The organism is Paraburkholderia caffeinilytica, from assembly GCF_046030355.1.
Taxonomy (GTDB): domain Bacteria; phylum Pseudomonadota; class Gammaproteobacteria; order Burkholderiales; family Burkholderiaceae; genus Paraburkholderia; species Paraburkholderia caffeinilytica_B.
In genome coordinates, this window is sequence record NZ_JAQQCQ010000010.1 from 114,094 (window position 1) to 227,178 (window position 113,085).

Sequence of the window (113,085 nt, forward strand, 5' to 3'; positions counted from 1 at the left end):
ATTGCGATCGGCCGCGAAGGCAGCGGCACGCGCCTGCTGGCGCTCAAACTGCTGGAAGCCAATGGCATCGAACCGGGCGGCGACACCGTGCTGGTGCCAAGCGACGGCTTGCAGGCCGCCACGCAACTCGTGGCGGGCGACGTCGACGCGGCGATCCTGAACGGCGACTCGGCCACGCGAGGCTTGATGCTGCGGCTCCTGAAAGTGCCCGGCATCTCCGTGATGGATTTCGACGAAGCCAGCGCCTATACGCGCCTCTTTCCCTATCTCGACGAGATCGATCTGCCGCCCGGCGTGCTGGATCTCAAGCGCAGAATTCCGCCGGACACCGTCCACCTGATCAGCCCGACCGTCGAACTCGTGGCGCGGACCGGTCTGCATCCGGCGATTTCCGACTTGTTGATCGAGGCCGCGCAGGAGGTGCACGGCATGCCCGGGCTCTTGCAGCACGCGGGGCAATTCCCGAGTCCGGTCGCCCGTGAGTATCAGATCAGTGAAGATGCGCAGCGTTACTACAAGACCGGCAAGAGTTTTCTATACCGCACGCTGCCGTTCTGGCTCGCGAGCATCGGCGATCGCACGCTCGTTCTGCTGCTGCCGGTGGCGGTGCTGCTGTTTCCCGCCATGCGCCTGATCCCGGCACTGTACCGGTGGCGCGTGCGCTCGCGCATCTATCGCTATTACGGCGCGCTGATTGCGATCGAACGCGGCGCACTCGCCGGCTCGACCGGGGAGGAGCGCAAGCGGTTTTTCGCGGAACTGGATCATATCGAGGCGTCGCTGAGCCGCTTGCGCATGCCGCTCGCCTACGCCGACGCGTTCTACGTGCTGCGCGAACACGTCGGCTTCGTGCGGGCCCGGCTCGCCGCGCAAGGCGGCACCCCTTAACGGGGCGGCGAGCCTTCTTTACGCTTCGGCGGTGGCCGGCGGTGCGGCCGGCGGCGTGGTCGAATCAGCGGACTGGGCGTCCGTCGAGGCGGCCTGCGGCTGGCTCTGCGCCTCGGCTTGTGGGACGGCGGCTGCTTGCGCTGCGGCATCGACCGGCTCGGCCGATGCGGCAGAAGCCTGAGCGGACGCGTCAGCCGACGCAGCCGCGGCTTTCGCCGCGCTCCGGCCCGCACGGTGCGCCTGCAGACGCTGCGCGCCGGCCGCTTCCTGGGCCGTCACCTTGCCGGCTTCGCCGCCCGTCAGATCGACGCGCGCGGCGCCTTCGACCAGGCACTTCCAGTAGCGGCTGCCACGGCACCAGGTTTTGATCGCGTCGCGCAACTCGGCTTCGCTCAGCGACAGTTCCTTCGCGTGAACCACCAGATCCTCGAAGATGCCGACCTTCAGCGGCAGCTTGGGCGCCGGATTCTTCGGGAAAGCATTCGGAAAGCGCTTTTGCAATCTCCCGATCGACTTCACCACCGGGTCCACCGGCTTCGCGTCAACCGCGGGCCTGGCCTCGGCCGCGGGCTTGGCGGCGGGCGCGGCACGGCGCGGCGGCGACGGCTTGCGCGCAGGCTTCGCACCGGGCTTGGCCGCGGGCGCAGCTTCGGCGCGTGCCGCAGCCAGTTGCTTCTTCAATTCAGCGAGTTGTTCGAAACCCATAGCGCACAATCAATCGAGAAAGACTGGATTGTAGCAGCGTGTTGAAACATGCTCGCGAGAGGCGCTGAGGCACGCCGCGCGCCGGTAACACTCACAATGAGTCGGCGGACCGGAGGTGGCGGCGGGACTTCCCACATTGGAGGTCAAGTCCGGGCTAACCCAGCCAGATTCAACACGTCCCCAAAGCCGCCCACCCGGGCCCCGGAATCCCGAATCGCATCAGCAACCCGAGGCGACAAAAGCGCCGCTAATTCCTCGACATGCCGATAATCCCGCATCCCCGGGCTCAATATCCGATCGCCTGCAAAAGCCGGATGACAGTAAATCTCCCCCACGCCCTGAGGCAAATCGGCAAGCGCGGCAAGCCACGCCGCTTCGTCCATCCGCCCGCTATGGGTAATTCCAACGACATAATCGTTGTGTGCGATCCCCGCCCGATCCAATCTCGCCCGCACCTGTGCGATCCACGGCCGCAACCACAGCGGCGCGCCGACCTCGAACGGCAAACGCATCGCCCGCATCCCGTACTCGCGGCCAATTTCCAGAATCAATCCAAGCACCGTCGGATGCAAATGAAAATGCTTGTGCGTGTTGACGTGGTCGAGCGTCAATCCCGTCCTCGCAAAAGCCTCGAACTGCGCGCGAATCTCTCGCGCCAACTGTTTGCGGACATGCGGCAAAAAGAAAAAACGCACCCCGTCCCGCACCATGTTGTCGCCAAAGCGGCCGTGCTCGTCGAGCAATGCGGCAATTTCCGCGCGCGGCGCGACCGCGTCGCCGTCGGCGAGTACCAGATGCAGACCGACCCGCAACCCTGGCAGCGCGCGAGCACGCACCACCGCATCGGCTGCGGCAGGCGCGCCGATCATCAGACTCGCGGCCGTCAACACGCCGCGCCGGTGCGCCTGCTCGACCGCCAGATTCACCCGCGGATGCAGGCCGAAATCGTCGGCCGTGACGATCAGGCCGCGTGGCTCAGCCGCCATCCGAAGTCTCCATGACATCCATCACCGCCAACGCCGCAGCGCGCGTCGCCGATGCGGAAGCCTCGACCGGCACGCGCGCGCCGCGCCACACTACATGCGAGCCGAACGCACCCGCGAGCCATTGCAACGCCAGCAAGCTGTCGCGTAACGGTACTAGCGGCAGGTCGCGCCAGAACGTACGCGCGTGACGCGCAGCACGCAAATGCAGCAGCATGCGCGCGGCAAAACCGGCCGCCGTGCTGACGCCGCCCGCCAGCGCCGCCCACCGGTGCATGCCGTCGTACGGACCGCTGGCGAGGCTGCCGGTGAGCCATGCGCCGGCAATCAACCACGGCGTGGGGAACGTGATGAACAGAAACGCAAAACCAAGCGGGTTCACCGAGCGGATCGTGCGCAGCCAGCGCGTTTCACGCTGCCACAGGGCGGAAAAAGTCGGCTCGATGACATCGGTGGCCACCATCACGCGCGAAAGCACCGTGCGAAGTCCGAGCGCGCGCACGTGTTCGGCGAGCCAGTAATCGTCCGCGAGACAGTTTTTCAGCGCGTCGAAACCGCCGATGCGCTCGAGCGTCGCGCGGCGTAATGCAAGCGTCGCGCCGAAACCGAAGCAGCGCGATCCGGCCGCATGCGCAACCCGCACCGACGGCGCAAACCACTCGTTGATGAACAGCGCGCCGACCTGCGGCCAGAATCCGCCGACGCCTCGCGCCACGTAGAGACAGGTCACCACGCCCACACCCGGATTGGCGAGCGGCGCTGCCACGGTGTCGAGATAATCGGCCTCGACCGCGATGTCGCTATCCGCAATCACGATCACGTCATGGCGTGCCCGCTCCGCCATGTTGATCAGATTGCTGACCTTGAGATTGCTGCCATGCACGCGCGTGTCGACGGCCAGCTCGATGTCGTGCATCGGATAGGCAGCCTGCAAACGGCGCACCACGCCGATGGCGGGATCGTCCGGCGAGGAGACCCCGAGTACGAGCTGGAAATGCCCGTGGCGCTGGTCGCAGAAGGTTCTGAGATTCTCGTAGAGACGCGGCTCGGTGCCGCACAACGGCTTGAGCACGCTGACGCCGACATTCGCGAAAGGAGGTGGAGGATGCGAAACCTGGGCTGCGGCACCTGCAGCCCTTGCCGCACTCGAGACGCTAGCCCCCTCCCGCGCGCCGCGCCGCGCACCGCGAAGAACGGCATCGCCACCGCTGCCAGCATCGCATACAGCGAAGCGGAGATGCAGCCGGATAGCAGGATCCATTGGCATGCCGTCAATGCGTGCGCCGCCATGGCCTGGTGCCGTCAGTGACCGGCCAGCACGAACGGTTTACCCGTAAAGCGCAGATGAAGAACGACTAACCCGCGCCGCGGACAATTCGCCTCGACCAACACGGACCGGCCGGCAAACCTTGCGTAGTGGCCCTGAATGGCGAGGTTGAAAGCGACCAGCGCGAATTGGCGCATCACAATGACGCCGCTCGCGATCAACGCGAGGGCAAGAAACTGGAACGCCGGGGAGCTGAAGACCTGCTGCGACACCGGCAAGACCAGCAGCGCCATCAAGACGAGTACTTCAGTCGCCATGGCCGTGAGCGAAGCCGCCATTAGATGGGCTCGCAGCATGTCCGTGGTGACTGGATTCATGACGTGGTCTCGTAACCTGAAGGAACGCATGGCGGACGTCATGCTGGGGCACGATTCGCCGGTACAAGCGCCGGCAAAAAGCACCGGCCATATATTCCATCGATGTACTGACGATCGAGTTGCGATGATCTGATAACACGACGTAATTCGCGCTTAGGTCGAACCACGCGACAGTCACCTTATGTGGGGCGATAGTAGCGATTCAAGCTGAAGGAAACCTTAAGGAAAAACAGATATGAAGCGTGTCAGGAACATGACCGTTACACTTCGTGTGTGTGACGCTGAGCTTGCTTAAAAACTGTCACCGCCGTGCACTAGATATCGAACGGAATCTCTCCCCTATGCGCGTACTCCTCGTAGAAGACGACGACCTGATCGGCTGCGGCATCGAAGCGGGACTGCGTCAAGCCGGTTTCACGGTCGATTGGGCTCGCGACGGCCACAAGGCCGGCCTCGCCCTCGACACCACCGCTTATGCATTGGTCCTGCTCGATCTCGGCTTGCCAAGGGTCTCGGGCATGGACCTGCTGAAACGGCTGCGCGACGCCGGCAAGGACGTGCCGGTGCTGGTGCTGACCGCGAGGGGCACGGTGGTGGATCGCGTCGGCGGCCTCGAAGCCGGCGCCGACGACTACCTCGGCAAGCCCTTCGACCTGACCGAGCTGATTGCCCGTTGCCGGGCCCTGCTGCGCCGCGCGCAAGGGCGCAGCGTCGAAGTGATCCGCTATCAGGATCTGACCGTCAATCCCGCCGCGCAAACCGTCGAAGTCGGCAATACGCGTGTGCCCCTCACCTCACGCGAATGGGCGATCCTGATGCAGCTGCTGACCAATCAGGGCATTCCCCAGTCACGCTCGCGCCTCGAAGAAAGTTTGTATGGATGGCAGGAAGAAATCGAAAGCAATGCAATCGAGGTCCATGTATCCAACCTGCGCAAAAAGCTCGGCGCCAAGCTGATCAGAACGGTGCGCAATATCGGCTACGTGGTGGAGAAAGTCTGATGTCGGCGTCGATACGCCGCCGTCTGGTGCTACTGGTCCTGACCAGTATCGTGCTGATCTGGGGCATCGCGCTGATATCGAGCTATCGTCAGGCGAAAAACGAAGTCGGCGAATGGGAAGAGGCGCGACTCGCGGAACTCACGCAAATCCTCGCCCTGCTCGATCAGCGCAATCTGACCACTCTGGCCAATGCGCGCATCGATGTGCGCGAAGAAGAGGAAGGCGGCGAAGCCGGCGCGAACGACAGCGACGACGACGACGCCTTGCCACGCGACGCGCTGTTCCAGGTGCGCAGCGCCAACGGAGAGGTGCTGGCCGGCAGCCCGCAATTGCGCGCGCTCAAGGCGTGGGATCTACCCGTGCCCGCCGCGAGCGGCACGCAAGACATCATCCTGGGTGGTCAACTGTGGCATTCATTCACCTTGCGCGATACCTCGCTCGGCCATACGGTGCGCGTGTTCGAACCGGCCAATACGCGCAGCGACCTGGTGAGCGGTGTGGCCAGCCGGATCGCCCGCCCCACCCTGTTCGCGCTGCCGGTGCTGGCGCTGCTGGTGTGGTTCAGCATCGGCTGGAGTCTGGCGCCGCTCAAGGTGCTCTCCGGCGCGATTCGAGCGCGTGACATCAACCGGCTGGAACCGGTGGACATCGGCCGGGCGCCGACCGAGGTGCGGCCGCTCGTCGACGCGATCAACCTGGTGCTGTCGCGCTTGCGGCACTCCATCGAACGCGAGCGCGCGTTTACCGCCGACGCCGCTCATGAACTGAAAACGCCGCTGGCCGCCATCAAGGTGCAGGCGCAGGTCGCGCTGGCGGAATCGGACACGGCGCTGCAGCGGCTGGCGATGGAACGCGTGGTGCAAGGGGTCGATCGCAGCGCGCGGCTCGCCGAGCAGTTGCTGCTGCTCGCGCGCCTGGATGTGCATGAAAAACTCTCCACCGCGCCGCTCAGAGTCGCCGCGGTAGCGAAAGACGCACTGCTTGCCAATGAACGCAATGCGCAGCAGAAGAACATCACCGTGACGCTCACCGGCGACATGCGCGCCCAGATCAATGCGGAGCCCGTCCTGATCGGCATTCTGCTCGACAATCTGCTCGATAACGCCGTCAAGTACGGACACGCCGGCGGCTGCATCGAAGTGGCGGTGCAATATGCGGTCGGCCGGGTGCAACTCACCGTGCGCGACGACGGCCCTGGCGTCGCGCCCAGCGATCTCGCGCGCCTCACGAACCGGTTTTTCCGCGCAACCGGCAATCAGGCCACCGGCAGCGGGCTGGGCCTCTCGATCGTCGCGCGCATCGCCGAGCATTTCGGTGCAAGCCTGCATCTCGGCACGGGTATCGGCGAGCGCGGCCTGGCGGTGGAAGTATCGTTTCCCGCCTATGCGGACACGGAAGAATGAAGCCGGTGTACTAGCGCCGGCCTGTTTCGCTCACGACCACCCGCCCCGCCAGTTCCGCCCGCTTCGGCTCGCGATTCGACGACTCGGCAAACTGCCACGCAATGAGTCCGGGCACGAACATCAGCAGATCGCGAATACGCCGCGCGCCGGCGAGCGCGAGGCAGATCGAAGGATCGAGCCCCAGCGCGCCGCCGATCAGAATGAAACCGCCCTCCTGCACCCCCAGTCCGCCCGGCACGAAGAAAGCCGCGCTGCTGATCGCCTGGATCAGCGATTCGATCACCACCGCTTCGACCAGCGTGACCTGAACGCCAAGAAAATAGAGTGCGAGCCAGATTTCGAGCGACGTCAGGAAGCACTGCAGCGGTTGCCAGAAGAACAGATAGCGCAGCACCACGCCGCGCCGGCGCCAGATCAGCTTGATGCACCGGTCGATCTGCGCCGATTGCCCGACGAGCGCGGCGAGTTTGCCGCTTGTCATACGATTGAGCACACGCGTGATGCGCTCGAACGGGTTGGCATGCTGCACGAGCGCGAACAACACCAGCAGCGGCGTGAGCACCACCACGCCCCACGCCAGTTGCCCGGCGAGCCGCAGCGTGTCGGAGTGCGCATGCGCGAAGAGAAAGCCGATGCCGACCATCGTGAACAGCAACTGGCTGATCACGGTGAGCTGCATATCGACGATGATGCTGCCGATCGCTATGGACGGCCGTACGCCCCAGCGCTTGATCATCCGGAACGACACCACCTCGCCGCCGATGCGCGCCACCGGCAACATGCAATTGACGGATTCACGCACCCAGACCGCATGCAGCATCTGAACGACGCCGGGCCGGTTCGCGCCGCGAATCAGCGAGCGCCAGTCGCAGGCGTTGGCGACCATCGGCAGCACGTGCGCGATGGCGGCCAGCAAGAGACCGGCGCCCGCGGCGCGCAGTGCGCCGAGCACGGCGCCGGGATTGTCCTGCCAGACCAGCCACAGTGACACCAGCAAGCCGGCAAGCGCGGCGAGACGGCCGACATGCTTCATCATGCGGTCACCTTTCGCGCGGGCGTCAGGCACGCTGCATTGTCCTCGCGATCACCTTCCGGATACCCGCGCATCATTGCCTACCCAACTTGCTGTTCATCCGCCATGCCGTCCTGAGCCGCCGTCAACAGGCCGTTGCCATCCACCTTGAAGCTCAGACCGCGCCAGATCACGCGCGAGGACCAGAAGCTCGCCACGAAAATCGCAAACGATACGATATCCCATATCGGCAATAGCCACAGATCGCGATGTGCCTGCCGCAACGCGCGATCGGACAGCAGCTTCAATGCCAGCCGGGCGCAGACAGCGACCAGCGCCAGCGACCATGCCCACCCTGCGCCGCCCGAGAACGCGACCGCTAGCAATGCAAAGGCGAGCGGAAAAATCAGCACCGAGCCGAGGTGGCCGAGCGGATCGATGCTGCGGATCGTGCGGCTCCAGCGCAGTTCATGTGCGATCAGTTTCGTCGCGCTGTTTTCAACGCAGGCATGCGAAATCGTGAACGGTGGAATCACCACTTTTTCGCCGATCATGCGCACGGCCTCGCCGATCGCGTGATCTTCGGCCAGATGCTGCACGAACGGCGTGAAGCCGCCGATTTTTTCCAGCGTATCGCGTCGCATCGCGATGGTCTGCCCAAAGCAGGGACGCGCGAGACCGAGCGCAAGTCCCGTCACCACGCCGGGCAGGAACTGGTAGTTGGTGGCCTTGGCCGACAAGCGCGGCCAGAAACCGGGATCGGGCGCACCGCGATATATGCAGGTGACGAGACCGACGCCTGGTTTCTGCAATTCGCCGATCACATTGCGCAGATAATCCGGCCCGACGCTCACGTCGCTATCGGCGAATACCAGGACGTCGTGCCGGGCTTGCGGCAGCATATTGAGGATGTTGCTGATCTTGCGGTTCGGACCGTACAGGCGTGCGTCGGCGACCACGGTGATGTCCGCTTCCGGATGCAGCCGCCGCAGATCGTCGACGGCTTGCAAGGCAGGGTCGGCCGAGTCGTGTACGCCGAACACGAACTGCACGGGGCCCGGATAGTCCTGCAGACAGAAGCTCGACAGATTGGCGAGCAGCGCCCACTCGTTGCCGTGCAGCGGTTTGACGATGGTGAGCGGCGGAAAACTGGTCGGCTCGGACACTGCTCTCGCGAAGAACCGGCCGATCAGCGTGCCCGCCAGCACCGTGTAAACAACGCCTAAAACTGCACCCGCCCCACACGCACAGGCGAGCGTGAAGGCGAGCAGATGCACGGCGCTCACGCCCCGTGGGCGCGCAGGAAGCGGAAAAATTCAACGCCTTCGCGCAGGCGCCGTTTCATCATGTCCCAACTCGTCAGCATCTCGCGCAGAATTTCCCAGATTTTTGACGGCCGGAAATAAAAGCGTTTGTAGAAGTTCTCGAGCTGGTGATAAATCTCGTCGCGCGAAAGATGCGGATAGCCGATCGCCGCCACTTGCACCCCTGACTCGCTGACGAGGTTGATGACCTTGTTCTCTTCCAGCCAGCCGTTCTCGACCGCCTGCTTGTAGAGTGTCGTGCCGGGATACGGCGCGGCGAGCGACACCTGGATCGTCAGGGGATTGATCTCTTTCGCGTACTCGATAGTCTTCTGGATCGTTTCCTGAGTCTCGCCCGGCAAACCAAGAATGAAGGTGCCGTGAACCTTGATACCGAGCTTGCGGCAATCCGCGCTGAAACGGCGCGCGATGTCAGTGCGCAAGCCCTTCTTGATGTTCAGCAGGATCTGGTCGTCGCCGGATTCGTAACCCACCAGCAGCAGGCGCAGGCCGTTTTCCTTCATGATCTTCAGCGTTGCAAAAGGCACGTTTGCCTTCGCGTTACACGACCATGTCACACCGAGCTTGCCCATGCCGCGAGCGATTTCCTCTGCGCGCGGCTTGAAGTCGGTGAAGGTGTCGTCGTCGAACATGATTTCCTTGACTTCAGGCATGTTGTCGCGAATCCACTTCACTTCTTCCAGCACGTTCTCGACCGAGCGGGTGCGGTAGCGATGGCCACCCACCGTTTGCGGCCATAGGCAAAAGGTGCACTTCGAGCGGCAACCGCGGCCCGTGTAGATGGATACGTATGGATGCTTCAGGTAACCGTTGAAATAATTCGCGATCTTCAGATCGCGCTTGTAGACCGGCGCCACAAAGGGCAATTCGTCCATGTTCTCGAGGATCGGGCGTGCCTCGTTGTGCTCGATCGAGCCGTCGCGGGCGCGATAACTCAGACCTTTGATCTGCCCGAACGGCTTGCCCGCGGCGATTTCCTGACAGGTGAAATCGAATTCTTCGCGGCAAACGAAATCGATCGCATCGCTTGCTGTCAGCGAGTTGTGCGGGTCGACGGCGACCTTCGCACCGACCATGCCGATCAGAATCGAAGGCTTGCGCTTCTTCAGGTGTTCGGCAAACAGCGCATCAGTGGGGAACGACGGCGTGCTGGTATGAATGACCACCAGTTCGTATTGCTGCGCGATATCGAGCGATGCGTCGACGGAAAGGCCGTCGGCGGGCGCATCGAGCACGCGGCTATCGGCAATGAGTGCGGCGGGCTGGGCGAGCCACGTCGGATACCAGAACGAGCGGACTTCACGCTTGTTCTGGTAGCGCGAACCCGCGCCACCATCGAAACCGTCAAATGACGGCGCCTGCAAGAACAGGGTTTTCATGGATGCTCCAACGGGCCTTGATGGACACTTTCGGTTTTCTTCCGAAAAACTATCGGAACTATCGCCCGCAAGGATGCGCGCAGGCACGGGCAATCGCGCAAATACTACGGAGCAAAGCTGAAGGAAACCTTAAGGAAAATATGTCTGGGCGGCCCACCTCCGCCATAGCGTCCGATCTGCTTTGATTGTGAGTTTTTATTCGTTCAGTTCGGCACGCGCATTGTCTACATTGGTCGGTCACAACTAAACGACCATCACAGGACCAGGCAATGAAAATTCCGCGGGGCTCGGCGCGCTTTTCGCTTTCTTCGATTTCCTCACGCCCGCAACAGCATGCGAAACGTCTGCAAGCCGGTCTGAGCGCTTTGCTGATGGCGGCAACGGCCACGCTCGCCTTCCTTGCACCGGGCATTGCGCGCGCCGCACCACCCGCCGAACTGAAACTCGACTACGCCTACTATTCGCCGGAAAGCCTCGTCATCAAGCGCAACGGCTGGCTCGAGCAGGAACTTGCGCCGCAGCACACCGCAGTCAAATGGGTGCTGAGCCTCGGCAGCAATCGCGCGCTCGAATATCTGAACAGCGGCGCAATCGACGTGGGGTCGACGGCGGGTCTGGCCGCCGTGCTCGCCAAAGCCAACGGTAATCCGATTCGCGCCGTGTACGTTTTCTCGCGCCCCGAATGGACCGCGCTCGTCGTGCGCAAGGATTCGCCGATCAAAACCCTCGCGGACCTGAAGGGCAAAAAGATCGCCGCCACCAAGGGCACGGACCCGTTCCTGTTCACCTTACGCGCGCTGCACACGGCGGGCCTCTCGCGCGACGACGTGGAAATCGTCAATCTTCAGCACCCGGACGGACGCACCGCGCTCGCCAACGGCCAGGTGGACGCGTGGGCCGGCCTCGATCCGCACATGGCTGCCGCACAAATCGACGACGGCGCGCAACTGCTGTATCGCAACGTCGACTTCAACACGTGGGGCTTGCTCGACGCCCGCGAGGATTTCATTCGCGACCATCCCGAAACGCTCGCGCAGGTGCTGAAGGTGTACGAAAAAGCGCGCCTGTGGATCGCCGCGCATCCGGACGAAACCGCGAAGATCATCGCCGAAGAATCGAAGCTGTCGCTGCCGGTCGCCCGGCTGCAACTGAGCCGCAACGATTTCAGCCATCCGCAGCCAGGCGCGCAGCAACTCGCCGCGCTGAAAGCCGCCGCGCCGATTCTCCTGCAGGAACAGCTGGTGAAACCGGGCACGAATCTGAATCAGGTCATCGACGCCTTGATCGACGTGAAGGCGTCGCAACCTGTCATTGCCGCGAATGGAAGCCAGTGAGTCCGCGCGCCCACTGCTCGAGGCTTAGCTGACCGACGCCCATGGCTACCGACGAATCACTCGCGCTTCATCGCCGATCGCCTGCAACGGACGAACACGCGCTTTATCGCGCGCCGCAAAGCACCGATGCACCGCAGGTCGCGCTGCGGCCGCGCGATCCGCTCAGGCGCTGGCGCATCGCCGGGCTGATCCTGCCGCTGGCCTTCCTTGCCGTGATCGAAGCGCTGGTGCGCACTTCGGTATTGCCGGAACATCTCGTGCCGGCGCCGAGCACAATTGCCGAAACACTCTGGCAACTGGGTGGCGAGCGTCTGGGGCGCCACATCGGTGCAAGCGCGATCCGCGTACTCGCGGGTTTCGGCATCGGCTCAGCATTCGCCCTGCTGCTCGGTGCGGCGATGGGCTTGAGCCGCCGCCTCGACGCCCTGCTCGACCCCGCATTTCAGGCGCTGCGGGCGATTCCGTCGCTCGCCTGGGTGCCGATTCTGCTGTTGTGGATGGGCATTGACGAAGCGCCGAAAATCACGCTCGTCGCCATCGGGGCGTTTTTTCCCGTGCAATTGAGCGTCGTGGCCGGCATTCGCGGGGTCGACAGGAAGTTGATCGAACTCGGCGAGGTCAACCGTTTGAGCCGGCGTGCGCTATTCACGCGCATCCTGTTGCCCGCGTCCTTGCCGCAGATCTTCACGGGATTGCGCACGGGCCTGAGTCTCGCGTGGATGTTCATGGTCGCAGCCGAACTGATCGCCGCCACTCGCGGACTCGGCTATCTGCTCAGCGACGGCCGCGAAACCGGCCGGCCCGATCTCGTGTTCGGCGCGATCCTGTTGCTCGCGCTGCTCGGCAAGCTCAGCGACAGCATTCTTAAAACGATCGAAGCACGTGTGTTGTCATGGCGCGATACCGCGAACGATCAGCCTTCGTCACGAGGTGGGCATTGAACGCGGCCGATCTTTTCGTTCAGCCGCCGCTGCTCCAGGTTCGCGCGGTGAGCAAGCATTACGCTGCCCGTGCCGTGCTCGAACGCGTGTCGTTCGATATCAGGCGCGGGGAGATCGTGAGTCTGGTCGGCCCGAGCGGCTGCGGCAAGAGCACGCTGTTACGCGTGCTGGCCGGCCTCGATCGCGACTTCGAAGGAGAGATTGTGCTCGACGGGCTGCCGCAAGACGGCCCCTCGCCGCGTCTCGGCGTGATTTTTCAGGAACCCCGCCTGCTGCCCTGGCTGAGCGTGGCCGACAATATCGCGTTTTCCGCGGGGCCAAGGCGCGGCGCGGACCCGCGTGTGGGCCAACTGCTCGATGAGGTCGGTCTGGCCGGCACCGACGCGGCGCTGCCCAAGCAGCTTTCGGGCGGCATGGCGCAACGCGTGGCGCTCGCGCGCGGCCTGTTTTCCCAGCCCGATCTGTTGCTGCTCGACGAGCCGTTCAGCGCCGTCGACGCCATGACCCGCTGCCGTCTGCAGGACCTGCTGCTGTCTCTGACGCGCGCGCACGGCACGGCGGCGCTGATCGTCACGCATGATCTGGATGAGGCGCTTTATCTGTCCGATCGTGTACTGCTGCTCAACACGACCGGGCAGCATGGCGCCGGACGACTGGTGCGCGAGATCGACGTCGACGCGCCGCATCCGCGCGACCGCCGTGACGACGCGCTCGCCGATCTGCGCAACGACTTGCTCGTTGGCATGGGCGCGGCGCAGAACGCCTACGCGTAACCCGACTCGCGTTTGACGTCAAAGCGACGTCAAACGCGCGCGGGCGAAGCGCCGTGCTTTCCAATCATTCTGCCGGCCCGCCCACCTGCGCGCGCGGACCGGCTACTGCTGTCACACCGGCTTGATATCCGCCGCCTGCTTGCCCTTCGGTCCCTGCTTGATTTCGAAGCTGACCTTCTGGTTTTCCTGCAGCGATTTGAAACCTTCGCTGCGAATTTCCGAGAAATGGGCAAACAGATCCTCGCCACCGTCGTCCGGTGTAATAAAGCCAAAGCCCTTCGCGTCATTGAACCACTTCACTGTACCGGTTGGCATGTCGATTCCTCGTTCGCACCTTGGTTGATTGGGTTGCATTCGCCGGCTCCCGCCGGTTCCTGCTACTGCTGCTTGACTTTACGCCTGTTTGCGAGGCGACGCTCAGGCGGCCGTTTCTCCGCCTCAGCAAGCGGATCAGCAAAGGCCGTGCCGCGCACCATCCGTGGGGGCTGCGCCGATGCGATCCGGCGCAATCAGATAAGATGATTGGTATCGGCAGTCCATCCTTGGCCGCGCTGCGTCAGCCCAATACATCAGCCCCATGTATCACGACCGCGCGACCTATCGTTTTCCCCATTTACAGGAACCCAGCATGGCCACCTCGAGCTATACCGATACCCGTCTTCTGATCAACGGCGAATGGTGCGACGCCGCCAGCGGCAAAACCCTCGACGTCATCAACCCCGCCACGGGCAAGGCCATCGGCAAGGTGGCTCACGCCGGCATCGCCGATCTGGACCGCGCGCTGGCCGCCGCACAACGCGGCTTCGAAGCGTGGCGCAAGATTCCGGCCAATGAGCGCGCCACGACCATGCGCAAAGCCGCCGCGCTGGTGCGCGAACGGGCTTCCGACATCGCCCGCCTGATGACGCAGGAACAGGGCAAGCCGTTCGCCGAGGCGCGCATCGAAGTGCTGTCCGCCGCGGACATCATCGAATGGTTCGCCGACGAAGGCCGCCGCGTCTACGGCCGGGTCGTGCCGCCGCGCAATCTGGCGGTTCAGCAAACGGTGCTCAAGGAGCCGATCGGCCCGGTGGCCGCCTTCACGCCGTGGAATTTCCCCGTCAACCAGGTCGTGCGCAAGCTGAGCGCGGCGCTCGCGTGCGGCTGTTCGTTCCTCGTCAAAGCGCCGGAAGAAACCCCAGCGTCGCCGGCGGCACTGCTGCAGGCGTTCGTTGAAGCCGGTGTGCCGGCCGGTACGGTCGGCCTCGTGTTCGGCGATCCGGCGGAGATTTCCGGCTACCTGATTCCGCATCCGGTGATCCGCAAGGTCACCTTCACCGGTTCGACGCCGGTCGGCAAGCAACTGGCCGCGCTGGCCGGCGCGCACATGAAGCGCGCGACGATGGAGCTGGGCGGTCATGCGCCCGTGATCGTGGCCGAAGACGCCGACGTGGCGCTGGCCATCAAGGCAGCAGGCGCCGCGAAGTTCCGCAATGCAGGCCAGGTCTGCATCTCGCCGACGCGCTTTCTGGTGCACAACAGCATCCGCGAAGAATTCGCCGCGGCGCTCGTCAAGCATGCCGAAGGCCTCAAGCTCGGCGACGGTCTGGCGGAAGGCACGACCATCGGGCCGCTCGCCAACGCGCGCCGTCTCACGGCGATGAGCAAGGTGCTCGACGACGCGCGCAAGACCGGCGCGAAAGTCGAGACGGGCGGCGAACGCGTGGGCTCGGAAGGCAACTTCTTCGCGCCGACGGTGCTGACCAACGTGTCGCTCGAATCGGACGTGTTCAACAACGAGCCGTTCGGTCCGATCGCCGCGATCCGCGGTTTCGACACACTCGAAGAAGCGATCGCCGAGGCGAACCGTCTGCCGTTTGGTCTCGCCGGTTATGCGTTCACGAAGTCGTTCCGCAACGTGCATCTGCTGTCGCAACAGCTGGAAGTCGGCATGCTGTGGATCAACCAGCCCGCTACGCCGTGGCCGGAAATGCCGTTTGGCGGCGTGAAGGATTCGGGCTACGGCTCCGAAGGCGGCCCGGAAGCCATGGAAGGCTATCTGGTCACCAAGGCGGTTTCTGTAACCGCGGCTTAAGACGCCACGCCGAAGGCCGTCGTCAGGCTTTCAGTTCAGGGCGAGGTTTCTGACTTCGCCCGTCTGATTGATCGCTGTGCCAGGTCCGCGAGCGCCCGTTCGCGGACTTTTTTATTTGTATCGCGCTTCGCCTCTCCAGTCGCCCGTTGATTCCTCCCTCGGTTCTTCCTTCACTCGCGGCTCATTCGCTTCGTTCGGCGCATTCTTCGCTTTATGATGCGCAGTCATACAACGAGAATCTGCTTCGTCATGAACGACACCGCCGCGAGCCTCATGCAACCCACGTTGACCGGACAGGTCGTCGAACTCCGGCCGCTTCAGCAAGAACACACTCAGGGTCTGCTCGACGCCGCCGCGGGCGGTCAGTTGTGGAACATGAAGCTGACCGTCGTGCCCGGTCCCGAAACCGTCGGCAGCTACATTGCAACCGCGCTCGACGGGCGCGCGGCCGGCACGGTGATGTCCTTCGTGATCGTCAGACGGGACACCGGGACGATTGTCGGCAGCACACGGTTCTGGAAAATCGACCGGGTGAACCGGAAGCTGGAAATCGGCCACACGTGGCTGGGTGAATCGGTGCAGCGCTCGGCGGTGAATACCGAGGCGAAGTACCTGCTGCTGAGTCATGCGTTCGAAGTAATGCAGTGCGTGCGCGTGCAGTTCACGACAGACGAGCTCAACGAAAAATCAAGAGCGGCGATTCTGCGGATCGGCGCGAAACAGGAAGGGATTGTCCGGCATGAGCGGATCATGCCGGACGGGCGTAAGCGCAACTCGGTGCGCTTTAGCATCATCGACGAAGAATGGGCGGAGGTTAAGGCGATGCTGGAGAAGAAGCTGGGGCGATGAAGCCTCGCCTCGCGTAACGCGCTACACCTTGCGCTTCACTTCGCCCGTCCTCGCCTTTCACCTCGCTCTGGTCAAGCGCAACACGCAGCGCTTCCATACCTTCAAACGTGCACGTCCCGCTCGCCAAGCGGCGGTGGCGTCGTCGCTGCCGCGAACTCCTCGCGCAACGCGTCGCGCGCTTGATGCCGGCGTACCCAGAGTGCGGTCAGGATCGGCACCAGAATCGCGGTCACGAGACACGCTGTCGCGACCATCGCCGTCGCCGCCGGCACCAGCGGCTTGAAGCGCGGAATCATCTCGCCGATGATCGCCGGGTTCGCCACCGCGGCCCCCGCCGTCGACGACGCCGCGAGGCCTGCCGCCCCATTGCCGCCCGCGATCCAGCGGTCCGCGAGAATCAACGGAATGCCCGTCACGACAATCACCCCGAGGCCCAGCACGATGCCCGGCAAGCCGCTCGTGACGATCACGTGCAAGTCGATACCGTTACCGAGCGCAAAGCCGAAAAACGGAATCAGCGGATGCACGCAGCGGCCAAAGAACGCGCGCAGTTCACTGTCCAGATTACCCAGCGCGAAGCCGATCAGGAACGGCAGCACCGCGCCGACGAACAGCCGCGGTTCAAAGAACGCGACACCCGTCGCGCCAAGAATGATCATGCTGACGAGCGGCCCCGATTCGATCGACATCAGGACGAACGCGCCCGCCTCTTCCTTGCTGCCATATTGCTGCATCACGGCCGCATAGAGACCGCCGTTGGTCATGTCCATCGACGTCGTGATCGCGAGCACCGAGAGGCCGGCGAACAGGCCCGCCTTGACGCCGTCGATCGGAATGAAGTGCGAGGCGACCAGCGTCGCGATCCAGGCCACCACCATCTTGGTGACGAGCAGCGTGCCCGACTTGCGCAGCACCGTGCCCGTCGCCCGCAGGTCGATCGTCGCGCCCATGCAGAAGAACCACACCGCCAGAATCGGCACGGTGCCGGTGATCAATCCGTTGGTGAACGACCCGAGGTATTTCCCACTGCCCGGCGCAAACGTGTGGACACAGGCGCCGAGCAGCAACGGCACCAGCATCAGGCCGCCAGGAACGCGGTCGATGGCCTTCTTGAGCTTCATGCCTCCTCCATGGACTTTGCGTCCAGTTGCCGGGTGGATCACCCGGGGTGATGTGCCGTTCTTACGCCGGCCGGCTCCCTTTCGGCGCAATATAGCACCGGGATAGGAACAACGTTCCGATTTTGATAGACTTCCTGCTCATCGTTTACCCGCGTTCGATTTGAATGCCTTGCCACGCTTGATGTGGCGTTGCAATATTTTCGGACCGATGTTCCATATTCAATGTTCTGCGCTACAGTCGATAACCGAACACTGCCGTAAAACAGCACGACAACACGCCCCAGCCGGCCGGAGACACGAACCATGGAAGTGAGACAGAGCATCAACAGCGAGCACGCGAAGACGCTGGATACCGCGGGACTGCGTCAGCAGTTCCTCGTCGAAGACGTGTTCGAACGCGACGCATTGCGGCTCACCTACAGCCACATCGATCGCATCATCGTGGGCGGCGTGTGGCCGGCGACGCGCGCGGTCGAGGTGCCGGCTTCGCTTGGCAAAGCGATCGGCGTCGGCTATCTGCTCGAGCGCCGCGAACTCGGCGCGATCAATATCGGCGGCGACGGCTGGGTCGACGTGGACGGCACCCGCTATGCGGTGCGCAACGAAGAGGCGATCTACATCGGCAAAGGCAAACAGGCCGTCGCGTTCGGCAGCGACGACGCGGCGCGCCCCGCGAAGTTCTACCTGAACTGCGCGCCCGCGCACGAGTCGCATCCCACCCGCACGATCTCGCTCGCCCAAGCGTCGCCCGAAACGCTCGGCGACCCCGCCACGAGCAATCGCCGCACGATCTACAAGTTCATCGTCCCCGAGGTGCTGGCCACCTGCCAGCTCTCCATGGGCATGACCAAGCTCGAACCGGGCAACCTCTGGAACACGATGCCGTGCCACACGCACGAGCGCCGCATGGAGGTGTATTTCTATTTCAACATCGCCGACGACGCGGCCGTCTTCCACATGATGGGCGAGCCGAACGAAACGCGGCACATCCTCGTGCACAACGAGCAGGCTGTGATCTCGCCGAGCTGGTCGATTCACTCGGGCGTCGGCACGCGCGCGTACACGTTCATCTGGGGGATGGTCGGCGAGAACCAGGTGTTCAGCGATATGGATCACATTGCGGTGCGCGACCTGCGTTGAAGACGGGCGGGCGCCTTCACTGAGCACGGCACAGGAACGGCGAGCACCACGGGCAAGCACCAACGGCGCCCATCGGCGCCACGCGCACCCTGGCCGCCACCGGCGCCGATAACGACAGAGGACCTACGCACAGTGAACAGCTTCGATCTGACCGGTAAGGTCGCCATCGTCACCGGCAGCAATACGGGCCTCGGCGCGGGCATGGCCGTCGCGCTCGCCACGGCCGGCTGCGATATCGTCGGCGTGAGCCGCGCGGACGCCGGCGCTACGCCCGCGCAGGTACAGGCGACAGGACGCCGCTTCGCGGAGGTGCGCGCCGACCTCGCCTCGATTGCTCCGGTCGACGACATCGTGCGCGCCGCAGTCGAAGCGTTCGGCCGCGTCGACGTGCTCGTGAACAACGCGGGCATCATCCGCCGGGAAGACGCGCTCGATTTCAGCGAAGACGACTGGGACGCCGTGATGGACGTCAACCTGAAGAGTGTCTTCTTTCTTTCGCAGGCCGTGGCGCGGCAGGTGGTGAAACAGGAAAGCGGCGGCAAGATCATCAACGTCGCGTCGATGCTGTCGTTTCAGGGCGGCATCCGCGTGGCGTCGTATACCGCGTCGAAAAGCGGCGTGCTCGGTCTCACGCGGCTGCTCGCGAACGAGTGGGCCGCGCACGGCATCAACGTGAACGCGATCGCGCCGGGCTACATGGCCACCGCGAACACGGCGGCGCTGCGCGACGACGCGCAGCGTAACGATGAAATCGTCGGACGTATTCCGGCTGGCCGCTGGGGCACCCCGGCGGATCTCGCGGGACCGGTCGTGTTCCTGGCCTCATCCGCGTCGGACTACGTGCACGGCCATACGCTCGCAGTGGACGGCGGCTGGCTGGCGCGCTAGCGTGACGGCAACAGGGAGGTCACGCGGCTCGCGCGGCGCGGTATGCTCTCGGCACTGGGTTCGATCAGGGTCCGGCAATGAGCCGGCAATGAGCGGACGCTGATCGGTGTGGCATCAACAGGGAATGACGGACATGGCAGCAATGGGCAAGCAACGCAGGGACGACGACGTCGCGCACATGCAGGACGCGGACAGCGCGGGCGGCCTCGCCAACGAGAGAGGCGAATCGGCCACGTCGATCGGCCGGGTCTTCGCGATTCTTGGCGCGATCGGCGACAGCGGACAGATCGGCATCAGCGAATTGTCGCAGCGGCTCGGCATGTCGAAGACCACCGTGCACCGCGTGATCCAGACGCTGAAAGCGCTCGGCTACGTCACGCAGGAAATCGAAACCGAGCGCTACCGGTTGACGATCCGCCTGTTCGAACTCGGCGCGAAGGCGCTGGAAAGCGTCGATCTGGTGCGCGAGGCCGACGTCGAGATGCGCCGCATCGGCCAGGTCACGCGCGAGGCGGTCCACCTCGGCGCATTCGACGAAGACGCCATCATCTACATCCATAAGATCGACGCCGACTACGGGCTGCGCATGCAGTCGCGAATCGGCCGCCGCAATCCGCTGCACAGCACGGCGATCGGCAAGGTGCTGCTGGCGTGGATGGACCCGGCCGAAGCGCGCGAAGTCCTCTCGCATGTGGAATTTCGCAAGTCGACGCAAAAGTCGCTCGCCTCGGCCGAGGCCGTGTTGAGCATCCTGCCGCGCGTGCGCGAGCAAGGCTACGGCGAAGACAACGAGGAACAGGAGGAAGGGCTCCAGTGTCTCGCGGTGCCGGTGTTCGATCGCTTCGGCCGTGTGATAGCCGGCCTGTCGATTTCGTTTCCGACCATGCGCTGCGGCGCCGACACGAAGTCGCACTACGTCACGCTACTCAAGCAGTCGGGGTTCGCGATCTCGACGCGGCTCGGCTATCGCGAGACGACGGCGCCGGAGCACATGGCCGTCGCGCAGGGTTGAATGCCTGACGAACCCACCGGAGCCTGTCGGAGCCCATCGGGGCGGTTTCACCACGCGAAACTCCCCAACTCGATTTCCCTAACCGGCGCATGCAACCTGACGTGCCCCGCTTCCTCGCCTAGCAGCGCCTCCGTGATCGTCTCGCGATACACGTGAAAGTCGTAGCTCGACCGGCTGCGCGGACGCGGCAACGCGATCTCCACGACGCTCGCTATCGTGCCCGGCCGCGCTTTCATCACCACTACGCGGTCGGCGAGAAACACGGCTTCATCGACATCGTGCGTCACCAGCACCGTCGTGATGCGCTCGCGTTCGCGAATCCGCAATAGCTCGTCCTGCATCTGGTGACGCGTCAGCGCGTCGAGCGCGCCGAACGGTTCATCGAGCGTGAGGATGCGCGGACTCGCCACGAGACCGCGCGCAATCGCCACGCGCTGCGCCATGCCGCCCGACAGTTGATGCGGCAGCGCGTCCTCGAACCCTTGCAGTCCCACCAGCCGCACCGCTTCCGTGACGCGTGAACGCACCGTTTCGTCGGGCACATGCTGCGCGGCAAGACCGAGCGCGATATTGCGTGTCACCGAAAGCCACGGAAACAGCCGATGCTCCTGAAACACGATCCCCCGTTCGGCGCCAATGCCCCGCACCGGCGCACCGTCGACCAGAATCTCGCCGTCGAAGCCCGCATCCAGACCGACCAGCAGCCGCAGCAAGGTCGACTTGCCGCACCCGCTCGCGCCGACGATCGCCACAAACTCGCCCTCGGCGATATCGAGCGAAAAATCGCGAATCGCTTCGTAGGCACGGCCATTGACATCGAAACGCCGGCCGACGTGCCGGAACGAAACAGCCGGTTGCGGATGATTCATCACTGATCCCTCACCCGAACACGCGCGTGAATTCCTGCACGCCGTTCTCCACGACATACGCCTGCCAGTGATCGAGCAACGCGGCGAGTTTTTGGGGTTCATCGACAGCACGATCGCGGGTCTCGCCGGGATCCTGCGCGAGATCGTAGAGTTGCCATGCCCCCGGCCCGACCGGCTGCGGGATGAACACCGCCTTCCAGTCGCCCTGCCGTACCGCACGCATGCCGAACAGCTCCCAGCCTGTCACGCGATGCGCGTCGTGCACGGTGTCTGAGGTCCGGTTCAGATACGGCAGCAGCGAAGCGCCCTTCGGTTGCGCGACCGTGCGGCCCTTGTACGTACTGCCCGGATGCTTCACGCCCGCGAGTTCGAGCACGGTGGGCACGACGTCCATCACCGTGGAAAACGCGTCGCCGATCCCGCCCTGGCGCGCGAGCGCCGGATAGTGCGCGAACGCAACCACACGAATCCCGCCTTCGGTCGTGAACGCCTTATAGAGCCGCGACGGCGCGGTCGCCGCCTGGGCCCAGCGCGGTCCGTACCAGACATACGAATTGCCCCGCCCCACGTTGGGCAGACTGTTGTCGTAGTGATCGCTGATGAATTGCTGCAGGTTCGGGCCGAACACCGGCAGCGCTTCGAGCAAGGCGCCCTCCGCGCCGTTATCCGAGAGGAACAGCACGAAGGTGTTGTCGAGTTCGCCTGTCGCTTTCAGATACTCGACCACGCGGCCCACATTCCAGTCCAGACGCTCGACCATGCCCGCGTAGACTTCCATCGTGCGTGCCGAGAAGGCGCGCTCGTCGTCGCTCAGTTGATCCCATTCGGCATTGCGTGCGACCACCGGATGCGCCGCGACGTTTTCGCCGAGCAAGCCAAGCACGCGCTGTTTCGCGAGGCGCTCGTCGCGCAGCGCGTCGGGGCCGCTCGTATAACGGCCGCGATAGTGCTCAACCGTTTCCGCCGGCGCCTGCAACGGCCAGTGCGGCGCGGAAAACGGCAGATAGGCGAAGAACGGACGGCCGTCGTCGGGACGTTCGTCGAGGTAGTGCAGCAGCTTGTCGGTAAACGCGTCGGAGGAATAGAAATCTTCCGGCAGTTCCTCGACGAAATGGTCGTCTTCGACGTACAGCGAACGCGTCGAGCGATGCAGACGCGGTTGCTCGGCGTCGATCGCGACCGGCTCGAAGCCGTAGTGATTCGCCGCGCCCGGCAGCAGCGCGAACGAACGCTCGAAGCCCCGCGCCGACGGTGCGCGCTCCAGCGTCAACCCGAGATGCCATTTGCCGGCCATCGCCGTAAAGTACCCGGCGTCGCGCAGCAGTTCTGGCAACGCGACCACGCGGTCGTTCAGATAGCCCTCGTAACCCGGCTTGCCCACGAGTTCCGGCGGCAGCGCCTCCGCCATCGTGCCGATTCCGGCGATGTGGTGATCGGTGCCGGTGAGCAGCATCGAACGGGTCGGCGAGCAGGCCGAGGCGGTGTGGAAGTCCGTGAAGCGCACGCCAGCGCGCGCCAGCGCGTCGAGGTTGGGCGTCGCGATCTCGCCGCCGAACGCGCCGAGGTCGGAGAAACCAAGATCGTCCGCAACGATCACGAGGAAGTTGGGGCGCTTCGATGCTGTGCGTGCTGCCGGATCAGAAGACATGGTGTTCCTTAAGGAAAAGTTTACAAATCGCGGATGGCGTCAAAAATAAATCTGCTGTCACCGTGGCCCGCGCCAGCGTGTCGCGGCCGCTTCGAGCCGTCCGCCGAGCCAGCCGAACAGCGCGCCGAGCGCACCGACCACCACCGCCGCGCTCAGCAGCCGGTCCATCCGGAACAGTTGCTGCGCATCGAGCATGAAGCTGCCGATGCCCACGCCCGACGGCATGAAATACTCCGCGCCGATCGCACCGAGCCACGCATACACGAGCGCCAGCCGCAGTCCGGCGAACACCCCCGGCACGATCGCGGGCAGAATCAGCCAGCGTAGCCGCTGGGCAAAATCGAGCCGCAGCGTCTGCGCGACTTCGGCAAGCTGGTGCGAGAGGTTTTCGACAGCGTGAGCAGTCGCCACCCCCGTCGGAAAAAACGCGGCGAGCGCGACGAAGATCACCTTCGCGAGATCGTCGATACCGGCCCACGCGGTGAGAAGCGGAATCCACGCGAAGATCGCGACCTGGCGCAGCGCGGCGAGCGTCGGCCCGACGGTACGCCGCAGCGTGGCACTGAGGCCGAGCGCCAGGCCCGACAGCATGCCGGTCGCCGTGCCGAGCGCCAGCCCTTCGATCGCGCGCAGCAAGGTATGCAATAGCGGGATCGGCAATGCACCGCTTTTTATGTCGAGCCATGTGCTGGTCAGCACAACCAGCGGCGCCGGCAGAATGCGGGCGTCAACCCAATGCTCATGCGCAGCCACGCCCCAGGCGAGTAACGCGACCAGCGGCAGGACTGCGCCGTAGCCGTATGCGAGCCAGCCGCGCTTTGCATGCGCAACGTGTTCCGCCAACGCGACGCGCGGCCAGCGAACCACCCGCCGGTCCAATGCATGAATCCCGCAATCCATCGTGAAACCGGCCACACCGATCACGGCAATGCACACGAACACGATGTCGAGCTGGAACATCTGCCGGCCCCACACCATCAGGTAGCCGATCCCTTCGGACGACGCGAGCAGTTCGACCGCAATCAGCGTGAGCCACCCTTGCGCGAGTCCAAGGCGCAGTCCTGTCAGAAACGGCGGCAGCGCAGCCGGCACGATCAACAGACGCACGGCCTGCCCGCGCGGCAAGCGCAACACCGCCGCCATCTCGCGCAAGCGCGGCGGCACGGTACGCACGCCGAGTTGTGTATGAATCGCCACCGGCACCAGCACGGCCTTGAAGATCAACACCACTTTCAGCGACTCGCCGATACCGAGCACCACCATCAGCAGCGGCAGCCACGCAAGCGTCGGAATCTGCGCGAGTGCGTAGAAGCTCGGCGCGATCACAGCATCGACGGTGCGGCTCGTGCCCATCGCAGCGCCGAGCAGCGTGCCGCCCAGCACGCCCGCTGCAAGACCGAACGCGAGGCGTCTCAAGCTGATGAGCAGATTCGTCACGAGGTTGTCGCCGAGCAGTTCGGCTGCGGTTTGCCAGACCAGTTCGGGCGTCGGCAGAATCTGCGGCGACATCCACTGATGGTGCGACGCGAACCACCACAGCGTGTACAGCAGCACCGGCAGCGTCCATGCGGACAGGCCGCGCCAACTCACCGCGGCGGATCCGCGCGGACGGTGTTCAGCCGTCGGGCGCGACGGCACTGACGGCCACCAGGACAATCGCGTCGAGGGCTGATTCGAAGGGGATAGCGTCGGTCTCAAGATCGGGGTCCGTGAAGAATGGCTGCCGGGCTGTTCAGTAGTCGTATCGCAGCGTCGCGCCGAACATCCGCGAATCGCCCACCGAGGCCGTGTACGCGCCGTTGTAAGTCGCGAACGAGGCAAGGTAATAGCGCCTGTCGAACAGATTGCGCGCCCAGATCGACAGATCCCATTGATGCTGTCCCGTGGACAAACGCCAGCCCGTCGCGATGTTGACGATGCCGTAGCCGGGCAGCTTGCCGTACTTCGAATCGTCGAGCGTGCCGTACTGATTCGAACGCAGCGAGTAGGCGGCGGCGAAGTATTCGTCGATGTCGCGCGCGAGGTGGAACTGGTACTGCGCGCTCAGGTTGAGGATCCAGCGCGGCGCGCCGGCCACCGGGCGGCCTGTCAGGCTGCAGGTCGCTTTGGGATTCGGGATCGCCACTTCCGACGGGCACGGCGCGTTCTCATACGACGTGTACGTCGCGTCGATATACGAGGCGTTGAGGCCCAGCGTGAGGTTGCGGATCGGCATTGCGCGCAGATCGATTTCAGCGCCGCGGCTGCGCACGTCGGCGGCATTCGAGAGCACGGAGATCACGCCGGTGGGCGTGCCGACAAGACTCGTTGCCTGATAGCCGCTGATCTGCGTCCAGAACAGATTGGCGTTGAGCATCAGGCGGTGTTCGAGGAACTCGCTCTTAATGCCGAGTTCGGCGTTATTGGCGCGCTCCGGTCCGACGATCAGCGAATTCGCCCCTTGCGTGGGCGCGGACGACACCGCCATGTTCACGCCACCCGACTTTTCGCCGTGCGACAGCGTCGCGTAGGCGAGTACATCGGGCGCGAGCTTGTAGCCGAAGTTCAGGAGCGCCGAGGGGCTCACATTCGACAGATGCAGATCGCCTGATGCATACGCGCCGATCACGCTGTTGCGCACCGCCTGCGCGGCGGAACCCAGGCTTGCGCCGCCGACCGGTGCATTGCGGCTGACGTCGGCGGTCTTCTCTTCATACGTGCCGCGCACACCCGCGGTCAAATCGGCGCGCGAATCGATATGCCACGTGCCCTGCGCAAACAGCGCGAAGCTGTTGGTGGTCATGTGCGCGGGCGCGGTCGAGGTCGTGTTGTCGAGCGCGCCGATATCGCGGCCGAGGATCACCGCATCCGCGTTCGGGCCATAGAACGCGAAGGTGTTGTTGGTCAGTTGCTGGTAGAAATAGTAGGCGCCCGCCACATAATCGATCGGACCGCCGGTGGGCGACGCCACCCGGATTTCCTGCGAGAACTGATGATCGTTGACCGACACGCCGGTGTCGACGATGGCCGGCTTGTTCAGGTTATCGTCGTTGGCCGGGTCGAAATGCCAGAAGCGGCCGGCCGTGATGGACGTCAGCGCGAAGCCGCCCGGCAGCGTATCGTTCACTTCCACCGACAATCCGCCCTGATGCACGCTCACATGCTGGCGTGAATCGAGATTGACCTGATAGAGCGAAGGATTCGTCGCCGGCGTGGCGCCGATCGAGGCCGCCCGTCCGAGGAACTGGTTCACGCCGTTGATCGTGGGGCCGAGACCGTACAGCACTTGCGTGCCGTAGCTCGAATCTTCGGTGTTGTAGTCGGCGATCACGCGCACGTTCAGATCGCCGGTCGGCTTGAACAGCAACTCGCCGCGCCCGCCTTCGCGCGTGCCGCCGTTCAGTTGCGAACCGGTGAACAGGTTCTTGACGTCACCGTCGTCGTGCGTGCGGTATAGCAGCAGGCGGCCTGCCAGCGTGTCGGTGATCGGACCGGACAGCACGGCCTTGGTTTGCGCATAGCCACGCTGACCGATCGATTGTTCGAGCGACGCTTCGGTCGTAAATGTCGGCCGTTTCGTCGTAATGTTCAGGATGCCGGCCGTGCTGTTCTTGCCGAACAGCGTGCCTTGCGGACCGCGCAGCAATTCGATCTGGCTGATGTCGAGCGCGTCGAACACGGCCATGCCGGGACGCCCCAGATAGACGTTGTCGAGATAGACGCCGACGCTGCCTTCAAGGCCGTCGTTCGCCGGATTGTTGCCGATGCCGCGCACGGAGATACTCGACTGCCGCGCATGAATGTACGCGACATTCGTGCTCGGCAAGGTGTTCTGCAAATCCTGCACACGGTAGTTACGCTGCGCTTCGAGGTCACTGCCGCTTACGGTTGAAATCGGCGCCGGCACTTTCTGCGCGTTTTCCTTGCGGCGGCGAGCGGTCACGACCACTTCCTTCAATGCAGCCGGGGCGGCTTCGGTGCCCACTCTGGCGGCGGTGCCGCCCGCAGTCGCAGCCGTGCCCGCTTTGGCGGCCGATGCCGCCGCCGGCGTCGCGGCCTGGGCATACTCGGGCGCGCCGGCCGCCTGACTGGCGTCCTGTGCCCAGGCGGCCGTTACGGGCAGCAAAGCCGCTGCCATCAAGGTCAAATGCCGGTGGGTTTTATTGTTTTTCATCGAGGTGTTTTTGTTGGAGCGCGAAGCGCATGCAGCCGGTAATCAAATCGACTTGTCGGCCTGGCCGAAGGCGCGGTACGCCTGCCAATGATTCGTCAGATTGAGATCGCGTAACGCCTGAGTCAGATACGTGCGGTCGACCCACTGTTCGACGTCGAACGGACGGCGAATCAGCCCCTGTTGCTTCGCGGTATCCACGTCGCGTTTGAAGGCGTCGACGAAATAGGTGTCCAGCAGCGGCGAGAACGTCACCGCCGGATCGCTCGATGCAAGTTCATTGCGCCATACCGTTGCCGGTACGTTCGCCTGGTTCTGCTCCAGCGCGATATAAGCATCGAGATTGTGTTTGTCGGACAGCCATTGCGACGCCTGCACGACGGTGCGCACCACGCGCGTCGCCAGTTCCGGATGCGCTTTCAGAAAGTCCGACGACGCCACCAGCCCCGCCTTCAGCGTGCCGACGCCCTGCTTGCCCTGCGTGCTGACGGGCACGTCGGCGAGTCCCTTGTCACGCAGCACGAACACGCCGGACGAGCCCCATAGCGCGTCGATGCGGCGTGCGGCAAGCGCCGCGGCCGCCGCGTTCGGATCGAGATTGACCACGCGGAAATCGCGCTCGTTCAGGCCTTGCGCACGCAGCACGCTGTCGAACGACAGTTGCAGCGCCGTGCCGCGAAACACGGCGACCTGTTTGCCCTTCAATGCGTTCAGATCGGTGACGCCCTGCCCCGGCACGACGGCGAGAAAGCCGTTGATGTCACGGCCAAGCGCCGCGATCAGACGCGTATCCAGTCCGTTCGCCTTGCCGATCACGCCGGCCAGGTCGCCGAGAAAAGCCAGATCGACCTGATGATTGGCGAGCGCCTCGTTGATCGCCGGACCCGCGCCTTTGAAGAACGTCCAGCGCACTTCCACGCCGTCTTTTGCGAATTCCTTGTCGAGCAGCTTGTTGACGTAAATCACGTCGACCACGCCACCGCCGGCCGGCTTCGGCCCGGCGCTGATGTCCGGCACGGCGATGCGGATCACCGTCTGGGCAGCGGCAAAACCGGAGCTGGCGAGCAGCCAGGTCAGCGCGACAAGCAACAGCGGCTTGGCCCATTTGATCGAAAGGTTCATGGGTTCTCCTGGCGTTCGTGAGGATGAATGTGGCAAGTGCGCGGGCCGTGTGACGTAAGCCGCCCGAGCGGCCCGCGAGATTTATGCGGCCTTCACGGCCGGATTCGGCTCGACGCTGCGCGTAAAGCTGCGGCGGCCGTCGACGCTCACCGGCACGTCGCCCTTCAGCGTCACGCGACGCACCACGCGATGAGCGTCGCCGTAATCGTTGACGGCATAGTGCTGGGTCGCGCGGTTGTCCCAGATCGCGACGTCGCCCGCCTGCCAGCGCCAGCGCACGATGTTCTCGAGACGCGTCACGTAGGCTTGCAGCAGTTCCAGCAAATGCGCCGAGGCACTCGGCGTGAGGCCGACGAAGCTCTTCACGAAATGACCTAGAATCAGCGTCTTTTCGCCGGATTCCGGATGCACGCGTACAACCGGATGTTCGGTCTCATAGCGTGTCGACACGAACACTTCGCGATAGCGTTTGAGCGCTTCGGCGTCACGTCCACGTTCGCCGACGTTGGCGTAGTTCGCGTAGTCGTATTCGTTGCTGTGCACGGCCCACAGTTGCTCGGCGAGCGCTTTGAGCGGCGGCGGCAGATCGTCGTAGGCGGTGGCGGTATTGGCCCAGACGGTGTCACCGCCCACTTCCGGAATCGTCACGCCGCGCAGGATCGATGCTTGCGGATACGCGTCGACGAATGTCACGTCCGTATGCCACGAATTCGCGCGGCCGCCGCGATGCGAATCGAGTTCGAGCAGATAGTCGGTACCGTCCACCACCGGCACCGTGGGATGCGAGACCGGTTCGCCGAGCAGCTTGGCGAAGGCTTCCTGATCGGCGTCCTGCAGATGGGTCTGGCCGCGGAAAAAGATCACCTTGTGGCGCACCAGCGCGGCGCGAATCGCTTCGATGGTGGCCGGTTCGAGCTGGCCCGACAGGCGCACGCCGCGAATTTCGGCGCCGATGCGGCCGGTGACGGGATGAATGTCCAATGCGTTGGACGTCGCGAGACTGAGATTCGACATGCGATGCAACTCCTGGGTTGAGGACGAGACAGGTCAGCGCGCCACGAGGCACGCAGGGCGAAAATGGATGTCTGAAGGGGACGTCGACTCGAACCGGCCGGGTGCGAATCAGCTCGTCAGCGGGCCGGTTGAATCAATACGCCGGGGCTATGCCTGCATAGCCTTCATTAAGCAGCGCGTTGAACACGCGTGACCGGAGCGGCGACATGATGGCGCCCGGCGCCACGCAGAGCGTGGTTCGCGGCGGGCGCCCTGATCGGCGGTCTCGGCGGTATGTGGATGGATCAACACTTGAGTGGCTCTGTCTGTTGAATCGATGAGCCATTATCGGCAGAGTAGGCGCCGCGAATCTATCGCGCTTTGGACACTTGATAGAAGGGCTTTTTATATCGTTATGAGTTTTCTCACGCAGCGTCGCTCACTTCCCGCAGTGCCGCCATATCGATCACGGTGATCCGGCTATAGCGCACATCCACGATGCCCTGCTGCACGAGCCAGCGCAGTTCCTTGTTGATGCTTTGCCGGGACGCAGCGAGGAGCGCGGCGAGGTCCTCCTGCGACAGCTTGATCGTCAACTCCACACCCTGCTCCGTTTGCTTGCCGTGCCATTCGGCGAGTCCAAGCAATTGATCCGCGAGGCGCGCGCGAAATCCGGCGAGCGCCGTCTTGCCCATCCGGCCATGCAGCGCGCGGCTGCGCAGGCAGATCAGATCGAGCACGTTGCGCAACAGCGCGGGCTCGCGAGCAAACAGTTCGAACAAGGCGCTGCCGGGAATGTGGAACAGCGTGGTCGAGCCGTGCGCGCGCTGATCGTGCATCGAGCCGCGCCGGTCCATCACCGGAATGAAGTTGATGACCTCGTTCGGCCACATGTACACCGCTACCGCGCGCACGCCGGCCGAGTTGGTCCAGCTCATTTCGATCGCGCCGGAAAGGACGACCTGGATGTCGTCGCACGCTTCATCGCGCGCGAAGATCAACTCGCCGTTGGTCCAGGTGCGCAATTGACCGGCGTCGCATAACGCGTCGATTGCGTGCGCGGGCCAGCTTTTCAGGCAAGGGTTGGCGGTAAACGCTGCGTGGATCGCGTCACGAACGCCCGCGTCGAGCGAACGGCCATCACACCGCGACGAGAGCAACGGTGCGGGCCACGCAGAAGAGCTGCGCACGGAAAGCGCCGCCGGGGGCCGCCCTGCGAAGCGCACGTTGGACGGCAGCCCCGCCGATGGCGGCCCCACGGATGGCCGTCCCGCGGATGGCCGCCCCGCGAGATCCGGGTCGAATGCGTCGGTAATTGTGCTCATGGCTGACCGGCAAGAAATGCGGTTGGACTTGAATGACTGACAGGCAGTCGATCCTCCGATCTAACCAGTGTTAGCGGCGCACGTAAAAGACTTGTTTTTTATGTGCTTATCACACCCTCGGGTGTGACGATCGCGCGCCGATGCAATGACGTCGGAATCGCCATGATCCAGGCACCAGGGAAGCATATCGATGAATCCGTCGGCCACGACGGAATGCGGCTGATACGTGGGTGGTGGGCGTCTGACGTTCGCTTCGGATGGCATGAGGCGGCAATACATGGGCAACGCACTCGCGTGCCGTGTAGAAAGTGCGATTGGCGAGCCATCACGTCGCCTCGCATGCCGAGTCTGCAACTGAATGTATCCGTCAGGCATACATGTAGTGGTCTGGCACGTATCGCATGATCGAACGGTCCACACGCATGCGCTTCAATGTGACCGAGCACGGCGAATGCACGAAAGCCCGACATTTTTCATAGCGTGCTCAACGGGTTGCCCCCGGATTTATCGCCAGCGAAACGGTTAATCGCAGCGTGGCAACGCATCCTCATACCGTGTCGTCTGCATGCCTGACGTGCAAAAGACTCGACACGTCCTGTTACACACGAACACACCGGTAATCCAGCCGCTCAGTAGAGTTCGATCACACGTAAAAAGGAAGGCAACGTCATGAAACGAATTTTCGCGCTGGTGCTGTTGGCGGTCACTCTCGGGAGTGCATTGGGCGGTTGCATCGTCGTGCCGGAGGGCGGCTATCACGATCATTACCACGATCACGACCATTACTAAGCGCTGCCCGCGCGGCGCGCTCCACGCTCAATCGTAAAACCGAGAATAAAACATGAATCATTCACGAAGCCGCTGGCTGTCCATGGCGATCGTTGCAGGCGTGGGGATCGGTGCATCTTCTGTTGCGCTGGCGCACGTCGATGTCGGCGTCAATATCGGCATTCCGGGCGTGGCGTATGCACCCGCACCCGTCTATGCGCCGCCTCCACCTCCGCCTGTCTACGCACCCGCTCCGCCGGTGGTGGTGGTGAGTCCAGGCTGGTACGGCGATCGCTATTACGACGGTCACCGCTACTGGGAACGACGCGAGTGGGAAGAACACCATCACGGGCGCGATTGGCATGAAGCGCGCGGCTATCGCGACGGCCCGCATGGCCACGACGGCGATCACGGCGATTGGCACGGCCATGGCGATGATCACAGCCGGGGCGATCACTAATGCAGGGGCCGGAGCCGCGTCGCTGACGCAGCCGGCCCGCGCAGGCATTCGCGCCACACCTTTTGCAGGAGCGACGATTTGCTACGCAGCGATCCACGGCGTGTAAGCGCACAAATCGACGGTACGGTCGTCTCCGCCGAATACAGCGAGCAGACCGGCCAATTATGTTTGCGTCAGGACGGCGTCGTGCTCCGCGAATGGTTTCCACCTCATTCGTGGATCGCGATTGCATCGGTCGCCGGAGCGCGGCACTGGGGCACGCGCCCCTCTGACGAGGATCTTCAGGCCTTGCTGCGCAACGAAATGACCTTGTTGCGCACGACACCATAAACGCGTGACGGACACGAAAAAAGCCAGTCATCGGACACGTTCCGATGACTGGCCTTTTACATTCCACTCGCAGACAGAGATTGAACGGCCCGGAAAGCGCCGCATTGATCCGCGCAGTTCGTTGGCTCTTAACGCGCGTTGTAGATCGGCGGCGAATACGAGCTGACCGACGTGTCACTTCCGCGACCCGCTTGCCACGTCCCATGACTACCCGAACCATAGCCACTGGTATCAGCCTGAGCGGTGCCCTGCTGGGTAGACACCTGCGCTTGCGTGCCCTGGGTGTTTTGCAAGGCCGGTTGATTCGATTGCGCAAACGAAGCGATCGGGGCGCCAAGAACAACTGCAATAGCAACAGCTTTGATGAGCGATTTCATGAAACCACCTCCAGAGAATGTCTGATACGCGCTGCAGATATGACATGTCGTGCAGTCGATGGGGACAGTCTAGGGGTCGAACAGGCGCGGATAAATCCTCCAATCCTGAATTCACTGTTGCTTTTGAAATGACAATGGCGAAGGCAGGCCCATCAAGGGTTTGGCGGCATGCGCGGGGCCCGGCTGGGTTCGTCTGAGCGAAATTTCCAGCGCATTCTATAAACACTTGCGATACAAAGCAGCGCGCGCCGACTCTCCGCCCCTCTTATACCGCAGCGATACCCACGTAGTTCTCCGCCATCGCGGTAGCCGCCGCACGCGACGTGGTCACGTATTCGAGTTCGGCCACCTGCAGTTGTTGCTCAAACGGCGATGCGCCTTCAATGCGGTGCATCATGCTCGTCATCCAGTACGAGAAATGCTCCGCGCGCCAGATGCGTTTGAGCGCGGTTGCGCTGTAACTGTCGAGCAGATCGGTGCGATTTTCCACGTAGAACGCGTTCAACGCCTGGGTCAGCACCCGCACGTCGGCAACCGCGAGGTTCATGCCCTTCGCGCCGGTGGGCGGCACGATATGCGCGGCGTCGCCGGCGAGAAAGAGCCGGCCATGCTGCATCGTGGCCGACACGAAACTGCGCATGCCGACAATGTTCTTGCGGAAGATCTTGCCCTCCACGACGTGCTGGCCGTCGTGCGAATCGACGCGTGCGTGCAGTTCAGCCCAGATCCGGTCGTCGGACCAGTGCTCGACCGAATCCTTCGGATCACATTGAAAATACATGCGTTGCACGTTCGCTGAGCGCGTGCTGACCAGCGCAAAACCGCGTTCGTGACGCGCGTAAATTAATTCATCCGACGACGGCGGCCCTTCGCACAGAATGCCGAACCAGCCGAACGGATACACGCGCTCGAAATCTTTGCGCAAGGCCTGCGGGATCGATGCACGCGACACCCCTTGCGAGCCGTCGCAACCGATCACGAAGTCGCATTGCAATTCGCACGCTTCGCCTTCATGGCGATAGCGGATCGACGGATGATCGGTATCGATGTCATGCAGTGACGTGTCCGTCACGCCAAAACGGATGGCCCCGCCGGCGGCCACGCGCGCGGCGACCAGATCCTTGATGACTTCGTGCTGTGCGTAGACCGTGATCGAATGGCCGGTAAGTCCGGTCAGGTCGATACGGCGCCGCTTGCCTTCGAAAGCCAGTTCAAAACCGTGATGCAGCGCCCCTTCCGCCTTCATGCGCGCGCCGACACCTGCCTCGGTGAGCAGATCCATGGTGCCCTGTTCGAGAACGCCGGCCCGAATGGTGGATTCGATCTGTTCGCGAGTGCGCGATTCGAGTACGACCGAATCGATGCCGCGCAAGTGAAGAAGATGGGAAAGAAGCAGGCCTGCGGGCCCGGCACCGATGATGCCAACTTGTGTGCGCATGAGTTGTCTCCTGAACGCGGCGGTTGATATGCACGCAGTTTGACGATCATGCGCCGTATCGCGCAACGCGATATAGCGGATAGGCTGTATCTAATTTTAAGATAACGATGCGCCCATTCGAGCAGGCGGAAAGACGCGCAAATGCGCCATCCCGTTGCCCAGACGGGCCTTGCGGTTACCCGGCCGAGAGTCGGCCGTCGGCCTCGCTTTGCGCGGCCTCGAGGTAAACCCTGGCTAATTTACGTATCTCGGCAAGCAATTTCCTGCGCACCGCGGGCTTCTCGTCATTCGCTCCGGCGACTGCTTTGAGCACATGCAACAGCACCACCGCCATCGTCTCGGATTCCGCCTTCGTCAGATGCGGAATCACGTTGCGCAAAATCGTGGCGACACCGCCGCGCGTCGTTTCGCGAAAGCGGGCGCGCCGCTCGTCACTGCCGGCGCGCGCGTCCACCAGCGCGACCGCCAGGCTGCGCTGCGATTGCAGCGACAGCATGAAATCGACGAAAGCATCGGCGAGCTGGCCTGGAGTCATGGCCCGCGCCTGATCGGCGAGCGTGGCAAAACGGCTTGTCGTGTGCTGCACGTAGCGCGAAAGCAATGCATCCGCCAAGGACTCCTTGGACGGGAAGAACCGGTACAGCGAGCCAATCGCGGTGTTCGAGCGCGCAGCGATCTCGGTCATGGTGGCCGCGTCGTAGCCCTTCTCGGTAAACACCGCTACGCCCGCTTCCATGATCGCCGCGACCCGCAGATGTCCCCGTTGTCGTTTCGGCTCCTGCGCGCCGCCAGAAAGTGTCGTTGCCATATTGAAGAGTTTTAACTGCTGTTTTCCCGCGAGCTTAGCTTCGCATCGTGACGTGGATTCCACGCGTGCATGTTAACCCCGCGGCGGCCGACGGCCAAGACGCCGGCGCGTACGTCGATGTTTTATCGTCCGCAGTCAGGTCGGGCCGCGTTTGACATATGCGAGGGTATCCTCTACTATCTTTTGCGAGGATATCCTCGCATAACTGCGGCATGGCCCATGCCGTCCCAGCATATTTTTCGCTAACCAGACAAACCCTTCCATGAGCTATCTCGCCCTGTTTTTCTCCGGCGCGTTTCTGTGCAATTGCGTCCCGCATCTCGCGAGCGGTTTGCGCGGCGAGCCGTTTCCCACACCCTTCGCGAAACCGCATGGTGTCGGCGATTCGTCGGCGTTGGTCAACACGCTGTGGGGCTATTTCAATCTGCTGGCCGGCTTCTATCTGCTCACGCGGCAGCCTGTCACGATCGGTGTGAATGCAAACTGCCTCGCGGTGTTTGCCGGCGCGCTGGTATTGGGCATCTATACGTCCGTGCATTTCGGCAAAGTCTGGCAGAGTAAGCACGCGCGCTGATACCGCCTCCTGTCACGGTGCGATTCGCTCCGTTACGCAAGGAACAAGCGATACACCGGGTTCTGTGTCTCTTCCCAGTACGGATAGCCAAGCGTCGCGAGAAAGCGTTCGAACGCGCTGTTCTCGCTCTCCGGCACCTGGATGCCGACCAGAATCGAACTGTAGTCCGCGCCCTGGTTGCGGTAGTGGAACAGGCTGATATTCCAGTTCGGCGCCATCGACGACAAAAACTTCATCAGCGCGCCCGGCCGCTCCGGAAACTCGAAGCGGAACAGGCGTTCGTCATGGGCCAGCGGCGAGCGGCCGCCAACCATGTAGCGGATGTGCTGCTTCGAGAGCTCGTCGAAGGTCAGATCGACGGTGGCGAAGCCGTGGGCTTCGAATGCACCCGCGATCTGTGCCGATTCGCTGCGATTCCTGATCTGCACGCCCACGAAGATATGGGCTGAATTCGCGTCCGCAATGCGGTAATTGAACTCGGTGACGCTGCGCGTGCCCACCAGTTCGCAGAAGCGCCTGAAACTGCCGCGCTCTTCGGGAATCGTCACGGCGAATACCGCTTCACGTGCTTCACCCACTTCTGCCCGCTCCGCCACAAAGCGCATGCGGTCGAAGTTCATGTTCGCGCCGGACGTGATCGCCACCAGCGTCTGGTTCTCGATGCCTTCGCGCTCGGCGTACTGTTTGGCGCCGGCCACGGCCAGGGCGCCAGCCGGCTCCAGCACGCTGCGGGTGTCCTGGAACACGTCCTTGATCGCGGCGCACAGCGCGTCGGTGTTCACGAGCAGCACGTCGTCGAGATAGTCGCGGCAGAGGCGGAAGGTTTCCTCGCCCACCAGCTTCACCGCGGTGCCATCCGAGAACAGCCCGACTTCGTTCAGTGTGACCCGTTCGCCCGCTTTCAGCGACGCGGCCATCGCGCACGAGTCGTCGGTCTGGACGCCGATCACCCTGATCTCCGGGCGCACCGATTTCACGTACGCAGCCACGCCTGCCGCCAGGCCACCGCCGCCGATCGGCACGAAGATCGCGTGGATCGGACCCTGATGCTGGCTGAGAATCTCCATCGCGACCGTACCCTGACCGGCGATCACGTAGGGATCGTCGAACGGATGGACGAAGGTCAGGCCGCGCTCTTCCTGCAGTTTCACGGCGTGCGCATACGCATCGCTATAGGACTCGCCGAACTGCACCACCTCGACCGTCGCCCCGCCATGTGCGCGCACCGCATCGACCTTCACCTGCGGAGTCGTCACGGGCACTACGATGATCGCCTTCACGCCCATGCGGGCCGCCGACAGCGCCACGCCCTGCGCATGATTGCCCGCCGACGCGGTAATCACGCCCCGCGCCAGCGCATCCTCCGGAATGTGCGCCATCTTGTTGTACGCGCCGCGCACCTTGAACGAGAACACCGGCTGGTTGTCCTCGCGCTTCAGATACACCGGATTGGACAGCCGTGCCGACAGATTCGGCGCGCGTTCGAGTTCGGTCTCGCGGGCCACGTCGTAGACGCGTGCGGTCAGGATTTTCTTCAGGTAGTCGTGGCGCAAGGCCACGCTGTCAGCGACAGCGGCAGCGGCAACCTGATCGAGTTCGTGTAATAGCAAGGCAAGCTCCTGTGCGGCAAGGACAAGTCATCAAAGAGATCACCAGGAGGCAGGCAGAAAGCGGACATAAAAAAACCCGCCTCGTGGGGCGGGTTGATGTCACTGCTATCAGACGCGCGCTAACCCACCATTCGATGAATGGTGATAATAATCAGCGCAATACGGATGTCGAGGCAGTTCATACAATCGATCTTCGTTGACTTGGCAGGCTTTGTCAATCCCTGTTCGTTAGATCGGGCAGCGTCGCCGGTGGGCTGCACATCGCAGCCGACGGCGCGCTTTTTCACACAGATGGACTAATCACGCACGCCGCTTTGCTTCCTGAAAGCATCCAGAATGCGTCGCTCCAGTGCGTTGTAGTCTCGGCCGAAGTGATGATCGCCCGACGTGCGAATCACCTCGACGCCGGTTTTGGTCAGCGCCGGACACAAGGTGTCCTTCTCGTCTTCACCGTAGAAGCACTGCACGATCGCGGGCGGCACGCGTGTCAATTCGGGCTGCACCTTCAAGGCTTTGTCGCTCGCCGGCATGCCGAGCCAGCCGCCCACACGAATCTGGAAATCGGCGTCGGGCGCGAAGCCGAGCAGCGCAATCAGCGACACTTTCGCGCGCAGCGCTTCGGGCAGACGGTTATAGGCGAACGGCATCACGTCAGCGCCGAACGAATAACCGACGAGCGCAATATGGTCCGCATGCCAGCGCGCCCCGTAGGTCTGCATCACGCGCGCGAGATCGCGGCTCGTCTGCGCCGGCGTCTTTTCGCTCCAGAAATAACGCAGGCTGTCGATACCGATCACCGAAACACCGTCTTTCTGCAAGGCGAGCGAGATGGTTTTGTCGAGATCGCGCCAGCCGCCGTCGCCGGAAATCACGATCGCCATGAGGCCGTTCGGATGAGCCGCCGGCAATTCGATCAGCGGCAGATCGGAGACGTCGTCATCATTCGTCGACGCGGTCTGCAAATGCGGCGTGACCATCGCCACGAGCCGCGTGCGATCGCCGTTGCCGGGCGCCGCCTTTTCAACGAAGCCCGGCACTTTGTCGCGGATGATCGTCGGGTCCGGCGGGCACGGTTGAAAACGTGAATCCAGATTGCGCTCCGCATCCACCGAGACCGCGCCGGCGACTGTATTCGACGGCGCCTGTTCGAGCACATGCATCGCAAGCGTCGCGCCCTGCCCCGTACCCGCGACGATCGGCGCGAAATAGCGGCTCGATTGCGATTGCCGTTCGAGTTGATGGCTCAACGCTTCCGCGTCGCCCACCAGTTGATGGCAGGCTTCTTTTTTCTCGCTCAGGTTGGCGGCATAGCGCGCCGTATCCACGCCGACGGTCATCGCGCCGGCCTTGGCGAGCGTGTCGGCGGTTTGCTGGTCGGCTGCGCTCCAGCCGGTGGCCGGCGAATACAGTACGACGAAACCGCGCAAGGGGCCGACCGGCTGCGTTACCGTCACGTCGCCATAGCGGCCGCCGGAAACGGTGGTGGTTGCGGCCACGGCGGCCGCGCTGCCAGCAACGAGGCCCGCCGCAATGGCGAGCCTGAAAAACGGATGCAGTGTCATGAACGCCGGCCTCCTGCCAGCAATGACAGGTCCGCGAGCGTGAAGAACACACCCATCGAACCCGACGCCGCGAGATAGCGCGGCTCCCAATGCGGCTGGAACTTGCTCTTGAAAGCTCGCAGTCCGCGGAAGTTATAGAAGCGGCCGCCGAAGCGCCACACGATGCCCGCCAGCCGATGCCAGCGCGACGCGAGCGGTGTCGGCTGCATGCCCGAGAGCGGTGCGATGCCGAGACTGAGCGAGCGGAACCCCGCCTGCTTCAGATGCAGCGCCAGCTGGGTGAACAGATATTCCATCGCGTACGGCGACGCGCTTTCCACGTGTCGCATCACGCCGACCGTCGCCTCGGTGTTCATATCGGTCGTCATGAAGGTCACGAAAGCGGCCGGTTCGCCGTTCTGGCGCACCAGCATCACAGATTGCGCGGCGAGGTATTCGTCGGTAAACGCGGCTACCGAAAAGCTCTTTTCGCGCGCGTCGCGGCTGTCGAGCCAGCCGTCGGAAATCTCGCGCAGCGTTTCGAGCGACGCGGGCACATCGGCCTGATCGATCACTTCGACCGTAAAACCATCACGTTCGCCACGCTTGAGCGCATAGCGAAGATGCGCGCGATGCGAGCCCTTCAGGTCGAAATCGTCGAGCACCACGTGAGCTTCTTCACCGAGCTTCATCAGCGTGAGGCCGGCGTCGAGATAAAGCGGCAAGGCATTGGCGCGCACCTGATAGAACGCCGCGCGGCCACCGTGCGCATGCGCGAGCGCGACGAACTTGCTGATCAGGCCGGCCCATTTTTCGCGCGGTCCGACCGGATCGTGCAGTGCGGCCCACGTGCGGCCATTCTTCGCGTACATCAGAAAGGCTTCGCGCGATTCGGAAAAGAGAAAGCTCTTGTCGCCCATCAGCGCGAGGCCGGCGTCGCTGCGCTCCTGGGCGCGTACGATGCGCGCCGCGTCCTGCAAATCCTGCGGCGCGGGCATGACGAAACGGCCCGCCGCGGGGCGCAACAACTGCCAGAAAGAGAACGTGGCGGCGAACACGCTGGCGGCAAGCGTCGCGCGCAGCGCACGCGGTGCGCGTTCGTCGAAGGCGAATTGCCACCACAGGTCGCGCGTGTACGGCACGTCGCGGAACGCAAACAGCATGACCCACACGGCGAGCGCGAGCACCATCGCCACCGACACCAGCCAGCCCGCCGTAAAACGCTCGGCAAACAGCGACGAATGACGGTTGAAACGGCGGCGCGTGGACAGCAGCAGCACGATCAGCATGCCAAGCACGCCCGCTTCCACGAACGCAAGACCTTTGGTCAGCGAGAGCGCGAGGCTCAGCACCGCCAGCAGCAAGGTCATCCACCACGCGGCATCCAGACGCCGCAGCAAACCACGCGCGACGAACAACAGCAGCACGCCGAGCACGCTGCACAGCATTTGCGAGCTCTCAAGCACCCACAGCGGCAGCACGTCGCGCAGAATCCGGATGCGCTGCCAGAACGCGGGCGTCGCGCTGGAAATCACCAGCATGCCGCCGACCACGAAAGTCACGAGGCTCAGAAACAGCGGCGCGAGCTTATACGCGCCTGCCGCATGCCGCAACGGCAGGCGGCTTTTCAGCGCGCGCCCTTCGAAGCCCGCGAGCAACGCCGCCGAAACGATCAGTGGCAGGCCGAAATAAATCGCCCGATACGCGAGCAGCGCCGCGACCATCTGATGTGTTTGTACGCTGCCGTTCAGCGTGAACACCATCGCGGCTTCGAACACGCCGACGCCACCGGGTGTGTGGCCGATCATGCCGAGCAGCATCGCGGCGGCATAGACGGTGATGAAGGTCACGAAACCGACGTCCGCATGCGGCAGCAGCGCCCACAGCGCGAGGCCGGCGGCCACCACGTCGAGTACGGCGAGGGCCACTTGCGCGAGCAGATCGCGGCGCGCCGGGATATCGAACGACAGCCACTGCCAGCGCGTGCGGACCGGACGCGTGTCGCGACGGCAAGCGGCCGCCGCGAGGCCGAGCATGGCGAGCAGCACAGCGCCGCCCCAACGCAGCGTGAGCGGCGGAAGCTTCAGCATCGTCGCAAGCGGGTCGGCGAGACACGTCATGCCGAGCGCTGTCATCAACACCAGCGCGAGCGCCAGCGACACGCTCGTGAATACCGTCATGCGGCCGATCTGCACGGGGGTGACGTTCGACACGCCGTAGACGCGCGCGCGCACGGCGCCGCCCGTCAACGCGCCGAAGCCGGTCGCATTGCCGAGTGCGGAGCCCGCGGTTGCGCCGACCCAGAGTGCCGCGCGTGGCACCGTGGCGCCCAGGTAGCGCAAGCCGACTGCGTCGCGCCCGACCAGGGCGATATAGCTGAGCACGGTCGCGCCGAGCGCCGCGGCCCACTCGCCCGCCGTCAGGTGACGCAGCTGGCGCATGATCGAACGATAGTCGACCGCTTGCGAGAGATGTTGCAAGACGACCAGCAGCAGCCCGCAAATGACGAGAGCGAGCAGGGGCGAGAGGATGCTCCGCTTGCCAAGCGTGTTCGATGCACGGTCGAACATCGCGCCTAGCCGGTCGAATTTATTGTTATATCGGTGGAACATGGTCAATGCGGGCCTTGCGTAGAGCTGTCGTAGCGACGGGTCGTCTGCCACGGCGTCGCCTTACTTCGGCGATTACAAATGGATAACGGCAAAGTGTTGAAAAGGTTGACAGCGTCAGCCAATGTCAGTCAATTCGTCGGGTTTTAACCTGAACCGGTTATTGAAACTGAATGCACTTCGCGGCATGACGGAGTGCATGGATAGAGCAATCTGGCCGATAAAAGGGCCAATATTGCCAATTGGCCTGCCGTGCTGATGAAGACCACTGCGCGCAGCAAGGGGCTGGATTTTAAACGCTTATTGAAGATCGCGAGACGAAGATTCGCCGTGACCTCGACGCGGTTCGTTCGCGCACCGTTTTAAAGACTGATGCTTAAAGACTGCTTCGCTCCTTCAAGATTTTCGCTGCGCGTGCCCACAATCCCGAGGTGGCCCTCCAGCGCGCTGACGCGGTTTGATGCTCTAATCGATGCCGATGCATCGATTCCGAAGCACGCTTCCCTCTGGACAGGAGACACGGATTGACGAACGAACAACAACTCGAGCGCTGGCTCGCCCACGAGCAGGAAGTATTGGCAGCGCTCAACGCCGGCCCGGGCCCTGGCGTCGCCAGCCCCGAACAGGTGGCGGGCAAGACCGGCCTGGAAGTCATGCAGGCGATGATGAAGGGGGAACTGCCCTACGCCGCGATCGCGCGCACGCTGGACTTTACGATTGTCGAAATCAGCGCCGGACGCGCAGTGTTTCAGGGCACCCCGCTCGCGCAGCATCTGAATCCGCTGGGCACCGTGCACGGCGGCTGGATCGCGACCTTGCTCGATTCCGCGTTAGGCTGCTCGGTACACACGATGATGCCGGCGGGCCGTGGCTACACCACGGCCGAGTTGAGCGTGAATTACGTGAAAGCCGTGACGCCGCGCTTGCAGCGCGTGCGCGCCGAAGGCAACGTGATTCACTGTGGACGGCAACTGGCCACGGCGGAAGCTCGCCTCGTCGGCCCCGACGGCACGCTTTACGCGCATGCCACGACGACCTGTCTGGTGTTCGAGATCCCTAACCGCTAAGAGATAGATACGGTTAAAACCACCGGTTGGCGGCCCCGGTCGGCGACCTGGTGGCGAACCGGCTGCACAAGCATGAAGTCCGGTGGCTGGCGCTGTGCATGTGCATATGCGCCTCAGCCTCGCCTTGCAGCGCCCTGCTGACGCTGGCCCTGACTAAAGCGCTTACTGCGGGCGGCGATGCGCTTCAGCGAGCACTGCGCAGGTTTGCAGATGCAGGTCCAGCGCATGCAGAGCCAGTGCACGCAGCTTGCCCAGCCACGTGTTATTAGCGGCAGCAGCAGTACGGACGGTAGCAGTGTTGGAAGCGGTGTTCATGACGGACTCCTGTATAGGGTTTATACCTAGGCAATAACCCGATTATAAGCCTCTCATGCCGCACCGCAACAAATATCAATAATATCGCCAACATGCTGTGCGACATCCACCTCGGCGGTCCTCGCAATCTCGAAAAGGGGCAGCAGCCGGCGGCGCACTATTAACCATCCGCACCGTACAGGTGCAATAATGCCCCCTTTGCCTGCAGCCCTTCGCCGCAGATTGCCCGCCCGTCATGACCGTCGCCCAGAAAGCCCTGATTGCGCCCCTCATCGTCGCGTGCGCGATGTTCATGGAAAGCGTCGATGCGAATGTGATCGTCACCGCGTTGCCCGCCATGGCGCGCGACTTCGGGCGCGATCCGGTCACGCTGAAAATCGCGGTGACGAGCTACGTGCTCGGTCTCGGCGTGTTCATCCCGGTGTGCGGGTGGCTTGCGGACCGCTTCGGCGCGCGCACGATTTTCCGCACCGCAATCGGCATCTTCGTGACCGGCTCGCTGCTGTGCGCCGCGTCGAACTCGCTGGCCACCTTCACCCTCGCCCGTTTCGTGCAAGGCGTCGGTGGCGCGATGATGGTGCCGGTCGGGCGGATCATCATCTTCCGCGTGGTCCACAAGTCCGACTTCATCCGCGCGATGAACTACCTGAGCGTCCCGGCCATGCTCGGACCGGCAGCCGGACCGCTGCTCGGTGGCTTCATCACCACCTATCTGCACTGGCGTCTGATTTTCTTCATCAATGTGCCGATCGGCATTCTGGGTATCTATCTGACTAACCGGTATATCGCCAACACGCGCGAGCCGGACCCCGGGCCACTCGACTGGATCGGTTTTTTTCTGTCGGCCGCCGGCGCCGTGCTGTTGTTGCTCGGACTATCGCTAGTCGGCGGCGAACTCATTTCGAATTGGAACGCTTTCGGCATGTGCGCGTGCGGCGCCGCGCTGCTCGTGGGCTACGTCGCGTATGCACAGCGCGTCGCCTTGCCGTTGCTCGATCTGCGCTTCTTCAAAGTGCCGACTTTCCAGGCGAGCGTGCTCGGCGGCTCGCTGTTTCGTATCGGTCTCGGTGCCCTGCCGTTTCTGCTGCCGCTGATGCTGCAGGAAGGGCACGGCATGAGCGCCTTCGAGTCCGGTTTGATTACCTGCGCGTCCGCGTTCGGCGGCATGTTCATGCGCACGGTCGCCTCGCGCGTGCTGCACCGTTTCGGCTTCCGCTCGGTGCTGGTGGTCAATGCGGCGCTGTCAGGGATTTCGATCGCGGCGTGCGGACTGTTTTTCCCCGGCACGCCGACCTGGATCATCTGGTTTGTCGTGTTGCTCGGCGGCTTCTTCCCCGCGCTGCAATTCACCAGTCTCAACTCGCTGACTTACGCGGAAATCGCCAGTCGCGACGTGGGGCGCGCAACGAGTCTCGGCAGCGTCGTCCAGCAGATGTCGCTCGGCCTGGGTGTCACGGTGGGCGGTATCGTGCTGCAGATTTCGCGCGTGCTGCACGGACATCCCGGCATCATGTGGTCGGATTTCTGGCCCGCGTTTCTGGTGGTGGGCCTGTGCTCGTTCGCTTCGATTCCGGTCACGCTGCGCATGCCGCATCGCGCGGGCGAAGAAATCGCGCGAGGCGGTCGAGGCTAACGTCTCTACAGACTCGCCCCTTCAGGCCTTCTTCCGGATCACGCTGACCTCGCCATTGCGTTCGAGGATGGCAGCGGCCACATTGTCCATCGAGCGCGAGCCGGTTTTTTGCCGGACGCTTTCGTGAACATCGGTTGTGGTAACCAGCGCCGCAGCCATTTCACGCGCATTGAATTTGCCGTCGCTGAACACCTCGCGTTCAACGCCGCCCACCAGCCGCTCCAGCGCCTGCGAGCGCAGGCAGGCCCAAGCCAGCAGCCGGTGCGCGAGGACGATCGCGAACGAGGCCACCACCGTCGCGACAAACGGCGACGCACCGACAATCGCCCGGCTCAGTGTTGCGCCGAGCAGAATCACCACCACGGAATCGAATGGCGAGCGCTGCCCGAACGAACGGCGGCCCGACAGCCGGATCAATATCAAAGCGATCAGAAATACGGCGATCGCGCGCATACCCATTTGCAGCGAATTGAGATTCCTGCCTTCGCCAAATAGCACGAAGAATGTGTCCATCCTGTCGCCTCCTCGCGACGTGCCGTCGTCCTGATCTTGTGTTCCCGAATGAGACGTGCAGCGGACTGCGGCCACTGTCCGCGTTTATCCGGTCGCCCATGCGGCGAGCGTGTCGCCGAAACCGCCGCGCGCGCGGGTCAGCGTCCGCGCGCTCGTGATCACGCGCGGCGCGGCGCTCCACGCGATGCGGGCGCCGGTCGCGATCAGGCGGTCGACGAGCGCGACGTCTTCGCTGCACGTGAGCGGCGGAAAACCGCCGGCGCGTCGATACGCGTCTGCCGAGACGCCGAGATTCGCGCCATGCACGTGGCGGTGACCATCGGCGTCCACATAGGTTTTGCGAAAATATTCGCGCACGCTGTGCGGATGCGCGGCCCAGTCGTCGACGGCAATCGAGCCGCACACGGCGTCCGCGTCCAGCGCCAGTTGCGCGACCAGCCAGCCCGGCGACACGCGGCTGTCGGCATCGGTGAAAGCGAGCCAGCGGGCGCCGTCCGCCAGCAGGAAATCCGCACCCGTCGCGCGCGCGATACCCACGTTGCGTGCCTTCAGCGTTAACGTCCCGGTGCCGTAAGCACGCGCGATCGCGCCGGAAAAATCACTGCATGCGTCGAGCACGACGACGATGCGCACCGTTTCGCCGGCAAGCCCAGGATGCCGTGCAGCGTCGAGCAACGCAGCGAGACACGGCGCCAGCAACGCCTCTTCGTTATGCGCCGGAACGATCACGCCGATCATAGAAGCCCCTCGCGTTGCGCCACCGAACGCGCGTCGCGCGACCAGACGTCGATCAGCAGATCGGCTTCGTCGTGATGCGCGAGATGCGACAGGCCGCAGCGCGTGTCGAATATCGCATGCGCAAGATCGGCGGATTCGAGTGCCTCGGCGAATGGCCGGCGCCAGTGGCAAGCGAGCAGCGTGCCGTCCTGCGTGAGCGATCCAGCGATTCGCGCGGCCAGTGTGTCGAGGTCGGCTGCTGCGAGGTAATACGCCAGTTCGCTGATGACGATCAGGTCGAACGGCCCTGCCCCGGTCGGCCAATCGTGCGGCACGGTACGTCGCTCGACGCAGACCTGCGGCATCCCCGCAACCCTCTCGCGCGCAAGACGCACCGCCGTTTCGTGCAGATCGGCGGCGAGCAACGCCTCACAGCGAGTCGCCAGTTCAGCCGTGAGTTCGCCGTTCGCGCAGCCTGGCTCGAACGCATTGCGATAACGCGGACGCGGCAGCAGTGCAAGCGTAAGCGACCGTTTGCGGCGCTCGTACCAGCCTTCGCGCAGATGCCACGGGTCGTCGCTGCTTTTGTATAGTTCATCGAAGTAAGCCACCGTCGAGGACATGTCAACGACCCTCCGTATAGTGCGTCAGAGCATCCATGGCGCACCTCCGGCAGCGGAGGCAGGGTCGAACCTTGCGTTGACGGTCAACTCGCCGAGTGCGGCAAGATCGCGTTCAGCATGGCTTTGCCGCAGGAACACCGGCAGATCCGCCAGCGCGCGGGCAAAGCGCGCATCGCGACACAACGGACCGGCGCCGAGCGCGCGCGTTGCGTGACTCATCACGGCAGTCGCCGCTTCTTCAACGACGAGGCGCGCGCGCATGGCTTCACGTTGAGCGTCGGCGTGGGAATGCGCGTCGATATGAGCGGCGGTTTCATGCAGCACGGCGGCAGCGCCGGCTAATGCGACATCGACCGCGCCGAGATGCGCGAGCCGATAAGCGTCGGCGCGTTGCATGGACGCTTCACGCAATCTCCGGCCGATTTGCGAAGCGGCGCCGTACCAGCATGCGGCAATCCCGGCGCCGCCCTGCCAGAAGCCCGGCCGACGCACGTAGGCATGGGCCGCGCCGACGAGCGTGGCCGGTGTCCGATCGAAGGTAACGTCAGCACTAGCGGTGGCGTGCATGCCGAGCGCTTGCCACTTCGATGTGTCGATTGAAATCGACGCGTGATTCATCGCGACGGCGGCAAGCACCGGCTCGTCGTCGAGCCATACGGTGACTAGCGCGTGGCTGACTACCGCCGCGCCTGAACACCAGGCTTTGGTGCCGCTTAGATACAGTTGCCCGGCATCGTCTGCACGCGTCGCACGTTTGCCGGCCTGCACGCGTGCATCAGGCGGCTCCGCGGCCCATACCCCCCAGCGGCTCCCCGAAGGCGGTGTGGGACCGTGCAACTCGGCGAGAATCGCCAACGCATCGGTATGCCCTTCAAACAGTTTGACCAGACCGAGATCGCATGCCGCAACAGCGGCAAGCGCACGCCAGCGCGTCAGGGTCTGCCCGTGTCCTGGCAACGGTACGAAGGGAAAACGGTCGTAGCCTCGTTGAACCAGTGCGCGCAAGACATCGCCCAGCGCGGCGGAATCGCTCGCGTCGAAATGCGCGTCACGCAGAAAATCGTCAAGCGCCCCGGCACAACTCGCCGCCTGCTGTGTATCGAGCGCGACATGGGAATCGCGAATGCGACTTCCGCCGAGTCTTTCCGGCGGCCGCGCACTCACGCCGGCCGCACGATCACGCGTATCGAGCATCGTGCCTCCCTGAAACTGTTTGACCTATGCGCGCGAACGTTTGATAGCCGCATCGCGTGCAGACAAACAGCAAGCGGCGTGCCGCAGGTATCGAATACCGGAGACACGCCGCTATCTTTCAGGGTTATGGCGCGCCGGAGACGGCGTGCAACGCTCCCGCAGGAAGGAAGCGCGCCGTGGACATCAGGCGGGACGGCGTTGCCGGCGCCGCGCTTCCGCCTGCTCCAGCAATGCATCGAATAACGCGAGTTCCACCGGCTTGACGAGATGGGCGTCAAAACCGGCCGATCGCGTCCGTTCACGGTCGCTTGCGTGACCAAAGCCGGTCATGGCGGCGAACACCGTGCCGGCCAGCATCGGCATTGCGCGCAACGCCTCAAGCGTCGCATAACCGTCCATTTTGGGCATCGCAAGGTCGATCAGGGCAAGGTGGGGCTCGAGGCGCGGCGCGACCGCGAGCGCCTGCGGACCGTCGTAGGCAATGCGGACCTCGTGGCCCTTGAGCTCGAGCAGCATGGCGAGACTGTCGGCGGAGTCGCGGTTGTCGTCTACCAGCAGAATACGCAGCGGCGCCACCTTGTTTCCCTCCATGCCCCCATGATCGTCCTGTCCTGCGGGAAGCGCGGCGGCAAACGGCAAACTGAGCGTGAACGAACTGCCGCACCCCGCGCCCTCGCTGCTCGCGATGATGCTGCCGCCATGCAATTCGACCAGCGATTTGCACAATGTAAGACCGATGCCGAGGCCACCTTCGCCGAGACTCTGTCCTTCCTTTTCCTGCGCGAACAACTCGAAGATCGCATCGAGCGAACGTACGGGAATCCCGCGGCCATGGTCGCGCACTTCCAGCACCGCCATCTGATGATCGACGCGCCCCAAAATTTCGATGCGGCTGCCGGACGGCGAAAATTTCGACGCGTTGTGCAGCAGGTTTTGCAACACCTGCACGAGCCGCGTCGTGTCGCCGCAGACAATCAGCGGCTCGGCCGGCAGATACGTCGCGACACTCTGCTCCCGCGCATCGGTAAACGGCCGTGCGGCTTCGATTGCACGCGCCACCACCTCGGCCAGATCCACCCGCGTCAGCCGCAACTCGACCTTGTCCGACATGATGCGGCCGACGTCGAGCAGATCGTCGACGAGACGCGTGAGGTGCGTGACCTGCCGGTCGATCAGATCGCGCGAGCGCGCCAGCGTCGGACTCACGCCCGCTTCGAGCTGCATCACGCCGATCGCGTTGCGCACCGGCGCCAGCGGATTGCGCAACTCGTGGGCGAGGGTCGCGAGAAACTTGCGCATATGCTCGCCGGAGCGCTCCAGCTCTTCGCGCTCACGGCGCTCGGTCAGATCGCGCGTGATCTTGGCGAAACCGCGCAGCCGGTTCGATTCGTCATACACGGCGGTAATGTTGACGTTGGCCCAGAAGGTCGTGCCGTCCTTGCGCACACGCCAGCCCTCGTCTTCGACGTGGCCGATCTGCCTCGCGATCGCCAGCTCACGCGCGGGCTTACCGGCGGCCGCTTCTTCGCGCGTGTAGAAAGTCGAGAAATGCCGGCCAACGATTTCATCGCGCGTATAGCCCTTGATGCGCGCGGCGCCTGCGTTCCAGCTCACCACGTAACCGTCTGGATCGAGCATGAAAATTGCGTAGTCTTTCACGTTGTTGACCAGCAGACGAAAGCGCTCCTCGCTCTGCCGCAACGCTTCCACGGACGCGCGCTGACTGGTCAGATCGCGGGTAATCTTGGCGAAGCCGGTCAGCTCACCGGCGTCGTTGCGCACCGCCGTGATGACCACGTTGCACCAGAAGGTCGTGCCGTCTTTGCGAACCCGCCAGCCTTCGTCCTCGAAGCGGCCGGTCAGCGCGGCCTGCTGCAGTTCGTAAGCGGGCCAGCCGCGCGCCACGGCTTCGGCAGGGTAGAAACGCGAGAAGTGCGAGCCGATGATTTCGTGCGCCGCGTAGCCCTTCAGCTTCTGTGCACCGGCGTTCCAGCTGACGATATGCCCGGTCGGATCCAGCAGGAAGATTGCGTAGTCTTCGATCGACTGGACCAGCCCCCAGTAGTCGACCGCGACGGGCGCGTTGGCACGGAGTACGGACGGCGCGTTGGCGGCCTCGCCGTTATCGCCTGCGGGGTGAGCGTCAGTCTCGTTCATGGTGAAAAGAGTCTATTGGTATGTTCAGGCAGCATACACCGACTCACTTTCATGTTTCGTCTATTGACCCACGTTATCGCCTTACCCCGCCGCCCCGACCTTCTCCGCCAGCTTCGCGTCGTAACTGGAATGGACATGCACCCGCTTCTTCTCCGGATAGGCGTACGTATACGCCTTGCGCAGCGCCAGCGACGCCTCATGAAAGCCGGACAGAATCAGCTTCTGCTTGTTCGGATAGTTAGCGATGTCGCCGACGGCGAAGATGCCGGGCCGCGAGCTTTCATAGTTGGACGTATCCACGTCGACGCGGCCGCCGTGAATCGACAGATTCCACTGCGCGATCGGCCCGAGATCGGCAACCAGCCCGTACAGCACGACGAGTTGCTCGGTGGCGAGCTGTGTTTCGCCTTCGATATGCCGCAGCGCGATCGACTTCAACGTATCGCCCTCGACCTTGAGCCCCGAAATCGCGCCGACAATGAAGTCCATCTCCCCTGCCTCGACTGCGTGCCGCATCGACTCGACGCTCGAATCCGCCGCGCTGAAGCCGTTGCGGCGATGCACCAGCGTCACGCGCCGCGCGACCTTGCGCAGTGCCAGCGCCCAGTCGAGCGCGGAGTCGCCGCCGCCCGCCACCACCACCGTCTTGCCGGCGAAATCGGCGAGCCGTTGCACGCTGTAGTGCACGTGACGCGATTCCAGCGGCACGGCTTCGGCCAGCGCCAGCCTTTGCGGCACGAACGCGCCATTGCCGGCGGCCAGCAGAATCGCCGCCACGTCGAATACGAGGCCGCGGCCGGTGCGCACGGTCCAGCGGCCATCGTCGCGCTGCTCGACCGATTCGACCCGTTGCTCGAGATGGATGGGCACATTGAACGGCTTGCATTGCGCCATCAAACGTTCGACCAGTTCGCGCGCGGTACACGAGGGAATCGCGGGAATGTCGTAGATCGGCTTGTCCGGATAGAGCTCGATGCACTGCCCACCCACCTTGTCGAGCCCATCGACAATCTGGCACGACAGGCCGATCACACCGGCTTCGAAAGCGGCAAAAAGGCCCACGGGGCCGGCGCCGACAATCAGGACATCGGAACGAACCGGTTGCGGAAGTGGGTCTGTGGCGGGCGTCATTCGGAGTCTCGTGGGGTGGATCGATGAGCCACCATACAGAATCGCCCGAAGCCCGGCAACGATGTCATTACAAGCGATAAGGACGCTTCGGTTCAGCGAACCTCAGAACGCCGGTTCACGCTCCGCCGCGTGGCGGGCGACTTTAAAGGCCGCGGTCAATTCGCTCAATTGCCGTGCCTGATCCGCCAGCGAGTTCGCGGTCGCCGCACTCTCTTCGACCAGCGCGGCATTGTGCTGCGTGACCTCATCCATTTGCGTGACCGCGAGGCTCACCTGCCGGATGCCTTCGCTCTGCTCCTTCGAGGCCGCCGCAATCTCACCGACAATCCGCGCCACGCGCCCGATTGCCGCTTCGATTTCCTGCATCGTCTCGCCCGCTTCGTCGACGAGCCCCGCACCGCTTTCCACACGCGAGGTCGATTCCGCGATCAGCGTGCCGATTTCCTTCGCGGCAGCCGCCGAACGCTGCGCCAGACTGCGCACCTCGCCCGCTACGACGGCGAAGCCACGGCCTTCCTCACCCGCGCGTGCAGCTTCGACCGCTGCGTTCAGGGCAAGAATGTTGGTCTGAAACGCAATGCCTTCAATCGCGGTAATGATGCCCGTCATCTTCGACGAACCCGCGTGAATCACACGCATTGTCTCGACCATGCTGCCCACCGAACTGCGTCCGCGCGCGGCCATCTCCGACGCGCGCCCCGCCAGCTCGCTCGCGTGATGCGCGTTTTCTGCGTTCAGTTGCACGGTCGACGTGAGCTGTTCCATCGCCGCCGCGGTTTCTTCCAGCGACGCCGCCTGCTCCTCCGTGCGTTGCGACAGATCGAGATTGCCCGCGGCGATCTGCTGCGTCGACGAAGCGATCGAATGCGAACCGGCGCGCACTGTCGTCACCGTCGCGCCGAGCTTGTCCTGCATGGACGCCACACCGCGCAGCAGCGTCGCCATTTCGTCGTTCGAGCGGATCGGCACCTGCGTGGTCAATTCACCAGCGGCGATCGCATCGAACTGGCGCAGCGCGTCGTTCAGCGGCCCCATGATCGCGCGGCGCAACGTGCGCCAGCTGATGAACGCCACCGTCAGGCCGACCAGAATGCTGCCGATACACGCGACCAGCAGCGTGTGAAAACGTGTGGCCGAGCGCTCGTTCGCCTCGCTCGCCTGCTGGTTCAGATAGTCTTCCAACGCGCCCTGGCTCGTGTTCATCGCCGTGTAAAGGCCGATCAGATGAGTCGCGCGGCTTTCGTCCATCCAGCTCGCGTCGCCCGTGCGGATCGCATCGACCAGCTTGTCGATGCCGTCGCGCCGCACGGCGGTGCGCTTTGCGTCGAGATCGTCGGTGAGACGTTGCAGTTCGGGCGTTTTCGGCAGATCGCGGAAGCTGTTCCACCACTTGTCGGAATCGGCGAGCAGCATGCGGGCGCGGTCGAGTTGCGCGCCCAGTTGCGGCGAATGCGGATTGCTCATCGCCCAGTCGAGCCCGAAGCGGGCCCGTGACATTGCCGTGCCCGATTTGCCGAGCGCCACGACCGAAGCGAAATGCACCGTGTAAGCGTCGTGCTGCGCCTCGTTGCTTTCGTTCATGCCGAGGATGCCGAGTGCGCCGGTGGCGATCAGCAGCGCGCCGAGAAACGCGATGGTGATCGCGATCCGTAGATTGATGGTCAGGTTCTTGGTCATAGTGGCTTTTTGTCGTTTTGTTCCATATACGGAACACATAACCGTATATGGAAAGTATAGCGATTCGCCCTAAGCCGAAAAAATTTAATTCGCGAGGCGCGGCAAACGCGCAACAAGCCCCTGGCCCATGTTCCGTCGGTGGTCGACGGAGATTTCATTGAATAGATTAAATTTATAGAACCATAAGAAAACAACATTATTTTTATAGCCGACGGCTTCGTATAGTCGAGCCCAGTTCGAATGCGCCCTCCGCTCGGCGCCCTCCTTTCCCGCTACTGGACCACGATGAAACTACTCAAGTTCGCCCCTCTCGCGATCGCCGGCGCACTCTCCAGCGCCGCCTATGCGCAAAGCAGCGTGACGCTGTATGGCCTGATTTCGGCGGGCGTCGGCTATGCAACGAATCAGGGCGGCAAAAACGCGTGGCAGGCGCTCTCGGGAACCGACCAGAATCCGCGCTGGGGCTTGAAGGGTGTCGAAGATCTGGGCGGCGGCACGACCGCGATCTTCCAGCTGGAAAACGGCTTTAACGTGATGACCGGCACGGCCTCGCAAAACGGCCGCGAATTCGGCCGGCAGGCATTCGTCGGACTTGCCAGCAAGACATTCGGTACGCTGACCTTCGGCCGTCAGTACGACACGGTGCACGATTACGTCGGCCCGGTGATCATCGCGAGCAACGGCGTGAACATCGGCGACAACGACAACGGCTATAACGACATCCGCGTGCAAAACGCGGTGAAATACGTGACGCCCGACTATCGCGGCCTGAAGGCCACGGCCGAGTATGGTTTCAGCAACGCCACCGGCTTTGCCAACAACAATGCATACAGCTTCGGCGCCGGTTACGAAAATGGTCCGCTGAAGTGGAGCGTGGTCTATGCGCAGTACAACAACCCGTTTAGCGCGACCAATCCGGACGGCGCGATTTCGAACGACTACGCGTCGTCGCTGCTGATCTTCGCGAAGAGCGCGCTGCATCCGGCCGCCTACGCGAGCAAGCAGCGCATCTTCGGCACGGGTGGCTTTTATACGATCGGCGCGGCGCAATTTGCAGCGCTCTTCACCGATGTCCGCTACGATTATCTCGACGGTTCGCATCTGCATTTGCAGAACTACAACCTGAACCTGAACTACCACGTGAGCCCTGCGTTCATTCTCGGCGCAGCGTATGCCTTCACCGACGGCAAATACGATGTGATCAACACGAGCCCCAAATGGCATCAGGTCAATCTGCAAGCCGACTATTACCTGTCGAAACGCACCGACGTCGCGCTGACGGTGATCGCGCAGCAAGCCGCGGGCGATGCGCAACACGCGCAGATTTTTGCGTACGCTCAATCCACCGGCATCCGTCAGATGATCGCGACGGTCGGCATGCGCCACGTGTTCTGACGATGATGAACGCCTTCGATCCGACGCAGGACCGGCGCGCGTTTTTGCGCACCGCCATGGGACTGGCTGCGGGCGCATCGGCGTGGCCGATGCTGGCCGCCGCTTCAGGTGTTGCCGATACGGCTAACGCAGCCAGTGGCTCCGCCGCTTCGAGCGTGCCCGCTTTGCAAAGCGGCGCGCGTCGCAGCGTAATCATCGATTGCGATCCTGGTCAGGACGACGCGATTGCGATCCTGTTCGCGCTAGGCGCGAGTGACCGGCTCGACGTGCGCGCGATCACGACGGTCGCGGGCAATGTGCCGCTCAACCTCACCGAACGCAATGCGCGCATCGTGCGGGACTGGGCCGAACGGACGCAATCGCTGCCGGTCTATGCCGGCTGCCCGCGCCCGCTCACGCGCGAACTGATCACGGCCGCCAACGTGCATGGCAAGACCGGCCTCGAAGGCGTGCCCCTGCATGAACCGCTGGCGCCGCTCGCGCCGCAACACGCGGTCGCCTTCCTGATCGACACCTTACGCACGGCGGCGCCGCATAGCGTGACGCTGTGCGCGCTCGGGCCGTTGACGAACCTCGCCACGGCGTTCACGGAAGCGCCGGAAATCCGCAACGGCATCCGCGACATCGTGCTGATGGGTGGCGCCTTCTTCGAACGCGGCAACATCACGCCTGCCGCGGAGTTCAATATCTACGTCGACCCGCAGGCCGCGCAGGTCGTGTTTGCGAGCGGTGTGCCGATCGTCGTGCTGCCGCGCGACGTCGCCGTGAAAGCGCCGATCACGCCGGCCCGCATCGCGCCGATTCGCGCACTTGGCAATCGCTGCGGCACCATGGCCGCCGACATCATGGCGGCGGAAGTCGCATATCAGAAGGGACGCCGGGGCGTTGAAGAAGCGCCGATGTACGACCCCTGCGCGACCGGCTACCTGATCGAACCGTCGCTATTCAAGGGACGCGAGGTCAACGTGATGATCGAGACAACCGGCGAATGGACGCTCGGCGAAACCGTGGTGGACTGGAGCGGGCATAGCGGCCGGAAACCCAACGCGACCTGGATCACCGAGGTCGACGCGGACGGTTTTTATGCCACCTTGCGCGCCCGGCTCGCTACGCTGCCGTGATCCGGCACACTCACGAACCCGTAAAGGATTCGACAACGGCCATGCATACCGTGCGCCTTGCGTCGTCAGATATGCGCGGCGAGCCACTCGCGGCAGGCCCGCACGTGCGGGCCGCGATCGTCGCCGGCAAGCGAGATCAGCGCGATCGAACGGGTGACGCGCGGCTTGTCGAGGCGCAACGCGACCAGTTCCGTGTCGTGCAGATGCATGGTGTAGAGACTGGGCAGCACCGCAATCGCCAGACGGTGGCGCACGAGTTCGTACAAAGGCTCCGTGTACTCGACGCGGTAAGCGACCGTCAGTTGCAGACCTTCGGCCCCGCCGGTGCGCTGCAACGCGTCGCTGACGCTGCCGCGCACGAACACCGCCAGGTCGCGGCCCACCAGCTTTGCCCACGCAAGGCTCTTCTTCTGCGCGAGCGGATCGTCGCGCCGCACCACCACCACGATCTGGTCCTCGAACAGATCCTGGTAGCGCAATGCGGCTTCGCCGTCATGGTCCGCCGCGGCGGCATCGGGCTCGTGCACACCGACGCCGAAATCGGCCGCGCCCTGGCGCACGGCGTCGATCAAGGCGGTGTTCGGCATGTCGTTCAACGTGAAGCGCAGCGACGGTTGTTGTGCGCGCAACGCGGCGAGCGCGGGCAACAGGCGCGCCGCAGCCGACGGAATCAGTCCGATGCGCACCGTCTGAATGCGTTCGGCGAAGGTGCTCGCCATATCGTCGAAGGTGCCGCGTGCCTGATTGAGCAGGCGCTCGGCGAGCGGCAACACGCTGGCGCCCGCGTGCGTGAGCGTCAGCCGATGCGCGGAGCGCGCGAACAGCGGGCCGCCGAGCAGGAACTCGATTTGCCGGATCGCCGCGGTCAGCGCAGGCTGCGTCAAGGCAAGCGACTGCGCGGCCTGCGTGAAGCTGCGTGCATGCGCGAGCGTGACGAAGTACTGGATTTGCCGCAACGTAAGCGCGGGCAAGAGGGACGAACGGTCGGTCATGAGAGCAATGCGTCGACGCAATGCGCAGCAGTATAAATGGCGTGGTTACAGGATGAATCAATTGATCAATAACGAATTTTCAATGCCGAAGACAAACAACCCGGTACCCGCGGCGCACGACGGCTGGCTCGAACGGCGTTTCGCGCTCGCTGAGCGCAAAACCAGCGTGCGGATCGAAACGATTGCCGGCATCACGTCGTTTCTCGCGGCCGCCTATCTGCTGGTGGTGATTCCGTCACTGCTGTCGGCGGGCGGCATGGATCGCGGCGCGGCGACGACCGCAACGATTCTCGTGTTCGTGTTGAGCACGGTGCTGATGGCGCTGTATGCGAATCTGCCGTTTCTGGTGGGGCCCGGCATCGGCGGCTCGGTGATTCTCGGTATTACGCTGGCGGGCGAGCACGTCGCGTGGCAAACGGGCCTCGGCATCGCGTTCGTGTCCGGCGTGCTGTTTCTGATTCTGACGCTGGTGGGCGCGCGCAGTCTCGTGGTGCGGCTGGTTCCGGCACAGATCAAACTCGGGCTCGGTGCCTCGATCGGCCTGTTCATCGCGGTACTTGGCTTCCGCAATGCCGGGATGGTGATTGCCAACGCAAAGACCAATGCGCTCGCGCTCGGCGATTTCTCGCGACCCGGCACCCTGGTCGCCTTGATCGGGCTCGGCGCGGCGGTCGTGCTGCAGGGCCGCCGCGTGCCCGGCGCGATTTTGTGGGCGATCCTGATTGCGGCCGGCGCGGGTGTGCCGCTCGGCGTTACGCATATGCCGGCCTCGATGCTGTCGTGGCCGCATAGCATCGCGCCGATCGCGTTCAAGCTCGACATTGCGAGCGCCTTGAGCGTGTCCGCGATTCCGTATCTGTTCGTGTTCTTCGCGGCGGAATTCTTCTCGACGCTCGGCACCACGCTCGCGGTCGGCGCCAAAGCGGATCTGCTCGACGAGAACGCGAATCTGCCTAACATCAACCGTCCGTTTCTCGTCGATTCGATTGCGGCGACGCTCGGTCCGGTGTTCGGCATTCCGGCGCTCACGGCGCTGGTGGAATCGGCGGCAGGCGTTGAAGCGGGTGGACGGACCGGTCTTTCGTCGCTCGCGGCCGCCGCGATGTTCGCTCTGATGTTGCTGTTCGTTCCGGTCGCGCTCGCCATTCCGAAAGAAGCCACTGCGCCCGCGTTGATCCTGATCGGACTGTCGATGTTCAGCACGATTCGCCATACGCATTTCGACGATTTCAGCGATTCGCTGCCGGTTCTTTCAATGGTTTTGCTCACCTTGATGTCGAACAGTTTCGGCACGGGCATCGCGGGCGGGCTGCTCTGCTATGTGCTCGTCAAGCTGCTCGCCGGACGTTTCCGTGAAGTCCCGTGGGGCCTGTATGTGCTGGCCGTGCCGCTCGGCTATTACTTCTATACCGTGGTCAAGCCGCATTGAGTGCCGCACCTTGGCACCTTGGCACCTTGGCACCTTGGCACCTTGGCACCTTGGCACCTTGGCACCTTGGTTACCCAACGCAGCCGCACAGTTGCATCCTGCACTTGCACTAAACTGATTTAGCGTCGAGTTTTACGCACTACCGAAAACCATACCGACATGAAAGAGACACTGGGCAACGTGCCCGCATCGCGCCTCGGCATTACGCTCACCGATGCCCATCACGCGTTCTTCAACGCCCTGCCAAAGGTCGAATTGCATTGCCACCTGCTTGGCGCAGTGCGTCACGAGACCTTTATCGCGCTCGCCGAAAAGAGCCACGCGCCGATCGGCCGCGATGAAATCGATGCGTTCTATACGCGCGGCGAAAAGCCTGTCGGCGTATTGCGTGTGCTGCGCGCGCTCGACGAGCATCTGCTCACGCACGCAGACGACCTGCACCGCATCGCCTACGAATATCTCGCCGATGCCGCCGCGCACCAGGTGCGCCATAGCGAATTCTTCTGGAATCCTACCGGCACGGTGCGGGTCTCGAAGATTCCCTATGCGGATGCGCAAGCCGCCATCGTGACCGCGATTCGCGACGCCGCACGCGACTTCGGCATCACCGCCCGGCTGATCCCGAGCATCGACCGCGAAGCCGATCCTGACGAAGCGGTCGCGCTGGTCGACTGGATGTGCGCGCACCGCGCGGACGAAGTGGCGGGCCTCGGCATCGACTACCGCGAAAACGACCGGCCGCCCGAGCTGTTCTGGAAGGCGTACCGCAATGCGCGCAACGCCGGCTTCAAGACCACCGCGCATGCGGGTGAATTCGGCATGCCATGGCGCAACGTCGAGACGGCCGTCGACCTGCTGCACTGCGACCGGATCGACCACGGCTATACGATTGTCGATAACCCCCAGTTGGTGGCCCAATACGCGGAGCGCGGCATCGTGTTCACGGTGGTGCCGACCAACTCCTACTACTTGCGCACACTCGCCCCGGAAGTCTGGGCCGAACAGCATCCCATGCGGCGCATGCCGGGCCTGGGCCTGAAAATTCACCCGAACACCGACGACCCGACGCTGCACAAAGTGACGCCGAGCGAAGCATGGCAATTGATGCATAGCCACTTCGGCTTCAGCATCGCCGAATTGCGGCAGTTCATGCTGAACGGCATCGACGGCGCATGGGTCGACGAAGCGACGCGCCAGACATGGCGCGCGGCGTGGGGTGCGGAGTTCGATGCGTTGGCGGCGGCGTTGCCCGCTTAAGTGCGGACCGTGCATCGGGTCAGGCTAGCCACGCCCACGCGGTTTCACTCACCAATCCACGAGCCGCGCAAATCACTGTCGTGCAGCAATTGGAGCAAGGTGCCCGCCGGACGGCTCAGCCGTTTGCCGGCCAGCGCGATGAATTCCACCGACGGCAGCGTCGGCAGACTGGCCGCGTTGAGCGGCGGCGCGAGCCCCCGCGCGGCGAGGTACTGCGGACGAACCGTAATGCCGAGGCCGCCGCGCGCGGCCGCAATGCAGCCCGAGTGACTGCTGCTCGTGCAGACCACCTGCCAGCTGAAGCCGGCTTCGGCGAGCGCATCGAGCACCACCGCGCGGGTCACGCTCGGCTCGGCGACCAGAATCAGCGGTAACGGCTGATTGAGATCGACCCGCGTACCGACGCGCGCCAGCCACTCCAGCCTCCCCGTGAACAGCGGCACGCCGCGGCGGTCGCCCAAACGCCGCTTGCCGACCAGCAGATCGATCGAACCGGCATCCAGCAACTCATACAGCCGGCCGGTCATACCGATGGTGATTTCCAGTTCGACGTCAGGATGCGCGTCGCGAAACGCCGCCAGCACCGTGGGCAGCGGCCCAAGCGCGATGTCGTCCGATGAACCGAGCCGCACCCGCCCTTTCAGGCGCGGCGCCCGAAACTGCGACTCGGCCCGCGCGAGCGCTTGCAGGATGACGCTGGCGTGCGCGAGCATGGCCTCGCCGTCCGGCGTCATGGCGAGCGAATGGGTATCGCGCACGAACAGGCGCCGTCCGACGCTCTGTTCGAGCCGACGGATGTGTTCGCTGACGCTCGACTGCGTGAGATCGAGTTGCCGCCCCGCTTCGGTGAAGCTATGGCAGGCCGCGACTGTCGCGAAGGTCTTGAGCCAGATGGGATTGAGCATGCGCCATTGTCGCCCTGGTTATCGGCAAAGTCGATAACAGTCAGCGTCCCTAGTGGGGTTCCCGATTGACGACGATGTCAATATCATGACGGAATCCCCCAACGATCGCTCCGAGCCCGGGCCGCCGGTTCATCCGTCCCGCCGCCCCCGCCGCTCAATTGAACATGAACAAGAATTCCGCTCAGACCGCGCTGCTCTGGATCGTCGCCGCCGGCTTTTTCATGCAGTCGCTCGACACGACGATCGTCAATACCGCGTTGCCGTCGATCGCAAAGAGTCTGCACGTCGCGCCCCTCGCGATGCAGCCGATCGTGGTCGCCTACACGCTGACCATGGCGATGCTCACCCCCGCCTCGGGCTGGCTCGCCGACCGTTTCGGCACGCGGCGCGTCTATTTCGTCGCGATTCTGATATTCGTGCTCGGGTCGGTCTGTTGCGCGAGCGCGCATACACTCGGCCAACTGGTGATGGCGCGGGTCCTGCAAGGCCTGGGCGGCTCGATGCTGCTGCCCATCGGCCGGCTCGCCGTTCTGCGCAGCGTCTCGGGCGAGCAATACGTGTCGGCGCTGGCGTTTATTTCGGTTGCGGGCCAGTTGGGGCCCATCGCCGGTCCGACACTCGGCGGCTGGTTCGTTCAGGCCATCACGTGGCACTGGATCTTTCTGATCAATGTGCCGATCGGCGCGTTCGGTCTCTACGCGGTGCAGCGATTTTTGCCCGCGCATGGCGAAGTCCAGGCGCCGCCGTTCGACTTCGTCGGTTGTGGCCTGCTGTCGCTGTGCATGATCGCGTTTTCGCTGGCCGTCGACGCGCCGGTCGAGACACACCGCATAGCCTGGTCGGCGGGTCTCTTCGCGCTGGCGGTGGTCAGCGCGCTCGCCTATATTCCGCACGCAAAGCGCCGCAACAACCCGCTCTTCAAACTCTCGCTGTTCAGCGAGCCGAATTTTAGCGTCGGCCTGATCGGCAACCTGATCTGCCGCATTGGCTCGAGCGCGGTCCCGTTCCTGGTCCCCTTGCTGCTGCAATTGCAACTCGGCTACACGCCGCTGCATTCCGGCCTGATGATGCTGCCCGCCGCCCTTGCCGGCACCGTCGCCAAACGCTGGATCGCGCCGCTCGTGCGCCGCTATGGCTATGACACGTTCCTGCTCGTCAACACGGTGATCGTGGGGTCGGCAATCGTTGCGTTCGCACTGATTACGCGTAGCACGCCGCTTATCGTCGGGATCGTGATTCTGGCCGTATTCGGCGCCGCCAATTCCATGCAATTCGCGGCGATGAACAGCGTGACGCTCAAAGGCCTCTCGCATGAAGATGCCGGCAGCGGCAACAGCCTCTTTTCGATGGTGCAGATGCTGGCGATCGGATTGGGCGTCTCGATCGGCGGCGGGCTGGTGAATCTGTTTTCGGCCCAATGGGGATCGGCTGCGTTGGGGTTCCGCCTGAGCTTCGTGTGCGTGGGCGTCATCACCCTGGTGTCGGCCTGGGTATTTCGCCATCTCGACGAAGCGCCCGTCCCGCGCGACGTGCGTGGCCCCGTGACCCAAGGCGCAGGGCGCTGAATACAAACGGTGTTTCGCGTTAGCTTGTCATGCATTCATGCCTGACAAGGAAACATCACAGGCCATTTGACGAGCGCATGTTTAACATGCATGGGCGTGCTGACGGCATTTTTCGACTTCATCATTTCGCTGACTGGCGGTCCGGCACGCGGGACGGCCGCTTGAGTCGCGGGTAGATGAATGGCGCCGGTGGTATGTTGCCGGATTCCGGATGAGCCTGCGGCGCGGCTGCAAATAGAAAAACCGGCTTTACGCCGGTTATTTCCGTACCGAATGCCTACAGCGCAACGGGTTTCTTTTTGAGCATCAAGGGTCGGCGCGTTTGCATCAGCGTACGTTTCGCGCCCAGCCACTTCGTCACGTGCTTGACCCATTGCTTTGGTGTGGCTTCATTACCCTGCGCCTTCTGCGGCTCGTTTGCCGTGGGTGCGGCGGCTTTTTCACTTTCGGCGAGGCGTGCTGCTTCGCGTCGCCGTTTGCTGTCGGCAATCTCTTCCAGATTGACCTGGTCATCATCCATGTTGGAACTCCCGCGACAAAACAAGAGTGAGCGCCGGTAGGCGCCGTGCTGCTTCGTCTGTGGAACGAGGCGGCGCACGGCAGGTCCGGTTGGACTCGCCGCGCCGCGCTCGCTGTATCAAGAAATCGTGTAACGGTTTTGCGGACCGCCGACATACAGACCGCGAGCCAGCGTGAGGATTTGCTCGCGATGACGGTCGAAGGCCGCCAGCACTGCCGGCTCGTCGGCGCCTACGCTCGGACTCAGATTCGAAATGACCGAATTGTTGACAGTGAAGGCGATTTCGCGCGCATTGTCATAGCCCCAGAAATTGACACAATGACGGAAGGCGTCATAACTGCGGCTTGGGTTCGGGAAGTTGAGGGACATTTCACGCTCCCGTGGTGTTTTTCCTTCTTCACGGTGCGCTGAATGTGTGACGGGGTCAAGGTGTTGTTTGTAAATACAGGGTTTGCCCCGCGGAAGCTGCCCCGTTCGCGACGCAACGCGACGGGGAAATCCGCAGCCGGCGAAGCACGCATCGGCGACCCCTCAATTTTCACCTGCCTGAACGCTGTAAAAAGTCCTCCCTTGCTCAAGGATCGCAAGCGCCTGCAACGTATCGTTGATGGCATCCAGCAAACCGACGTCCTCCGCCGTCGCCTTCTTTTGCTGAACTCGCCGCAGCGCAAGATAAAACGTAAGTTTTCCGAATGCTACGTCGTCAGTCCCACTCCCTCCCCTGACTATCTTCGTAGCACTCTCGTTGATTTTTTCTTCAACCAGTTTTTCCAGATCCATACTGTTCTCCACAACAACGCAGCGTCACAACGAACTGAAAGATGCGTCACCCATCATTGATCGATATGGATACCGAATCTTCGCTGGTTTCAAGTATAACGATTGCCGCCGTTTAAATTCGTCGTGCGACGCCCGGCCGCGCCGACCTGCGCAAGCTGCCGCACCCGTACGAAAATCAAAGCTGGCTATCGTGCCAGCCACGCAAACCGATACGCGATACCCATGCCGTGATGGCAAACAGCACGACGCCGGTCACGGTGATCAGCAGCAGCGCCGCAAAAAGCCGCGGAATATTCAGCTGAAAACCCGCTTGCAGAATCTGATAGGCGAGCCCCGCGCCACTGCCGCCCGTCCCCGCGACGAATTCGGCAACCACCGCGCCGATCAACGACAATCCGCTCGAAATCCGCAAGCCGCCAAAGAAATACGGCAACGCGCTCGGAATGCGCAGGCGCACCAGCGTCTGCCAACGGGTCGCGCGATTGATCTTGAAGAGGTTGATCAAACCCGGATTCACGCTGCGCAAACCGAGCGCCGTGTTCGAGATGATCGGAAACAAGGCCACCAATGTCGCGCACAACACCAACGCCACATTCATGTCCTTGACCCAAATAATGATCAGCGGTGCAATCGCCACGACCGGTGTCACCTGCAACAGAATCGCATACGGAAACAGGCTCGCTTCGATCAGCGGACTCTGCACGAACAGCAAGGCGATAACGACACCCAGCACCGTGGCGAGCGCAAACGCCAGCAACGTGATTTTCAACGTTGCCAGCAAACTGCCGAACAGTAAGGGCGCATCCTGCACCAGCTCGGCGACGATCGCCGACGGCGCCGGCACCAGATACGCCGGCACCTTCATCAGCACGCACCAGCCCTGCCACAACGCCAGCACCACCATGCCGACCACCCACGGCGCAATCGCCTTCGTCATGCCGGGACGTTGCAACCACGGTCGGCGCGCGGGCTTCGCGGCCGCGGGACTCCGCTTCGTGTCCCTCGTGTCTCCCGTCTCTCTGGTGTCGGCCGAATGACCCGCAAGTACGTTGCCTGTCATGATTGCACTCCTGTTTCTTCGTTCTCAAACGACGCGCGATGCGCATCGGTAATCAGCTCCGAGAGCGTCTTGCAGTGCTGCATGAACGGCTCGCTGACGCGGAATGCGTCGTCCCGTTCAAGCGGGCCATCGATCGGTACTTCAGCGATGACGCGGCCCGGCCGCGCCTGCATCACCACCACGCGGCTCGACAGATACACGGCTTCGTAAATGCTGTGCGTGACGAACACGACCGTCATGCCGCGCCGTTGCCACAGCGCGCGCAGATCGCTATCGAGGCGATTACGGGTGAATTCGTCGAGCGCACCGAACGGTTCGTCGAGCAGCAGCAGATCCGGCTCGGTGACGAGCGCGCGCGCCAGCGACGCGCGCATCTGCATGCCGCCCGACAACTCGCGCGGCAGCACCTTGCCGAATTTCGCGAGTCCCACGCCATCGAGCGCGCTGGCGACACGCAGGTCGGCTTCATGGCGCGGCACGTTGGCGAGATCGAGCGGCAGGCGCACGTTATCGGCGACGGTTGCCCACGGCATCAAGGTCGCTTCCTGAAACACCATCGACATGCGCCGCCCTGTCGAGCCGACCGTGTCGAACGGTTGCCCCCACCAGCGCATATGACCGTGCGTCGGCGTTTCGATGCCGGCAAACATTTTCAGCAAGGTGCTCTTGCCGCAGCCGGACGGCCCGAGCAGGGAGATGAACTCGCCTGGTTCGATCGACAGCCGCACGTCTTCCAGCGCAACCGTGCCGTTCGGATAGCGCTTGTCGACGCGCTGCACCGACAGCAACGGCGCAGGCGGCTTCGGCGAATAAGCTTCAGTCGATGCCATGATCATTCCTCCACGTTGATGGTAACGACATCGCGAAATACTTCAGATTCACCGTTGTCGTTCAACAGCTTCAGCAACATGCGGCGCATCAGCAAACCGGGCTGATCCGATTCCATGTGACACTCCTGTTGACGGCGTACGTCGATGCACGCGTCGTAGTCGGTGGCTTCGAGAATGTCGCGGTCTTCGTCGGTGATCGGACGGTCCCAGTCGATCAGTTCCTGCGTCGAGCATGCGTCTTCGGTGTCGTTGCGATAAAGCCATTGCGACAGCATCAGCGTGCGGTCGTCGATCGGCGTCGCGCAGTTATAGATGATGTGATGGATGCCGCTCGCCGGATACACACAGCCGAAGCGGCGCGCGAACGGCATGAACCAGCGATTGATCAGATGGCGCTCGGTGACCTCTTCGGTCGTGCCCGTGATGCGATGGCTCGCCGGCGGATTGCGCACGGGAACATGCGTCTCGGCTTCGAAGCCCCACTCGTTCGGACGAAACTCATACTTCGACGGCTTCGGGCTGTCGAACAGTCCGAAGTTGCCCTTATGCACGAAGCTGAAGTGCGAGTTGTCGAACGAGTTTTCCATCATGCGCAGCGGGCTCGTTTCCCACCGCTCGTAGAACTGCAGAATACGGCGGTAGCCAGGCGCGTCTTCTTCGGGAAACGCGGGAATCGGTTGCAGCGGCTCTTCGAGCGCGACCCACGCGTAGCCGTATCGTTCTTCGCAGCGATACGACGGCACGATTGCGCGCGACGGAATCGCGCTGCCGTTGTTCTGCGGAATCTTCACGCATTGGCCGCTGCAGTCGTAGGTCCAGCCGTGATAGCCGCAAGCGATATTGCCGTCGCCGTCGACGAAACCCTTCGACAGTTTCGCCGTGCGATGGCAGCAGCGATCGCGCAGCGCATGCGGCTTGCCGCCCGCACCCTTCCATAACACGATCGGTTCGCCGAGCAAGGTGAACGGCTGCGGGCCGGCATCGAGTTGCGTCATCGGCATGATTGCGTACCAGAAGCGGCGCAAGACGTTTTGACGGGTGACCAGCATGGGGAAACTCCTTCTTCAAGCGTATAGGCGGTGCAAACGGTATAAGCGATGGGATCGGCGATCCGGCCTCAAGGCATCACTTTCGCGTTCTGGATGTATTGCAACGTGTAGGCCGCGTGATAATCGGTCGAGGGCTTGAGCAGCCTGGCGTCGACCATGTAATCGAAGGTTTTCTTCCAGCGCGCATCGGTCATCGTGCCGATGCCTTGCGTCGCCGCGTCGCCGCCCGTCACGAGCTTGAGTTTCTTCAGTTGCGCCACGCCGTAGGCGAGCTGCCCGTCGCTCATCTGCGGGTTGTCTTTCCTGATCAGCGCATTCGCGGGCGCAGGATCGTTCAGATAGCTCTTCCATCCTTCCATCGACGCCTTCACGAAACGCGCCACCACATCCGGCTTGTTGCTGAGCGTGGCGCGCATCGTGACGATGGTCGAGTTGTAGGGCGGATAGCCGTCGTCGGCGAACAGGAAGAAATGCGCGTTCGCGTGGGCCTGTTCGGCCTGGTAAGTTTCGGACGACGGATACGCCTGCATGGCCACGTTCTGATCGGCAAAGAACGGTTGCAGGTTGAAGGTGTATGGGCGCACTTGTGCTTCGGTGTAGCCGTACTTCGCTTTCAACCACGGCCACCAGGTCGTGCGGCCCGCACCGGCGACGAGAATCGTTTTATTCTTCAGGCCGGCGAGACTGGTCACGTCGGCGTGGGTCATCATGCCTTGCGGGTCGTACTGGAATGCCGCGGCAACCGTGGTGACGGGAATGCCAGCTTCGACGCTGGAGAGCACCTGGAAGTCGTAGCCGAGCAGGAAGTCCGCCTGGCCGCCGGCGAGCAACTGCATGCCGTTGACTTGCGGGCCGCCCATCCTGATCGTGACATCCAGACCATATTTCCTGTAAATGCCTGTCGCGACCGCTTGATAGAAACCGCCGTGCTCGGCCTGTGCGTACCAGCTGGTCAGCAAAGTGACGTGATCTTCGGCATGGGCCAGCGGTGCTGCGAGCGTGACGCCTGCGAACGCGGCGGCACCGGCCGTGCGCGTCACGAATGAGCGACCGCCAGCGGCAATTCGTGCAATGCGGGAGAGAAGATGCAGAACGCGCATGACTGAACTCCGTGTGAACGTGGGGATAGTTGAGAGAGTGGGAACGCAAAGCAACAGGGAACGGGCGACGCGCGCCATGCGGTACAGGCGAACGGGACCCGGCAGAGATGCACTGGAACGGGCACGGACGCGCGCGTGCATAAACGCATGCGCGAACGAACGTCGATCGCCGAACGTGATCGCACGGGCGCATAACAGTCGGGTGAAAATTTGGGGCAACTGCATCGCACGCTCCTTGTTGGCGGAACCGGACGGTTCCGTTCAAACGCCGAATGGCTTCGACGTGGGCGCACGATGCGCCCCAAGAGCAATGCCCCACGATGACCGGCACCTGCATGCCGGCTCGCTAGCCGCTTCTACTCTGGTTTTGCTTTAAGCGAATGTTGTGCCAGTTGTTGCAACCGCCCTATAACACGGCTATTCAAGCCTTCTGCCATGTCGCGCCTCCGCGTATGCGCCGTTTTTTTGCACTCGCGCGAAGCGGTACGGCACCGCGTGAGTGCATGCCGTGCGCCTTTAGCGCCCGCGCGGCGCTGCGCCAAGCCTGAAAACAGCACTATCGGGTCCGTGCCTTGCTGTCCGATAGGTGTTCTCACACCAGGAGCATGCAATGAGCGAAACGAAAGAACGCAAAGGCGCCAAGCCTGGCGACATCGAACATCCGCAGCCCACCACTCACAGCGACAACGAAAAGAGCAAGCTGCCCGAACGCCACGACGAAGGGCGCGATCAGTCGCCGGCGGACCGGCCCGGAAAAAAACCCGGTGAAGGCGAGCCGTCAGTAAGTTGAGCCGTTAAGCGCCAACCCAAGCGGCTTTGCTGCATTTTTGCAGCAAAGCCGCATAAATTTCCCCTTTCGAACGCCTTCCACAAGACGGACATTTCTTCCGATTTATTGCGGATTATTTTTTTCCTGCAATGGACTATTTTTCTGCATGCAGCAATGTGTGCGCAAAGCGAACCGGCTGCCGCCCCTTAACGGATAAGAACGGAGACGCCCGTGTTCACCTTCTCCACGCCCTCAAGCTCGTCCCATCCCGCTCCCACGGTTTCCATCTGCCTGCCAACCTGCAATCGGCCTGAGTTGATTGTGGAGTGCATCGATTCGTGCCTCGCCCAGACGTACGGCAACGTGGAGATCGTGATCGGCGACGATTCAAAGGACGATCGCACCCAGCAGTTGATCGCGCAGCGCTACGCGAACGAGCCGCGCATCCGCTATGCGATGAACCAGCCGCCGCTCGGCCAGGCGCGCAACGTAGCGAGCCTGTTCGAACGCGCACGCGGCGACAAGATCCTGCTGATTCACGACGACGACCTGCTCACCACCGACGGCGTCGAAAAGCTGGTGTCGTTGTGGAAGCTTCATCCGCAACTCGAAGCGGCCTTCGCCGATCAGTACGAAGCGGATCACAGCGGCGCCATCGACTTCGAAGCCAGTACACGTCTGAACACCGCGTTTCGACGCACGCGGGACGCTGAAGGCTTGCAGGCGTTGCCGGGCAGAACCGGGCTGATCCAGATGTTCCCGAACAACGGCTGGATGGCCAATGCCGACCTCGTGAAGCGGATCGGCTATAAAGAGCAGTACGGCATGTGCTGCGATTTCGTGTTCGGCACAGAACTCTGTCTCGCGGCGCGCGAGGTGTTTTATCTGCACGAGTACGTGTCGGTGTATCGGAAGACGGCGACGTCGATCTCGCATAGCACGCGCGGCACGACCGTCGCTGCGACCGTCACTGCGTATGCGTTCGTCAAGGCGCTGAAATTGCCAGCGCAACTGGAACCGTCACGCAAGCTGGCCTTGCGCCGTCTCGCGCCGATCGTCGTTTCGGTTCATGCGAAGAATCGTCAGCCATTGTCCGGGTTGAAGATCGCGTTCACGCATCTCTTCGCCTACAACTATGGTTTCAGTAAGCGGCTCTATTACCACCTGTTCATGCTCTCACGCGCGGCGGTGAGCATGCGGCCGCGCGCAGCGGTGGCTGCCGTGGTTGCCGCCGCGCCTGCTGTCATTACCGAGCCGGCCGCGGCTGTGACAGAACTCGTCACTGACCTCGTGACCGATCGATCCGAAATGATCTGATGCACGCGTAGTGGGACGCGACTACCCGTTCCTTCGCCGCAGCGAGGTCAATCCGATGATCGGATACACCTCGCTGCGGCTGTAAGAAGGCTGGCCGGTTAGTCGCCGGACAACGCCTGCGCGGCGGCCGACGCGTGCGGTGGCACGACGCGCTTATGACGGGTCAGCGCATAAGTGGCAATGCGGTCAAGCGCCGTGCACAACACGAGATAGATGAAGCCGACGAACAAAAAGATCTGCGCGGGATACACCATCAGCCGATTGCTGACCTGCGTCGCGACGAACGACAACTCGCCCACGCCGACGATATACGCGAGCGAGGTGTCCTTCACCAGCGACACCCATTGATTCACGAACGAAGGCGCCATGATGCGCAGCGCCTGCGGCAGCAATACATAGCGCAGGGTCTGCGTGCGCGTGAGGCCGAGCGACAGCCCGGCTTGCCACTGGCCGTCGCCGACCGCGCGAATGCCCGCGTGCACCGAATGCGCAAGGTACGCGCCGCCGATCAGCGAGAGCGCGCACACGACCGTCGCGAGTCCGGGGACATCGATATGGAAAACCACCGGCAACAGGAAATACGTCCAGAAGATCAGCATCAGCACGGGAATCGCGCGGAAGAAACCGATCACGAGCAGCAACGGCACACGGGCGATACGCCCCGTCAAAGCCAGCGCAATGCCACCCGCAAGCCCGAGCACGGCCGACGCAAGCGCCGAGCATACTGCCAGCACCAGCGTGAGCGCCGCGCCGCCGAGCGGTCCTTGCGGAAATGCACCGACCAGCAGATATGGCAGATTATTGGTGAACAGTGTCCAGGTCATGCTCAGCGCCTCGCGAATGAGCGGTCGCGCGCATGCGCCACCGTATGCGAAACCGCTTCGATCAACGCGACGGCGGCGATATACAACACGGTTGCCACACCGAACGCCTCGAACGTTTTAAAGCTCTCCGTCTCGACCTGACGCGATGCGTACGACAGTTCGGCAAGACCGATCGCCATCGTCAGCGAGGAATTTTTCACGAGGTTCATATACTGGCCGAAGAGCGGCGGCAGCGAAATGCGCACCGCTTGCGGCAAAACAACGTAGCGGAACGCCTGCAATGGCGTGAGACCCAGCGCCGCGGCCGCGGCATGCTGCCCCACCGGCACGCCGCGCAAACCGGCCTGGAACTCCTCGGCGATAAACGCCGCCGTATAACACGTGAGTCCGACCCACCCGGCGACAAATTCGAACGACGGCCAGCGCAACACGTACGCACCGACGTGCACGCCATGCGGCGTGTTCAACCATTGCATCAGTGCGTCAGGCATCAGCGTGGCCGCGCCGAAATACCAGAAGAACAGTTGCACCAGTAACGGTGTGTTGCGAAACACCAGCACATACGCGGCCGTTGCACGACGCAGCCAGCCATACCGGGCATGACGCGCGATCGCCAGCACGAAGCCGGACAAGGTCGCCGCGAACGCCGCCGTCAACGCGAGACCGACCGTGACGCCGAAGCCTTGCCACAACCACGTCAGATACTTTGGAGCAAGCCACGCTTGCATCTTTGAACCTGCTTCATTGAACCTGCTTCTTTCACTTCTTTCGAAAAACGCCGACGGGCACGTTGCTAACGTGCCCGTTCATTGCCCGGTGTTACAGCAACTCGCCGGTCAGGTCTTGTCGCCGATCTTGAAGATGCGCACGAGCGGCGTCTTCGTTTGCGGACCGAACCAGCGGTTGTAGATCTTCGCGGCGGAACCGTCTGCTTCCAGTCCCTTCAGCGTGTCGTTCACGAAGCCGACGAGACGGGTCTCACCCTTCGGAATCCCGACGCCCATGTAGTCGTTCGAAATCGTGAACGCCGGAATTTCGTAGTTCTGCTTGTCCGGCACGTTGGCGAGCAGGCCGACCAGCTTCGGACCGTCCTGCGTGATCGCCTGAACGTTGCCCGCGCGCAAAGCTGCGAACGCGAACGGCGTGTCGTCGTAGGCGACGATCGTGGCTTGCGGGAATTTCTCGCGCAGCGTGATCTCGTTGGTGGTGCCCTTGTCGGCGCCTACCCGCAGGCTATTGATCTGATCCGCCGACTTCAGCACGCCCTTCTTCGCCAGAAACTGCTGGCCCGACGAGAAATACGGAATGCTGAAATCGACCTGCTTGGCGCGCTCGTCGGTGATCGTGAAGTTGGCGAGCACGAGGTCCACTTTCTTCGAGGTCAGGAACGGAATGCGGTTGGCCGGGTTGGTCGGTTGCAATTCGAGTTTCACGCCGAGCTTGTCGGCGAGCGCCTTCGCATAGTCGACGTCGAGGCCGACAATGTGATTGCTGGTTGCGTCGACGTAGCCGAACGGCGGATTGCTGTCGAAAGTCGCGACGCGCAGTACGCCGGCCTTCTTGATGTCGTCGAGACGGTCGGCATGGGCGAGCCCCGATACCGTGAGCGCAAGTCCCGTCATTGTCATTAACCAGGCAGCGAGTATTTTCGACTTCATTTTTTTGGATCTCTTGGTTTGTGTGCGATGCGTATCGCGATGTTTCGGAAACGGATGCGTGTTGGCGATCGCCGTCGCAACCGCGAGGTGCAACCGATGGCCACGCATGGGCGTCACCTTAGCAGCGGCGCAGCGCGGTTCGAACCAAGAAATGCTCCTGTAATAAGCGCGTTTTCTGCTAAGCATCCGCTCATTAGCAAACGCGTATTTGTCGCTTGGGCTTGCGCGTGCGGCTGATTAGGATGGACCTCGAACCGTCATCAGCCCGGAGGTGAATCGCTATGTCCGACAGTGCCTGTTTCAAGCCGCGTGTGATCGAACCGGTCGTCGTCAATCAGCCAGAAGGATTGGGGCTTGCCGTGGAGTTGTGGCTTGCGCATCCCGTCGACGGGATCGCGGGGCGCGCCGTGCAGATTCATTTGCGCAGCGATGCGAAGATGGCGCAGGCCGAGGCGCTGCGCGACCTGCTTCATGTGCTGGGGACGGAGATTGTGGTGGCTTGAGCGTGCGCTCCGTGCCGTGCTTGCCGATGGAATAAAAAACGGCGGCCGGGTTGCCCCGGGCCGCCGTTCTCACGCAGCGCTCATGCGCGCTGTTCTAGCGTATTGCTCACGCTCAAGGCTCGTGCCGCAGATAGCCTTCTTTCGAAGGATCGCGCATGCGCAGCGACACGAGGCCGGCGATCGCGCACAGCGCGGTCACATACCAGTAGAACGTCGACTCGCTGCCCACCGATTTCAGCCACAGCGCGACGTATTCCGCCGAACCGCCGAAGATCGCATTGGCCACCGCATACGACAACCCCACGCCGAGCGCGCGCACTTCCGGCGGAAACATTTCGGCCTTGATCAGGCCGCTGATCGACGTATAGAAGCTGACGATCGCCAGCGCCACGACAACCAGACCGAAGGCCGCATACGGGCTCGTCACGTCTTTCAGCGCATGCAGCAGCGGCACGGTGCCGATGGTCGCGAAGAAGCCGAAGAACAGCATCGAACGACGGCGGCCGATGCGATCCGACAAGGCGCCGAACGCCGGTTGCATCACCATGTAAACGAACAGCGCCGCGGTCATCACGTTGCTGGCGGTCTTGGCGTGCATACCGGCCGTGTTGACCAGATACTTCTGCATGTACGTGGTGAACGTATAGAAAATCAGCGAGCCGCCGGCCGTAAAGCCGAGCACCGTCGCGAATGCGCCCTTGTGCTGCCACAAGCCACGCAGCGTGCCGGCTTCCTTGCGTTGACGCGTTTCGGCCGTGGTCGTTTCGTCGAGCGATTTACGCAGATACAGCGCAACCAGTGCCGCCAACGCGCCGATCACGAAAGGCACGCGCCAGCCCCACGCTTTCAGTTCTTCGTTGGAGAGGGTTTGTTGCAGGATCACCAGCACCAGCAGCGCGCACAACTGGCCGCCGATCAGCGTGACATACTGGAACGACGCGAAGAAGCCGCGCCGGCCCTTGAGCGCGACTTCACTCATGTAGGTGGCGCTGGTGCCATACTCGCCGCCCACCGACAGGCCCTGGAACAGGCGCGCGACCAGCAGCAACGCCGGCGCCAACGCGCCGATCTGCGCATAGGTGGGCAGCACGGCGATCACGAGCGAGCCGCCGCACATCATGAACACCGAGACCATCATCGCGGTCTTGCGGCCGTGCTTGTCAGCGAGCCGGCCGAAGAACCAGCCGCCGATCGGGCGCATCAGGAAGCCCGCGGCGAAGACGCCGGCGGTGTTGAGCAACTGCGTGGTGGTATTGCCGCTTGGGAAGAAGGCCGGGGCGAAATACAGCGCGCAGAACGAGTACACGTAGAAGTCGAACCACTCGACTAGATTGCCCGATGAAGCGCCCACGATCGCGAAGATGCGGCGCCGGGTGTCGTGTGCGTCGGGAGCCGTGGCCACGGTTTGGTCGGATAGGTCGGTCATGCTGTTGTCTTTCCTTGTCTTTAAACGGAGGTAGCGGTCGTGGCGCCGCCTTCACAACGCGCACGTCGAGGTGCCGCGCTGGCACCGCTAGCACGCGTGCGCGAATTTTACAGAATTGCAAGGGAAAGATGGGAGTTTGTTAGGGAGTGACAACACACCGACCGGCGTGATGCTGCAGCGCGGCAGCGGTTATGGCTTATCGGCTTTCAGCGCGTACCAGCTAGCCCATTGCTGCTTGATCAATGCCTCGACGTTGCCCACGCTCGCGATCAGGTCTTCGACAGCTTTTATCGATGGCGGCGGCGCAGGCGATTCATAGATTTTCTCGTTGCGTTGCCGCGTGGCGTATTCAATCTCCGACCGGTCGTCGAGATCGAGGTCAGGTTTGACGTGATCGAGCAAGGTCCCGATTACCTTAATACGATGTCCGTCCCCGCCAGCGGGCGCCAGGCCGTGAATGTAAATAAATCCAACTGCCAACGCGTGCACCGATTCATAGGCATTGGCATAGCGCACGATGGGCGAATGCCTGTCGTCCTTCGCCGCCTGGAAAAACGACACGGCGTTGCGGCGAAACTGCACGGCGTTCGCGGCAGTGAACGGCGTCTTACGAACGTAGCCGGCGTTGAGCATGCCGGTTAGCTTTTCAGTCAGTTGAAGTGGAAACATCGAGCATGATTTTCGGACCTTGATCGATTGACTCTAGCACGGGATCCGAACGGCGCTTTTGCTCCCACTCATGTTCCGGATATACGTTCACATGGATTTCCCGGCCAAGCGCCTCACCTGCCGCGTCGAGTTCGCGTTGCACGCGGCCGGGACGCACGTCGCCGATCACCATGACGTCAATATCACTAGCGGGCCCAGCCGTTCCAGCGGCCATCGAGCCAAAGATGAACGCGTGCTTTATTTTGTCGCCGATCATGGCCAGCGCACGTTCGATCGGTTCCTTCAGGCCAAAACTCTTGACCGCGATTTGTCGTAACTCCGGGTAAAGCGGATGCTGAGTGTTCGCCTGGTAAAGCGCACGTCCGCCGGGCAGCTGAAGGACCACATCGCCTCCAAGCAATTTCGCGACAAAGTCCTGAGTGGAGCTACGGCCGCCACCGCTCAAGTCAAACAGTTCAGAAAGCGAATAAGCGCGCTCCGGATTCAGAACAAACGCGCCCAGAATGCGCTGTTGTTTAGGCGTGAGAAGAAAGTCCGCGAGCATCCAATACCCTTTTTCGGTACTTTGTTACCGGAAATCGGTACTTTAAATCAAATACCGGAAACCGGTAAAATAGTACCGCTTTCCGGTAAATGCTGCAATATGACTACTACAGCTTGCTCAACAAAAAGCCAGCTCGAAAGCTGGCTTTTCATTGAACCGATGGGGTGACCGGCTGGGATCCGTCAAACCCTTATCGCCGGCGGCACATACTTACACTCATACCGCTTCCTCACCGTGCCATTCTCATCGACGCTTTCCAGGTAGACGTCGAACTGCCACAAGCGCGCCATGTGCTTGAGCACTTCATCGCTATCGTTGGACAGATGCCGGTTGTCGCTCATGAAATGCCGTAACGTCAGGCTCCGGTCGCCGCGCGTATTCACCGCCCACACCTGGATATTCGGCTCCCGATGATGCATGTCGTACTGCCGCGACAGCGCCTGACGCACATACTGATACCCGCTGTCGTCATGAATCGCGGACACTTCGAGCGCATCGCGCATGTCGTCGTCCAGCACCGAGAACAGACGCATTTCGCGGATCAGATGCGGCGACAGATACTGCGCCACGAAACTCTCGTCCTTGAAATTGCGCATTGCGTAGTGCATCGCCGGCAACCACGGACTGCCGGCCAGCTCGGGGAACCACCTGCGGTCTTCCTCCGTCGGCGATTCGCAGATGCGGCGGATATCGCTCATCATCGAAAAACCGAGCGCATACGGGTTGATGCCGCTGTAGTACGGTTTCGTGACCGGCGGCTGGTAGACCACATTGCTGTGCGAATGCAGAAACTCCATCATGAAGCCGTCTTCCAGCTTGCCCTGGGCGTACATCGTGTTGAGCAACGTGTAGTGCCAGAACGTCGCCCAGCCTTCGTTCATGACCTGGGTTTGCCGTTGCGGATAAAAATACTGTCCGACCTTGCGCACGATGCGGATCACTTCTCGCTCCCACGGCTCGAGCAACGGTGCGTTCTTCTCCGCGAAATACAGCAGGTTTTCCTGCGGCTCCGGTGGATAACGCTCCTCGATCTCCTCCGGCAATGGCGTATGCCGGTTCGGTAAGGTGCGCCACAGTTCGTTGACCTGCGATTGCAGATAAGCCTCACGTTCGCGGCGCGCCGCAAACTCCTTTTCCAGCGACAGTTTCTGCGGACGTTTGTAACGATCCACACCGTAATTCATCAATGCATGGCACGAGTCGAGCAGTTCTTCCACCCGGTCGAGCCCAAAGCGCTCCTCGCACTCGGCGATGTAATTTTTCGCGTAGACGAGGTAATCGATGATCGCGTGCGCATCCGTCCACAGCCTGAACAGATAGTTGCCCTTGAAGAACGAGTTGTGGCCATAGGCCGCGTGCGCGATGACGAGCGCCTGCATCGTCATCGTGTTCTCTTCCATCAGGTAGGCGATGCAAGGATTCGAATTGATGACGATCTCGTACGCCAGCCCCATCTGCCCGCGACGGTAGCTTTTTTCGGTGGAGAGAAAGTGTTTGCCGAACGACCAGTGACGGTAGTTCACCGGCATGCCGACGGACGCGTACGCGTCCATCATCTGTTCGGCGCTGATGAGTTCGAGCTGGATCGGATACACGTCGAGTTCATATTGCTCTGCAACACGGGCAATATGCGAGTCGTACTCTTCGATCAATTCGAAGGTCCAGTCGGACGGGCACGGCAGAGGCCGTCTATCGGCTACGTTCATACGGACTTCCCTTTGCCCCTCAGTGGGCGTTCCGGTGTGTCCCCGTGCTGCAGCTGCGTCGACTGCTCCGGCTGCGGCGGCGCCTGTATCGTCCGCCTTCGCCTCGGCATGCCCCGACTGTTGCTGCTGCGGCACGCCTTTCCCGCGCGCCGGCTCATCGCCGCGCGCTTCGTTGGGCAGGTGCTTTGCCGTCATGAAGACGCCACCTGCTTTTCAAACAACTCCCGGAACACCGGATAAATGTCAGCCGCGGTCTCGACCTTCTTCATCGCCATGTGCGGCTGGCTCAGCGCCAGCTGCGCATATTCGAGCCACAAGTTCTGCTCTTCCGGCGTCACCTGGATATACGCAAAATAGCGCACCTTCTCCAGGATGTCATCCGAAAGTATCTTGCGGCACTTGGGCGAATCGTCGGTCCAATTGTCGCCGTCGGAGGCCTGAGCGCCGTAAATATTCCATTCAGTCGGCGAATAGCGCTCGTCCATCACCTTCTGCATCAGCTCCAGCGCGCTCGACACCACCGTGCCGCCGCTTTCCGTCGAATGAAAGAACGTGTCTTCGTCGACCTCCTCGGCGCGGGTGTGGTGGCGAATGAACACCACTTCGATCTTTTCGTAGTTCCGCTTGAGGAACAGATACAGCAGGATGAAAAAGCGCTTGGCGAGATCCTTGCGCTGTTCGTCCATGGAACCGGAGACATCCATCAGACAGAACATCACCGCCTGACTGGACGGCGTAGGCTGCTTCACCCGGTTCACGTAACGCAGATCGAACGGATCGATAAACGGAATGCGCCAGATGCGCCCACGCAAATGGTGAATTTCCTCTTCGAGCAGTTTGATCTCGTCGCGACGGTCGTCCGGGTCGGCCTTCATCACATCGAGTTGCCGTTCCATCTCGTGCAACTGGTTGACGAGCGGCGCACCGAGCGCAATCCGGCGGCCGAGCGCGCTGCGCAGCGAACGGACCACGTCGATATTGTTCGGCGTGCCTTCGGCCGCCCAGCCGGCGCGGATGCTTTTCCACGTGGGCACGGCCATCAGATGGGTTTTGACGAGACGCGGGAGTTCGAGGTCGTCGAAGAAATACTGCATGAATTCTTCGCGGCTCAGCTCGAACACGAAGTCGTCCTGACCCTCGCCTTCGTTGCTCGCCTGGTTGCCCCCGCCTCCGCCGCCGCCCCCTTGCGGGCGCTGGATCTTGTCGCCGCGGATGTAGTCGGAATTGCCCGGATGCACCATTTCCCGCTTGCCGCCGGGACCATGCCGGAACGACGGTTCCGCGATGTCCTTGCGCGGGATGGTGATGCTCTGGGTGTTCTGAATATCCTTGATGCTGCGATCGCGAACCGCTTCCGAGACGGCGCGACGAATATAGTTCTTGACGCGGCGCAGAAAGCGCTCGCGGTTTGCAATGCTCTTGTTCTTACCAGCTAACCTGCGGTCGATGATTTGATGAAGCACGCCCGGTCTCCAGCTGTAATTTCGGCTGCGCGAGACGCACGTTGCACAGGCATGTTTGCCCATGCAACGCTATGTCCATGCAACTTGCGCCTCGCAAGGTGCCCGCGCGATCGGACCGCGCGGGCGGCACGCAGTGCGTATCATGACGACTTGCGCACACGCAGATACCAGTCACACAGCAAGCGCACCTGCTTCGGCGTATAGCCCTTCGTCACCATGCGATTGACGAAGTCTTCGTGCTTGCGTTGCTCTTCCGCCGAACCCTTGGCGTTGAACGAGATCACCGGCAACAGTTCTTCCGTGTTCGAGAACATCTTCTTTTCGATCACGACGCGCAGCTTCTCGTAGCTGATCCACGCGGGATTCTTCCCCGCATTCGCAGCCCGCGCTCGCAGCACGAAGTTCACGATCTCGTTGCGGAAGTCCTTCGGGTTGCTGATGCCCGCGGGTTTCTCGATCTTCTCCAGTTCGGCGTTCAGCGCCGCGCGGTCGAAACTCTCGCCGGTGTCGTGGTCGCGGAACTCCTGATCCTGAATCCAGAAGTCCGCATACGTCACATAGCGATCGAAGATATTCTGACCGTACTCCGAATACGACTCCAGATACGCGGTCTGAATCTCTTTGCCGATGAACTCGGCATAGCGCGATGCCAGCACGTCCTTGATGAACGACAGATACTTCTGCTCGGTTTCCGGCGGGAACTGCTCGCGCTCGATCTGCTGTTCGAGCACGTACATCAGGTGCACCGGATTCGCCGCGACCTCCGTCGAATCGAAGTTGAATACGCGTGACAGGATCTTGAACGCGAAGCGGGTCGACACGCCAGTCATCCCTTCGTCCACGCCCGCAAAATCACGATACTCCTGATACGACTTGGCTTTCGGATCGGTGTCCTTGAGATTCTCGCCGTCGTACACCTGCATCTTCGAGAACAGGCTGGAATTTTCCGGCTCCTGCAAGCGCGTGAGCACCGACATCTGCGCCATCATCTTCAGCGTACCCGGCGCGCATACCGCGTTGGCCAGCGACGAATTACGCAACAGCTTCTCGTAGATCTTGATCTCTTCGCCGTAGCGCAGGCAGTACGGCACCTTCACGACGAAGATCCGGTCGAGCAGTGCTTCGTTGTTGCGGTTGTTACGGAACGCCTTCCATTCCGACTCGTTCGAGTGGGCGAGAATCACACCGTCGAACGGAATTGCGCCGAAGCCTTCCGTGCCCTTGAAGTTGCCTTCCTGAGTGGCGGTAAGCAACGGGTGCAAGACCTTGATCGGCGCCTTGAACATTTCGACGAACTCGAGCAAGCCCTGGTTCGCCAGGCACAGACCACCGGAGTAGCTGTATGCGTCCGCATCGTCTTGTGCATACTGTTCGAGCTTGCGGATATCGACCTTGCCGACCAGCGACGAAATGTCCTGATTGTTTTCGTCACCCGGTTCGGTCTTGGCGATACCAATCTGACGAAGGATCGACGGATAGCGGCGCACCACACGGAACTTGCGGATGTCGCCGTTATATTCGTGCAGGCGTTTCACCGCCCACGGACTCAGAATGTTTTTCAGGTAGCGGCGTGGAATACCGTATTGCTCTTCGAGGATCGGACCGTCCTCGTCATAATCGAACAAACCGAGCGGCGACTCGTTCACGGGCGAGCCCTTGATCGAGTAGAACGGCACGCGCTCCATGAGTTGCTTCAGACGTTCCGCGATCGACGATTTACCGCCGCCGACCGGTCCCAGCAGATACAGAATCTGTTTCTTTTCTTCGAGCCCCTGGGCCGAGTGCCGGAAGTAGGCGACCACCTGCTCGATCACCTCTTCCATTCCGTAGAACTCACGGAATGCGGGGTATACCTTGATGACCTTGTTCGCGAAGATACGCGACATGCGCGGATCGTTACGAGTGTCGATCTGTTCTGGTTCACCGATTGCCGTCAACATGCGTTCGCCAGCCGTAGCGTACGCGGCGGGATTGTCTTTGCAGAGCGCGAGATACTCCTCGAGCGAGAGTTCATCTTCTCGCGTTTTCTCGAAGCGGGTCGCGAAACTGCTGTAGATATCCATGCTACCTCCTCGCCGAAGTCTAGACCGATGTCGTGCGCGGCGCGCTATTCGGAAACGACATCGCTCGAATTCATCCTAAACCCTTTTAAATTTTTTTTCACGAACTACGTTGCGAAAATCGCGCCGTACCCGCCTCCCAACATTCCTCACTTGGAAACGCAGATTCGCTCACCTACAATCTTCCGCTCACATCACAGCGAATGTGCAACGATTGCCGGCCCATGTTGCTGCCTCTCCAGCGCCCTCCGCTCGCCATGCTGTCCAGCATGGCTCGTCATTCGTCATGCTGGGTTACACGAATCGTCTCGTTCATCGAACGTTCTCACTGCTCTACCGGACAGCCTGTCTGCACGCGCACACTTTCTTGCATTCAGCGCGGACGTCATGCGTTTTCTGTGCCCGGGACCTCTTTTCATCAACGCGCGGCATCGCCGTTTGGTCTACAGCACCATGCGCTGTGTTACATGTTCGTTCGCCGTGCTGACCTGAGGCACTTGTTCACCGTGTTTTATCGACGCATCGTCAAGCGGTTCGTCTACGCGCCGGCGTTTTTGTTCCGCATCATTACGCATTGGGTGCGGTATGTTGACGCTTATGCCTGCCCCTCGTATTAACCGCGTCGGCGACATGGTTAGCCGCCTGTATAACTGGATCACGGCAGCGCAACGGGTCGCTTCATAGGTGTATACGGCTAAGTGCCCAGTGCAGATGCGGCGGCAAATGTAAAACGGCCGCCCAAGGGGCAGCCGTTTGCTCGATGCGCCGTAATGGCCGGTTACAAGCCGGCCGTCACATGTACAACATGCTCACCCTTACAGGCACACCGTTACAAGTCCACGGTGACATGCTCAGGTCAGTTCAATCTCCACTTCACCCAGACCGTCGATGTGGCCGCGCACAATACCCGGTTTGCCCACACTGTGCGCACCGACATACGACCCGGTGGTGAGCGTCCATTCCGGCTCGATGGTAATGCCCATCGCGGCGCAATGGTTGACGAACCACACCAGCAGTTCGCGCGGATCGCCGGCCGGATTACCGGTGACTTCCGGCACCAGCGAATCGCCGTCGAAACTCAGCTCAAGTTCGGGCGATACGAAATCGAAGCTGCGCGCGAGCCCCGCATAGGTCACCGGATGACCCGTGATCAATGCGCCGTTGTTCTGCGCGTCGGCCAGTTGCGCGAGCGGCGCGACATTGGGCCACTCGGCAAAGCGGCTATCGACGATCTCGATGGTCGGCAGCACGACGCCAACCTTCGAGAGCACCTCGTCGCGCGCATAAGCCCGGCCGCGCGGTTCGATCGCCTCGGCGAAACGAAAGGCGACCTCCAGCTCCACCAGCACGCGGAAAAAGCCCTTATGGGCCACCCGCGCCGGCGACGGCAGCACCAGCGAAGCCGGAATGGGCGCCCCCGAGGCAGCCCCGCCCGGCGTTCTGGCGCCGATCTTCCATGCTCCCGTCGAGTCGCCGAGGCCCACGATGACGGCCTGCTGGATCGCATACGCGGTCGCCGCGTCAGGCGGCAGGCTGTCGGGTGGCGGCGCGTCGATCGGGCGATGCTGTCGGCGGGCTTCGACGAGGCGGTGCGCGAGGTCGTATGGCGTCATGTCGGTCCTTTATGGCTGGCGCGTTGAGCGTTGGGTTGCCGCGCTGAATTGCAGCAGTTGGGAAGCGGCTCACGGTCCGCGCGCTGACTGCCTGTAGCGGCGACGTTGCCGGCACAAGCTGTAGTCGCGCCCGTCAATGTACCGGATCGCGACGCTCGCCAGGGTGAAGACAACGCTTGTGAACGTTACTTAGTCCGCAGACCATGAAAAAAGACCGCGGTTGCATGCGCAATCGCGGTCTTTGTCGTCATGCGGCCGATCCGCACAAGCGTGGTTCCGTCTAATGCATCATCGGGAACGAATGTTGCACAGGTCAGAAGGTTTCCCAGTCCTGATCGCTGCCGGCGCTCGCCGTTGCCTTGGCCGGCGTCCTTGTCGGCGCGGCGGTAGCGGGTGCAGCAGGTGCCCTGGCTGCCGGGGCGGGTTGTGACACCGCATGTGACGCCGTATGTGGCACGGCATGTGACACCGCGTTCGACACATTCGCGTTTGACACCTTACGCGCGGCCGGCGGCCGAACCAGGGTGGCCGCGCGCTTCGGCGCCGCGCTGACCGGCGCCTTGAAGCCGCTCTCTTCGAGCTGGAACACCGCGACCGCCGCACGCAGCTTGCCGGCCTGATCTTCGAGCGAAGACGCCGCCGCGGCCGCTTCCTCGACCAGTGCGGCATTCTGCTGCGTGACTTCGTCCATTTGCGTGACGGCGCGCGCCACCTGGTCGATGCCGCTGCTTTGCTCTTCCGAGGCCGCTGCGATCTCACCCATGATGTCGGTCACGCGCTGCACCGCACCGATGATCTCGGTCATGGTGCGGCCGGCTTCGTCGACCAGCGCCGAGCCGGACTGCACGCGCTCCACCGAGGTGTCGATCAATTCCTTGATTTCCTTGGCCGCCGCCGACGAACGCTGCGCGAGGCTGCGCACTTCGCCTGCCACCACCGCGAACCCGCGCCCTTCCTCACCGGCCCGCGCCGCTTCCACGGCCGCATTGAGGGCCAGGATGTTGGTCTGGAACGCAATCCCTTCGATGATCGAAATGATGTCGGCAATCTTCGCCGAACTCTGATTGATGTCGCCCATCGTGCCGACCACCTGGCCAACCACCGCGCTGCCTCGGTTGGCAATCTCGGACGCATTGGCCGCCAGCGAGCTCGCCTGGCGCGCGTTGTCGGCATTCTGCTTGACCGTGCCGGTCAGTTCTTCCATGCTCGACGCGGTTTCCTGCAGCGCCGACGCCTGCTCTTCCGTACGCGAGGACAGATCGATGTTGCCGGCCGCGATCTGGCGCGTGGCCGTCGCAATCGACTCACTACCGCCGCGCACCGTACGCACCGTTTCGGTGAGACTGCGCTGCATTTTGGCGATGCCTTCGAGCAACTGCCCCATTTCGTCGCGTGAGGTAACCACGACCGGGCGGCGCAAATCGCCTGCGGAAATCGCGTCGAAATGACCCAGGGCTGCGTCGAGCGGGCGGGCAATCGCACGGCTAAGCGTCAGATAGGACAGCACGGCGGCAAGCACGCCGACCAGCAGTGCAACGGCGCTCACCACGCGAAACACTTCGAAGCTGCTCTGCGCGGAGTCGTAACCCTGCTTGGCGGAGACGAACTGGAACTTGCGCAGAGCGTCGTCGGCGGTGGCGAGATCGCCGTACGCCACCTGGATGCGCTTGGCGCCGTCGGCGAGCCGGGTCTGGTCGTTCGACGTGACGACGGTCGCAAACGCGTCCATTTGCTGATGCAGTGCGTCACGCTTGGCAACGACGTCCTGCGCGAGACGGTCTTCCTCGGCGTCGCGCGGGAGGTCCATATACTTTTTCCACCACATGTCGGAGGTGACGCGCATCGAACGCGCCCGTTCGATCGTCGGCGCCGCTTCCGGCGTGCCGATCTGGAACGCCGCCCGGTCGAGCGACAGCCGCTCGCGCGCGGCAAACAGCTCGGCGTTACCGATATCGACCGCACTCGGCATGGCGTTAGTGAAAGTGTCCTGATAAGCGTCATTCGAACGGCTCATGCCGAACAAACCGAAAACGCCAATGGCGACCAGCAACGCGGCGAGAAAAGCCATCGTGAGGCCAATCCGCGCCTTGATCGTGATGCCTTTGTTCAACATGCTTGTTCCTGTACTTAGCAAATAAGAAGCTGCGTGCGCAGCGCGGGGTAGCGTGTGGCTCTGCGTACATGGCGCTGATTTGAGGCCGCGCTCTAATAATTCTGTTTACGGCATCCAACCTGCATACTTGAAGAATTTATCTGGTATGAAGAAAGACGTTGTAAGCAATTGGAAGAAATTACAAACAACTGACAGAGCGCGCTCTGCAGGCAGTTGCGCAGCTTTTTTGACGTGTGGGGAATTGAATTCGGGCGGCTCGGAAGGCCGATCGTCGAAAGACGAGGTAGCGCCAGGCGGGGTTCAAGTGAGGCGCAAGCAGGCCCTTCGATCAAGCAGCCCTTCGACTTCGACTTAGGGAGCGTCATGGCGCACCTAAGGACGCGGGCGAAGCGCTCTCGCCCGGCTCCGCGCACTACTTTCGCGCACGATCGACCCTCAACAGCGCGCAAAAGCGGCACGAGAGAACGCACGCGAACCTTCCGGCTCGCGCCCGGCAACGCGACGATCGATATCAGGCCGCCAGATCGCGCCGCGCCGCACCGGCCCATGTCGCCGTCGATTCGCGCACGATCAGGCGCGGCGACACGACACGCCGGCGTCCCAGCGCGCGCGGACTGCCCGACGAAGTTCCGGCAATGCGTTCGATCAGCGTCTGCGCAGCCATATCGCCAAGCGCACGCACCGACTGCCCGACCGTCGAGAGCGACGGATAAGTGAATCGTCCCAGTTCGATATCGTCGAAACCGATGATCGAGCAATCGCGCGGCACGCTGATATTGCGCTCCGCCGCGGCGCGCAGTGCGCCGATGCCCATCATGTCGTTGCCGGCAAAAATCGCCGACGGCTTCACAGTGTCGAACAGTTGTCCGGCAGCGCGATGGCCGCCCATCCCCGAAAAATCGCTTTCGACAATCGCCCCGGCCGGAATCTCGATGCCACGCTCGGTCATGGCGCGGATGAAGCCGTGCAGCCGCATGGCGCTCACCGCCGTCTTCACGGGCCCGGTGATGCAGCCGATCCGCACATGCCCCAGTTCGAGCAGATGACGCGTCGCGAGATAGCCGCCCTTCTCGTGGTCGATCTGCACCAGATCCGCGTTCACGCCTTCGATATTGCGGTCCACGATGACCAGCGGCTCACGGGCGTCGGCAAGCGTCTGCGCCAGCACCGCGTCGTCGCCCGCGGAGGCGACGATCAATCCGTCGATCCGCTTTTCCTGCAGCACGCGCAGATAGTTACGCTGCTTGGCCGGATCGTCGTCGGAATTGCAGAAGAACAGGCAGTAGCCGTTGCGCGAGCAACCATCCTCGATACCCCGCGCCATCTCCGCGAAATACGGGTTCGTGCTGTTCGGCACCACCAGACCGATCGTCGCCGTCGCCCGCGCCTTGAGCGAGCGGGCCACCGCCGACGGTACATAGTGAAGCTGACGGATCGCATGTTCGACCTTCGCGCGCACGTCGGCCGACACCGGCCGTGAGTTGTTCACCACGTGCGATACCGTCGTGAACGACACGCCTGCCACGGCCGCTACATCCTTGATCGTCGCCATAACCTGTTGCTCTCCTGCCTGTTGTTCCCGCCGGTCACGCCTTCTGGCGACCCACCGGACGTCTTCATCGAAGACAGACCAAACCCATGAATACTTACGCTTTACCGCACTGATTGGCGATCGTGCTGAATGTCCCGTACGTCGGAAAGGCGAACCTGGCAGCGAGAACAGCACGATCATCGCCAGCAACCCACCGGCAAGACCCAGGTAATTCGACAAGCCGAGGCGCGTGCTGGCAGGCTTGTCGCTTACCTCTGGAATTAACGGCGGCGCAGGAGGTTTCTTGAGCGTTTATTGAATTGGTGCGGATTCGCGGGTTTTGTGCCATGCATTCAGCATGCAACGGCGTGAGCGCGAACCTGCGGGCCTCGGCGCGTCGCGATGCTTCTTGCGGTGCGTATTCCTGCATTTACTGCCTGGCGCTTACTTGGTCACGAGGTCGCACGGCGTTTCAACCACGCCGGACAACTGTGATTGCTTCTTGTGCTCGTTGATCGCCTTCAGCGCGGTGTCGATACCGAACACGGCCTGCTTGGCAGCGTACTGGTCGGCGGTGGCGAGCACGCGGCCGTCCTTGAGCATTGGCTTGATCGCGTTGATGTTGTCGTAACCGACCACCAGCACCTTGCCCTGCTTGCCGGCCGCGCGGACAGCCGAGACCGCGCCGATCGCCATATTGTCGTTACCGGCCAGCAGCGCCTTCAGGTTCGGATACTCATTAAGCATCGCGGACGCCACTGCGTTGCCCTTGTCGATTTCCCATTCGCCCGATTGCACCGACACGACCTTGGCGCCGACGGCCTGCATCGCGTCCTTGAAACCCGCAGTGCGTTGTTGTGCGTTGGTTGTGGTGGACACGCCTTCGATAATGCCAACTTCATCACCCGCCTTCAGCTTTTTGGCCAGATAGCCGCCGACCTTCTGTGCGCCCTTGCGGTTATCCGGGCCGACGAACGGCACGTTGAGGTCTTTCGACTTGAGCACGTCCGGGTCGAGCCGGTTGTCGATGTTCACGACGATGATGCCCGCGTCGACGGCCTTCTTGACAACCGGCACCAGCGCCTTCGAATCAGCCGGGGCCAGCACGATCGCATCGACCTTCAAGACGATCATCTGCTCGACGATACGGATCTGGTTGGCGGTATCGGTCTCGTCCTTGATGCCGTTGCTGATCAGGTCGAACTGGGAGGCATTGTGTTTCTGGTAGTCCTTCGCGCCGGTTTCCATGGTCAGGAAGAACTCGTTGGCGAGCGACTTCATCACCAGCGCGACCTTCGGCTTATGGGCGGACGCGGTTTGCCCGTAGGCTAGGGAAAACGGCAAAGCGGCAGTGGCGGTGACGAAAACTGCGGCCGCTAGCATGCGGCGGCGAATGCGATGGCTCATGCCTATCTCCAGGGTGTGTCGGGCTCGCGGTCGAGCTGTATTTTTAGTAGTGCGCAAACGTTTGCCGGGCCTATTCTCAGTGCGCGCTGTTCGAATTGTCAACGATTCGCGGTATCACGTTGCACCGGTCCGCAGAAAGTGCGTCGACGCGAAGTGCTCGATGGGCTCGGCCCGGTGCGGCAGGCAGGCGCACCGGCAGGCTGCGTTTTGGCAAGGGTTCCTCACTCGGTCCGTGCGTGGCAAATCTGCCACCGGCTGCAAGCTCAGCGGCCGGCAAGCCGCTTATGCTGGACTTTTATTGCGCACGGTGCAAGGGGAACGTACAGGACGACGGATACACGGCGTGCCGGGAGTGCGGCCTATACCTCGCCGACTGTCCGGCGGCTAACGGTCTGTCAAAGCCAGCCGGCCTTCCGGAAGCGCAAGTACAAGATCACATCCACGGTGAGCATCACGGCAAGGCAGATCGGATAACCAAACTTGTAGTGCAACTCGGGAAGGTTTTCGAAGTTCATCCCGTAGATGCCGGCGATCATGGTCGGCACCGCGAACAATGCGGCAAACGAGCCAAGCCGTTTAGTCACCTCGCTTTCGGCAAGCGAGATCATCCCCAGATTGACCTGCACCGCCGTGACGACCATTTCGCGCCGGCCATCGATGATTCTGACGATCCGCTCAAGGTGGTCGTAGACGTCGCGAAAATACGCCTGCATGCCTTCGCAGACGCTCGGAATCCGGCCGCCCGTCAATTTGCCGATCGCTTCCTGCAAGGGCGCAATATGGTGCTGCAGGATCACGAGCCGGCGCTTCAACGAGTACAGATCCTGGATGATCGCGCGCGACGCAGTCGAATCATTGCGGTCGAAAATACGATCTTCGAGCGCTTCGATCTCCGTGTTCATCGCCTCGACGATCGGGAAATAGCGATCGACGATATCGTCCGCCAGCGCGTACAGCACGAATGCCGAGCCCTCCTTGAGCAGTTGCGGCTCCCGCTCGCAGCGGGAGCGAACGTTCTGGAATCCGGCGCGCGTGCCGCGGCGTACCGACAGCACATAGTTGTGCCCCACGAACACGTCGACCTCGCCGATCAGCAGTTCGCCCTCTTCGTCCATTTCCACGGTATGCATGACCGCGAATAGCGACTCGCCGTACTCCTCGATTTTCGGACGCTGATGGCCGTTTTGCGCGTCCTCGATCGCGAGTTCGTGCAGGCCGAACTCATGTTTCATCACCGCCAGTTCGCCCGGCCCCGGGTCTTTCAGCGCCACCCAGACGAAGCACTCGGGCCGCGCCACATAGTCGCTGATGCTATCGATATCGATGTCAGCCAGCTTACGGCCGTCCTGATAGGCGGCGCAATTGATCAGCATGTTGGATTACCTTGAAAACGGAACAGTTCGGCCGGCTTCGCACTGTGCGTGGCCCTGCGTGGAATCTCGATAGCCGCCATGTTAAGGGCTCTGCATGACTGTCATGTATCCAATTGTTAAAACGTGCGGGCGGGCGCGGTTGGCACAGTTCGGCGCCGGTCAACTGCCCGCCGCAATCCAGCGTTGTCTGGCCCTGCCCGGCGCTATTGCGCGACCCTGCGCAAAGCGATCGCGTGATCGTCGCCGAAAGTGACCGATGCGCGGTTCGTATAGCGCGTATCGGCCGTGACCGTAAAGCGCATCTCCACGACCGGGTCGAATTGCGTGGAGACAGCGATGCGGTGCACGCCGGGGCTCAGATAGAAGACGACATGTTCGCCGTTCATCAGATCGGTGACCTGCTCGCCGTCGATATACACCAGCGCATCGCGGAACCGGACGATGACGTCGCGGGAACGTTCGCGCCGCACGTCCACGGCGACCAGCCCGGTTCCGGGCTGCGTGTAACCAGGCCGGACAATGCGCGCTTGCGGCACCTCCTTGAACGGGACGGGTTCGGCAGGCGTCGAGCCGCAACCGGCGAGCAATGCGATCGCCAGCACGAGCAGCGCGGCTTTGCAGGGGAAGTGCGAGTGCATCGGCATGCTGGTCTCCCGTGTGGTTGGTGGTGTTGCTGTTGTTATAGGCGCATTGCGCGAAGTCGCGCATCCTCCGCTCCGGCGCGCCTGTTGGACGGTCAGTCGAACGGGTTGACTACACGAATGCCCGGTGCTGCAAAATCGGCGACATTGCGTGTCACCACCACGAGATCGCACGTCAGCGCGGTGGCGGCGATCAGTTTGTCGACGGCAGGCTCCGACTGCGGCACGCGCAGCCTGCCCCATGCATGGGCTGCGGCCTCGTCGATGGCCAGAATGCTCCGGGCAAACCTCGTTAGCACGGCATTCATCCATCGCTCAAGCACGATTGCTTGTGGCAGGTCTCCGCGTTGCCTCACCTGCTCAACGCCGCGTCACAATTCTCCTACAGTGATGACAGAAAGATAGAGTTCGCGCTCCTCTTTCTCCGCTTGCCTGAAAAATCGCCGTACACCCGGATTTGCGCGGTCCCAACGTTTGATTTCACTAATGACGTTGGTATCAATCAAATACAACTGGAGCCTCGCGTCTGTCGTTCACCCGCTCAAAGTCCGCGTCCTCCCCAACGTCGGGGATGCTCATCAATGCCCTGACGAACTGCCGGTTGTATACCTTTTGCAGAGCCCCCTCCAAAATCGCCCGCTGCTCCTCCTCCACCGAGCGCCCGTTCGCTTCGGCTTCCCGAATGAGTGCGTCATACAACGTTTGATCCACGTCACGAATCCATAGATTTGCCATCCTGACTTCTCCTGCTCACACATTGCCACGCATCATAGCAATGCGCAGCCGTTCTGCCATCCTGGCCGAACGGCCAACGATCTACACGCCCTCTTGCGCGCGGCCGCGTTCTTCTTCATGATCGCTGCAAAGTGCTGCGCTGTGGGCACTGCGGGCTGCGGATTTACCCTCAGAACCACCGTGTGCCAACTTTCTCTGCCAGCATGTTGGCTTCTCTGACCGGCTATGCACAATGCGTCACAACCTGCCGCGCCGGACATACGATCAAGGAGACCGCAATGTGGTATTTCACCTGGATTCTCGGCATCGGCGTGGCATTGGGCTTCGGCATCATCAATGTGATGTGGCTGGAGGCCGGCGGCAAATTTGCGCGTGACCCGCAGCACGCCGGCGCCCCAGCCGCCGCGCCCGAGGACGCGTCGCCGTGACCTATCTGGTTTTCTTCTGCGGTCACGCCGGCACCGGCAAAACCACCCTCGCGAAAAAGCTGATCGGCCCGCTCATGCAAGCGAGCGCAACGCCCTTCTGCCTGCTCGATAAAGACACGCTGTTCGGCGGCTATAGCGCGGCCGCCATGGCCATGCTGACCGGCGATCCGAACGACCGCGACAGTCCGCTTTTCCTGCAGCACCTGCGTGATCCCGAGTATCGCGGCCTGCTCGATACTGCCCGCGACAATCTCGACCTCGGCGTCAGCGCCCTGGTGGTCGGGCCGCTGTCGCGCGAAGTGCGCGAGCGGCGCCTGTTCGATCGCACCTGGCTGGGTATCGGCGCGGACGTGACGCTGCGGGTCGTATGGGTCTACACGTCCGAAGAGATGGCGCGTCAACGCATCGTCGCACGCGGCAATCCGAACGATGCCTACAAGCTCGCGCATTGGGACGAGTACCGGCAGCGCCGCTTCGTGCCGAGCGGCGACATTTGCGAAGACCTCCTGATGTTCGACAACACCGCGCCGACCCGCGCGGATTACGATGCATTGCTTGCACGCATTCTTGGCGAGCCGCATGCGTTGCCTGCGATGCTGCCGCCGCTGCCTGTGTAACGACCTACGTCACAGCCGGTACAGCGGCTTGTATAGCGCCGTTGTTTCAAACGCAAAACGCCCCGCATGGCGGGGCGTTCATCAGGCGGCCTTCTGCGAGGCCTGCTTCGTTGCTCGCGGCAATCACTACCGCGTCATCGCACGGCCCCCGGTGTTGAGCCTCAACGCGACAGGCTCGGCTTACGCCGTTGCCATCGCATCCAGCGACTGCCCTTCGTACAACTGGCCAAAGCGGTTCGCGAGGAAGTCGCGCAGCGACACCTGTTCCTGACGCACAAACCCGCTTTGCGGCAGCTTCTGTTCACGGAACAGATCGAGCACCGCGCACATCGCGCCGGCCGTGGTGATCTGAATGGCGCTCATCGGCACGCCGCACACCGTCTTCGCGAAGATCTTGCGGGTGAAGACTTCCTGCACCAGTTGACCGTCACGCATACCGCTCACGGTGATGAACACCAGCACGACGTCTTGCGCGGTGGCGGGCACCGAACGGCGCATGATGGTCTTGAGCGTGTCGCGGTCGCTCGACAAACGCAGGTCTTCCAGCAGGAACTGCATCAGGTTGCGGTGGCCCGGATAGCGCACCGACTTGTAGTCGAGCGATTCGACGCGGCCCGCCAGCGTTTCGCATAGCGTACCCAGGCCGCCGGACGTATTGAAGGCTTCGTATTCGGTGCCGTCGAGCGAAAAGTGTTCGAGGCCTTCCAGCGGCTGCACCCACTGCGTGCGGCTATCGCGGATCGCTTCGCACGGCTGGCAGTACTCGTTGATCAGACCGTCGACACTCCACGTCAGGTTGTACTTCAGCGCGTTGGTCGGGAACTCCGGCAGCGCGCCGACGCGCATTTTCACATCGCGGATTTCAGTGAAACGGTTCGCCAGTTCGTGCGCGGCGATGCCGATGAAGCCCGGCGCGAGTCCGCATTGCGGCATGAAGGCATGATCGGCGTCGTCAGCGATTGCACGAATCGCGCTGGTGGCGCGCACGTCTTCGGTCAGGTCGAAGTAATGGACGCCCGCGCCCTTGGCCGCGGAGGCCACGTTCACCGCGAGGTAATACGGCAGCGCATTGACGAGTGCGTCGAAGCCTTGAATGGCGGCGCGCAGCGCGGCGGCATCGGCCGAATCGACGCGACGGGTCGGGATGCCTTGGGCCGCGAGTTTATCAAGCGCATGCTGATCGCGGTCGAACGCGACGACGTCGTAGTCGCCTGTTTCCCGCAACATGTGGGCGATGGTGTGACCGATCAAACCTGCGCCAACGATGGCTACTTTCATGCGCTTCTCCTTTATCGACCGGCATTGGCGTTTTAGCGCCTACCCCGGTCCTGTTTATCTGCTGTCTCCAGCTTGGGAAGTGCGCTGCGCTTAGGCGCTGCGCCCGGCGGGCTGAACCCTTGAGAGACAGTTTAGGGAGAAGCAAAAACAGTTCATACACGCAAAATGCTGCGCTATGACCATGAACTTCGACGGTATGACGATGAAATTAGTCGATACGTCGAAAACATATAAAAATAGCGTAAAAATTGAGCAGCGGAATCACACCATGCCGCGGTCGATCTTGCGTGCAAGAATGATCGACGTGGTGGTTCGCTCCACCCCTTCCAGGCCGCCGATCTCGTCGAGCAGATCGTTGAGGCGATCGGGCGAATCGGCGCGCAGCCACGCGACATAGTCGAACTCGCCGCTCACCGCGCAGAGCAGTTGCACCTCGGGCATCTTGCCGAGACGTTTCTGCACGGCCGGCCCGTACTTCGGCGCAATGATGATGCCGACGTACGCCTGGATGCTCGAGTCGAGCACGTCCTGGCCGAGCCGCACGCTATAGCCGCCAATCACGTTGCTGCGCTCGAGCCGGGCGATCCGGGCGATCACGGTGGTGCGCGCCACATCCAGTTGACGCGCGAGATTGGCGACGCTCTCACGGGCGTTGGCTTGCAGCAGCGCAACGAGGTTGCGGTCGAGGTCGTCGAGTTGGTCGAGGCGCGGAGGTCTCATTGGGAGCGAAAGAAGTTAGTCAGCAGTGGAACGGATTATCGCGCGTCCTGGGTATCGGGCGGCAGGCAGAAGAGCCCCGAAGCATGGGCTGCGCCATGATGAGTGGTTGATAACGGATGGGGAGACGGAAGCGGAAGCAGGACGCGAAAAACGAAGCATGTCAAACGGCAAGATCACGCTCCAAACCGCTCGATCACGAAATCGATAAAGCTGGTGAGTTTGGGCGTGGCACGGCGGTCGCGTGAGTAGAGCAGATGGACCGGCGCGCCCTCGGGCAAATAGTCCTCCAGCACCGACACCAGTTCACCACTGGCGATCTCTCGCGCAAGCAGCGCCTCCGGCTGCAACACCAGCCCAAAGCCACGCAACGCGGCAACCTTGAGCGCCTGGCCGTTGTTCGCGCGGAAGCGTCCGGCGCGCAACTGGTTTTCGTCCGCATTCTCGCCGCCTAGCCGCCACAATCCCTCGCGGCCCCAATGCAAAAAGCCGAGGCATTCGTGCTGCATGAGATCAGCCGGCGTGCGCGGCGTGCCGGCCCGCTCCAGATAAGCCGGCGACGCGCACGCGCGCATCCGGTAAGGCTTCAACGGCCGTGCGACGAAACTGGAATCAGGCAAACGGCCGATGCGCACCGACGCATCGAAACCCTCTTCCACCAGGTCGATCACGCGATTCGACAGATCCAGTTCGAGGCTGACGTCGGGCCAGGCGCTCAGGTAGTCGGTCATCGCCGGGGCAAAGACTTCGACACCGTAGGTCAGCGGCACCGTCACCTTCAGCACCCCGCGCGGCGCGGCCGCCATGGATTCGGCGAGCGACTCCGCCTCTTTGACGTCCGTCAGAATTCGCCGGCACTGCTCGTAGTATTGCCGGCCGATTTCGGTCAGACTCTGACGGCGCGTGGTGCGCGTCAGAAGCCGCGTCGCGAGCCGGGTTTCAAGCGAGCGGATGTGCTTGCCGACCATCGCCGACGAAATGTCAAAGCGTTCGGCGGCCGCCGTAAGACTGCCCGCCTCGACCACTGCGACGAAGATTTCCATGCTGACGAATTTGTCCACCCGCTATTTCCTGTTCGTTTCGGTTGTAAGCGTTTGTCGCACTGCAGCCGCATTGTAGGGATATCGTGATACTAATAGCGGCGACGGCGAAGTGGGCAGCCGGCCGCCTTGCGTCGCTATGCGAACGCGCGTTGGGCCGCTCGCCATGCTCGCCTTGTCATAATTCGAACAGACATCAGGAGTTTCGATGAAAAAAGCACTCGTAATGCTGGCCACCGCAGTCGCCATGAGCGGCGCATTCGCACAAACCCCCGCACCGGCCCCGGCACCGACGGGCGCCCCGGCTTCGGCGCCGGCCGCCAAGGCTGGCCACGAGCGCAATGTCGAAGACCGCATCGCCTACCTGCACGCACAGTTGAAGATCACTTCGGCGCAGGAATCGCAATGGAACGCGTTCGCCGATGTCATGCGTAACAATGGCGAAACGATGGGCCAGTTGTTCCAGCAGCGCAAGGCCAACACGAACCTGTCGGCGCTCGACGATATGAAGCAGTACGCCACGATCGCGCAGGCGCATGCGGACGGCATGAAGAAACTGGTCGATGCATTCGATCCGCTGTATAGCAGCTTCTCGCCCGAGCAGAAAAAGCTGGCTGACGTAACGTTCCATCAGGGCGGCCCTGAAGGCGGCCGTCGCCACCATGGCAAGGGCGGCGCCAAGAAGGCACCGGCCGCAGCCGAGTAAGGCGACTGTGAAGCGGTAAGAAACCGGTTACACGGTTGATGGCGCGCAGTGCGGGTTTCCGCGCTGCGCGCGCGGTTCTTTTGCCTTTGGCTGCGGGATAGGTCCGCGCGCCTACTGCGCTGGTCTTCGGCTAATCGGCGCGTCGGATCGGGCTTTATGTCTGGGTGCGCGCTTCGCAGGCGAACGATCCAGATCGCCCGGTCTCAAGCGGGTCTTCTTGCCGCGCCGGTCGGTAAGCGCAGATTCAAGCCTGACCTGTTCGCCACCTTCGTTGCCTCTGCTGCCTCCGTTGCCTTCACAGCCCTCGCCGCCAATGGCAAAAGAAACCGATCGACAAATGCATCTGGCATGATTGCGGGTACGCAGCGTCGGGACGCCAGGTCCCGGCCAGGCTGTCAATATCTCCATACCGACTCGCTTCATGACCGAACTCAAAAATCTCGACCTGAGTAACGATGCCAATGCCCAGCGCGTCGTCAAAAACGAAACCGTGCGCGTTGAATTCGCTGCCGCCGAAGGCGAACTGATGAGCCTGGAAGGCCCCAATCGCTACGCCCCCGGCGATGCGCTGATCACCGGATCGACCGGCGACCGCTGGGTTGTCTCGCGCGAACGCTTCGACGCCAAATATCTGCCGGAAGACGCCACCCTCGCTCACGGCGAACCGGGCGCATATCGCAACCGTCCCGCCGTTGTGCTGGCCAAACAGATGAATGAAGCGTTTTCGCTGGCCCGCTCGGCAAGTGGCGGCGACGTGCTGCACGGCGCAGCCGGCGACTGGATCATGCAGTACGCCCCCGGTGATTACGGCGTGGTGCAGGCAGCCCGCTTCGCCAAGGTCTATCGGCTGGCCGATTGAGTCTCGGCCATTGAGTCACGGCTGGTGATTCATTGCCAGCGACTCAATGCCGATCACTCATTGCCGACGATTCATTGCGGGTGACTCTTTGCCGGCGACTCACTTCCGCTGACCCACTTCCGGCGAGTCGTGCCCCCCTGACCTAGCCGCGACAATCCCATCCGCACTCGAGCCCGCCTCCCAGCCAATGGCCTGAAGAGCCTCAAGCCAATCGCTTCAGGCAAACTCATCGCCCAGATCCACGATCACATCACGCGGCACGGCTTCGCCGTTCGCATACTGCTCTTCGAGCGAGCCAATACTCGCTTCAACATACGCCCGCAGCACCGCGAAACTCCGGCCACGCAGGCGCGCCGGCAACGCGCGATAACGCGCCAACGCCGCCGGCGCGATCACCACGGTCATGACGATCCGGCGCGCGGTCGCGCCGAAGCGCATCGCAACCCAGTGAATCGCCAGCGTCGGCGTGCCGTCTTCGCCCGCACGCTGAATGAACTGCGTCTGCTCGGGAAACAGATCGCTGATGACGCGCGCCAATTCCTCGAACTCGGGATTCGCGCAGTCGTATTGGTAAGCTTCTTCCATGAAGTGTGCCGAAAGGATGAGCCTGAACGGCGTACCACAAAGGTACGCCGAAAGTTAGAGAATCACGGATAGCCGGTGTAACAAGCAGTTCACAACCAGCTCACGCGGCAAGCGCCGGGCGACGAAACGCCCTGAACAACAGGCCTGCGACGATCAACGCGCCCAGCGCATACACGCCATCCACCGCGGCAAGCGGCACGAGCTGTGCCTGGAACAACGCAGCCGGCACGTCGACCAGTGCATGCAGCACGATCGCAAGCGGCAGGATTCCACGCCAACCCGCCCGCACGCCGCGCCACATCAGCACCGACAAGCCGATCTGGAACACCAGCGCGGCCACCCGTTCGAGCGCGAAAATCCCCGCCGTCTGCGGCGTCAGGCTGGCGAGAATCAGGTGAATGCGCATTACCGAGTCGGTCGGCAGATTGCTCAGGTAGCCATCCAGTTCTCCGCGGTTTTCGAAGACCGCGAACAGGATCCATTGAATCTGCACCAGCACGCCGACCAGCCACGCTTCAGCGCCGCCGTGGCCGAGACCATAGGTCAGCGCCGTGCCATCGCCCGTGCCGGCAGCGGATGCGGACTTCGCTGCCGCGCGCTTGAGCAGCAGCCGCATCCCAATGAAGCGCCCCACTTCCTCGCAGATCCCCGCCGCCAGCGCGCCGTACACCACGAACGCCAGCGGATTGGACAGGAAGGTGGCGGTCGCTTCGTTCCGATGCAACACGTAGTCGTTCAGCGCGCGCTCGATCACCATCGCGAACAGCGCGAACACCGCGACGCCGGTGATCGCGTCGCGGGGATTCAGCGCGAGCGACCGGCGCAGACGGCGGTAGATCAGGAACGGTAAAGCGGCGACCAGCAGGGTCGCGACGGCGAGGCTCGAGAGGGTAAGCGGTGCAACAACCATGAGTTTCCTTGCGTTTGCCCGGCGCGCACCCGCTGCGCGCCGCAGCCCGAATGATCGCAGATCAGCGCGAAGTCAGCGCAAAGTCGAGGCGCGGACGATCAATTCGCCTGGCAGGAGACAGTCACGCGCGGTGGTCTGAACCCCTTCGATGCGCTCATGCAGGAACTCGACCGCGCGATAGCCGATCTCGTAGGTTGGCTGGCGGATCGCGGTGACGCCCGTCAATTCGGCCCATTCGGGATCGTCGATCGACAGCAGCGCAACGCGCGCCTGCCAATCCGCGCCGTAGCGTGCTTTGAGATGGAGGGCGAGACACAGCGCCACGGGCGCGTTGGCCGCGAACAAAGCGATACGGCTGGGTTTGCCGGCGGTGCGATCTGTGGCGCTGCTTGTCGCGTTATCTGTCACGCTCGCCACAGCCCCGCGAAGACTGCCATCCGCATCAATGGCACGGTCCAGTTCGGCGAGCGCGCGCTCGACGGCTGCCGGCTCCGCAAGATTCAGCACCAGCGTATGCCCGCGTGCGCCGCCCTTGCCGCCTTCGCGTTTTTTGCCGCCAGTTCCGCTCGCGCCACCCGCGCCGCTCATCACCTCGCGAAATGCCGCCTCGCGCAGTTGCCGCGAACTGACCTGCTCGAAGGGCTGCACGACAAACCAGATATCGTCGAACCCGTTATCGAGCAGATGCCGCGTGCCGAGCTCGGCAGCTGCCCGGTTGTCCAGTCCGACCATATCGGCGACGAGCCCGTCCACCGAACGGTCGACCAGCACCGCCGGAATCCCGCCGCCGCCCACCGGCCGCAGGGTTTCCTCACGCACGCCGAGTGCGTTGACGATCACGCCTTCCACGCGATACGTGGTCAGCAGCTGCAGATAGCGCCGCTCCATTTCGACTTCATTGGCCGCGTGGCAAATCAGCGGCATCAAGCCGAGCGCGTGGCAAGCGGCTTCCACGCCTTGCAGCACTTCGACGGAATACGGGTTGGTCAGGTCGGCGAGCAGCATGCCGATCAAACGATTGCGGCCCCGCTTGAGGCCGCGTGCCATCTGGTTCGGCTGATAGTCGAGACGCTCGATGGCCGCCTCGATACGCGCGCGCAATTCCGGCGACAGCACGCTCATCTCGCCGTTCAGGTAGCGCGAGATGCTGGTCTTGCCCGTGCCGGCTTCGCGCGCGACGTCGGTGATCGTCGCGCGGCGCGGGGCGGCAAGCGGCGTCGTGCTCATTTCTTCAACACTTCGCGGTTGACGATGTTGATCGCGAGCGTGCCGTCGAGCGCGGCGACGAGGTTTTCCGCCGCATTTCGCGCCATTGCGTGACGGGTCTCGTGCGTCGCCGAACCGATATGCGGCAGCGCGACCACGTTCGCCATTTTCAGTAACGGCGAATCGGCCGGCAACGGCTCGGTCTCGAACACGTCCAGACCCGCGCCGTGAATCGTGCCGTTTTGCAAGGCTTCGATCAGCGCCGCTTCATCGACCGTGGCGCCGCGCGAGGCATTGATCAGGATCGCGCTCTTCTTCATCGTTTTGAATTCGGCTGCGCCGATCATGTGCTTCGTCTCGGGTGTGAGCGGCACTTGCAGGCAGACAAAGTCAGCGGTGGCGAGCAGCTCCGCCAACTCGACCCGTCGCGCGCCGTAAGCCTGCTCCGCCTGCGCGTTCGCGCTGCGGTTCGTGTACAGCACCTTCATGTTGAAGCCGAGCGCCGCGCGCCGCGCGACCGCGCCGCCGATCCGCCCCAGCCCGACGATGCCGAGTGTCTTGCCCTGCACGTCGACGCCGAAATGCGCGGGTCCGATGCTGTGCGTCCACTGCCCCGCCTTCACCCACTCCGCGAGTTCGACCACTCGCCGCGCCGACGCGAGAATCAGCGAGAACACCGTATCCGCCGTGGACTCGGTCAGCACGTCCGGCGTGTGCGCGAGCACGATACCGCGGCGCGTGAGATCGGCCACATCGAACTGGTCGAAACCCACCGAGATGGTCGACAGCGCCTTCAGCCGACTTGCGCCTTCGAGCATCGCCGGCGTGATTTTCACGCTCGAGCCGATGCCGCCGTCCGCGTCCTTCAAGGCGGCGACGAACGTGTCGTGCTGCGCGGGGTCGACCTGCACGACTTCCGCATGCTGTTGCAGATACGCGAGCACATCTTCCGGCAACGACTTCCAGGCAACGATCTTCTTCATCAGGTCATTTTCCTTGCAACGGTGTAGCGAGCGTGGCGTTTTTAGCCAGCGGCTCTGCTGGCGGCTGAGGCTTGACGATCAGCGTCAGGATCACCGCGGCGATCAACGCCACGCTCATGAACGCATAGGATGCCGCAGGCGAACCGGTCGCGCCATTCAGATAGCCGACCACGTACGAACCGACGAACGAACCGAGCGCGCCCATGCTGTTGATCAGCGCCATTGCGCCGCCCGCGACATTCTTCGGCAGCAGTTCCGGCACGATCGCGAAGAACGGCCCATACGGCGCATACATCGCGCCGCCGGCGATCACCAGCAGCGCATACGAAATCCAGAAGTGCGTGGCGCCGAGTGCGTACGACGCAGCGAAAGCGATCGCCCCGACCAGCAGGAACGGCCACACGAACACTTTGCGGCGGTTGAGTTTATCCGATGCCCACGAAGCCGCAAGCATCGCGATCGTTGCGGCCAGATACGGCAGGGCCGAGAGCCAGCCGGTTTCGACCATGCCGAGCGTCGAACCGTTCTTCAGGATCGATGGCAGCCACAGCACGAAACCGTACACCCCGATACTCCAGCAGAAATACTGCGCGCACAGCTTGATGACCGCGGGCGTGCGGAACGCTTCGCTGTAATTGCGCATCGGCTTGATCGCGGCCTGTTCGGCGCGCAGGGTTGCGGCAAGATCGTCCTTTTGCTGCTGCGTGAGCCACGAAACCTGCTGCGGCTTGTCCTGCACAATGAACCACCAGCACACCGCCCAGAGAATCGCGGGCGCGCCTTCGGCGATGAACATGTGACGCCAGCCGAACGAGTGCACCAGATAGCCGGATACCACCGACATCCACAGCACCGTCACCGGATTGCCGAGAATCAGGAAGGTGTTGGCCCGCGAGCGCTCGCTCTTCGTGAACCAGTTGCTGATGAAAATCAGCATCGCCGGCATCACCGCGGCCTCCACGACGCCGAGCACGAAGCGGATCACCATCAGCGAAGGAATATTGCTGACCATGCCGGTCAATGCCGCGCACCCGCCCCACAGGACCAGGCTCCAGAACACGAGCTTTTTTACGCTGCGGCGTTCCGCGTAAATCGCGCCGGGAATCTGGAAGAAGAAATAACCGAGGAAGAACAAGGCGCCGATCAGCGACGACAAGCCTTTGCTGATGCCGAGATCCTGGTTGATACCGGCAGCCGAGGCGAAACCGAAGTTCGCGCGGTCGAGGTAAGCGAGGCTGTACGTGATGAATACGATCGGCATGATCGTCCACCAACGGCGAATCGCGAGCGATGAGGTCATGGGAGTCTCCTTTGTCGACCTGAGTGAGCGCTTTGGCTGTCGATCAGAGTTAGCGCTTTGGCGCTTACTCTGATCCCATGCAAAGCGCCTACTCTGGTCCCATGCAGGTTAGTTGCTAACGCCTTCCCGAAACAACGACGGGCGGTCATGGGGCGCTGTTCGAGCGCTCTTGCTGTTATCGAGCCAGCGAATGCTGTCCGTGCTGGAAGCAGCGTTGCGCGTGGTTCATCCATACTCAGGCCGCGGTCGCAACGTGCGGCGCATCGGCGAGTTCGAGCGCGTCGAGTTCGGCACGGCTCGGCAGGCCTTCCGAATCGCCGATCACCTGAATCGCCAGGGCGCCGATGCGGTTGCCGCGCGCGACCGCTTGCGGCAGTGTCTTGCCTTCGAGCAGCGCGCTGACCACGCCGACGGCGAAACCGTCGCCCGCACCGACGGTGTCCACCACCTTCGCGACCGGTTGACCGGCGATTACGGCGGCATCGTCGGCGGTGCGGAAGTACGCGCCTTCTGCGCCGAGCTTGATGATCACGCCGCGCGCGCCCTGATCGAGATAAAACTGTGCAATGTCGTCCGGCTGGGTGTAGCCGGTCAGGATCTCGCCTTCGCCGATGCCGGGCAACACCCAGTCAGCTAGCGCGGCGAGCGCATTCAAACCTTCGACCATCGCGGCACGCGAGGGCCACAGCGTTGGACGCAGATTCGGGTCGAACGAAATGGTCTTGCCGGCGGCACGCATTTCGCGCGCCAGATGGAACGCGAGTTCGCGCGAACTGGCGGAGATGGCCGGCGCCACGCCCGTCAGATGCAGGTGACGCGCGGACAGCACGTAATCGGCCGAGTAGTCGGCCAACGACAGGTAGCTTGCCGCCGACCCCTTGCGAAAATACTCGACGGCCGGATCGCTGCCGTCGTCGTTCTTCGACTTCAGCTGGAAACCGGTCGGGTACTGCTCGTCGGTGGTTACGCAGCGCTGGTCGATACCTTCTTTCGTCAGCGTGTCGCGCACATACTGGCCGAACGAGTCACGGCCGACGCGGCTCATCCAGCCCACCTTGAACCCCAATCGCGACAAACCAATCGCCACATTCAGATCGGCTCCCGCGACTCGTTTGGTGAACTGCCCGACGCCGGCGAGCGCGCCCGTTTCGGCGGCCACGAACATGGCCATCGCTTCGCCGTACGTGATGACGTCGAGTGCTGCGTGTGTGTTGTTCATGCTTCGCTCCTGCGTGTTCCTGTTTGCTGCGTGTTTTTTTGCGTGCGTTGCTTTGCGTGCGTTGCTTTGCGTGCGTTGCTTTGCGTGCGTTGCTTTGCGTGTGCTGCTTCGCATGTGCTGCTGTGCGTTCGCTGCTCCGCCTGCGCTTCTCCGGGTTCGCTCCCGCCCGCACTGTGTGTACTTCTCGATACACGCTTTTTTTGCCGGGCGTTTCTGGAGGACTGCTCTCTCAGGTCCTGCGCGTGCCCCCCTTACGCAGCGGCCAGCCACGCAACGTAGTGCGCCGCGTCCGCCTCGATACGGTTCGCATCGAATGGAAATTCAATGCCGCGCGGCACATGGCGCGGCAGCTTGTCGAGCACGGCGGCGAATTGAGTGTCGTCGGCGGCCGGCGCGGCGGGAAAACGTCGTGCCCCCTCGCCCACCGTCGTTTTGCAATGGACGTATTCGACGTGCGCAGCCAGCAGCCCGGCGGCATCGAGCGGCGCGACATCGCGCCAGGCCCAGTTGCCGATATCGAACGTCATGCCCAGCAGGCCGGCATGGCCTTCGCGCTCCAGCGCGTCGAACAGGCCGGTGAATTGTCCCAGCGAACCGCCTTCAGCCAGCTGACCGTTTTCGACGACCAGCCGCACGTCCGCGCAACGCATGTAATCGGCAATCACCGCGGCGTTGGCCTCGGAGCGAAATCCGCCGAGTTGCAGCTTCACGAAGCGCGCGCCCAGCGCGTTCGCTTCTTCTATCGAGACGCGCAGTGCGTCGGCATCGAGCGTGCCCTCCGTCGTGAATAGCGACGCGGGCGTCGAGTAGACCGACCACAGCCCGAGTGCCGCAATCTCCTTGCCGAGCGCGCGTAACGCCTGCGGCGCGGCGTCGGCTTCGTCCGCGAACAGTTCGCGACGCACTTCGAAGCCCGTGGCGCCGGCCTGTTTGCTGGCGTCGGCCCACTTCAGATGGCCGTGCGTGCGAACCGCCTCCATTCCGAATGCGCTGGCGACAATCACCACGTCCAATGCGTCAGTCATGTCGAATTTACTCAAATCTGTCTCTTGATCGGCATTTGGAACCGGTTCCAAACACGTTTCGAAAAAAAGCGCCGAAGCGCTTGCGATGCCCGAATAGTGCGCCGAGCGCGGCGTCATGCACCATAGTGGAAATCCCCAGGCGGGGTTGGCATAGGCATAGGCATAGGCATAGGCGGGGGCGGCCGGCACGAGGCCCAATGTGGTCTGCGGAGGGGTTTTCTCTCCGGCATACCCAGCGTGAGCATACGCGGGCCTTTCCGACTCGCCGTAACAAGCGTCCACAGCCATACCAACGTGATTCAAGCTCCGTCAGCGAGGCACAACGCGAGGAACTGTTCCACCACCCGTGACGGCGCACTCGCATGCGGCACCAGAATCGACAACCTCCGCGTCAGCGGCTCGGGGCTCAACGAGAACAGGCGCAGCGCGCCGTCCTCATGCCGCATCGACATCGCCGAGACGAAACCGATGCCCATGCCCGCCCGCACCGCCTCCTTGACGCCCTCGACGCCGGCAATCTCCAGCGCCACCCGCATCGGCACGCCCGCCCGGGCAAAGGCCCGCTCGACGATTTGCCGCACGCCCGACCCGGCTTCGCGCAGCACCAGCGGATAGGGACCGAACGCGGCCAGCTCTGCCCGCCCGCCGTTGATGCCCGCTCCGCTTTCTGCTGCCTGCGGCGATCCACCTTCTGCCGTCCCCGGCGTTCCGCCCCCTACCGCCCCCGACGTTCCGCCTTCTACCGCCCCCGACGTTCCGCCTTCTACCGCGCCTGACGTTCCGCCTCCTACCGCGCCTAACGTTCTGCCTCCTGCCACGCCCGGCGTTCCGCCTCCTGCCTCACCTGCCACTCCGAACCCGCCAGCCCCAGCCGCCTCACCGGCCGTCCCCGAGCCCCCCGCTTGCGCCAGCGCCACCGCCAGCGGATGCGTGCGCGGCATGATCGCGACGATCTCGTCCTCGCGCCATGCATGCACAGCGGTGTCCGGCGGCAGGTCCTCACCGACCGGCCCTTCAATCATCGCGATATCCACCGAAGCCAGCGCGCCGATGATCTCCGTCGTGTTGCCATCGGCGGTATGCAGCGTTACGTCAGGGTAATTGCGGCGAAAGTCGGCGATCAGGTACGGCAGCAGATAACTCGCCGGCGTAGTGCTTGCACCGATCCGCAAAGTGCCCTGCTCGAGCCCGCGCAGCGCGTCGCGGTACGCATGCGCCTGCCGCCACGTATCGCGCAGGCGGGTCGCATAGCTGGCGAGTTGCTCGCCGGCGGGCGTCAGGCGCACACCGCGCCCGTCGCGCAGGTAAAGCGGTTCGCCGAATTCGTCCTGCAACTGCCGCAATTGTCCGGACACGGCCGGCTGCGACAGATGCAGCGCCACAGCCGCACGGCTGATGTTGCGATGCTCGGCGACGGCGGCAAACGTTATAAGTTGGTCCGGGGTCATAGCGATCAAAGTATCGGTAGATCTGATACTTCACATTCTAAATCATGATTTTTCATATCGATATATCTAATTTAGGATTAGCTCTATCGAATCGAGACAGCCATAGGAAGGCGCGACACCATGTCTACCCCTCATCTCACCGTTTCTGCCGCACCCGCCGGGTCATCCACCCGCGGCCAGCTCAACGGCATTCTGTTCGTTGCGCTGTTCGCCGCGGCCGTGACCCGCATCGCGTCGATCCCGGCCATCGCCGGCCTGGGCTTGAGCCCGTTGATCGTCGGCATCGTGGCAGGCGCGATTTACGGCAATGCGCTTCGCGACGGCATGCCCGAAAGCTGGGCGGCCGGTGTCAACTTCTCGGCACGCAAGCTCCTGCGCATCGCCGTGGCGTTTTTCGGGCTGCGCGTCAGCCTGCAGGAAATCGCCCAGGTCGGCCTTCCCGGTCTCGCTGAATCGGTGCTGATCGTCGTGAGCACGCTGGTGATCGGCACGTGGGCCGGCATGAAAATCATGAAGCTCGACCGCGACACCGCGTTGCTGACGGCGGCGGGCAGCGCGATCTGCGGCGCGGCGGCCGTGCTTGCGTTCGAATCGACGCTGCAATCCAAGCCGCATAAGAGCGCGATGGCGGTGGGCAGCGTGGTGCTGTTCGGCACCCTCTCGATGTTCCTCTACCCGGTGCTGTTCAAGGCGGGCTGGCTGCATCTCGACACGGTTGGCGCGGGCCTGTTCTTCGGCGGCACCATTCACGAAGTGGCGCAGGTGGTCGGCGCGGCCAGCAACGTGAGCCCGGAAGCGACCCATATCGCGACCATCGTCAAGATGACCCGTGTGATGCTGCTGGTGCCGGTGCTGCTGGTCGTCGGCATGTGGGTGAACCGCTCGGCACGCAGCGCGGCAGCCTCGGCAACGGCCGAAGACGGCAAGCAGCACGCTCCGCGCAAGCTGGCGATTCCCTGGTTCGCACTCGGCTTCCTGGCTTTCGTCGTGATCAACTCGCTGCACATCCTGCCGGAAAGCACGACCAGCACGCTGAACATGCTCGACACCTTCGCGCTCACCATGGCCATGACCGCGCTCGGTATCGAAACCCGTATCGCGCAGATCCGTCAGGCCGGACCCCGCGCATTGACCACCGGCTTCATCCTGTATGTGTGGTTGATTGCCGGCGGACTGGGTATCACGTGGACCGTCCAGCACCTGTTCGGCTAAGCCGCCCCTCGCTCTCCCCCAACCCCGCCGCGTGCGGGGTTTTGTGCGTTCAGGAGAACCATCCGTCACTCATGCGCGGCATACTGGTTGCTGACGGTATCCGTTCACGCAAACCCGTTCATGCAACTGGAATGAGGACTGATCGATGAGCCTGGAACTTTACTATTGGGACGGCCTGCAAGGCCGCGGCGAATTCGTGCGGCTGGCCCTGGAAGAAGCCGGCGCGGACTACGTGGAAGTGGCGCGCGGCGAACCCTCCGACGGCCTCGGCACGAACGCGATGATGGCGGTGATGAAGAGCAAGGATGAGCCCTATCCGCCGTTCGCGCCGCCGTTTCTGAAGGACGGCGATCTGGTGATCGCGCAGACCGCCAACATTCTGTTCTACCTCGGCCCGAAGCTCAAGCTCGCGCCATCGGTCGACAACCTGCGCTACGTCGCCAACGGACTGCAACTGACGATCGCCGACATGGTGACCGAAGCGCACGACACGCATCATCCGCTCGCCAGCGCCTTGTACTACGAAGACCAGAAAGACGCCGCCAAAGTGCGCGCGCACGACTTCATCGACAACCGGATTCCGAAGTTCATGAAGTACTTCGAACGCGTGTTGAAACAGAATCCGGCCGGCGACACGTTCATGGTGGGCGACGCGCTCACGTACGTCGACCTGTCGATGTTCCAGCTGATCGACGGCCTGCTGTACGCGTTTCCACGCGCGCTCAAGCGTTTTGGCGAACACTACCCGCGCCTCGCGGCGTTGCACGACGCGGTGATCGAGCGGCCGAACATTGCCGCTTATCTCCAGTCCGACCGGCGCATCGAGCACAACGAGGCCTGCATCTTCCGGCACTACCCGGAACTCGACAAGGCGGCGACTTGAGTCACGCCGCCCGCCTTCGCGAACCTTCCGCATCGCGCCCGCTTCCGACAGCGGGCGCGATGCTGTTACCGTACGCACATTTCATCCACCCATCACGCCCTCTCCTGCCGACGTGCTTTCATTCCTGCTGAAGCTGCGCACCCGCGCCCAAACCCTGTTCCGTCTCTCCGACGCCCATACGATGCTGGTCTGGTCGGTGGTAGTCGGCGTCGCGGGCGCGTTCGCAACGATTGCCTTTCGCGAAGGCATCGCGCTGCTGCAACTGGCGGCGGTCGGCAAGTCCGGCAGTTTCGTCGAAATGGCGCGCAGCTTGCCGTGGACGATACGCGTGTGGCTGCCCGCCGCGGGCGGACTGATCGCCGGTTTGTTTCTGCTGGTCGCGCAGCGTCACGTCGATAAATGCAATCACATCGACTACATGGAAGCGGTCGCGATCGGCGACGGCGTGGTGCCGGTCAAGCTGAGCTTCTGGCGCAGCGTGTCGTCGCTGTTCACGATTTCGAGCGGCGGCTCGATCGGCCGCGAAGGTCCGATGGTGCAACTGGCGGCGCTGGCCGCGTCGCTGATCGGCCGCTGGGTGCATCTGGATCCGCCGCGTCTGCGCCTGCTCGTCGCGTGCGGTGCAGCGGCCGGGATTACCGCCGCGTACAGTGCGCCGATTGCCGGCGCGTTTTTCGTCACCGAAATCGTGCTCGGCTCGATCGTGATGGAAAGCTTCGGTCCCGTGGTGGTCTCGGCGGTGGTCGCCAATATCACGATGCGCGAGTTCACCAGCTATAAGCCGCCTTACGAAATGCCGGTGTTTCCGCCGGTGGCAGGCGCCGAAGTGTTGTTGTTCGTCGCGCTCGGATTGCTGTGCGGTGCGGCCGCGCCGCAGTTTCTGCGGCTGATGGACTTCTCGAAAGCGAACTTTCGCAAGCTGCCCGTGCCCTTGCCCATCCGGCTGGCGCTGGGTGGTCTGATCGTCGGCATTCTGTCGGTGTGGACGCCCGAGGTGTGGGGCAACGGCTACAGCGTGGTCAATTCCATTCTGCATTCGCCGTGGACGTGGAGCGCACTGGTCCTTGTGCTGGTGTTCAAGATCGTCGCGACGTCGGCGACCGTGGGTTCGGGCGCGATCGGCGGGGTATTCACGCCGACGCTCTTTGTCGGCGCGGTGGTCGGCTCGCTGTTTGGCCTCGGCATGCACGCGGTGTGGCCGCACGGCATCTCGGCGCCGTTCGCTTATGCGATGGTCGGCATGGGCGCGTTTCTGGCCGGCGCGACGCAGGCGCCGCTGATGGCGATCCTGATGATCTTCGAAATGACGCTCAGCTATCAGGTGGTGCTGCCGCTGATGTTGTCGTGCGTGGTTGCGTATTTCGTGTCGCGCGCGATCGGCAAGACCTCGATGTACGAAATCACCTTGCGGCGCAATCAGGAGGAACAGGAGCGCACCCGTCTGCGCGCGACGCAAATGCGCGAGCTGATCCGCCCCGCCGAAACCGTCGTGCCGCCGAACGCGACCGTGCAGGACATGACGCGCGTGTTTCTGGAATATCCGGTGAAGTATCTGTACGTCGCCAACGAGTCCGGCGCGTTTCTCGGCGTGGTCGCGCTCAAGGACATTACCTCCGACCTGCTCGACAAGCGCGACACCGCCGCGAAAACCGCCGCGGACTATCTGCAGCCGCATTTCGATGTGCTCACGCCGGACATGCCGCTCGGCGTTGCGTTGCAACACTTCATGGCGTTTCAGGGCGAGCGGCTGCCGGTGGTCGAAAGCGCGGCGGATCCGAAGCTGGCGGGGGTGGTGTACAAGACGTCGCTGCTCGATGCGTATTTCCGGATGAATCCGACGCGCTGAGGCCGGACGGCCGGTATTCGGACACCGAGTCGCTGTCATTGCCGAGCCTCGCGCGGACGTTGCGCGGGGTCTCACCAACGCCTTCCTTCCGCCCCATGCAAAGCGCGGCAGATTCTCTACAATGAGAAAACCGCTGCAGCGCTTGCGCGCAGCGCGCGTTACGCCAAGACGGGCGCACCGAGACGCCCGCCCTTCGATCGGAGCGAAGATGAGCGAACCGTCCCTCGATGCCGTCCGCCGTGATCAGGCCGGCTGGATTTTTTTGCATATCGAAGGCGAGCCGTACGATCGCGGCGAGCAACACGGCCAGTTGCTCGCCACCGAAATCCAGAACGCGATCCGCACCGCCCGCTATCTTGCGAAATGGGACACCGGTGAAGACTTCGATACCTTCGTCGACGCCGCCGTATCCCAGTTCGCCAACAAACTCGACACCGAATTCGCCGACGAAATCCAGGGCATCGCCGACGGCGCGAAGCTGCCGTTCGCCGAAGTGCTGGCTTGGAACGGCTACATGGATCTGCTGCAAAGCTGGTGGCCGAGCCACGCGGCGGCCCAGCAACCGCAGCTCGGCGTGAAACCGTGGCGCGGACGCCGCGGCCATCACTGCAGCGCGTTCATCGCCACTGGCAATGCCACATGCGACGGCCGCATCGTCATGGCGCACAACTCGTGGGACCGCTACGCCGCGGGCGACGCGTTCAACGTGGTGTTCGACATCGTGCCTGATCGCGGCAATCGCATCTTGATGCAAGGTCTGCCGGGTTGCATCTCCAGCCTCACCGATTTCTGGGTCACCGAAGCCGGCCTGATGATCACCGAAACCACCATTTCCAACTTTGCCGGCTACAACGCGGCGGGCGCGCCGGAGTTCTATCGTTCGCGGCGCGCGTCGCAGTATGCCAACAACATCGGCGAATGGTGCGAGATGTTCGCGGTCGCCAACAACGGCGGCTATGCGAACAGCTGGCTGCTTGGCGACACCAAGACCGGCGAGATCGCACGCTACGAACTGGGGCTGCACTATTCCGGCTTCGAGAGCACGAAAGACGGCTTCTATAGCGGTTACAACACCGCGACCGATCTGAAAATCCGCAATCAGGAATGCATCGGCGAAGGCGAAGACTATACGGACGTGCGCAAGAACGGCGCGCGCCGCTTGCGCTTCATGCAACTCGAAGAAATGCATCACGGCAAAATCGACGCCGAACTCGCCAAAGAGATGATCGCCGATCATCACGACGTCTATCTCGACCGCAACGACAACCCGTGTTCCCGCACCATCTGCGGGCATCTGGAACTGGACGACGCGCGCTTCGGCGGCTCCGATCAAGGGCCGTTCAATCCGTGGGGCGCCAACGACGGCAAGGTGGTCGACAGCGAGATGGCGCGTGCGATGGCATTTACCGCGCGCTGGGGACATCCGTGCGGCCGGCCGTTCGACGCCCAGGCGTTCATGAAGCGCCATCCGCAGTGGAACTGGCTCAACGGCTATATGCGTGACCGGCCGTCATGGCCGTGGACGCGCTTCGACGTGCTGCGCTAGAAGATCGCACCGCAACATAAACCCGCACGACCGTTCGCGACCGTGTTGCCTTTTTCCTGCCATCATGTGAAATCTACAATGAGGTTTTGTCTCTTTTGCGCGCACGGCGCAGCGGTTTGCCATCTAAGATGGTAGATGCACGCCGCCCGCCTGTATCAACGCCGCGTGTCAGTTGCGCCTTCCTTTCGACGCGGGGACGGCACAACGCTTGCTCACCTGTCAGCGCCGCATGAGCTTAGGAGGTCGGGCGATGAAAACCTCGACACTGTTGACCATGGTGACGCTGTCGGCCTCGTGTTTTGCCGCGCCGGTTCACACCGCGCCGGACAGCACGGCCGCCAATAGCCTTGCCGAGCGCGCCAACGCCGCACCGGTCGCCCCCGCGGCGCCGGACGTCGCTGCCACGGACGACAATCGTCCGCAACAATGGCAACATATCGCGCTGCCCAAGTCGCGTCATCTGGAGCGAAGCTTCACGGGCCAGAACGAGCATCTGCAAACCTGAAAAACGCCACCCTCTGGAGCGCTTGTATGACCGCATCGGCTATTCCCGGCGAATCGATTGATCTGCAGATCGCCGACGTTCTGCGCGAAGTCCGTTTCCCGACATACAAGGACGCATTAGTCGACGCCGCGCGCGAAGCCGGCGCGAGCAATGAAGTCGTGTCGATGCTCGACGGCTTACCGGAGCAGGACTATGCCGACGTGGCGTCGGTCACGCGCCTCGTCGGCGGCAATTTCGGGCCGGGTCTGGGGGCATGAGCGGAAAGCAGGTCTTGACGCTGCGTTCGCTTTCGTCCGATCCGAAGCCCGCCGCCGACTGGATCCGTCGCTCGCCGCATTCAGGCGGCACGAGCGGCATCGAGCGAATCGAAGCCTTCTTTCATCATGCCGGCTATGCGATGCACCGGCACGATACCTATGCGATCGGCCGCACGCTCGCGGGTGTACAGAGCTTCCGCTATCGCGGCAGCACGCGTAACAGCTTGCCGGGCGGCACGATGGTGCTGCATCCCGATGAACCGCACGACGGCCAGGCCGGCACCCGCGACGGCTTTCACTACCGGATGATCTACGTCGACCCGGCGCTGTTCCAGCAGGCGCTCGGCGGGAAACCGTTGCCGTTCATCGAAGGCGGGCTGTCGAACGACCCGCGTCTGTTCGCCGCGACCGAGAGCCTGCTGCGCGCCATGGATTGCGCAATCGATTCGCTCGAACAGGACGACGCGCTCTACGAACTGGCCATCGCGCTCGACGCCGTGGCCGGCGGGTCCGCACCGCGCCGCCCGGTGGACTACCTCGCGGCCAGACGGGCGCGCGAGTATATGCTCGGTTCGCTCGACAGCGCAGTGACGCTCGACGAACTCGCGGCCGCCGCCGGCCGCGACCGCTGGAGTTTGTCACGGGATTTTCGTGCGCTGTTCGGCACGAGTCCGCACCGTTATCTAACCATGCGGCGCCTCGACCTCGTGCGCCGCCTCGCGGTTCAAGGCATGTCGCTCGCCGACGCAGCAGCGGCGGCCGGCTTTACCGATCAGAGCCATATGACGCGGCACTTCAAGCGCGCGTGGGGCGTGGCGCCGGCGCATTGGCTCAAGATGCTGGGACTCTCGACGCGCGGCGCGCAGTAAGCGTGCAATCCGACGGATATCCCTCCGCCCGGCGGCCGCGCACACAAACGTACAAGACCCGGTAGCGTCTTCCGCCTTACGCTCCTGCCTGACCCATCTGCCGCTCAGGAGGAATACCGCAATGTCCGTCCATCAACCGGTTCAACGGCCTTACCGCGCCATCAACTTCGCCGAGAAGCTGGCGCTCTTCAGCGATCAGTGGCAAGCACGTGTCGTCGCGGAAATGAACGACTATCAGTTCAAGCTGGTGCGCATCGAAGGCGACTTCGTCTGGCACGAACATGCCAGCACGGACGAAACGTTTATCGTGCTCGACGGACAGTTGCGCATCGACATGCGCGAGGGTTCCGTGCTGCTTTCGGCAGGAGAAATGTTCGTGGTGCCCAAAGGTACGGAGCACAAACCGTATGCGGAACGCGAGGTCAAGCTGCTGCTGATCGAGCCGCGTGGCGTGAAGAACACGGGCGAAGCAAGCAACGAACGCACCGCGGCGAACGACGTGTGGATCTAGGCTGGTTTGCTGTCCGCTGCGGACAAAGACCGCAGAAACACGCGGCTACGCCCCGCCGTTCGACAGAGAAGCAATAACCGCGACGGGCAGGCAGGTGCCGACGCCGTGAGGCTGCACCTCAGGCATCGGTATAGCGGGCGTTCGTCAAAGCGACGACGCCACGATTCGCGGCGTGCGTGAAACCGGGAGCGTGGGACGCATCGTGTCGGCCGGCAACGCGGACACCGGCAGGTCGTCCGCATAAGCCGGCGAGCCGGCCACGGCGCGCCGCGGCATCCTGGCGCGTGGATCGCGCGCGTGCTCGTCGGTTCGCTGGAAATGCGCGACAAGATGATCGATAAAGGTGCGCACTTTCGCCGGCAAATGAAGGCGGCTCGGATACGCAATCGTGATTTCGATTTGCGGCAGGCGGTAATCGCCGAGCAAGGGCACGAGGCGCCCAGATGCCAGGTCGCGGCCGATCAGGTAGCTCGGCAAAATCGCCACGCCCATGCCCAGCAGGGCGAATTGCCTCAGCATCTCAGTGTTGTTCGCCGCAATCGCATTGGTGGGTCTCACGCGGACTTCACCCTGTGGTCCGGTGAACACCTTTTCGTCGCCGCCCTGCTCGGAGGGCCGGCTCAGACACGGATGCTTCAACAGATCTTCCGGGCAGGCCGGCGTGCCATGCTGCTCCAGATAGGCGGGCGTCGCGCAAACCGTCATGTAACCGGTGGTCAGCCGCCGGGTGACGATGCTCGCGCTGCGCATCTGCCGCGCGACCATGATGCCGACGTCGAAACCCTCTTCCACCAGGTCGACGTGGCGATCCGCCAGCGTGACGTCGGGCATGACTTCCGGATAGCGCTCGGCGTAAGACTGCACCACCGGCGCGAGGCTATGCAGCCCGAACACCACCGGCGCGACGATGCGCAAGGTCCCGACCGGTTCGTGATTGCGCGCCACCACCATCTGCTCGACGCCTTCCAGGTCGTCGAGAATATGGCGCACGCGTTCCAGATAGGTGGAGCCGGATTCGGTCAGCGAGAGACGCCGCGTCGTACGATTGAGCAGCCGGGTGCCAAGGCGCGCCTCCAGATCCGCGACGTGACGCGTGACGACGGCGGTGGAAAGATCCAGCGCGCCGGCCGCGCGAACGAAACTGCCAAGGTCGGCCACTTTGACGAATACGCGCATCGACTGCAATTGATTCATGGGACGACTCCTGCCTCGGTAAAGCCGGGCCGGCGCAATGCTGCTGCCGCCTGTGTCGACCCGCGCGGCAAGGCGCGCGCGGATTTGCCCAACGATTCGATTGTATCGACCCGATCATGTCCCAACCCTGACCCGAACATGACAATCCGGTCAGGTTGCCAAGGCGTTCGCAACGCTAGTGCGAAGCTTATTGCGGATATTTGGTAGGTATAAACCCTTAGATGCTGGTAACATAGCGCCCGAAAGGAAATTAATCGCTCAATCGCTATGCCACATCGTTTTCAGCTTTTCGAAAAAATCGCGTTTTCACTGGTTTGCTGGTCCGCCGCGGCCTGTTCGGCCTTCATCGCTTACGAGCGGTGCCCGGACATCAAGGTCGTTCTGCACGTCGGTGAAGAAGTCCTGCGTTACAGCGGGCAGTATTCATTCGTCTGCGCAACGCCGGTTGCGGACGCCTGCGCGCAGTTGCCGGCGAGCTGATTCGCCGGCGTTTCGTTTTCGTTATTCGTCATTCGTATCAGGCGTCGCGCCCGAATACCACGCGCGCGAAAAATCCCGCCAGCACCGTTTCAGCCATCTCCGCCGGTACGTTCTGCGGGTCGACCGTGTAGAAGAACTGCACGCCGTCGCACAACCCCATCAAGCCCATCGCCAATGTCTCCGCCGGCAACGGTAGCGGCGTGCCGACCCGCGTCGAAAATTCGCGGATATAGGCGCTCAACTGTTCGAGCTTCTCGTGCATGAACGCGTTAAAGCGTATCCGGAAACGGCCGTCGCGCACGGCGAGCAGCTTCGCCTCCACCCACAGCAGGAAGCACTTGTTCTCGCGATGCAGGCTGCTGTAGTAGCGCAGCACGCGTTCTTCCATCTCCTCGCGCGAAACCGCGCTCTCAAAGATAGCGTGCAGCCCCGCCTGCATGGTCTCGTGGTCGCGCCGCAGTAGTTCGAGGAACAACTCGTTCTTGCTGCGGAAGTTCGAATAGAACGCGCCGCGGGTATAGCCCGCCGCCCCGGCGATGTCTTCGACACTTGCCGCGACAAAGCCTTTCTTCATAAAAATCGCTTGCCCAGCGTCGAGCAGACGCTGGCGCGTCTGGTCCTTGCTCTGCTCGCGTGTAAGTCGTTGCCGTTTCATGGGCGCAAGTCTAGCACCGAAAAGAATTCCAATTCACACCAACATTCAAATACAGGTGTGTATTAGAATGCAACGAATCATTCGAAGTCAGATGCGTATGCCACTTGCATGTTTCGGCCCACGCGTCTTCGCTGGCGGGCCGCTGCGGCTTGCCGTGTTCGTTCGCTGTCTCCAGTTGGGGTAATTGTGAAGCGTCCCGGTCCTCCCGCATCGTCTGCGATGCGCCAGCAGTTCCATCGGTATGCCCGGCCCGCGCGCTTGCGCCGTGCAGCATTCGCCCTCGCGCTCGCCGGTATCGTCACGCTGGCCGCGTGCTCGAAAAAGGAAGCG

At 62.8% G+C, this 113,085-nt stretch carries 105 protein-coding genes and 2 pseudogenes (2 of these 107 cut by a window edge); 38 read left to right on the plus strand and 69 right to left on the minus strand.

The features are described 5' to 3' along the window. Positions 1 to 888, plus strand: the 3' portion of a protein-coding gene (locus PQQ95_RS17110; RefSeq protein ID WP_408438556.1) for a TAXI family TRAP transporter solute-binding subunit. 456 nt of this gene lie to the left of the window's left edge; the window shows 888 of its 1,344 coding nt (coding positions 457-1,344); the start codon falls outside the window, past its left edge; its stop codon occupies positions 886 to 888. 18 nt (positions 889 to 906) lie between these two features. On the opposite strand, the gene PQQ95_RS17115 is transcribed toward PQQ95_RS17110, so the two are convergent. The 4 genes from PQQ95_RS17115 to PQQ95_RS17130 form a co-directional block, all read right to left on the minus strand. Continuing rightward, positions 907 to 1,593, minus strand: coding sequence for a ProQ/FinO family protein (locus PQQ95_RS17115; RefSeq protein WP_408438557.1), 687 nt, complete (start codon positions 1,591 to 1,593; stop codon positions 907 to 909). A gap of 143 nt (positions 1,594 to 1,736) precedes the next feature. Further along, positions 1,737 to 2,579 (minus strand): hopanoid biosynthesis-associated protein HpnK, encoded by an 843-nt coding sequence (hpnK, locus tag PQQ95_RS17120; protein ID WP_408438558.1) that lies wholly within the window; start codon positions 2,577 to 2,579, stop codon positions 1,737 to 1,739. Further along, positions 2,569 to 3,837: a bacteriohopanetetrol glucosamine biosynthesis glycosyltransferase HpnI gene (gene hpnI / locus PQQ95_RS17125; protein WP_408438559.1), complete on the minus strand. Its 1,269-nt coding sequence runs from the start codon at positions 3,835 to 3,837 to the stop codon at positions 2,569 to 2,571. Before hpnI (PQQ95_RS17125) ends, hpnK begins: the two co-directional genes overlap by 11 nt. A 41-nt stretch (positions 3,838 to 3,878) precedes the next feature. Continuing rightward, the gene (locus PQQ95_RS17130; RefSeq protein ID WP_408438560.1) at positions 3,879 to 4,220 is read right to left on the minus strand and encodes a hypothetical protein; all 342 of its coding nucleotides are present in this window, start codon (positions 4,218 to 4,220) and stop codon (positions 3,879 to 3,881) included. 341 nt (positions 4,221 to 4,561) lie between these two features. Between PQQ95_RS17130 and PQQ95_RS17135 the strand changes: the two genes are divergently transcribed. Together PQQ95_RS17135 and PQQ95_RS17140 are read left to right on the plus strand one after the other, a co-directional pair. Further along, on the plus strand, positions 4,562 to 5,221 hold the full coding sequence (locus PQQ95_RS17135; RefSeq protein WP_408438561.1) for a response regulator: 660 nt from the start codon (positions 4,562 to 4,564) through the stop codon (positions 5,219 to 5,221). After that, positions 5,218 to 6,624 (plus strand): ATP-binding protein, encoded by a 1,407-nt coding sequence (locus PQQ95_RS17140; protein ID WP_408438715.1) that lies wholly within the window; start codon positions 5,218 to 5,220, stop codon positions 6,622 to 6,624. The genes PQQ95_RS17135 and PQQ95_RS17140 overlap by 4 nt, the downstream gene beginning before the upstream one ends. 10 nt (positions 6,625 to 6,634) lie before the next feature. Here PQQ95_RS17140 and PQQ95_RS17145 read toward each other — a convergent pair whose 3' ends face one another. The 3 genes from PQQ95_RS17145 to hpnJ form a co-directional block, all read right to left on the minus strand. Continuing rightward, positions 6,635 to 7,660: a lysylphosphatidylglycerol synthase domain-containing protein gene (locus PQQ95_RS17145; protein WP_408438562.1), complete on the minus strand. Its 1,026-nt coding sequence runs from the start codon at positions 7,658 to 7,660 to the stop codon at positions 6,635 to 6,637. 77 nt (positions 7,661 to 7,737) lie between these two features. Further along, a complete protein-coding gene (gene hpnI, locus PQQ95_RS17150) occupies positions 7,738 to 8,922 on the minus strand; it encodes a bacteriohopanetetrol glucosamine biosynthesis glycosyltransferase HpnI (RefSeq protein WP_408438563.1) in 1,185 nt (394 codons plus the stop codon). Then, the gene (gene hpnJ, locus PQQ95_RS17155; protein ID WP_408438564.1) at positions 8,919 to 10,340 is read right to left on the minus strand and encodes a hopanoid biosynthesis associated radical SAM protein HpnJ; all 1,422 of its coding nucleotides are present in this window, start codon (positions 10,338 to 10,340) and stop codon (positions 8,919 to 8,921) included. The genes hpnI (PQQ95_RS17150) and hpnJ overlap by 4 nt, the downstream gene beginning before the upstream one ends. A 371-nt stretch (positions 10,341 to 10,711) precedes the next feature. Between hpnJ and PQQ95_RS17160 the strand changes: the two genes are divergently transcribed. The 3 genes from PQQ95_RS17160 to PQQ95_RS17170 are packed head-to-tail and all read left to right on the plus strand — an operon-like array spanning position 10,712 to position 13,388. After that, complete coding sequence (locus tag PQQ95_RS17160; RefSeq protein WP_408438717.1) at positions 10,712 to 11,674, plus strand: aliphatic sulfonate ABC transporter substrate-binding protein; 963 nt, start codon at positions 10,712 to 10,714, stop codon at positions 11,672 to 11,674. A 41-nt stretch (positions 11,675 to 11,715) separates the two neighbouring features. Next, complete coding sequence (locus PQQ95_RS17165; RefSeq protein WP_408438565.1) at positions 11,716 to 12,615, plus strand: ABC transporter permease; 900 nt, start codon at positions 11,716 to 11,718, stop codon at positions 12,613 to 12,615. Next, positions 12,612 to 13,388: an ABC transporter ATP-binding protein gene (locus PQQ95_RS17170; RefSeq protein WP_408438566.1), complete on the plus strand. Its 777-nt coding sequence runs from the start codon at positions 12,612 to 12,614 to the stop codon at positions 13,386 to 13,388. The genes PQQ95_RS17165 and PQQ95_RS17170 overlap by 4 nt, the downstream gene beginning before the upstream one ends. Before the next feature lie 111 nt (positions 13,389 to 13,499). Here the strand turns inward: PQQ95_RS17170 and PQQ95_RS17175 are convergent, their stop codons facing one another. Then, positions 13,500 to 13,703 (minus strand): cold-shock protein, encoded by a 204-nt coding sequence (locus PQQ95_RS17175; RefSeq protein WP_007181784.1) that lies wholly within the window; start codon positions 13,701 to 13,703, stop codon positions 13,500 to 13,502. 313 nt (positions 13,704 to 14,016) lie between these two features. Here PQQ95_RS17175 and PQQ95_RS17180 point away from each other — a divergent pair, with 313 nt between their 5' ends. Both PQQ95_RS17180 and PQQ95_RS17185 read left to right on the plus strand, forming a co-directional pair. Continuing rightward, positions 14,017 to 15,462, plus strand: coding sequence for an NAD-dependent succinate-semialdehyde dehydrogenase (locus tag PQQ95_RS17180; RefSeq protein WP_408438567.1), 1,446 nt, complete (start codon positions 14,017 to 14,019; stop codon positions 15,460 to 15,462). A 249-nt stretch (positions 15,463 to 15,711) separates the two neighbouring features. Further along, complete coding sequence (locus tag PQQ95_RS17185) at positions 15,712 to 16,311, plus strand: GNAT family N-acetyltransferase (protein ID WP_408438568.1); 600 nt, start codon at positions 15,712 to 15,714, stop codon at positions 16,309 to 16,311. A gap of 101 nt (positions 16,312 to 16,412) precedes the next feature. On the opposite strand, the gene kdgT is transcribed toward PQQ95_RS17185, so the two are convergent. Beyond that, positions 16,413 to 17,432 (minus strand): 2-keto-3-deoxygluconate transporter, encoded by a 1,020-nt coding sequence (gene kdgT / locus PQQ95_RS17190; protein ID WP_408438569.1) that lies wholly within the window; start codon positions 17,430 to 17,432, stop codon positions 16,413 to 16,415. Between the two features lie 303 nt (positions 17,433 to 17,735). Between kdgT and kduI the strand changes: the two genes are divergently transcribed. The 3 genes from kduI (at position 17,736) to kdgR (ending at position 20,472) form a co-directional block, all read left to right on the plus strand. Beyond that, on the plus strand, positions 17,736 to 18,572 hold the full coding sequence (gene kduI / locus PQQ95_RS17195) for a 5-dehydro-4-deoxy-D-glucuronate isomerase (RefSeq protein ID WP_408438570.1): 837 nt from the start codon (positions 17,736 to 17,738) through the stop codon (positions 18,570 to 18,572). A gap of 132 nt (positions 18,573 to 18,704) precedes the next feature. Continuing rightward, entirely contained in the window at positions 18,705 to 19,460 is a 756-nt protein-coding gene (gene kduD / locus PQQ95_RS17200; protein WP_408438571.1) for a 2-dehydro-3-deoxy-D-gluconate 5-dehydrogenase KduD, read from the plus strand. Between the two features lie 133 nt (positions 19,461 to 19,593). Beyond that, positions 19,594 to 20,472 carry a DNA-binding transcriptional regulator KdgR gene (gene kdgR, locus PQQ95_RS17205; RefSeq protein ID WP_408438719.1) on the plus strand — a complete coding sequence of 293 codons (879 nt, stop codon included), beginning with the start codon at positions 19,594 to 19,596 and terminating at the stop codon, positions 20,470 to 20,472. A 47-nt stretch (positions 20,473 to 20,519) separates the two neighbouring features. Here kdgR and PQQ95_RS17210 read toward each other — a convergent pair whose 3' ends face one another. From PQQ95_RS17210 to PQQ95_RS17240, 7 genes are all read right to left on the minus strand, one after another. Further along, a complete protein-coding gene (locus PQQ95_RS17210; protein ID WP_408438572.1) occupies positions 20,520 to 21,341 on the minus strand; it encodes an ABC transporter ATP-binding protein in 822 nt (273 codons plus the stop codon). A gap of 10 nt (positions 21,342 to 21,351) precedes the next feature. Continuing rightward, complete coding sequence (locus tag PQQ95_RS17215) at positions 21,352 to 22,989, minus strand: arylsulfatase (RefSeq protein ID WP_408438573.1); 1,638 nt, start codon at positions 22,987 to 22,989, stop codon at positions 21,352 to 21,354. Positions 22,990 to 23,046: 57 nt separating this feature from the next. Then, positions 23,047 to 24,543, minus strand: coding sequence for an ABC transporter permease (locus PQQ95_RS17220; protein ID WP_408438721.1), 1,497 nt, complete (start codon positions 24,541 to 24,543; stop codon positions 23,047 to 23,049). Positions 24,544 to 24,721: 178 nt separating this feature from the next. Beyond that, positions 24,722 to 27,142: a TonB-dependent receptor gene (locus PQQ95_RS17225; protein ID WP_408438574.1), complete on the minus strand. Its 2,421-nt coding sequence runs from the start codon at positions 27,140 to 27,142 to the stop codon at positions 24,722 to 24,724. A 42-nt stretch (positions 27,143 to 27,184) separates the two neighbouring features. Continuing rightward, on the minus strand, positions 27,185 to 28,261 hold the full coding sequence (locus PQQ95_RS17230) for an ABC transporter substrate-binding protein (protein WP_408438575.1): 1,077 nt from the start codon (positions 28,259 to 28,261) through the stop codon (positions 27,185 to 27,187). 81 nt (positions 28,262 to 28,342) lie between these two features. Further along, the gene (locus tag PQQ95_RS17235; protein ID WP_408438576.1) at positions 28,343 to 29,275 is read right to left on the minus strand and encodes a TauD/TfdA dioxygenase family protein; all 933 of its coding nucleotides are present in this window, start codon (positions 29,273 to 29,275) and stop codon (positions 28,343 to 28,345) included. A gap of 404 nt (positions 29,276 to 29,679) precedes the next feature. Beyond that, complete coding sequence (locus PQQ95_RS17240; protein ID WP_408438577.1) at positions 29,680 to 30,579, minus strand: Crp/Fnr family transcriptional regulator; 900 nt, start codon at positions 30,577 to 30,579, stop codon at positions 29,680 to 29,682. Between the two features lie 841 nt (positions 30,580 to 31,420). On the opposite strand from PQQ95_RS17240, the gene PQQ95_RS17245 reads away from it, so the two are divergent. Further along, positions 31,421 to 31,807, plus strand: a complete 387-nt coding sequence (locus tag PQQ95_RS17245) for a hypothetical protein (protein ID WP_408438578.1) — start codon at positions 31,421 to 31,423, stop codon at positions 31,805 to 31,807. Between the two features lie 78 nt (positions 31,808 to 31,885). Further along, positions 31,886 to 32,137 (plus strand): hypothetical protein, encoded by a 252-nt coding sequence (locus tag PQQ95_RS17250; protein ID WP_408438579.1) that lies wholly within the window; start codon positions 31,886 to 31,888, stop codon positions 32,135 to 32,137. 128 nt (positions 32,138 to 32,265) lie between these two features. Here the strand turns inward: PQQ95_RS17250 and PQQ95_RS17255 are convergent, their stop codons facing one another. The 3 genes from PQQ95_RS17255 to PQQ95_RS17265 form a co-directional block, all read right to left on the minus strand. Beyond that, complete coding sequence (locus PQQ95_RS17255; protein ID WP_408438580.1) at positions 32,266 to 32,514, minus strand: hypothetical protein; 249 nt, start codon at positions 32,512 to 32,514, stop codon at positions 32,266 to 32,268. 265 nt (positions 32,515 to 32,779) lie between these two features. Continuing rightward, positions 32,780 to 33,952, minus strand: a complete 1,173-nt coding sequence (locus PQQ95_RS17260; RefSeq protein ID WP_408438581.1) for a 4-hydroxybenzoate 3-monooxygenase — start codon at positions 33,950 to 33,952, stop codon at positions 32,780 to 32,782. A gap of 175 nt (positions 33,953 to 34,127) precedes the next feature. Further along, positions 34,128 to 34,760 carry a TetR/AcrR family transcriptional regulator gene (locus tag PQQ95_RS17265; RefSeq protein WP_408438582.1) on the minus strand — a complete coding sequence of 211 codons (633 nt, stop codon included), beginning with the start codon at positions 34,758 to 34,760 and terminating at the stop codon, positions 34,128 to 34,130. Positions 34,761 to 35,022: 262 nt separating this feature from the next. Between PQQ95_RS17265 and PQQ95_RS17270 the strand changes: the two genes are divergently transcribed. Then, positions 35,023 to 35,334, plus strand: a complete 312-nt coding sequence (locus PQQ95_RS17270) for a hypothetical protein (RefSeq protein ID WP_408438583.1) — start codon at positions 35,023 to 35,025, stop codon at positions 35,332 to 35,334. Between the two features lie 32 nt (positions 35,335 to 35,366). Here PQQ95_RS17270 and ilvA read toward each other — a convergent pair whose 3' ends face one another. The 3 genes from ilvA to mprF form a co-directional block, all read right to left on the minus strand. Further along, positions 35,367 to 36,944, minus strand: a complete 1,578-nt coding sequence (gene ilvA / locus PQQ95_RS17275) for a threonine ammonia-lyase, biosynthetic (RefSeq protein WP_408438584.1) — start codon at positions 36,942 to 36,944, stop codon at positions 35,367 to 35,369. 296 nt (positions 36,945 to 37,240) lie between these two features. After that, positions 37,241 to 38,506 (minus strand): virulence factor family protein, encoded by a 1,266-nt coding sequence (locus PQQ95_RS17280; protein ID WP_408438585.1) that lies wholly within the window; start codon positions 38,504 to 38,506, stop codon positions 37,241 to 37,243. Then, on the minus strand, positions 38,503 to 41,055 hold the full coding sequence (gene mprF / locus PQQ95_RS17285) for a bifunctional lysylphosphatidylglycerol flippase/synthetase MprF (RefSeq protein ID WP_408438723.1): 2,553 nt from the start codon (positions 41,053 to 41,055) through the stop codon (positions 38,503 to 38,505). Before mprF ends, PQQ95_RS17280 begins: the two co-directional genes overlap by 4 nt. 563 nt (positions 41,056 to 41,618) lie before the next feature. On the opposite strand from mprF, the gene PQQ95_RS17290 reads away from it, so the two are divergent. Beyond that, positions 41,619 to 42,161 carry a PaaI family thioesterase gene (locus tag PQQ95_RS17290; protein ID WP_408438586.1) on the plus strand — a complete coding sequence of 181 codons (543 nt, stop codon included), beginning with the start codon at positions 41,619 to 41,621 and terminating at the stop codon, positions 42,159 to 42,161. 162 nt (positions 42,162 to 42,323) lie between these two features. On the opposite strand, the gene PQQ95_RS17295 is transcribed toward PQQ95_RS17290, so the two are convergent. Next, on the minus strand, positions 42,324 to 42,476 hold the full coding sequence (locus PQQ95_RS17295; RefSeq protein ID WP_408438587.1) for a hypothetical protein: 153 nt from the start codon (positions 42,474 to 42,476) through the stop codon (positions 42,324 to 42,326). Between the two features lie 235 nt (positions 42,477 to 42,711). Between PQQ95_RS17295 and PQQ95_RS17300 the strand changes: the two genes are divergently transcribed. Next, positions 42,712 to 44,109 (plus strand): MFS transporter, encoded by a 1,398-nt coding sequence (locus tag PQQ95_RS17300; protein WP_408438588.1) that lies wholly within the window; start codon positions 42,712 to 42,714, stop codon positions 44,107 to 44,109. 21 nt (positions 44,110 to 44,130) lie between these two features. Here the strand turns inward: PQQ95_RS17300 and PQQ95_RS17305 are convergent, their stop codons facing one another. The 7 genes from PQQ95_RS17305 to PQQ95_RS17335 form a co-directional block, all read right to left on the minus strand. Continuing rightward, positions 44,131 to 44,622: a DUF421 domain-containing protein gene (locus PQQ95_RS17305; protein ID WP_408438589.1), complete on the minus strand. Its 492-nt coding sequence runs from the start codon at positions 44,620 to 44,622 to the stop codon at positions 44,131 to 44,133. 84 nt (positions 44,623 to 44,706) lie between these two features. After that, positions 44,707 to 45,360, minus strand: coding sequence for a glycosyltransferase family 2 protein (locus tag PQQ95_RS17310; RefSeq protein WP_408438590.1), 654 nt, complete (start codon positions 45,358 to 45,360; stop codon positions 44,707 to 44,709). Then, positions 45,357 to 45,962: an SAM-dependent methyltransferase gene (locus PQQ95_RS17315; protein ID WP_408438591.1), complete on the minus strand. Its 606-nt coding sequence runs from the start codon at positions 45,960 to 45,962 to the stop codon at positions 45,357 to 45,359. The genes PQQ95_RS17310 and PQQ95_RS17315 overlap by 4 nt, the downstream gene beginning before the upstream one ends. A 24-nt stretch (positions 45,963 to 45,986) precedes the next feature. Further along, on the minus strand, positions 45,987 to 47,156 hold the full coding sequence (locus PQQ95_RS17320) for an acyl-CoA dehydrogenase family protein (RefSeq protein ID WP_408438592.1): 1,170 nt from the start codon (positions 47,154 to 47,156) through the stop codon (positions 45,987 to 45,989). Between the two features lie 183 nt (positions 47,157 to 47,339). After that, positions 47,340 to 49,313 (minus strand): PAS domain-containing hybrid sensor histidine kinase/response regulator, encoded by a 1,974-nt coding sequence (locus PQQ95_RS17325; protein ID WP_408438593.1) that lies wholly within the window; start codon positions 49,311 to 49,313, stop codon positions 47,340 to 47,342. Positions 49,314 to 49,394: 81 nt separating this feature from the next. Beyond that, entirely contained in the window at positions 49,395 to 50,444 is a 1,050-nt protein-coding gene (locus PQQ95_RS17330; protein WP_408438594.1) for an NAD(P)/FAD-dependent oxidoreductase, read from the minus strand. A 102-nt stretch (positions 50,445 to 50,546) separates the two neighbouring features. Continuing rightward, positions 50,547 to 52,121, minus strand: coding sequence for a methyl-accepting chemotaxis protein (locus tag PQQ95_RS17335; RefSeq protein WP_408438595.1), 1,575 nt, complete (start codon positions 52,119 to 52,121; stop codon positions 50,547 to 50,549). 285 nt (positions 52,122 to 52,406) lie between these two features. On the opposite strand from PQQ95_RS17335, the gene PQQ95_RS17340 reads away from it, so the two are divergent. Together PQQ95_RS17340 and PQQ95_RS17345 are read left to right on the plus strand one after the other, a co-directional pair. Further along, the gene (locus tag PQQ95_RS17340) at positions 52,407 to 53,516 is read left to right on the plus strand and encodes a porin (protein WP_408438596.1); all 1,110 of its coding nucleotides are present in this window, start codon (positions 52,407 to 52,409) and stop codon (positions 53,514 to 53,516) included. 5 nt (positions 53,517 to 53,521) lie between these two features. Further along, positions 53,522 to 54,637: a nucleoside hydrolase gene (locus PQQ95_RS17345; protein ID WP_408438725.1), complete on the plus strand. Its 1,116-nt coding sequence runs from the start codon at positions 53,522 to 53,524 to the stop codon at positions 54,635 to 54,637. Positions 54,638 to 54,702: 65 nt separating this feature from the next. Here PQQ95_RS17345 and PQQ95_RS17350 read toward each other — a convergent pair whose 3' ends face one another. Further along, positions 54,703 to 55,629, minus strand: coding sequence for a LysR family transcriptional regulator (locus tag PQQ95_RS17350; RefSeq protein WP_408438597.1), 927 nt, complete (start codon positions 55,627 to 55,629; stop codon positions 54,703 to 54,705). Between the two features lie 82 nt (positions 55,630 to 55,711). Here PQQ95_RS17350 and PQQ95_RS17355 point away from each other — a divergent pair, with 82 nt between their 5' ends. Together PQQ95_RS17355 and add are read left to right on the plus strand one after the other, a co-directional pair. Beyond that, positions 55,712 to 57,058, plus strand: a complete 1,347-nt coding sequence (locus PQQ95_RS17355) for an NCS2 family permease (RefSeq protein WP_408438598.1) — start codon at positions 55,712 to 55,714, stop codon at positions 57,056 to 57,058. Between the two features lie 159 nt (positions 57,059 to 57,217). Next, positions 57,218 to 58,315 (plus strand): adenosine deaminase, encoded by a 1,098-nt coding sequence (add, locus tag PQQ95_RS17360; RefSeq protein ID WP_408438599.1) that lies wholly within the window; start codon positions 57,218 to 57,220, stop codon positions 58,313 to 58,315. 44 nt (positions 58,316 to 58,359) lie between these two features. Here add and PQQ95_RS17365 read toward each other — a convergent pair whose 3' ends face one another. Then, entirely contained in the window at positions 58,360 to 59,220 is an 861-nt protein-coding gene (locus PQQ95_RS17365; RefSeq protein WP_408438600.1) for a LysR family transcriptional regulator, read from the minus strand. Between the two features lie 164 nt (positions 59,221 to 59,384). Between PQQ95_RS17365 and PQQ95_RS17370 the strand changes: the two genes are divergently transcribed. Continuing rightward, complete coding sequence (locus PQQ95_RS17370; RefSeq protein ID WP_408438601.1) at positions 59,385 to 60,785, plus strand: DHA2 family efflux MFS transporter permease subunit; 1,401 nt, start codon at positions 59,385 to 59,387, stop codon at positions 60,783 to 60,785. Positions 60,786 to 61,062: 277 nt separating this feature from the next. Here the strand turns inward: PQQ95_RS17370 and PQQ95_RS17375 are convergent, their stop codons facing one another. From PQQ95_RS17375 to PQQ95_RS17405, 7 genes are all read right to left on the minus strand, one after another. Next, positions 61,063 to 61,383, minus strand: a complete 321-nt coding sequence (locus PQQ95_RS17375; protein WP_408438602.1) for a hypothetical protein — start codon at positions 61,381 to 61,383, stop codon at positions 61,063 to 61,065. A gap of 39 nt (positions 61,384 to 61,422) precedes the next feature. After that, positions 61,423 to 61,674: a DUF1488 family protein gene (locus tag PQQ95_RS17380; protein ID WP_408438603.1), complete on the minus strand. Its 252-nt coding sequence runs from the start codon at positions 61,672 to 61,674 to the stop codon at positions 61,423 to 61,425. 162 nt (positions 61,675 to 61,836) lie between these two features. Next, positions 61,837 to 62,085 carry a hypothetical protein gene (locus PQQ95_RS17385; protein WP_408438604.1) on the minus strand — a complete coding sequence of 83 codons (249 nt, stop codon included), beginning with the start codon at positions 62,083 to 62,085 and terminating at the stop codon, positions 61,837 to 61,839. A 175-nt stretch (positions 62,086 to 62,260) separates the two neighbouring features. After that, on the minus strand, positions 62,261 to 63,022 hold the full coding sequence (locus tag PQQ95_RS17390; protein ID WP_408438727.1) for an ABC transporter permease: 762 nt from the start codon (positions 63,020 to 63,022) through the stop codon (positions 62,261 to 62,263). Positions 63,023 to 63,141: 119 nt separating this feature from the next. Next, positions 63,142 to 63,975, minus strand: coding sequence for an ABC transporter ATP-binding protein (locus tag PQQ95_RS17395; protein WP_408438605.1), 834 nt, complete (start codon positions 63,973 to 63,975; stop codon positions 63,142 to 63,144). 2 nt (positions 63,976 to 63,977) lie between these two features. Continuing rightward, positions 63,978 to 65,024, minus strand: coding sequence for an aromatic ring-hydroxylating dioxygenase subunit alpha (locus tag PQQ95_RS17400; protein WP_408438606.1), 1,047 nt, complete (start codon positions 65,022 to 65,024; stop codon positions 63,978 to 63,980). A gap of 68 nt (positions 65,025 to 65,092) precedes the next feature. After that, positions 65,093 to 66,124, minus strand: coding sequence for an ABC transporter substrate-binding protein (locus tag PQQ95_RS17405; RefSeq protein WP_408438607.1), 1,032 nt, complete (start codon positions 66,122 to 66,124; stop codon positions 65,093 to 65,095). A gap of 610 nt (positions 66,125 to 66,734) precedes the next feature. Here PQQ95_RS17405 and PQQ95_RS17410 point away from each other — a divergent pair. Both PQQ95_RS17410 and PQQ95_RS17415 read left to right on the plus strand, forming a co-directional pair. After that, on the plus strand, positions 66,735 to 66,914 hold the full coding sequence (locus PQQ95_RS17410; RefSeq protein ID WP_408438608.1) for a hypothetical protein: 180 nt from the start codon (positions 66,735 to 66,737) through the stop codon (positions 66,912 to 66,914). 210 nt (positions 66,915 to 67,124) lie between these two features. Next, positions 67,125 to 68,210 (plus strand): glycosyltransferase family 2 protein, encoded by a 1,086-nt coding sequence (locus PQQ95_RS17415; protein WP_408438609.1) that lies wholly within the window; start codon positions 67,125 to 67,127, stop codon positions 68,208 to 68,210. A gap of 98 nt (positions 68,211 to 68,308) precedes the next feature. Here PQQ95_RS17415 and PQQ95_RS17420 read toward each other — a convergent pair whose 3' ends face one another. The 3 genes from PQQ95_RS17420 to PQQ95_RS17430 all read right to left on the minus strand — a co-directional run bounded on the left by PQQ95_RS17420 (position 68,309) and on the right by PQQ95_RS17430 (position 70,692). Next, positions 68,309 to 69,034 (minus strand): amino acid ABC transporter permease, encoded by a 726-nt coding sequence (locus PQQ95_RS17420; RefSeq protein ID WP_408438610.1) that lies wholly within the window; start codon positions 69,032 to 69,034, stop codon positions 68,309 to 68,311. Positions 69,035 to 69,036: 2 nt separating this feature from the next. Further along, positions 69,037 to 69,762, minus strand: a complete 726-nt coding sequence (locus PQQ95_RS17425; protein WP_408438611.1) for an amino acid ABC transporter permease — start codon at positions 69,760 to 69,762, stop codon at positions 69,037 to 69,039. A gap of 108 nt (positions 69,763 to 69,870) precedes the next feature. After that, on the minus strand, positions 69,871 to 70,692 hold the full coding sequence (locus PQQ95_RS17430; RefSeq protein WP_408438612.1) for an ABC transporter substrate-binding protein: 822 nt from the start codon (positions 70,690 to 70,692) through the stop codon (positions 69,871 to 69,873). Between the two features lie 281 nt (positions 70,693 to 70,973). On the opposite strand from PQQ95_RS17430, the gene PQQ95_RS17435 reads away from it, so the two are divergent. After that, positions 70,974 to 71,195, plus strand: a complete 222-nt coding sequence (locus PQQ95_RS17435) for a hypothetical protein (protein WP_063495933.1) — start codon at positions 70,974 to 70,976, stop codon at positions 71,193 to 71,195. Positions 71,196 to 71,307: 112 nt separating this feature from the next. Here PQQ95_RS17435 and PQQ95_RS17440 read toward each other — a convergent pair whose 3' ends face one another. The 14 genes and pseudogenes from PQQ95_RS17440 to PQQ95_RS17505 form a co-directional block, all read right to left on the minus strand. Continuing rightward, the gene (locus tag PQQ95_RS17440) at positions 71,308 to 72,621 is read right to left on the minus strand and encodes an MFS family transporter (protein WP_408438613.1); all 1,314 of its coding nucleotides are present in this window, start codon (positions 72,619 to 72,621) and stop codon (positions 71,308 to 71,310) included. Positions 72,622 to 72,810: 189 nt separating this feature from the next. Continuing rightward, the gene (locus PQQ95_RS17445) at positions 72,811 to 73,290 is read right to left on the minus strand and encodes a hypothetical protein (protein WP_408438614.1); all 480 of its coding nucleotides are present in this window, start codon (positions 73,288 to 73,290) and stop codon (positions 72,811 to 72,813) included. Continuing rightward, on the minus strand, positions 73,268 to 73,834 hold the full coding sequence (locus PQQ95_RS17450; RefSeq protein ID WP_408438615.1) for a nucleotidyltransferase domain-containing protein: 567 nt from the start codon (positions 73,832 to 73,834) through the stop codon (positions 73,268 to 73,270). The genes PQQ95_RS17445 and PQQ95_RS17450 overlap by 23 nt, the downstream gene beginning before the upstream one ends. Before the next feature lie 182 nt (positions 73,835 to 74,016). Continuing rightward, positions 74,017 to 75,735 carry a SpoVR family protein gene (locus tag PQQ95_RS17455; RefSeq protein ID WP_408438616.1) on the minus strand — a complete coding sequence of 573 codons (1,719 nt, stop codon included), beginning with the start codon at positions 75,733 to 75,735 and terminating at the stop codon, positions 74,017 to 74,019. Continuing rightward, positions 75,732 to 77,003: a YeaH/YhbH family protein gene (locus tag PQQ95_RS17460; protein ID WP_408438617.1), complete on the minus strand. Its 1,272-nt coding sequence runs from the start codon at positions 77,001 to 77,003 to the stop codon at positions 75,732 to 75,734. The genes PQQ95_RS17455 and PQQ95_RS17460 overlap by 4 nt, the downstream gene beginning before the upstream one ends. A 140-nt stretch (positions 77,004 to 77,143) precedes the next feature. Then, entirely contained in the window at positions 77,144 to 79,066 is a 1,923-nt protein-coding gene (locus tag PQQ95_RS17465) for a PrkA family serine protein kinase (RefSeq protein WP_408438618.1), read from the minus strand. 848 nt (positions 79,067 to 79,914) lie between these two features. After that, positions 79,915 to 80,676 carry a 2-keto-4-pentenoate hydratase gene (locus PQQ95_RS17470; RefSeq protein ID WP_408438619.1) on the minus strand — a complete coding sequence of 254 codons (762 nt, stop codon included), beginning with the start codon at positions 80,674 to 80,676 and terminating at the stop codon, positions 79,915 to 79,917. A 313-nt stretch (positions 80,677 to 80,989) separates the two neighbouring features. Then, positions 80,990 to 82,789 (minus strand): methyl-accepting chemotaxis protein, encoded by a 1,800-nt coding sequence (locus PQQ95_RS17475; protein ID WP_408438620.1) that lies wholly within the window; start codon positions 82,787 to 82,789, stop codon positions 80,990 to 80,992. 511 nt (positions 82,790 to 83,300) lie between these two features. After that, positions 83,301 to 84,341, minus strand: coding sequence for a LacI family DNA-binding transcriptional regulator (locus PQQ95_RS17480; RefSeq protein ID WP_408438621.1), 1,041 nt, complete (start codon positions 84,339 to 84,341; stop codon positions 83,301 to 83,303). Positions 84,342 to 84,764: 423 nt separating this feature from the next. Beyond that, entirely contained in the window at positions 84,765 to 85,727 is a 963-nt protein-coding gene (locus tag PQQ95_RS17485) for a sugar ABC transporter substrate-binding protein (RefSeq protein ID WP_408438622.1), read from the minus strand. Between the two features lie 395 nt (positions 85,728 to 86,122). Then, positions 86,123 to 87,100, minus strand: a complete 978-nt coding sequence (gene corA / locus PQQ95_RS17490; RefSeq protein ID WP_408438623.1) for a magnesium/cobalt transporter CorA — start codon at positions 87,098 to 87,100, stop codon at positions 86,123 to 86,125. 203 nt (positions 87,101 to 87,303) lie between these two features. Beyond that, positions 87,304 to 87,744: a hypothetical protein gene (locus tag PQQ95_RS17495; RefSeq protein WP_408438624.1), complete on the minus strand. Its 441-nt coding sequence runs from the start codon at positions 87,742 to 87,744 to the stop codon at positions 87,304 to 87,306. A 92-nt stretch (positions 87,745 to 87,836) separates the two neighbouring features. Beyond that, positions 87,837 to 88,253, minus strand: a pseudogene (locus tag PQQ95_RS17500) (type II toxin-antitoxin system VapC family toxin). After that, on the minus strand, positions 88,240 to 88,476 hold the full coding sequence (locus tag PQQ95_RS17505) for a FitA-like ribbon-helix-helix domain-containing protein (RefSeq protein ID WP_408438625.1): 237 nt from the start codon (positions 88,474 to 88,476) through the stop codon (positions 88,240 to 88,242). The pseudogene PQQ95_RS17500 and the gene PQQ95_RS17505 overlap by 14 nt, the downstream one beginning before the upstream one ends. A 278-nt stretch (positions 88,477 to 88,754) precedes the next feature. Between PQQ95_RS17505 and cydX the strand changes: the two genes are divergently transcribed. Both cydX and PQQ95_RS17515 read left to right on the plus strand, forming a co-directional pair. Next, positions 88,755 to 88,904 (plus strand): cytochrome bd-I oxidase subunit CydX, encoded by a 150-nt coding sequence (gene cydX, locus PQQ95_RS17510; RefSeq protein WP_408438626.1) that lies wholly within the window; start codon positions 88,755 to 88,757, stop codon positions 88,902 to 88,904. Continuing rightward, a complete protein-coding gene (locus PQQ95_RS17515; protein WP_408438627.1) occupies positions 88,901 to 89,521 on the plus strand; it encodes a P-loop nucleotide/nucleoside kinase family protein in 621 nt (206 codons plus the stop codon). Before cydX ends, PQQ95_RS17515 begins: the two co-directional genes overlap by 4 nt. Before the next feature lie 180 nt (positions 89,522 to 89,701). Here the strand turns inward: PQQ95_RS17515 and PQQ95_RS17520 are convergent, their stop codons facing one another. From PQQ95_RS17520 to PQQ95_RS17530, 3 genes are all read right to left on the minus strand, one after another. Continuing rightward, the gene (locus PQQ95_RS17520) at positions 89,702 to 90,799 is read right to left on the minus strand and encodes a saccharopine dehydrogenase family protein (RefSeq protein ID WP_408438628.1); all 1,098 of its coding nucleotides are present in this window, start codon (positions 90,797 to 90,799) and stop codon (positions 89,702 to 89,704) included. Between the two features lie 261 nt (positions 90,800 to 91,060). After that, entirely contained in the window at positions 91,061 to 91,519 is a 459-nt protein-coding gene (locus PQQ95_RS17525; protein WP_054039581.1) for an Lrp/AsnC family transcriptional regulator, read from the minus strand. A gap of 173 nt (positions 91,520 to 91,692) precedes the next feature. Continuing rightward, the gene (locus PQQ95_RS17530) at positions 91,693 to 92,577 is read right to left on the minus strand and encodes a LysR family transcriptional regulator (protein ID WP_408438629.1); all 885 of its coding nucleotides are present in this window, start codon (positions 92,575 to 92,577) and stop codon (positions 91,693 to 91,695) included. 187 nt (positions 92,578 to 92,764) lie between these two features. Here PQQ95_RS17530 and PQQ95_RS17535 point away from each other — a divergent pair. After that, positions 92,765 to 93,281 (plus strand): annotated as a pseudogene (locus PQQ95_RS17535) (Spy/CpxP family protein refolding chaperone). 402 nt (positions 93,282 to 93,683) lie between these two features. Further along, positions 93,684 to 94,121 carry a PGDYG domain-containing protein gene (locus tag PQQ95_RS17540; RefSeq protein WP_408438729.1) on the plus strand — a complete coding sequence of 146 codons (438 nt, stop codon included), beginning with the start codon at positions 93,684 to 93,686 and terminating at the stop codon, positions 94,119 to 94,121. Between the two features lie 216 nt (positions 94,122 to 94,337). Here PQQ95_RS17540 and PQQ95_RS17545 read toward each other — a convergent pair whose 3' ends face one another. The 8 genes from PQQ95_RS17545 to PQQ95_RS17580 form a co-directional block, all read right to left on the minus strand. Next, positions 94,338 to 94,706 carry a DUF3022 domain-containing protein gene (locus tag PQQ95_RS17545; protein WP_408438631.1) on the minus strand — a complete coding sequence of 123 codons (369 nt, stop codon included), beginning with the start codon at positions 94,704 to 94,706 and terminating at the stop codon, positions 94,338 to 94,340. Between the two features lie 100 nt (positions 94,707 to 94,806). Next, complete coding sequence (locus PQQ95_RS17550; RefSeq protein WP_408438633.1) at positions 94,807 to 95,616, minus strand: YhfC family intramembrane metalloprotease; 810 nt, start codon at positions 95,614 to 95,616, stop codon at positions 94,807 to 94,809. Positions 95,617 to 95,688: 72 nt separating this feature from the next. Further along, entirely contained in the window at positions 95,689 to 96,843 is a 1,155-nt protein-coding gene (locus tag PQQ95_RS17555) for a LacI family DNA-binding transcriptional regulator (protein WP_408438635.1), read from the minus strand. Continuing rightward, entirely contained in the window at positions 96,840 to 97,805 is a 966-nt protein-coding gene (locus PQQ95_RS17560; RefSeq protein ID WP_408438637.1) for a 2-hydroxyacid dehydrogenase, read from the minus strand. Before PQQ95_RS17560 ends, PQQ95_RS17555 begins: the two co-directional genes overlap by 4 nt. Positions 97,806 to 97,809: 4 nt before the next feature. After that, the gene (locus tag PQQ95_RS17565; RefSeq protein WP_408438638.1) at positions 97,810 to 99,105 is read right to left on the minus strand and encodes an MFS transporter; all 1,296 of its coding nucleotides are present in this window, start codon (positions 99,103 to 99,105) and stop codon (positions 97,810 to 97,812) included. A 235-nt stretch (positions 99,106 to 99,340) separates the two neighbouring features. Further along, the gene (locus PQQ95_RS17570) at positions 99,341 to 100,324 is read right to left on the minus strand and encodes a sugar kinase (protein WP_408438640.1); all 984 of its coding nucleotides are present in this window, start codon (positions 100,322 to 100,324) and stop codon (positions 99,341 to 99,343) included. Positions 100,325 to 100,575: 251 nt separating this feature from the next. After that, complete coding sequence (locus PQQ95_RS17575) at positions 100,576 to 101,349, minus strand: sugar phosphate isomerase/epimerase family protein (protein WP_408438642.1); 774 nt, start codon at positions 101,347 to 101,349, stop codon at positions 100,576 to 100,578. 299 nt (positions 101,350 to 101,648) lie between these two features. Then, positions 101,649 to 102,797: a LysR family transcriptional regulator gene (locus PQQ95_RS17580; RefSeq protein WP_408438644.1), complete on the minus strand. Its 1,149-nt coding sequence runs from the start codon at positions 102,795 to 102,797 to the stop codon at positions 101,649 to 101,651. A 120-nt stretch (positions 102,798 to 102,917) separates the two neighbouring features. Here PQQ95_RS17580 and PQQ95_RS17585 point away from each other — a divergent pair, with 120 nt between their 5' ends. The 8 genes from PQQ95_RS17585 (at position 102,918) to PQQ95_RS17620 (ending at position 110,426) form a co-directional block, all read left to right on the plus strand. Then, positions 102,918 to 104,009, plus strand: a complete 1,092-nt coding sequence (locus PQQ95_RS17585; RefSeq protein WP_408438645.1) for a YeiH family protein — start codon at positions 102,918 to 102,920, stop codon at positions 104,007 to 104,009. Between the two features lie 145 nt (positions 104,010 to 104,154). Then, on the plus strand, positions 104,155 to 104,892 hold the full coding sequence (locus PQQ95_RS17590) for a glutathione S-transferase (protein ID WP_408438647.1): 738 nt from the start codon (positions 104,155 to 104,157) through the stop codon (positions 104,890 to 104,892). Positions 104,893 to 105,004: 112 nt separating this feature from the next. Continuing rightward, the gene (locus tag PQQ95_RS17595) at positions 105,005 to 106,738 is read left to right on the plus strand and encodes a ClcB-like voltage-gated chloride channel protein (protein WP_408438648.1); all 1,734 of its coding nucleotides are present in this window, start codon (positions 105,005 to 105,007) and stop codon (positions 106,736 to 106,738) included. A gap of 208 nt (positions 106,739 to 106,946) precedes the next feature. Next, entirely contained in the window at positions 106,947 to 108,284 is a 1,338-nt protein-coding gene (locus tag PQQ95_RS17600; RefSeq protein WP_408438649.1) for a C45 family autoproteolytic acyltransferase/hydrolase, read from the plus strand. A gap of 250 nt (positions 108,285 to 108,534) precedes the next feature. Next, the gene (locus PQQ95_RS17605; protein ID WP_054039558.1) at positions 108,535 to 108,789 is read left to right on the plus strand and encodes a hypothetical protein; all 255 of its coding nucleotides are present in this window, start codon (positions 108,535 to 108,537) and stop codon (positions 108,787 to 108,789) included. A 26-nt stretch (positions 108,790 to 108,815) separates the two neighbouring features. After that, positions 108,816 to 109,046 (plus strand): DUF2795 domain-containing protein, encoded by a 231-nt coding sequence (locus tag PQQ95_RS17610; RefSeq protein ID WP_408438651.1) that lies wholly within the window; start codon positions 108,816 to 108,818, stop codon positions 109,044 to 109,046. After that, entirely contained in the window at positions 109,043 to 109,915 is an 873-nt protein-coding gene (locus PQQ95_RS17615) for an AraC family transcriptional regulator (protein WP_408438653.1), read from the plus strand. Before PQQ95_RS17610 ends, PQQ95_RS17615 begins: the two co-directional genes overlap by 4 nt. Before the next feature lie 121 nt (positions 109,916 to 110,036). After that, complete coding sequence (locus PQQ95_RS17620) at positions 110,037 to 110,426, plus strand: cupin domain-containing protein (protein ID WP_408438655.1); 390 nt, start codon at positions 110,037 to 110,039, stop codon at positions 110,424 to 110,426. A 144-nt stretch (positions 110,427 to 110,570) separates the two neighbouring features. On the opposite strand, the gene gvmR is transcribed toward PQQ95_RS17620, so the two are convergent. Then, a complete protein-coding gene (gene gvmR, locus PQQ95_RS17625) occupies positions 110,571 to 111,620 on the minus strand; it encodes a transcriptional regulator GvmR (protein ID WP_408438657.1) in 1,050 nt (349 codons plus the stop codon). Positions 111,621 to 111,887: 267 nt separating this feature from the next. Here gvmR and PQQ95_RS17630 point away from each other — a divergent pair, with 267 nt between their 5' ends. Further along, entirely contained in the window at positions 111,888 to 112,100 is a 213-nt protein-coding gene (locus tag PQQ95_RS17630; RefSeq protein ID WP_115780013.1) for a hypothetical protein, read from the plus strand. Between the two features lie 37 nt (positions 112,101 to 112,137). Here PQQ95_RS17630 and PQQ95_RS17635 read toward each other — a convergent pair whose 3' ends face one another. Continuing rightward, positions 112,138 to 112,755, minus strand: a complete 618-nt coding sequence (locus PQQ95_RS17635) for a TetR/AcrR family transcriptional regulator (RefSeq protein WP_408438658.1) — start codon at positions 112,753 to 112,755, stop codon at positions 112,138 to 112,140. A 219-nt stretch (positions 112,756 to 112,974) separates the two neighbouring features. Here PQQ95_RS17635 and PQQ95_RS17640 point away from each other — a divergent pair, with 219 nt between their 5' ends. Beyond that, positions 112,975 to 113,085, plus strand: the start of a protein-coding gene (locus PQQ95_RS17640; protein ID WP_408438660.1) for an efflux RND transporter periplasmic adaptor subunit. Its footprint extends 1,062 nt past the window's final position; the window shows 111 of its 1,173 coding nt (coding positions 1-111); it begins with the start codon at positions 112,975 to 112,977; its stop codon lies off the right edge, out of view.

What these genes read in the sequence shown, in the direction of transcription:
- PQQ95_RS17115 (WP_408438557.1), bottom strand. Translation starts at nt 1,593, where the DNA reads ATGGGTTTCGAACAACTCGCTGAATTGAAGAAGCAACTGGCTGCGGCA.
- hpnK (WP_408438558.1), bottom strand. Translation starts at nt 2,579, where the DNA reads ATGGCGGCTGAGCCACGCGGCCTGATCGTCACGGCCGACGATTTCGGC.
- hpnI (WP_408438559.1), bottom strand. Translation starts at nt 3,837, where the DNA reads ATGGATCCTGCTATCCGGCTGCATCTCCGCTTCGCTGTATGCGATGCT.
- PQQ95_RS17130 (WP_408438560.1), bottom strand. Translation starts at nt 4,220, where the DNA reads ATGAATCCAGTCACCACGGACATGCTGCGAGCCCATCTAATGGCGGCT.
- PQQ95_RS17135 (WP_408438561.1), top strand. Translation starts at nt 4,562, where the DNA reads ATGCGCGTACTCCTCGTAGAAGACGACGACCTGATCGGCTGCGGCATC.
- PQQ95_RS17145 (WP_408438562.1), bottom strand. Translation starts at nt 7,660, where the DNA reads ATGATGAAGCATGTCGGCCGTCTCGCCGCGCTTGCCGGCTTGCTGGTG.
- hpnJ (WP_408438564.1), bottom strand. Translation starts at nt 10,340, where the DNA reads ATGAAAACCCTGTTCTTGCAGGCGCCGTCATTTGACGGTTTCGATGGT.
- PQQ95_RS17160 (WP_408438717.1), top strand. Translation starts at nt 10,712, where the DNA reads ATGGCGGCAACGGCCACGCTCGCCTTCCTTGCACCGGGCATTGCGCGC.
- PQQ95_RS17165 (WP_408438565.1), top strand. Translation starts at nt 11,716, where the DNA reads ATGGCTACCGACGAATCACTCGCGCTTCATCGCCGATCGCCTGCAACG.
- PQQ95_RS17175 (WP_007181784.1), bottom strand. Translation starts at nt 13,703, where the DNA reads ATGCCAACCGGTACAGTGAAGTGGTTCAATGACGCGAAGGGCTTTGGC.
- PQQ95_RS17180 (WP_408438567.1), top strand. Translation starts at nt 14,017, where the DNA reads ATGGCCACCTCGAGCTATACCGATACCCGTCTTCTGATCAACGGCGAA.
- PQQ95_RS17185 (WP_408438568.1), top strand. Translation starts at nt 15,712, where the DNA reads ATGAACGACACCGCCGCGAGCCTCATGCAACCCACGTTGACCGGACAG.
- kdgT (WP_408438569.1), bottom strand. Translation starts at nt 17,432, where the DNA reads ATGAAGCTCAAGAAGGCCATCGACCGCGTTCCTGGCGGCCTGATGCTG.
- kduI (WP_408438570.1), top strand. Translation starts at nt 17,736, where the DNA reads ATGGAAGTGAGACAGAGCATCAACAGCGAGCACGCGAAGACGCTGGAT.
- kdgR (WP_408438719.1), top strand. Translation starts at nt 19,594, where the DNA reads ATGGCAGCAATGGGCAAGCAACGCAGGGACGACGACGTCGCGCACATG.
- PQQ95_RS17210 (WP_408438572.1), bottom strand. Translation starts at nt 21,341, where the DNA reads ATGAATCATCCGCAACCGGCTGTTTCGTTCCGGCACGTCGGCCGGCGT.
- PQQ95_RS17215 (WP_408438573.1), bottom strand. Translation starts at nt 22,989, where the DNA reads ATGTCTTCTGATCCGGCAGCACGCACAGCATCGAAGCGCCCCAACTTC.
- PQQ95_RS17225 (WP_408438574.1), bottom strand. Translation starts at nt 27,142, where the DNA reads ATGAAAAACAATAAAACCCACCGGCATTTGACCTTGATGGCAGCGGCT.
- PQQ95_RS17230 (WP_408438575.1), bottom strand. Translation starts at nt 28,261, where the DNA reads ATGAACCTTTCGATCAAATGGGCCAAGCCGCTGTTGCTTGTCGCGCTG.
- PQQ95_RS17235 (WP_408438576.1), bottom strand. Translation starts at nt 29,275, where the DNA reads ATGTCGAATCTCAGTCTCGCGACGTCCAACGCATTGGACATTCATCCC.
- PQQ95_RS17240 (WP_408438577.1), bottom strand. Translation starts at nt 30,579, where the DNA reads ATGAGCACAATTACCGACGCATTCGACCCGGATCTCGCGGGGCGGCCA.
- PQQ95_RS17245 (WP_408438578.1), top strand. Translation starts at nt 31,421, where the DNA reads ATGAATCATTCACGAAGCCGCTGGCTGTCCATGGCGATCGTTGCAGGC.
- PQQ95_RS17255 (WP_408438580.1), bottom strand. Translation starts at nt 32,514, where the DNA reads ATGAAATCGCTCATCAAAGCTGTTGCTATTGCAGTTGTTCTTGGCGCC.
- PQQ95_RS17260 (WP_408438581.1), bottom strand. Translation starts at nt 33,952, where the DNA reads ATGCGCACACAAGTTGGCATCATCGGTGCCGGGCCCGCAGGCCTGCTT.
- PQQ95_RS17265 (WP_408438582.1), bottom strand. Translation starts at nt 34,760, where the DNA reads ATGGCAACGACACTTTCTGGCGGCGCGCAGGAGCCGAAACGACAACGG.
- PQQ95_RS17270 (WP_408438583.1), top strand. Translation starts at nt 35,023, where the DNA reads ATGAGCTATCTCGCCCTGTTTTTCTCCGGCGCGTTTCTGTGCAATTGC.
- PQQ95_RS17280 (WP_408438585.1), bottom strand. Translation starts at nt 38,506, where the DNA reads ATGACACTGCATCCGTTTTTCAGGCTCGCCATTGCGGCGGGCCTCGTT.
- mprF (WP_408438723.1), bottom strand. Translation starts at nt 41,055, where the DNA reads ATGTTCGACCGTGCATCGAACACGCTTGGCAAGCGGAGCATCCTCTCG.
- PQQ95_RS17295 (WP_408438587.1), bottom strand. Translation starts at nt 42,476, where the DNA reads ATGAACACCGCTTCCAACACTGCTACCGTCCGTACTGCTGCTGCCGCT.
- PQQ95_RS17300 (WP_408438588.1), top strand. Translation starts at nt 42,712, where the DNA reads ATGACCGTCGCCCAGAAAGCCCTGATTGCGCCCCTCATCGTCGCGTGC.
- PQQ95_RS17305 (WP_408438589.1), bottom strand. Translation starts at nt 44,622, where the DNA reads ATGGACACATTCTTCGTGCTATTTGGCGAAGGCAGGAATCTCAATTCG.
- PQQ95_RS17310 (WP_408438590.1), bottom strand. Translation starts at nt 45,360, where the DNA reads ATGATCGGCGTGATCGTTCCGGCGCATAACGAAGAGGCGTTGCTGGCG.
- PQQ95_RS17315 (WP_408438591.1), bottom strand. Translation starts at nt 45,962, where the DNA reads ATGTCCTCGACGGTGGCTTACTTCGATGAACTATACAAAAGCAGCGAC.
- PQQ95_RS17320 (WP_408438592.1), bottom strand. Translation starts at nt 47,156, where the DNA reads ATGCTCGATACGCGTGATCGTGCGGCCGGCGTGAGTGCGCGGCCGCCG.
- PQQ95_RS17325 (WP_408438593.1), bottom strand. Translation starts at nt 49,313, where the DNA reads ATGAACGAGACTGACGCTCACCCCGCAGGCGATAACGGCGAGGCCGCC.
- PQQ95_RS17330 (WP_408438594.1), bottom strand. Translation starts at nt 50,444, where the DNA reads ATGACGCCCGCCACAGACCCACTTCCGCAACCGGTTCGTTCCGATGTC.
- PQQ95_RS17335 (WP_408438595.1), bottom strand. Translation starts at nt 52,121, where the DNA reads ATGACCAAGAACCTGACCATCAATCTACGGATCGCGATCACCATCGCG.
- PQQ95_RS17340 (WP_408438596.1), top strand. Translation starts at nt 52,407, where the DNA reads ATGAAACTACTCAAGTTCGCCCCTCTCGCGATCGCCGGCGCACTCTCC.
- PQQ95_RS17345 (WP_408438725.1), top strand. Translation starts at nt 53,522, where the DNA reads ATGAACGCCTTCGATCCGACGCAGGACCGGCGCGCGTTTTTGCGCACC.
- PQQ95_RS17350 (WP_408438597.1), bottom strand. Translation starts at nt 55,629, where the DNA reads ATGACCGACCGTTCGTCCCTCTTGCCCGCGCTTACGTTGCGGCAAATC.
- PQQ95_RS17355 (WP_408438598.1), top strand. Translation starts at nt 55,712, where the DNA reads ATGCCGAAGACAAACAACCCGGTACCCGCGGCGCACGACGGCTGGCTC.
- add (WP_408438599.1), top strand. Translation starts at nt 57,218, where the DNA reads ATGAAAGAGACACTGGGCAACGTGCCCGCATCGCGCCTCGGCATTACG.
- PQQ95_RS17365 (WP_408438600.1), bottom strand. Translation starts at nt 59,220, where the DNA reads ATGCTCAATCCCATCTGGCTCAAGACCTTCGCGACAGTCGCGGCCTGC.
- PQQ95_RS17370 (WP_408438601.1), top strand. Translation starts at nt 59,385, where the DNA reads ATGAACAAGAATTCCGCTCAGACCGCGCTGCTCTGGATCGTCGCCGCC.
- PQQ95_RS17380 (WP_408438603.1), bottom strand. Translation starts at nt 61,674, where the DNA reads ATGTCCCTCAACTTCCCGAACCCAAGCCGCAGTTATGACGCCTTCCGT.
- PQQ95_RS17385 (WP_408438604.1), bottom strand. Translation starts at nt 62,085, where the DNA reads ATGGATCTGGAAAAACTGGTTGAAGAAAAAATCAACGAGAGTGCTACG.
- PQQ95_RS17390 (WP_408438727.1), bottom strand. Translation starts at nt 63,022, where the DNA reads ATGACGAAGGCGATTGCGCCGTGGGTGGTCGGCATGGTGGTGCTGGCG.
- PQQ95_RS17395 (WP_408438605.1), bottom strand. Translation starts at nt 63,975, where the DNA reads ATGGCATCGACTGAAGCTTATTCGCCGAAGCCGCCTGCGCCGTTGCTG.
- PQQ95_RS17400 (WP_408438606.1), bottom strand. Translation starts at nt 65,024, where the DNA reads ATGCTGGTCACCCGTCAAAACGTCTTGCGCCGCTTCTGGTACGCAATC.
- PQQ95_RS17405 (WP_408438607.1), bottom strand. Translation starts at nt 66,124, where the DNA reads ATGCGCGTTCTGCATCTTCTCTCCCGCATTGCACGAATTGCCGCTGGC.
- PQQ95_RS17410 (WP_408438608.1), top strand. Translation starts at nt 66,735, where the DNA reads ATGAGCGAAACGAAAGAACGCAAAGGCGCCAAGCCTGGCGACATCGAA.
- PQQ95_RS17420 (WP_408438610.1), bottom strand. Translation starts at nt 69,034, where the DNA reads ATGACCTGGACACTGTTCACCAATAATCTGCCATATCTGCTGGTCGGT.
- PQQ95_RS17425 (WP_408438611.1), bottom strand. Translation starts at nt 69,762, where the DNA reads ATGCAAGCGTGGCTTGCTCCAAAGTATCTGACGTGGTTGTGGCAAGGC.
- PQQ95_RS17430 (WP_408438612.1), bottom strand. Translation starts at nt 70,692, where the DNA reads ATGAAGTCGAAAATACTCGCTGCCTGGTTAATGACAATGACGGGACTT.
- PQQ95_RS17435 (WP_063495933.1), top strand. Translation starts at nt 70,974, where the DNA reads ATGTCCGACAGTGCCTGTTTCAAGCCGCGTGTGATCGAACCGGTCGTC.
- PQQ95_RS17440 (WP_408438613.1), bottom strand. Translation starts at nt 72,621, where the DNA reads ATGACCGACCTATCCGACCAAACCGTGGCCACGGCTCCCGACGCACAC.
- PQQ95_RS17445 (WP_408438614.1), bottom strand. Translation starts at nt 73,290, where the DNA reads ATGTTTCCACTTCAACTGACTGAAAAGCTAACCGGCATGCTCAACGCC.
- PQQ95_RS17450 (WP_408438615.1), bottom strand. Translation starts at nt 73,834, where the DNA reads ATGCTCGCGGACTTTCTTCTCACGCCTAAACAACAGCGCATTCTGGGC.
- PQQ95_RS17455 (WP_408438616.1), bottom strand. Translation starts at nt 75,735, where the DNA reads ATGACGGCAAAGCACCTGCCCAACGAAGCGCGCGGCGATGAGCCGGCG.
- PQQ95_RS17465 (WP_408438618.1), bottom strand. Translation starts at nt 79,066, where the DNA reads ATGGATATCTACAGCAGTTTCGCGACCCGCTTCGAGAAAACGCGAGAA.
- PQQ95_RS17470 (WP_408438619.1), bottom strand. Translation starts at nt 80,676, where the DNA reads ATGACGCCATACGACCTCGCGCACCGCCTCGTCGAAGCCCGCCGACAG.
- PQQ95_RS17475 (WP_408438620.1), bottom strand. Translation starts at nt 82,789, where the DNA reads ATGTTGAACAAAGGCATCACGATCAAGGCGCGGATTGGCCTCACGATG.
- PQQ95_RS17480 (WP_408438621.1), bottom strand. Translation starts at nt 84,341, where the DNA reads ATGGCGACGATCAAGGATGTAGCGGCCGTGGCAGGCGTGTCGTTCACG.
- PQQ95_RS17485 (WP_408438622.1), bottom strand. Translation starts at nt 85,727, where the DNA reads ATGAGCCATCGCATTCGCCGCCGCATGCTAGCGGCCGCAGTTTTCGTC.
- corA (WP_408438623.1), bottom strand. Translation starts at nt 87,100, where the DNA reads ATGCTGATCAATTGCGCCGCCTATCAGGACGGCCGTAAGCTGGCTGAC.
- PQQ95_RS17495 (WP_408438624.1), bottom strand. Translation starts at nt 87,744, where the DNA reads ATGCCGATGCACTCGCACTTCCCCTGCAAAGCCGCGCTGCTCGTGCTG.
- PQQ95_RS17505 (WP_408438625.1), bottom strand. Translation starts at nt 88,476, where the DNA reads ATGGCAAATCTATGGATTCGTGACGTGGATCAAACGTTGTATGACGCA.
- cydX (WP_408438626.1), top strand. Translation starts at nt 88,755, where the DNA reads ATGTGGTATTTCACCTGGATTCTCGGCATCGGCGTGGCATTGGGCTTC.
- PQQ95_RS17520 (WP_408438628.1), bottom strand. Translation starts at nt 90,799, where the DNA reads ATGAAAGTAGCCATCGTTGGCGCAGGTTTGATCGGTCACACCATCGCC.
- PQQ95_RS17525 (WP_054039581.1), bottom strand. Translation starts at nt 91,519, where the DNA reads ATGAGACCTCCGCGCCTCGACCAACTCGACGACCTCGACCGCAACCTC.
- PQQ95_RS17540 (WP_408438729.1), top strand. Translation starts at nt 93,684, where the DNA reads ATGACCGAACTCAAAAATCTCGACCTGAGTAACGATGCCAATGCCCAG.
- PQQ95_RS17545 (WP_408438631.1), bottom strand. Translation starts at nt 94,706, where the DNA reads ATGGAAGAAGCTTACCAATACGACTGCGCGAATCCCGAGTTCGAGGAA.
- PQQ95_RS17550 (WP_408438633.1), bottom strand. Translation starts at nt 95,616, where the DNA reads ATGGTTGTTGCACCGCTTACCCTCTCGAGCCTCGCCGTCGCGACCCTG.
- PQQ95_RS17555 (WP_408438635.1), bottom strand. Translation starts at nt 96,843, where the DNA reads ATGAGCACGACGCCGCTTGCCGCCCCGCGCCGCGCGACGATCACCGAC.
- PQQ95_RS17560 (WP_408438637.1), bottom strand. Translation starts at nt 97,805, where the DNA reads ATGAAGAAGATCGTTGCCTGGAAGTCGTTGCCGGAAGATGTGCTCGCG.
- PQQ95_RS17565 (WP_408438638.1), bottom strand. Translation starts at nt 99,105, where the DNA reads ATGACCTCATCGCTCGCGATTCGCCGTTGGTGGACGATCATGCCGATC.
- PQQ95_RS17570 (WP_408438640.1), bottom strand. Translation starts at nt 100,324, where the DNA reads ATGAACAACACACACGCAGCACTCGACGTCATCACGTACGGCGAAGCG.
- PQQ95_RS17575 (WP_408438642.1), bottom strand. Translation starts at nt 101,349, where the DNA reads ATGACTGACGCATTGGACGTGGTGATTGTCGCCAGCGCATTCGGAATG.
- PQQ95_RS17580 (WP_408438644.1), bottom strand. Translation starts at nt 102,797, where the DNA reads ATGACCCCGGACCAACTTATAACGTTTGCCGCCGTCGCCGAGCATCGC.
- PQQ95_RS17585 (WP_408438645.1), top strand. Translation starts at nt 102,918, where the DNA reads ATGTCTACCCCTCATCTCACCGTTTCTGCCGCACCCGCCGGGTCATCC.
- PQQ95_RS17590 (WP_408438647.1), top strand. Translation starts at nt 104,155, where the DNA reads ATGAGCCTGGAACTTTACTATTGGGACGGCCTGCAAGGCCGCGGCGAA.
- PQQ95_RS17600 (WP_408438649.1), top strand. Translation starts at nt 106,947, where the DNA reads ATGAGCGAACCGTCCCTCGATGCCGTCCGCCGTGATCAGGCCGGCTGG.
- PQQ95_RS17605 (WP_054039558.1), top strand. Translation starts at nt 108,535, where the DNA reads ATGAAAACCTCGACACTGTTGACCATGGTGACGCTGTCGGCCTCGTGT.
- PQQ95_RS17610 (WP_408438651.1), top strand. Translation starts at nt 108,816, where the DNA reads ATGACCGCATCGGCTATTCCCGGCGAATCGATTGATCTGCAGATCGCC.
- PQQ95_RS17615 (WP_408438653.1), top strand. Translation starts at nt 109,043, where the DNA reads ATGAGCGGAAAGCAGGTCTTGACGCTGCGTTCGCTTTCGTCCGATCCG.
- PQQ95_RS17620 (WP_408438655.1), top strand. Translation starts at nt 110,037, where the DNA reads ATGTCCGTCCATCAACCGGTTCAACGGCCTTACCGCGCCATCAACTTC.
- gvmR (WP_408438657.1), bottom strand. Translation starts at nt 111,620, where the DNA reads ATGAATCAATTGCAGTCGATGCGCGTATTCGTCAAAGTGGCCGACCTT.
- PQQ95_RS17630 (WP_115780013.1), top strand. Translation starts at nt 111,888, where the DNA reads ATGCCACATCGTTTTCAGCTTTTCGAAAAAATCGCGTTTTCACTGGTT.
- PQQ95_RS17635 (WP_408438658.1), bottom strand. Translation starts at nt 112,755, where the DNA reads ATGAAACGGCAACGACTTACACGCGAGCAGAGCAAGGACCAGACGCGC.